At 65.3% G+C, this 115,343-nt stretch carries 93 protein-coding genes, 1 other RNA gene and 1 pseudogene (2 of these 95 running past the window's edge); 47 read left to right on the top strand and 48 right to left on the bottom strand.

The genetic code is table 11. The annotated features are described in order from the left end of the window. Together hyi and gcl are read right to left on the bottom strand one after the other, a co-directional pair. A protein-coding gene (hyi, locus tag AC25MA_RS02625; protein WP_241411766.1) for a hydroxypyruvate isomerase crosses the window boundary here: on the bottom strand, window positions 1-427 show its 5' portion. The gene continues 356 nt to the left of window position 1, outside the view; 427 of the gene's 783 nt are visible here — the first part of the coding sequence; it begins with the start codon at window positions 425-427; its stop codon lies beyond the left edge, outside the window. Window positions 428-481: 54 nt separating this feature from the next. Next, window positions 482-2,257, bottom strand: coding sequence for a glyoxylate carboligase (gcl, locus tag AC25MA_RS02620; RefSeq protein WP_011532933.1), 1,776 nt, complete (start codon window positions 2,255-2,257; stop codon window positions 482-484). Window positions 2,258-2,514: 257 nt separating this feature from the next. On the opposite strand from gcl, the gene AC25MA_RS02615 reads away from it, so the two are divergent. After that, a complete protein-coding gene (locus AC25MA_RS02615) occupies window positions 2,515-2,955 on the top strand; it encodes a GlcG/HbpS family heme-binding protein (protein ID WP_028692837.1) in 441 nt (146 codons plus the stop codon). 124 nt (window positions 2,956-3,079) lie between these two features. Here AC25MA_RS02615 and AC25MA_RS02610 read toward each other — a convergent pair whose 3' ends face one another. Together AC25MA_RS02610 and AC25MA_RS02605 are read right to left on the bottom strand one after the other, a co-directional pair. Further along, entirely contained in the window at window positions 3,080-3,691 is a 612-nt protein-coding gene (locus AC25MA_RS02610; RefSeq protein ID WP_028692838.1) for a TetR/AcrR family transcriptional regulator, read from the bottom strand. A 107-nt stretch (window positions 3,692-3,798) separates the two neighbouring features. Beyond that, window positions 3,799-4,236, bottom strand: a complete 438-nt coding sequence (locus AC25MA_RS02605) for a DUF3757 domain-containing protein (RefSeq protein WP_028692839.1) — start codon at window positions 4,234-4,236, stop codon at window positions 3,799-3,801. 149 nt (window positions 4,237-4,385) lie between these two features. Here AC25MA_RS02605 and AC25MA_RS02600 point away from each other — a divergent pair, with 149 nt between their 5' ends. Next, entirely contained in the window at window positions 4,386-5,300 is a 915-nt protein-coding gene (locus AC25MA_RS02600; RefSeq protein WP_028692840.1) for a DUF808 domain-containing protein, read from the top strand. A gap of 167 nt (window positions 5,301-5,467) precedes the next feature. On the opposite strand, the gene AC25MA_RS02595 is transcribed toward AC25MA_RS02600, so the two are convergent. The 7 genes from AC25MA_RS02595 to puuE all read right to left on the bottom strand — a co-directional run bounded on the left by AC25MA_RS02595 (window position 5,468) and on the right by puuE (window position 12,491). After that, window positions 5,468-6,250 (bottom strand): outer membrane protein OmpK, encoded by a 783-nt coding sequence (locus AC25MA_RS02595; RefSeq protein WP_028692841.1) that lies wholly within the window; start codon window positions 6,248-6,250, stop codon window positions 5,468-5,470. Window positions 6,251-6,599: 349 nt separating this feature from the next. Further along, entirely contained in the window at window positions 6,600-7,385 is a 786-nt protein-coding gene (locus AC25MA_RS02590) for an outer membrane protein OmpK (RefSeq protein ID WP_207853074.1), read from the bottom strand. A gap of 141 nt (window positions 7,386-7,526) precedes the next feature. Then, window positions 7,527-8,882 (bottom strand): nucleobase:cation symporter-2 family protein, encoded by a 1,356-nt coding sequence (locus AC25MA_RS02585; RefSeq protein ID WP_028692843.1) that lies wholly within the window; start codon window positions 8,880-8,882, stop codon window positions 7,527-7,529. A 194-nt stretch (window positions 8,883-9,076) separates the two neighbouring features. Beyond that, window positions 9,077-10,396 (bottom strand): urate hydroxylase PuuD, encoded by a 1,320-nt coding sequence (locus AC25MA_RS02580; RefSeq protein WP_028692844.1) that lies wholly within the window; start codon window positions 10,394-10,396, stop codon window positions 9,077-9,079. A 45-nt stretch (window positions 10,397-10,441) separates the two neighbouring features. Continuing rightward, the gene (locus AC25MA_RS02575) at window positions 10,442-10,945 is read right to left on the bottom strand and encodes an ureidoglycolate lyase (protein WP_011532943.1); all 504 of its coding nucleotides are present in this window, start codon (window positions 10,943-10,945) and stop codon (window positions 10,442-10,444) included. A 104-nt stretch (window positions 10,946-11,049) separates the two neighbouring features. Then, the gene (uraD, locus tag AC25MA_RS02570) at window positions 11,050-11,565 is read right to left on the bottom strand and encodes a 2-oxo-4-hydroxy-4-carboxy-5-ureidoimidazoline decarboxylase (protein ID WP_062362542.1); all 516 of its coding nucleotides are present in this window, start codon (window positions 11,563-11,565) and stop codon (window positions 11,050-11,052) included. After that, complete coding sequence (puuE, locus tag AC25MA_RS02565; RefSeq protein WP_028692846.1) at window positions 11,565-12,491, bottom strand: allantoinase PuuE; 927 nt, start codon at window positions 12,489-12,491, stop codon at window positions 11,565-11,567. Before puuE ends, uraD begins: the two co-directional genes overlap by 1 nt. Window positions 12,492-12,869: 378 nt before the next feature. On the opposite strand from puuE, the gene uraH reads away from it, so the two are divergent. Further along, window positions 12,870-13,223 (top strand): hydroxyisourate hydrolase, encoded by a 354-nt coding sequence (uraH, locus tag AC25MA_RS02560; RefSeq protein WP_028692847.1) that lies wholly within the window; start codon window positions 12,870-12,872, stop codon window positions 13,221-13,223. Window positions 13,224-13,295: 72 nt separating this feature from the next. Here uraH and AC25MA_RS02555 read toward each other — a convergent pair whose 3' ends face one another. Together AC25MA_RS02555 and AC25MA_RS02550 are read right to left on the bottom strand one after the other, a co-directional pair. After that, a complete protein-coding gene (locus AC25MA_RS02555; protein WP_236248725.1) occupies window positions 13,296-14,072 on the bottom strand; it encodes an RHS repeat-associated core domain-containing protein in 777 nt (258 codons plus the stop codon). A gap of 153 nt (window positions 14,073-14,225) precedes the next feature. Beyond that, a complete protein-coding gene (locus tag AC25MA_RS02550; protein ID WP_062362540.1) occupies window positions 14,226-15,575 on the bottom strand; it encodes an NCS2 family permease in 1,350 nt (449 codons plus the stop codon). A 358-nt stretch (window positions 15,576-15,933) separates the two neighbouring features. Between AC25MA_RS02550 and AC25MA_RS02545 the strand changes: the two genes are divergently transcribed. Together AC25MA_RS02545 and aqpZ are read left to right on the top strand one after the other, a co-directional pair. After that, complete coding sequence (locus AC25MA_RS02545) at window positions 15,934-16,689, top strand: GntR family transcriptional regulator (protein WP_028692849.1); 756 nt, start codon at window positions 15,934-15,936, stop codon at window positions 16,687-16,689. 149 nt (window positions 16,690-16,838) lie between these two features. Further along, the gene (aqpZ, locus tag AC25MA_RS02540; RefSeq protein WP_028692850.1) at window positions 16,839-17,537 is read left to right on the top strand and encodes an aquaporin Z; all 699 of its coding nucleotides are present in this window, start codon (window positions 16,839-16,841) and stop codon (window positions 17,535-17,537) included. Here aqpZ and guaD read toward each other — a convergent pair. The 4 genes from guaD to xdhA all read right to left on the bottom strand — a co-directional run bounded on the left by guaD (window position 17,534) and on the right by xdhA (window position 23,605). Further along, on the bottom strand, window positions 17,534-18,838 hold the full coding sequence (gene guaD, locus AC25MA_RS02535) for a guanine deaminase (RefSeq protein WP_062362535.1): 1,305 nt from the start codon (window positions 18,836-18,838) through the stop codon (window positions 17,534-17,536). The two genes, aqpZ and guaD, sit on opposite strands and share 4 nt — an antisense overlap. 10 nt (window positions 18,839-18,848) lie before the next feature. Further along, a complete protein-coding gene (gene xdhC / locus AC25MA_RS02530; RefSeq protein WP_088851743.1) occupies window positions 18,849-19,694 on the bottom strand; it encodes a xanthine dehydrogenase accessory protein XdhC in 846 nt (281 codons plus the stop codon). A gap of 64 nt (window positions 19,695-19,758) precedes the next feature. Next, window positions 19,759-22,158: a xanthine dehydrogenase molybdopterin binding subunit gene (xdhB, locus tag AC25MA_RS02525; RefSeq protein WP_062362532.1), complete on the bottom strand. Its 2,400-nt coding sequence runs from the start codon at window positions 22,156-22,158 to the stop codon at window positions 19,759-19,761. Beyond that, window positions 22,151-23,605, bottom strand: a complete 1,455-nt coding sequence (gene xdhA / locus AC25MA_RS02520) for a xanthine dehydrogenase small subunit (protein WP_028692854.1) — start codon at window positions 23,603-23,605, stop codon at window positions 22,151-22,153. The genes xdhB and xdhA overlap by 8 nt, the downstream gene beginning before the upstream one ends. 272 nt (window positions 23,606-23,877) lie before the next feature. Here xdhA and AC25MA_RS02515 point away from each other — a divergent pair, with 272 nt between their 5' ends. The 7 genes from AC25MA_RS02515 to AC25MA_RS02485 all read left to right on the top strand — a co-directional run bounded on the left by AC25MA_RS02515 (window position 23,878) and on the right by AC25MA_RS02485 (window position 34,384). After that, on the top strand, window positions 23,878-24,537 hold the full coding sequence (locus tag AC25MA_RS02515; protein WP_028692855.1) for a GntR family transcriptional regulator: 660 nt from the start codon (window positions 23,878-23,880) through the stop codon (window positions 24,535-24,537). 3 nt (window positions 24,538-24,540) lie between these two features. Then, complete coding sequence (gene smc, locus AC25MA_RS02510; protein WP_486971763.1) at window positions 24,541-28,029, top strand: chromosome segregation protein SMC; 3,489 nt, start codon at window positions 24,541-24,543, stop codon at window positions 28,027-28,029. Window positions 28,030-28,234: 205 nt separating this feature from the next. Beyond that, window positions 28,235-29,125, top strand: a complete 891-nt coding sequence (gene zipA, locus AC25MA_RS02505; protein WP_028692857.1) for a cell division protein ZipA — start codon at window positions 28,235-28,237, stop codon at window positions 29,123-29,125. Between the two features lie 100 nt (window positions 29,126-29,225). Next, a complete protein-coding gene (gene ligA, locus AC25MA_RS02500) occupies window positions 29,226-31,568 on the top strand; it encodes an NAD-dependent DNA ligase LigA (RefSeq protein WP_186596114.1) in 2,343 nt (780 codons plus the stop codon). A 187-nt stretch (window positions 31,569-31,755) separates the two neighbouring features. Further along, window positions 31,756-31,852, top strand: an RNA gene (ffs, locus tag AC25MA_RS02495) — signal recognition particle sRNA small type. Between the two features lie 163 nt (window positions 31,853-32,015). Continuing rightward, the gene (locus tag AC25MA_RS02490) at window positions 32,016-32,411 is read left to right on the top strand and encodes a hypothetical protein (protein WP_036986831.1); all 396 of its coding nucleotides are present in this window, start codon (window positions 32,016-32,018) and stop codon (window positions 32,409-32,411) included. Window positions 32,412-32,434: 23 nt separating this feature from the next. Beyond that, window positions 32,435-34,384 carry a hypothetical protein gene (locus tag AC25MA_RS02485; protein ID WP_280092553.1) on the top strand — a complete coding sequence of 650 codons (1,950 nt, stop codon included), beginning with the start codon at window positions 32,435-32,437 and terminating at the stop codon, window positions 34,382-34,384. A gap of 30 nt (window positions 34,385-34,414) precedes the next feature. On the opposite strand, the gene AC25MA_RS02480 is transcribed toward AC25MA_RS02485, so the two are convergent. Further along, window positions 34,415-34,819: a helix-turn-helix domain-containing protein gene (locus AC25MA_RS02480; RefSeq protein WP_028692861.1), complete on the bottom strand. Its 405-nt coding sequence runs from the start codon at window positions 34,817-34,819 to the stop codon at window positions 34,415-34,417. Window positions 34,820-34,903: 84 nt separating this feature from the next. Here AC25MA_RS02480 and AC25MA_RS02475 point away from each other — a divergent pair, with 84 nt between their 5' ends. Further along, the gene (locus tag AC25MA_RS02475; RefSeq protein ID WP_062362568.1) at window positions 34,904-35,398 is read left to right on the top strand and encodes a DUF2938 family protein; all 495 of its coding nucleotides are present in this window, start codon (window positions 34,904-34,906) and stop codon (window positions 35,396-35,398) included. Here AC25MA_RS02475 and AC25MA_RS02470 read toward each other — a convergent pair. Further along, the gene (locus AC25MA_RS02470; protein WP_028692863.1) at window positions 35,359-36,165 is read right to left on the bottom strand and encodes a substrate-binding periplasmic protein; all 807 of its coding nucleotides are present in this window, start codon (window positions 36,163-36,165) and stop codon (window positions 35,359-35,361) included. The genes AC25MA_RS02475 and AC25MA_RS02470 overlap by 40 nt on opposite strands. 131 nt (window positions 36,166-36,296) lie before the next feature. Here AC25MA_RS02470 and dnaX point away from each other — a divergent pair, with 131 nt between their 5' ends. The 3 genes from dnaX (at window position 36,297) to recR (ending at window position 39,455) form a co-directional block, all read left to right on the top strand. Beyond that, window positions 36,297-38,363 carry a DNA polymerase III subunit gamma/tau gene (gene dnaX, locus AC25MA_RS02465; RefSeq protein WP_088851747.1) on the top strand — a complete coding sequence of 689 codons (2,067 nt, stop codon included), beginning with the start codon at window positions 36,297-36,299 and terminating at the stop codon, window positions 38,361-38,363. 63 nt (window positions 38,364-38,426) lie between these two features. After that, window positions 38,427-38,762 (top strand): YbaB/EbfC family nucleoid-associated protein, encoded by a 336-nt coding sequence (locus AC25MA_RS02460; protein ID WP_028692865.1) that lies wholly within the window; start codon window positions 38,427-38,429, stop codon window positions 38,760-38,762. Window positions 38,763-38,852: 90 nt separating this feature from the next. Then, window positions 38,853-39,455, top strand: a complete 603-nt coding sequence (gene recR / locus AC25MA_RS02455) for a recombination mediator RecR (RefSeq protein WP_186596120.1) — start codon at window positions 38,853-38,855, stop codon at window positions 39,453-39,455. A gap of 158 nt (window positions 39,456-39,613) precedes the next feature. Here the strand turns inward: recR and AC25MA_RS02450 are convergent, their stop codons facing one another. From AC25MA_RS02450 to ccoN (AC25MA_RS02375), 16 genes are all read right to left on the bottom strand, one after another. Next, window positions 39,614-40,162 carry an adenine phosphoribosyltransferase gene (locus tag AC25MA_RS02450; RefSeq protein ID WP_028692867.1) on the bottom strand — a complete coding sequence of 183 codons (549 nt, stop codon included), beginning with the start codon at window positions 40,160-40,162 and terminating at the stop codon, window positions 39,614-39,616. 52 nt (window positions 40,163-40,214) lie between these two features. Beyond that, window positions 40,215-40,949, bottom strand: a complete 735-nt coding sequence (gene fnrA / locus AC25MA_RS02445) for a Crp/Fnr family transcriptional regulator FnrA (RefSeq protein ID WP_088851748.1) — start codon at window positions 40,947-40,949, stop codon at window positions 40,215-40,217. A 187-nt stretch (window positions 40,950-41,136) separates the two neighbouring features. Next, the gene (hemN, locus tag AC25MA_RS02440; RefSeq protein WP_028692868.1) at window positions 41,137-42,519 is read right to left on the bottom strand and encodes an oxygen-independent coproporphyrinogen III oxidase; all 1,383 of its coding nucleotides are present in this window, start codon (window positions 42,517-42,519) and stop codon (window positions 41,137-41,139) included. A gap of 128 nt (window positions 42,520-42,647) precedes the next feature. After that, window positions 42,648-43,331, bottom strand: coding sequence for a sulfite exporter TauE/SafE family protein (locus AC25MA_RS02435; RefSeq protein WP_062362519.1), 684 nt, complete (start codon window positions 43,329-43,331; stop codon window positions 42,648-42,650). Further along, window positions 43,324-43,536 (bottom strand): cbb3-type cytochrome oxidase assembly protein CcoS, encoded by a 213-nt coding sequence (gene ccoS, locus AC25MA_RS02430; RefSeq protein WP_062574686.1) that lies wholly within the window; start codon window positions 43,534-43,536, stop codon window positions 43,324-43,326. Before ccoS ends, AC25MA_RS02435 begins: the two co-directional genes overlap by 8 nt. Next, window positions 43,518-45,989, bottom strand: coding sequence for a heavy metal translocating P-type ATPase (locus AC25MA_RS02425; protein ID WP_486971762.1), 2,472 nt, complete (start codon window positions 45,987-45,989; stop codon window positions 43,518-43,520). Before AC25MA_RS02425 ends, ccoS begins: the two co-directional genes overlap by 19 nt. 129 nt (window positions 45,990-46,118) lie before the next feature. Beyond that, the gene (locus tag AC25MA_RS02420; RefSeq protein ID WP_069017296.1) at window positions 46,119-46,646 is read right to left on the bottom strand and encodes a FixH family protein; all 528 of its coding nucleotides are present in this window, start codon (window positions 46,644-46,646) and stop codon (window positions 46,119-46,121) included. Window positions 46,647-46,661: 15 nt separating this feature from the next. Then, complete coding sequence (gene ccoG / locus AC25MA_RS02415) at window positions 46,662-48,077, bottom strand: cytochrome c oxidase accessory protein CcoG (RefSeq protein WP_069017297.1); 1,416 nt, start codon at window positions 48,075-48,077, stop codon at window positions 46,662-46,664. 254 nt (window positions 48,078-48,331) lie between these two features. Further along, on the bottom strand, window positions 48,332-49,312 hold the full coding sequence (gene ccoP / locus AC25MA_RS02410; protein ID WP_062362508.1) for a cytochrome-c oxidase, cbb3-type subunit III: 981 nt from the start codon (window positions 49,310-49,312) through the stop codon (window positions 48,332-48,334). Next, on the bottom strand, window positions 49,309-49,500 hold the full coding sequence (locus tag AC25MA_RS02405; RefSeq protein ID WP_028692875.1) for a CcoQ/FixQ family Cbb3-type cytochrome c oxidase assembly chaperone: 192 nt from the start codon (window positions 49,498-49,500) through the stop codon (window positions 49,309-49,311). Before AC25MA_RS02405 ends, ccoP (AC25MA_RS02410) begins: the two co-directional genes overlap by 4 nt. Window positions 49,501-49,505: 5 nt before the next feature. Beyond that, window positions 49,506-50,114: a cytochrome-c oxidase, cbb3-type subunit II gene (gene ccoO / locus AC25MA_RS02400; protein WP_028692876.1), complete on the bottom strand. Its 609-nt coding sequence runs from the start codon at window positions 50,112-50,114 to the stop codon at window positions 49,506-49,508. Then, entirely contained in the window at window positions 50,114-51,556 is a 1,443-nt protein-coding gene (ccoN, locus tag AC25MA_RS02395; RefSeq protein WP_028692877.1) for a cytochrome-c oxidase, cbb3-type subunit I, read from the bottom strand. Before ccoN (AC25MA_RS02395) ends, ccoO (AC25MA_RS02400) begins: the two co-directional genes overlap by 1 nt. A gap of 431 nt (window positions 51,557-51,987) precedes the next feature. Next, window positions 51,988-52,929, bottom strand: coding sequence for a cytochrome-c oxidase, cbb3-type subunit III (gene ccoP / locus AC25MA_RS02390; protein ID WP_028692878.1), 942 nt, complete (start codon window positions 52,927-52,929; stop codon window positions 51,988-51,990). Then, window positions 52,926-53,120, bottom strand: coding sequence for a cbb3-type cytochrome oxidase subunit 3 (locus AC25MA_RS02385; RefSeq protein WP_028692879.1), 195 nt, complete (start codon window positions 53,118-53,120; stop codon window positions 52,926-52,928). Before AC25MA_RS02385 ends, ccoP (AC25MA_RS02390) begins: the two co-directional genes overlap by 4 nt. A gap of 5 nt (window positions 53,121-53,125) precedes the next feature. Continuing rightward, window positions 53,126-53,734 (bottom strand): cytochrome-c oxidase, cbb3-type subunit II, encoded by a 609-nt coding sequence (gene ccoO / locus AC25MA_RS02380; RefSeq protein WP_028692880.1) that lies wholly within the window; start codon window positions 53,732-53,734, stop codon window positions 53,126-53,128. Between the two features lie 13 nt (window positions 53,735-53,747). Continuing rightward, window positions 53,748-55,172 (bottom strand): cytochrome-c oxidase, cbb3-type subunit I, encoded by a 1,425-nt coding sequence (ccoN, locus tag AC25MA_RS02375; protein WP_028692881.1) that lies wholly within the window; start codon window positions 55,170-55,172, stop codon window positions 53,748-53,750. A 49-nt stretch (window positions 55,173-55,221) separates the two neighbouring features. Between ccoN (AC25MA_RS02375) and AC25MA_RS02370 the strand changes: the two genes are divergently transcribed. Further along, window positions 55,222-55,914, top strand: a complete 693-nt coding sequence (locus AC25MA_RS02370; protein WP_028692882.1) for an alpha/beta family hydrolase — start codon at window positions 55,222-55,224, stop codon at window positions 55,912-55,914. A gap of 61 nt (window positions 55,915-55,975) precedes the next feature. On the opposite strand, the gene ppnP is transcribed toward AC25MA_RS02370, so the two are convergent. Then, window positions 55,976-56,260: a pyrimidine/purine nucleoside phosphorylase gene (gene ppnP / locus AC25MA_RS02365; RefSeq protein ID WP_028692883.1), complete on the bottom strand. Its 285-nt coding sequence runs from the start codon at window positions 56,258-56,260 to the stop codon at window positions 55,976-55,978. Window positions 56,261-56,333: 73 nt separating this feature from the next. Further along, the gene (locus AC25MA_RS02360; RefSeq protein ID WP_028692884.1) at window positions 56,334-56,885 is read right to left on the bottom strand and encodes a 3'-5' exonuclease; all 552 of its coding nucleotides are present in this window, start codon (window positions 56,883-56,885) and stop codon (window positions 56,334-56,336) included. 188 nt (window positions 56,886-57,073) lie between these two features. Here AC25MA_RS02360 and AC25MA_RS02355 point away from each other — a divergent pair, with 188 nt between their 5' ends. Beyond that, on the top strand, window positions 57,074-57,874 hold the full coding sequence (locus AC25MA_RS02355) for a substrate-binding periplasmic protein (protein WP_028692885.1): 801 nt from the start codon (window positions 57,074-57,076) through the stop codon (window positions 57,872-57,874). A 125-nt stretch (window positions 57,875-57,999) separates the two neighbouring features. On the opposite strand, the gene AC25MA_RS02350 is transcribed toward AC25MA_RS02355, so the two are convergent. Beyond that, window positions 58,000-58,527: an RNA polymerase factor sigma-70 gene (locus AC25MA_RS02350; protein WP_028692886.1), complete on the bottom strand. Its 528-nt coding sequence runs from the start codon at window positions 58,525-58,527 to the stop codon at window positions 58,000-58,002. Window positions 58,528-58,845: 318 nt separating this feature from the next. On the opposite strand from AC25MA_RS02350, the gene AC25MA_RS02345 reads away from it, so the two are divergent. From AC25MA_RS02345 to AC25MA_RS02330, 4 genes and pseudogenes are all read left to right on the top strand, one after another. Further along, window positions 58,846-71,793, top strand: coding sequence for a non-ribosomal peptide synthetase (locus AC25MA_RS02345; protein WP_486971761.1), 12,948 nt, complete (start codon window positions 58,846-58,848; stop codon window positions 71,791-71,793). 150 nt (window positions 71,794-71,943) lie between these two features. Beyond that, a complete protein-coding gene (locus tag AC25MA_RS02340; protein WP_486971760.1) occupies window positions 71,944-76,503 on the top strand; it encodes an RHS repeat-associated core domain-containing protein in 4,560 nt (1,519 codons plus the stop codon). Between the two features lie 11 nt (window positions 76,504-76,514). Further along, window positions 76,515-76,934, top strand: coding sequence for a hypothetical protein (locus AC25MA_RS02335; protein ID WP_028692888.1), 420 nt, complete (start codon window positions 76,515-76,517; stop codon window positions 76,932-76,934). An 89-nt stretch (window positions 76,935-77,023) separates the two neighbouring features. Next, window positions 77,024-77,203, top strand: a pseudogene (locus AC25MA_RS02330) (hypothetical protein); the annotation flags it as partial. 82 nt (window positions 77,204-77,285) lie between these two features. Here the strand turns inward: AC25MA_RS02330 and dsbG are convergent. The 3 genes from dsbG to dsbD are packed head-to-tail and all read right to left on the bottom strand — an operon-like array spanning window position 77,286 to window position 80,594. Then, on the bottom strand, window positions 77,286-78,044 hold the full coding sequence (gene dsbG / locus AC25MA_RS02325; protein ID WP_028692889.1) for a thiol:disulfide interchange protein DsbG: 759 nt from the start codon (window positions 78,042-78,044) through the stop codon (window positions 77,286-77,288). Between the two features lies 1 nt (window position 78,045). After that, window positions 78,046-78,876, bottom strand: a complete 831-nt coding sequence (locus tag AC25MA_RS02320) for a TlpA family protein disulfide reductase (protein WP_062574680.1) — start codon at window positions 78,874-78,876, stop codon at window positions 78,046-78,048. After that, on the bottom strand, window positions 78,876-80,594 hold the full coding sequence (gene dsbD, locus AC25MA_RS02315; RefSeq protein WP_197866388.1) for a protein-disulfide reductase DsbD: 1,719 nt from the start codon (window positions 80,592-80,594) through the stop codon (window positions 78,876-78,878). Before dsbD ends, AC25MA_RS02320 begins: the two co-directional genes overlap by 1 nt. 197 nt (window positions 80,595-80,791) lie before the next feature. Here dsbD and AC25MA_RS02310 point away from each other — a divergent pair, with 197 nt between their 5' ends. The 3 genes from AC25MA_RS02310 (at window position 80,792) to AC25MA_RS02300 (ending at window position 84,421) form a co-directional block, all read left to right on the top strand. Continuing rightward, the gene (locus AC25MA_RS02310; protein WP_028692892.1) at window positions 80,792-81,475 is read left to right on the top strand and encodes a response regulator; all 684 of its coding nucleotides are present in this window, start codon (window positions 80,792-80,794) and stop codon (window positions 81,473-81,475) included. Continuing rightward, on the top strand, window positions 81,472-82,794 hold the full coding sequence (locus AC25MA_RS02305) for an ATP-binding protein (protein WP_062362479.1): 1,323 nt from the start codon (window positions 81,472-81,474) through the stop codon (window positions 82,792-82,794). Before AC25MA_RS02310 ends, AC25MA_RS02305 begins: the two co-directional genes overlap by 4 nt. Before the next feature lie 226 nt (window positions 82,795-83,020). After that, a complete protein-coding gene (locus AC25MA_RS02300; RefSeq protein ID WP_028692894.1) occupies window positions 83,021-84,421 on the top strand; it encodes an aspartate aminotransferase family protein in 1,401 nt (466 codons plus the stop codon). Between the two features lie 79 nt (window positions 84,422-84,500). Here the strand turns inward: AC25MA_RS02300 and AC25MA_RS02295 are convergent, their stop codons facing one another. Beyond that, window positions 84,501-85,433, bottom strand: coding sequence for a siderophore-interacting protein (locus AC25MA_RS02295; protein WP_486971759.1), 933 nt, complete (start codon window positions 85,431-85,433; stop codon window positions 84,501-84,503). A gap of 135 nt (window positions 85,434-85,568) precedes the next feature. Here AC25MA_RS02295 and pvdP point away from each other — a divergent pair, with 135 nt between their 5' ends. After that, window positions 85,569-87,191 (top strand): pyoverdine maturation tyrosinase PvdP, encoded by a 1,623-nt coding sequence (gene pvdP / locus AC25MA_RS02290; protein ID WP_213883469.1) that lies wholly within the window; start codon window positions 85,569-85,571, stop codon window positions 87,189-87,191. Between the two features lie 72 nt (window positions 87,192-87,263). On the opposite strand, the gene AC25MA_RS02285 is transcribed toward pvdP, so the two are convergent. From AC25MA_RS02285 to AC25MA_RS02275, 3 genes are read right to left on the bottom strand one after another with little or no spacing between them, the layout of a single operon-like run. Then, window positions 87,264-88,667, bottom strand: coding sequence for an efflux transporter outer membrane subunit (locus AC25MA_RS02285; RefSeq protein ID WP_028692897.1), 1,404 nt, complete (start codon window positions 88,665-88,667; stop codon window positions 87,264-87,266). A 3-nt stretch (window positions 88,668-88,670) separates the two neighbouring features. Next, a complete protein-coding gene (locus tag AC25MA_RS02280) occupies window positions 88,671-90,632 on the bottom strand; it encodes a MacB family efflux pump subunit (RefSeq protein ID WP_088852632.1) in 1,962 nt (653 codons plus the stop codon). A gap of 1 nt (window position 90,633) precedes the next feature. Further along, window positions 90,634-91,812, bottom strand: a complete 1,179-nt coding sequence (locus tag AC25MA_RS02275) for an efflux RND transporter periplasmic adaptor subunit (protein WP_028692899.1) — start codon at window positions 91,810-91,812, stop codon at window positions 90,634-90,636. A 212-nt stretch (window positions 91,813-92,024) separates the two neighbouring features. On the opposite strand from AC25MA_RS02275, the gene AC25MA_RS02270 reads away from it, so the two are divergent. The 4 genes from AC25MA_RS02270 to AC25MA_RS02255 all read left to right on the top strand — a co-directional run bounded on the left by AC25MA_RS02270 (window position 92,025) and on the right by AC25MA_RS02255 (window position 95,162). Beyond that, window positions 92,025-92,501, top strand: coding sequence for a sigma-70 family RNA polymerase sigma factor (locus AC25MA_RS02270; protein WP_028692900.1), 477 nt, complete (start codon window positions 92,025-92,027; stop codon window positions 92,499-92,501). Window positions 92,502-92,671: 170 nt separating this feature from the next. After that, window positions 92,672-93,157 (top strand): histidine kinase, encoded by a 486-nt coding sequence (locus AC25MA_RS02265; RefSeq protein ID WP_088852631.1) that lies wholly within the window; start codon window positions 92,672-92,674, stop codon window positions 93,155-93,157. Window positions 93,158-93,210: 53 nt separating this feature from the next. Further along, window positions 93,211-94,536 (top strand): MFS transporter, encoded by a 1,326-nt coding sequence (locus AC25MA_RS02260; protein WP_028692902.1) that lies wholly within the window; start codon window positions 93,211-93,213, stop codon window positions 94,534-94,536. A 182-nt stretch (window positions 94,537-94,718) separates the two neighbouring features. Then, window positions 94,719-95,162 (top strand): hypothetical protein, encoded by a 444-nt coding sequence (locus tag AC25MA_RS02255; RefSeq protein ID WP_028692903.1) that lies wholly within the window; start codon window positions 94,719-94,721, stop codon window positions 95,160-95,162. Window positions 95,163-95,316: 154 nt separating this feature from the next. On the opposite strand, the gene AC25MA_RS02250 is transcribed toward AC25MA_RS02255, so the two are convergent. Continuing rightward, window positions 95,317-96,981 carry an electron transfer flavoprotein-ubiquinone oxidoreductase gene (locus tag AC25MA_RS02250; protein ID WP_069017306.1) on the bottom strand — a complete coding sequence of 555 codons (1,665 nt, stop codon included), beginning with the start codon at window positions 96,979-96,981 and terminating at the stop codon, window positions 95,317-95,319. Between the two features lie 542 nt (window positions 96,982-97,523). Here AC25MA_RS02250 and AC25MA_RS02245 point away from each other — a divergent pair. The 7 genes from AC25MA_RS02245 (at window position 97,524) to AC25MA_RS02215 (ending at window position 102,549) form a co-directional block, all read left to right on the top strand. Continuing rightward, window positions 97,524-98,273 (top strand): electron transfer flavoprotein subunit beta/FixA family protein, encoded by a 750-nt coding sequence (locus AC25MA_RS02245; RefSeq protein ID WP_028692905.1) that lies wholly within the window; start codon window positions 97,524-97,526, stop codon window positions 98,271-98,273. Continuing rightward, window positions 98,274-99,203, top strand: coding sequence for an electron transfer flavoprotein subunit alpha/FixB family protein (locus AC25MA_RS02240; protein WP_028692906.1), 930 nt, complete (start codon window positions 98,274-98,276; stop codon window positions 99,201-99,203). A gap of 86 nt (window positions 99,204-99,289) precedes the next feature. Then, window positions 99,290-100,111 (top strand): substrate-binding periplasmic protein, encoded by an 822-nt coding sequence (locus AC25MA_RS02235; protein WP_088852629.1) that lies wholly within the window; start codon window positions 99,290-99,292, stop codon window positions 100,109-100,111. Window positions 100,112-100,120: 9 nt separating this feature from the next. After that, window positions 100,121-100,474, top strand: coding sequence for a DUF4398 domain-containing protein (locus AC25MA_RS02230; protein ID WP_028692908.1), 354 nt, complete (start codon window positions 100,121-100,123; stop codon window positions 100,472-100,474). Then, window positions 100,471-101,280 carry an OmpA family protein gene (locus tag AC25MA_RS02225; RefSeq protein ID WP_028692909.1) on the top strand — a complete coding sequence of 270 codons (810 nt, stop codon included), beginning with the start codon at window positions 100,471-100,473 and terminating at the stop codon, window positions 101,278-101,280. Before AC25MA_RS02230 ends, AC25MA_RS02225 begins: the two co-directional genes overlap by 4 nt. Window positions 101,281-101,457: 177 nt before the next feature. Continuing rightward, window positions 101,458-101,646, top strand: a complete 189-nt coding sequence (locus AC25MA_RS02220) for a hypothetical protein (protein WP_486971758.1) — start codon at window positions 101,458-101,460, stop codon at window positions 101,644-101,646. A gap of 9 nt (window positions 101,647-101,655) precedes the next feature. After that, the gene (locus AC25MA_RS02215) at window positions 101,656-102,549 is read left to right on the top strand and encodes a 1-aminocyclopropane-1-carboxylate deaminase/D-cysteine desulfhydrase (protein ID WP_486971757.1); all 894 of its coding nucleotides are present in this window, start codon (window positions 101,656-101,658) and stop codon (window positions 102,547-102,549) included. Here the strand turns inward: AC25MA_RS02215 and AC25MA_RS02210 are convergent. Both AC25MA_RS02210 and AC25MA_RS02205 read right to left on the bottom strand, forming a co-directional pair. Then, window positions 102,540-103,085 (bottom strand): cytochrome b, encoded by a 546-nt coding sequence (locus AC25MA_RS02210; protein ID WP_028692911.1) that lies wholly within the window; start codon window positions 103,083-103,085, stop codon window positions 102,540-102,542. The two genes, AC25MA_RS02215 and AC25MA_RS02210, sit on opposite strands and share 10 nt — an antisense overlap. Window positions 103,086-103,207: 122 nt before the next feature. Further along, entirely contained in the window at window positions 103,208-104,197 is a 990-nt protein-coding gene (locus AC25MA_RS02205) for a DUF1853 family protein (protein WP_213883474.1), read from the bottom strand. Between the two features lie 45 nt (window positions 104,198-104,242). On the opposite strand from AC25MA_RS02205, the gene AC25MA_RS02200 reads away from it, so the two are divergent. The 10 genes from AC25MA_RS02200 to AC25MA_RS02155 form a co-directional block, all read left to right on the top strand. Further along, window positions 104,243-105,133 carry an NAD(+) kinase gene (locus tag AC25MA_RS02200; protein ID WP_023632574.1) on the top strand — a complete coding sequence of 297 codons (891 nt, stop codon included), beginning with the start codon at window positions 104,243-104,245 and terminating at the stop codon, window positions 105,131-105,133. Further along, entirely contained in the window at window positions 105,133-106,104 is a 972-nt protein-coding gene (locus AC25MA_RS02195; RefSeq protein WP_028692913.1) for a metallophosphoesterase, read from the top strand. Before AC25MA_RS02200 ends, AC25MA_RS02195 begins: the two co-directional genes overlap by 1 nt. Next, the gene (locus AC25MA_RS02190; protein WP_486971756.1) at window positions 106,101-106,973 is read left to right on the top strand and encodes a rhomboid family intramembrane serine protease; all 873 of its coding nucleotides are present in this window, start codon (window positions 106,101-106,103) and stop codon (window positions 106,971-106,973) included. The genes AC25MA_RS02195 and AC25MA_RS02190 overlap by 4 nt, the downstream gene beginning before the upstream one ends. A gap of 13 nt (window positions 106,974-106,986) precedes the next feature. After that, window positions 106,987-107,247 carry a YeaC family protein gene (locus tag AC25MA_RS02185; protein ID WP_011532970.1) on the top strand — a complete coding sequence of 87 codons (261 nt, stop codon included), beginning with the start codon at window positions 106,987-106,989 and terminating at the stop codon, window positions 107,245-107,247. After that, window positions 107,244-108,074: a DUF2797 domain-containing protein gene (locus AC25MA_RS02180; RefSeq protein ID WP_028692915.1), complete on the top strand. Its 831-nt coding sequence runs from the start codon at window positions 107,244-107,246 to the stop codon at window positions 108,072-108,074. The genes AC25MA_RS02185 and AC25MA_RS02180 overlap by 4 nt, the downstream gene beginning before the upstream one ends. A 13-nt stretch (window positions 108,075-108,087) precedes the next feature. Then, window positions 108,088-110,745 (top strand): aminopeptidase N, encoded by a 2,658-nt coding sequence (gene pepN, locus AC25MA_RS02175; RefSeq protein ID WP_280063800.1) that lies wholly within the window; start codon window positions 108,088-108,090, stop codon window positions 110,743-110,745. A 292-nt stretch (window positions 110,746-111,037) separates the two neighbouring features. Beyond that, entirely contained in the window at window positions 111,038-112,054 is a 1,017-nt protein-coding gene (locus AC25MA_RS02170) for a WD40/YVTN/BNR-like repeat-containing protein (protein ID WP_182322770.1), read from the top strand. Further along, window positions 112,051-114,444 (top strand): efflux RND transporter permease subunit, encoded by a 2,394-nt coding sequence (locus AC25MA_RS02165; RefSeq protein WP_028692918.1) that lies wholly within the window; start codon window positions 112,051-112,053, stop codon window positions 114,442-114,444. The genes AC25MA_RS02170 and AC25MA_RS02165 overlap by 4 nt, the downstream gene beginning before the upstream one ends. 107 nt (window positions 114,445-114,551) lie before the next feature. After that, entirely contained in the window at window positions 114,552-114,842 is a 291-nt protein-coding gene (locus AC25MA_RS02160; protein WP_213884110.1) for a DUF5629 family protein, read from the top strand. Then, window positions 114,808-115,343, top strand: the 5' portion of a protein-coding gene (locus tag AC25MA_RS02155; RefSeq protein ID WP_028692920.1) for a lactonase family protein. The gene runs 595 nt beyond the window's last position; the window shows 536 of its 1,131 coding nt (coding positions 1-536); the start codon lies at window positions 114,808-114,810; its stop codon lies off the right edge, out of view. The genes AC25MA_RS02160 and AC25MA_RS02155 overlap by 35 nt, the downstream gene beginning before the upstream one ends.

The raw sequence follows: 115,343 nt of genomic DNA, 5'->3' as shown, positions 1-115,343 counted from the left end.
CCATGACCAGGCGGATCCCGGCGCCCTTGAGCTTGTCGGCGGCGTAGCGCAGGTTGTCGACGAAGGTCTTGCGCACGGTGGCGCAGTCCAGGCCCTCGGGGCGAATGCCGGCCAGGGCGTTGACCTGGGTGTTGCCCAGCACCTTGGCGTACTCGATGGCCTTGTCGACGCCGGCGCGGAACTCTGCGACGCGGTCTGGGTGGCAGGTGATGCCGCGCTCACCCTTGGCCCAGTCACCGGCCGGCAGGTTGAACAGCACCTGGGTCAGGCCGTGGGCGTCGAGCTGCTGCTTGATCTCGGCGGCGCTGAAATCGTACGGGAAAAGGTATTCGACACCGCTGAAACCAGCGTCGGCGGCGGCCTTGAAGCGGGCCAGGAAGTCCTGTTCGGTGAACAGCATGGACAGGTTGGCGGCGAAGCGAGGCATAAGTCGTCTCCTTGCGTTGAAGACCCCCGCGCAAGGCACGGGGGCGTCAGGCGATCAGTCCAGCAGCGAGATGGCGGTCGGCGCGTCGTTGCCGACCAGGGCGAGGTCTTCGAACTCGTTGACCGCGTTGATCTCGGTGCCCATGGAAATGTTGGTCACGCGCTCGAGAATCACTTCGACCACCACCGGCACACGGAACTCTTCGGCCATCTTCTGCGCCTTGAGCAGGGCAGGAGCGATGTCGGCCGGTTCGAACACGCGCAGGGCCTTGCAGCCCAGGCCTTCGACCACGGCGACGTGGTCGACACCGTAGGTGGCGGCGTCGGTGGCGTTGATGTTCTCGAAGGCCAGTTGTACACAGTAATCCATGTCGAAGCCACGCTGGGCCTGGCGGATCAGGCCGAGGTAGGCATTGTTCACCAGCACGTGGACGTACGGCAGGTTGAACTGCGCGCCCACCGCCAGTTCTTCGATCATGAACTGGAAGTCGTAGTCACCGGACAGCGCGACGACCTTGCGCTTCGGATCGGCCTTGACCACGCCGAGGGCGGCCGGGATGGTCCAGCCCAGCGGGCCGGCCTGGCCGCAGTTGATCCAGTGGCGTGGCTTGTACACGTGCAGGAACTGCGCGCCGGCGATCTGCGACAGGCCAATGGTGCTGACGTAGCAGGTGTCCTTGCCGAACACCTGGTTCATCTCTTCGTACACGCGCTGCGGCTTGACCGGCACGTTGTCGAAGTGGGTCTTGCGCTGCAGGGTGGCCTTGCGCTGCTGGCAGTCTTCCAGCCAGGCCTTGCGGCACTTGAGCTTGCCGGCGGCTTTCCACTCGCGGGCTACTTCCAGGAACACGTCCAGTGCCTTGCCGGCATCGGAAACGATACCCAGGTCCGGAGTGAATACGCGGCCGATCTGGGTCGGCTCGATGTCCACATGCACGAACTTGCGGCCTTCGGTGTAGACGTCGACGGAGCCGGTGTGGCGGTTGGCCCAGCGGTTGCCGATGCCGAACACCAGGTCGGATTTGAGCAGGGTGGCGTTGCCGTAGCGGTGCGAGGTCTGCAGGCCGACCATGCCGACCATCAGTTCGTGGTCGTCCGGGATGGTGCCCCAGCCCATCAGGGTCGGGATCACCGGCACGCCGGTCAGTTCGGCGAACTCGACCAGCTTGTCGCTGGCGTCGGCGTTGATGATGCCGCCACCGGCCACCAGCAGCGGGCGCTCGGCGTCATTGAGCAGGGCCAGGGCCTTCTCGGCCTGTACGCGGCTGGCTTGTGGCTTGTGTACTGGCAGCGGCTCGTAGGCGTCGATGTCGAATTCGATCTCGGCCATCTGTACGTCGAACGGCAGGTCGATCAGCACTGGGCCCGGGCGGCCGGTGCGCATTTCATAGAAGGCTTTCTGGAAGGCGTAGGGCACCTGACCTGGTTCCAGGACGGTGGTTGCCCACTTGGTCACCGGCTTGACGATGCTGGTGATGTCGACGGCCTGGAAGTCTTCCTTGTGCAGGCGTGCGCGCGGTGCCTGGCCGGTGATGCAGAGGATCGGGATGGAGTCGGCCGAGGCGCTGTACAGGCCGGTGACCATGTCGGTGCCGGCAGGGCCGGAGGTGCCGATGCACACACCGATGTTGCCCGGGTTGGCGCGGGTGTAGCCCTCGGCCATGTGCGAGGCACCTTCGACGTGGCGAGCGAGGACGTGATCGATGCCACCGACTTTCTTCAGGGCCGAGTACAGCGGGTTGATGGCAGCCCCCGGAATGCCGAACGCGGTATCTACACCTTCACGGCGCATGACCAGAACGGCTGCATCGATTGCTCTCATTTTGCTCATGGTTTGTGCCTCATCGATTTTGTAATTGTATACAACTTGCGTTGCGGCAGAGTGTATTCATGCTCGGCGCAAAAGGTCAATCCATTTTCGTCGGCGGCGTTGACTGAGTGGTCATTGGGCGATGAGGCGGCATTTCGTCGCACTTGGTGAGATTGAGCCAAATAATTGTATACAAAGCGTGCCTTCGTTGTGTTCTATTCTGTCTACTGGTTTTCAACTGCCCTCAGGGCTTCTCACAACAAGAAGAGGACCTTTTCATGAACGCATTGACCCTCAAAGACGCTGTCGGCGTGGTGAACGCCGCGCTGGCCGCGGGCCGCAAGATCAACGCCGCGCCGCTGACCGTGGCGGTGCTGGATGCCGGCGGGCACCTGCTGGCGCTGCAGCGTGAGGATGGCGCCACCCTGCTGCGTCCGCAGGTGGCCATCGGCAAGGCCTGGGGCGCGGTGGCCCTGGGCAAGGGCTCGCGCCTGCTGGCGCTGGATTCGCAGCAGCGGCCGGCGTTCTATGCCGCGCTGAACGGGCTGGGCGAGCGGCCGGTGGTGCCGGTGCCGGGCGGGGTGCTGATCCGTGATCGGGACGGCAAGGTGCTGGGGGCCGTCGGGATCAGCGGCGATACCTCGGATATCGACGAGCAGTGCGCGATCAGTGCGATCGAAGAGGTGGGGCTGACGGCGGATGCGGGTGTTGCTGCGTAAGGCTCGTCATTTTGGGGCCGCTCTGCGGCCCATCGCGACACAAGGCCGCTCCTAAAGGGAAATGCGTAACCTCTGGAGCGGCCTTGTGTCGCGAACGGGCTGCACAGCAGCCCCATTGGCCCTATCAGGCCGCCTCGGGCTCGCAGCCCTTCAACACCAGGCGGATGATTGTCTCCGCCGCCGCGTCATAGTCGCTGTCGGCCAGCTTGGCCTTGCCGGTCACCACGGCGATCTGCCAGTCGAAATCCGCGTAGGTCTGCGTCGCCGCCCAGATGCTGAACATCAGGTGGTGCGGGTCGACATGGGCGATCTGACCGCGCTCGATCCAGCGCTGGATGCATTCGATGTTGTGGCGGGCCTGCTCGTTGAGCTGCTCGACCTGGCGTGGCGACAGGTGCGGCGCGCCATGCATGATCTCGCTGGCGAACACCTTGGAGGCGTGGGGCAGGTCGCGGGAGATGCGGATCTTCGAGCGGATGTACGCGCTGAGCACCTCTTTCGGATCACCGTCGGCGTTGAACGGCGTCGAGGCCTGCATGATCGGCGCGATGATGCTCTCGAGCACCTCGCGGTAGAGGTTTTCCTTCGACTTGAAGTAGTAGTACACGTTCGGCTTGGGCAGGCCGGCCTTGGCCGCGATGTCGCTGGTCTTGGTGGCGGCGAAGCCCTTGTCGGCGAATTCTTCACTGGCCGCGCGCAGGATCAGTTCCTTGTTGCGCTCGCGAATGGTGCTCATGGTGGGGGACGGTCCTTTGACGCTGCGAGCACGGATGGTAGCAAGAACCCTTGTACAAAGCATCCCACGCCCATGCCGGCCAGCCGTGCTGGCCGGCATGGATGGCATTACCTGGCTTCCCGGAATGCACAGCCCTGCAGGTCTTGCGAGCGACACTCGAAATAGATGATGCCGAAGGGACCCTCATGTCGCTTCCAGGCTGGTGCATTGGCGAGCCGGATTGGGATGTCGGGGGTGACTTCAGTACGGTAGCGCATGTCTATGCTCTGCTTTCCCGAAGTCTTGTAGGTGCAGGCGCGCAGCCTGCCTACGCCGTCGACCTTGCCATCGGACGGGTAGAATATGGCGCTGTCGAACGAGATCACGACGCTGTTCTGGTCTTTCAGCAGCCCGAGCCATTGGCCATCGCCGCTTTCTGCTCTGGCGGTGAGTACGCCGTTGGTGTTCTGGATTTCGGCCGGCGCGGGGCAGAATTCCATGGTTGCGGCCATGACGTTGCCTGCGAGCAGCGCAGGCAGAGTGAGCGAGAGTGCGTGTTTGAGCATGGGTATTCCTTGTCGTCTGAAGCACGATGGAGTGGCTTCGCTATGCTAGGAATGCCCTGCCATAGGATATGCAGGCCAGATCTTCCCAAACGGCAGGGAATGGGACTGCGTGGCGTAGGATGAATAGATCGCTTTTTATGGAGTAGTGCATGGCAGGAAGTAGTTTGTTGGTACTGATCGACGACATCGCCACGGTGCTCGACGATGTCTCGGTGATGACCAAGGTCGCGGCAAAGAAGACCGCAGGGGTGCTGGGTGATGACCTGGCGCTCAACGCTCAGCAGGTCACCGGTGTGCGCGCCGAACGCGAGATACCGGTGGTGTGGGCGGTGGCCAAGGGCTCGCTGCTGAACAAGGCGATCCTGGTGCCGGCGGCGTTGCTGATCAGCGCGTTCATTCCCTGGGCGGTGACACCGCTGCTGATGCTCGGCGGCGCTTACCTGTGCTTCGAGGGCTTCGAGAAGCTGGCGCACAAGTTCCTGCACAGCAAGGCCGAGGACGAGGCGCAGCACGAGGCGCGCAAGCAAGCGCTGGCCGACGCCAATGTCGACCTGGTCGCCTATGAGAAGAGCAAGATCAAGGGCGCGGTGCGCACCGACTTCATCCTGTCCGCCGAAATCATCGCCATTACCCTGGGCATCGTCGCCGATGCGCCGTTGAGCCAGCAGATCGTTGTGCTGTCGGGCATCGCTGTGGTCATGACCATCGGTGTCTATGGCCTGGTGGGGGGAATCGTCAAGCTCGATGACTTGGGCCTGTGGATGACGCAGCGGGCATCGAACCTGTCCCGCGTGGTCGGTAACGGCATCCTGCGCGCGGCGCCCTACATGATGAAGGGCCTGTCGGTGGTCGGTACCGCTGCCATGTTCCTGGTCGGCGGCGGCATCCTGGTGCACGGCATCGCGCCGCTGCATCACGCCATCGAGGCGTTCAGCGAAGGGCGGGGCGGGGCGTTGACCGGGGCACTGCTCAATGGTGTGGCGGGAGTGATCGCCGGGGCGGTGGTGCTGGCGGCGGTTGCTGTCGCGGGCAAGGTGTGGCGGGCGGTAAAACCGGCAAACTGAGGCGCCCGACCGGGCCTTGCCTCGGATCTCCTGGTATGAGCGGCCTTGTGTCGCGAAAGGGCCGCGAAGCGGCCCCAGGACCTCGGCATCATGCGAAATCGTCGGGGCTGCTGCGCAGCACTTTCGCGACGCAAGGCCGCTTTTACAGGCTTTACACTGGCATCAGATCAGAAGTGAACTTTCACCAGGAAGCTCATGGTGTTCTGATCGGTGGTAAAGGCATCGCTGTCCTTGATGCCGTACTTGTTCTTCCAGTAGTCGTACTCGATACCCACGTACAACTGCTTCTCGCCCAGGTGCAGCGCCTTGCCCAGGTCGTACTTGACCTGCGGGTTGAAGTGCAGGTTGGCCTGGTAGGTGCCGCGACGGTTCTCGTCGTTGTCGACCACCCAATCCATGAAACCGTCGATCAGGATGTCGGACGAGCCCACGGGAATGGTGTAGGACCACACCGGGGTGATCTGCCAGACATTGTCGCCCGGACGGCTGCCGTCGGTGGTGCGCTGGTAGAAGTTCAGCTGGAAGTAGTCGAAGCCGGGGATGGCCAGGTCGAAGCCGGGGCCGATCAGGTAGGACTCGGTATCACCCTCGCCGAACTCGTAGGTCATTGCCAGCAGCACATCCTTCACCGGGCCGAACTCGAGCTTCTGGTCGAAGATCTTGCCGAACGACAGGCGTGGGCTGAACTCGCCGTAGTAGGTGTTGGGGCCGTTGTTGGCGTCCTTCTTGCCCTGGTAGAAGATCTTGTCGAGGAAGAAGAAGTTGTCGCCGTACTTCCACGCATCGGCGTGCTCGAAGGTCACGGTCTGCTGGATCTCGGGGTTGACCTTGAAGTTCTTGCCCCACAAGTAGGTCAGGCTGTTGTTCTGCCATTGCAGCAGGTCGCCGGCTTGGCTGGCGCCGCAGGCCAGCAGACCACCGGCGAGGATCAGGCTATTGATGATACGCATTGCGAGTGTCGCTCCCTTGATTGGATCTGTTGTCAGCGCTCGGGCGCTGTTCTTGTCTTTTGGGTCAGCTTTTTTCAATTGGCCACAGCTGTTTGGCAAGAGCTGCGCCAACTTTTCCACGTTGGGCACAACCATCCTGCTCGACGTCTTTCTGAACGGATGAAATGGGTATTTCACGCTGGCAACACGTTGGCCAACCGCCCGGAAACATTGACTGAGCGGTCAGCAAACGCGGGCGGGATCCTTCCCGCCCCGATCGAGGGGCGCGCAGATTACTCACTTGCGCGCCGGGCCTCAAGTGCTCCGTCCTGGAGCACGGTGGTGCAAATTTGGGCGTTCGGTCAGTTTTTCAGAAGTGCACCTTCACCAGGGCACTGGCCACGCTCTGGTTGCTGTCCACGTTGCCGCGGCTGTCGATGCCGTACTTGTCCTTCCAGTAGCTGTATTCGAAGCCGACGTAGAGCTGCTTGGCGCCCAGGTTCAGGGCCTTGCCCAGGTCGTACTTGACCTGCGGGTTGAACTGCAGGTTGGCGTGGTAGGTGCCGCGACGGGTCTGGTCGTTGTCGACCACCCAGTCGATGTAGCCGTCGATCAGGATGTCGGACCTGCCCACCGGGAGGGTGTACGACCAGGCCGGGGTGATCTGCCAGACGTTGTCGCCGGGGCGGCTGCCTTCGGTGTTGCGCACGTAGAAATTCAAGGTGAAGTAGTTGAAGCCCGGCACGTTCAGATCGAAGCCGGGGCCGATCAGGTAGGCCTCGTTGTCGCCCTCGCCACGTTCGTAGGTCATGGCCAGCAGCACGTCCTTGATCGGACCGAAGGCCAGGTTGCGCTCGAAGATCTTGCCGAACGACAGGCGCGGGCTGAACTCGCCGTAGTAGGTGGTCACGCCTTTGCCGGGGTCGGCCTTGCCGTTGTAGAAGATCTTGTCGACGAACAGGAAGGTGTCGCCGTACTTCCATTTGTTGGCATGTTCGAAGGTGATGGTCTGCTGGATGTCGGGGTTGACCTTGAAGTCCTTGCCGTACAGGTAGGACAGGCTTTCGCCGTGCCATTGCAGCCATTCGCCGGCGTGGGCGGGGAGGGTGGCCAGCAGGCTGCTGCCCAGCAGGACGGACGTGGTGATGCGCTTCATGTTGTGATTCCCGGACTTATTGTTTTTGTAAGGGCTTTTTCGGCGCGCAAGCGCCCCGGGCGGCCCATTCCGGCGGGCCGACGGTCCAGCGTTACCGCGTGGTTGGAACGGGGCGGCCGGTACGGCACCGCCCCAGGTCACTCAATGCTGGTGACAGGCATCGTTGTGCGCGGCGCGGTCGGCGCCGCCGAGGATGTTGAACAGCAGGTTCAGCACCAGGGCGCTGAGGGTGGCCATGGCGATGCCACTGTGGGTGATGGGCTCCATCCACTGCGGCATCTGCGCGAAGAACTCCGGCCGCACCACCGGGATCAGGCCGAAACCGACGCTGACCGCGACCAGCAGCTGGTTGCGTCGGTCGGCGATGTCCGCTTCCTGGAGGATCTTGATCCCGGTGGCGGTGACCATGCCGAACATGGCGATGGACGCGCCCCCCAGTACCGCGGGCGGAATCGAAGCGATCAGGAAGGCCGCCTTGGGTAGCAGGCTGAGCAGGATCAGCAGCGCGCCGGCCATCACCGTGACGTAGCGGCAGCGAACCCCGGTCATCTGCACCAGGCCGATGTTCTGGGCGAACGAAGAGTGGGTGAAGGTGTTGAAGAAACCGGCGATGAACGACGCGCCGGCATCGCACAGCAGGCCGCGTCGCAGCATGCCCGGCGTGACTTCACGGTCGGTCACCTTGCCCAGGGCGAGGAACATGCCCGTGGACTCGACGAAGATGATCACCACCACCAGGCACATCGACAGGATCGGCGCCAGGCTGAAGGTCGGCATGCCGAAGTGCAGGGGGGTGACCACCTGCAGCCACGGCGCCTCGCTCAGGCCCGACAGGTCGACCATGCCGATGGAGCCGGCGAGCACATAGCCCAGGCCCATGCCCACCAGTACCGACACATTGACCCAGAAGCCGCGCATGAAGCGGTTGATCAGCAGGATCACCGCCAGCACCAGGCCGGCGACCATCAGGTAGATCGGCGCGCCGAAGGCTTGTGCCTCATGGCCGCCGCCGGCCCAGTTGACCGCCACCGGGAACAGCGACAGGCCGATCGAGGTGATGACCGTACCGGTCACCAGCGGCGGGAAGAAGCGCACGACCTTGGACATGAACGGCGCGATCAGCATGCCGAAGAACCCGGCGGCGATGGTCGCGCCGAAGATTCCCTGCAGGCCGACGCCGGGCATGCCGGCCATGGCCACCATGCTGCCGACGGCGGCGAAGCTGGCGCCCATCATGACCGGCATGCGGATGCCCACGGGGCCGATACCGAAGGATTGGATGATGGTGGCAACGCCGGCGACCAGCAGGTCGGCGTTGATCAGGAAGGCGACTTCTTCGCGGGACAGGCCCGCCGCCTGGCCGATGATCAGCGGCACCGCGATGGCGCCCCCGTACATCAGCAGAACGTGTTGCAGACCCACCAGGATCAGCTGGAACAAGGGCAGGGGCTGTCGTGGTGGCGCAACAGGGATGTACGCCTTGGGTGACTCGGACATGCAGCACCTCGAGTTTTGTTTTTATTCTCGGATCCAAGCGGGCGGCTTCACGTGGCAGGCTCCGGTGAAGGAGGCTGGGGACCCACGTGAAGCCGAACGCTCGATGCTTGCTTGTTACGTAGAGCTTGGAAGCGAGGCCGGGAGTACCGGCCTCATCGCGGGGCAAGCCCGCTCCCACGCAATCGTGGGGTGTCTCAGTTGACCTGCGCGCCTTTGGCGATCCAGTCGCCGACCAGCTTGCGCTCCTCGACGGTCATCTGGGTGATGTTGCCCAGCGGCATGATCTGGCTGGCGACGGCCTGCGCCTGGATGCGCGCGGCCTGGGCCTGGATCTGCTGCGGGGTGTCGAACATCACGCCGGCAGGTGCGGCGCTGAACAGCGGGCTGGTCGGCTTGGCCGAGTGGCACACGGTGCAGCGTTCCTGAATGACGGTGTGGATCTTGTCGAAGCTGCCGGTGGCCGCCTGGGCCGTGGCCTGGGCAGGTTCCGCAGCGGGTGCCTGGGCAGGCTTGGCGGCCTCCTCTGCGCGCAGTTCGGCGGCGGTCTTGCCACCGACGGCAGTGGCCGGCAGCGGCTGGTACTCGACCTTGGCGGCGGCCTGCTCGGGTGCGGTTGGCAGCGGCTTGGGACCGGTCACATAGGCCAGGCAGATCATCGCCAGGGCACCGACGGGCAGGGTCCAGGCGTACTTGTTGCTGTCGTGGCGGGTGTTGAAGTAGTGACGGATCAATACAGCGGCCACCGCGATCCCGGCCAGGATCAACCAGTTGTACTGGCTGCCGTAGGTGCTCGGGAAGTGGTTGCTGATCATGATGAACAGCACCGGCAGGGTGAAATAGTTGTTGTGGCGCGAGCGCAGCAGGCCCTTGGCCGGCAGCACCGGGTCGGGCGTCTGGTTGTTCTCGATCGCCGCCACCAGCTGGCGCTGGGCCGGCATGATGATGCGGAACACGTTGCCGACCATGATGGTGCCGATGATCGCGCCGGTGTGCAGGTAGGCGCCACGGCCGCTGAACACCAGGCTGAAGCCCCAGCAGGCGGCGATGATCAGCACGAACAGCACGGCGCCCAGCAGCGCCGGCTGCTTGCCCAGGGGCGAGTCGCACAGGAAGTCGTAGATGAACCAGCCGGCAACCAGCGAACCGATACCGATGGCCACCCCTTCGGCGCCGCTCAGGGTGCTGCCGGGCGCCAGCAGGTAGAGGCTCGGGTTCCAGTAGAACACCACGCACAGCAAGGCGATCCCGGACATCCAGGTGAAGTAGGCTTCCCATTTGAACCAGTGCAGGTTCTCGGGCATTTTCGGCGGCGCGAGCTTGTATTTCTCCAGGTGATAGATACCACCGCCGTGGATGGCCCAGAGGTCACCCGACAACCCATCGCGCGGGTTGCTTCGGTTCAGGTGGTTCTCCAGCCAGACAAAGTAGAACGATGCACCGATCCAGGCCACGCCGGTGATCATGTGAACCCAGCGAATGCTCAGGTTCAGCCATTCGTGAAGGTGTGCTTCCACAGTATGTACCTCTCGCCAGTCACCATCTCGATGACCGACCCTTTCTTATTGGTGGGGATTGAGGATCAACATCTGTTCCTCGGGGAAGTAATGCTCATCGCAGTTGTTGCCAGAACCACTGCGATCAACCACCAGGAAGTCATCCCGCTTTTCGATCGTCAGCACCGGGTGGTGCCAGACGCCGCGATGGTAATTAACGCCCTGCCTGCCATTGCTGCGGAAGGCTCGGACCAAGCCTGATACAGGTGCATCGCCAACTGGCGCGACCACGATCAGAAAGGGGTTGCCGAGCAGCGGGATGAAAGCCTGGCTGCCCAGCGGATGGCGTTCCAGCATGCGTACGGTCAGCGGCATCTCCAGCGCGTCGGCGCGGAAGATACTGATGATCGCCTTGTCCTCGGGCTCGGCGGTCTCGACCGTGGCGAGCTTGTGGAAGCGCATGGTCGAGCCGTTGTTGATCATGAAGTGGTCGCTGCCGTCGGTTTCGATCACGTCACCGAAGGGGGCGAAGGCTTCTTTGGTCAGGGGCTCGATCATCAGGGTGCGCATGCGGGTCTCTCTTGTATGTTCGTTGTTCTGGATTCTGGTGGACCGGCCTGCCGGGCCCTGGGTGCGGACGCGTCACGCACTCGGGCGAGGCGGGCACGCAGTCCTCAAAGCTGCAGCAGGCGGAACAGGGCGATCAGGTTGATCTGTGCCAGGGCTTCCTTGAATTCGGCATCCCGGTCGTTGTGGATGCGTTTTTCGAAGGCAGCGAGGATCTGGTGCCGGTTGCTGCCCTTGACCGCCATGATGAACGGGAACTGGAACTTGGCCTTGTAGGCGTCGTTCAGTTCGGTGAAGCGGGCGAACTCCTCGGCGGTGCACTGGTGGATGCCGGCGCCGGCCTGTTCATTGGTGCTCGACTCGGTCAGCTCGCCCTGGATGGCGGCCTTGCCGGCCAAGTCCGGGTGAGCGTTGATCAGTGCCAGTTGCTCGGCATGGCTGGCGCTGAGCAGGATGTCGCTCATGCGCTGATGCAGCGCCTCGATCTCGTCCAGCTCGGCCAGCTGGCCCAGGTCGTAGGCTTTCTCGGCGACCCACGGCGAGTGCTCGTAGATGTCGGCGAAGGCGGCGACGAAGGCGGCGCGCTCGAGGGTGGAAGGCTTGAGGGTCTTGAAGGCGGTCATCAGGCGTTCTCTTTCTTGTACGGGTGGGTGGCGTGCCAGTGGCGGGCGATGTCCGCGCGCCGGGCGAACCAGACCTGTTCGTGGCTCTTGGCGTAGTCGACGAAGCGCTTGAGCGCGGCCAGGCGCGCGGGACGGCCGACCAGGCGGCAGTGCAGGCCGATCGAGAGCATCTTCGGTGCTTCGGCGCCCTCGGCGTAGAGCACGTCGAAGGCGTCCTTCAGGTACTGGAAGAACTGCTCGCCGCAGTTGAAGCCCTGGACCTGGGTGAAGCGCATGTCGTTGGTGTCCAGGGTGTAGGGGATCACCAGGTGCGGCTTGTCGGTCGGGTTGTTCGGTTCCCAGTAGGGCAGGTCGTCGTCGTAGGTGTCGCTGTCGTAGAGGAAGCCGCCTTCCTCCATCACCAGGCGCCGGGTGTTCGGGCCGGTGCGGCCGGTGTACCAGCCCACGGGGCGCTCGCCGGTGATCTCGGTGAGGATGCGGATGGCCTCGAGCATGTGCTCGCGCTCTTGCGCTTCATCCATGTACTGGTAGTCGATCCAGCGGTAGCCGTGGCTGCAGATCTCATGGCCGGCCTCGGCCATGGCGCGGATCACGTCAGGGTGGCGCTGGGCGGCCATGGCCACGGCGAAGATGGTCAGCGGCACGCCGCTGTCCTTGAACAGCTTGAGCAGGCGCCAGACGCCGGCGCGGCTGCCGTATTCGTAGAGCGACTCCATGCTCATGTTGCGCACGCCCTGCAGCGGCTGGGCGGCGACCATTTCGGAAAGGAACGCTTCGGACTCCTTGTCGCCGTGCAGGATGTTGCGCTCGCCACCTTCTTCGTAGTTGAGCACGAAGGACAGCGCAATGCGGGCATTCCCCGGCCATTGCGGATGAGGTGGGTTGTTGCCGTAACCGATCAGGTCGCGTGGGTAGTCAGCGCTCACTGCAGTCTTCCTTCTTGTTCGTTAATGCGGTGGGTGGGGCGGGCCGCGTCGGGATGTCGCACCACCGGATGGGCTGATTGTATACAACTTCTGAAATCTTTTGTAAGCCTGTTTTTCCGCATTTCTTCCCATTTGTCGCGTGAGAATGGCTTGCAAGAAACCTGCCCGATTGGTCAGTAAATGGTGAGAGCGGCAGCATGGCGCTTGTCTTCGCGACTGGTGGCTTGTTTTGTAGAGGTTGCGCAGGATGGGATAAAAAATTGTGTACAATTTACCGATAAACTGTCTTAATGACTTCATTCCCGCACGCCGCAGGCCCCGTGCCCGGTGATTGCCGTGTATTTTTTGCCCACGCATACGACAAGAGGCGACAAGCAAATGGGACGTTTGACCACACACGTACTGGACGCCGCGCACGGCTGCCCGGGTAGCTCGATCAAGGTCGAGCTGTACCGCGTCGAAGGCCAGCAGCTGGAGCTGGTGAACACCGCCCTGACCAACAGTGATGGCCGTGTCGACGCGCCGCTGCTGCAGGGCGACGACTATCGCACCGGCGTCTATCAATTGCAGTTCAGCGCCGGTGACTACTACCGCGCCAAGGGCGTGAAGCTGCCGGACACCGCGTTCCTCGACGTGGTCGTGCTGCGCTTCGGTATCGACGAGCAGCAGGAGCACTACCACGTGCCGCTGTTGATTTCGCCGTACAGCTATTCGACCTATCGTGGAAGCTAGTTGGTCGCTAGAAGAATCTTCGTAGGTCCTTGGCCCGCTCTCACACTGGCGGGCTTTTTTTCGTCTGGAGCCTTACTCCCTGACTTTCTCTACGGTGCTGGAAAGATTCAATGCTCTTCCGGTTTTCAAGGCAGCTATGTCCGCGCCTCCAGCCGTCGCTGCGCCCAGCAGGTGGCCGACTACAGCGGTTGCTATGGTTCCGGGTGTGATTTTTGCGGCAACCGCTTCTGGAGTACCGTTGAATTTCAGCCAGGTGTTTGCCATCTCCAGATGGGCGACGACAGAGGGGATTTCCCCCCTATTCGCCTGTTGCACGGTTTCTGCGTAACGAGTTTGGAGATGTTGGGGCAAGGGCGGGGCCCCATTACTGTCTTTTGCAATGTAGGCGCCGGCGACACGTTCTCCAAAAAACGATTTGTTTGGGGCATTGACGATCTGCTTGGCTTCCGACGTGGCCAAGACGCGTCCCGGTGTGGCGCCGGGCACGGTATTGCGTAAAAACGAAGTCGTGAATTGTTGATGCATCTCCTTGATGAAAGCAGTGACACCGCCAGTAGGGTCATGTTTATTGATCGGGTCGCCTGCGCAATAGGTGTAACTATTGCTGCCACCTTCTCCGAAGGGACTTAGCGGATCTGGGCTAATGAAGCGCATGAGGTGGGGGTGGAGCAGACGGTGACCGTTGCCCAGATGATAATGGCCGGTGCTGGGGTCTGGAATCTGCCCACTGAAGCCGGTCCGTACGCCTGGCCTGTGTACCTTGCTTCCATAGGGTGTATAGGCGTTTGGGATGGACTGGGCTTGCATGACTGAGTGGGCCCAGTCTGTTGCCAATATGTGAATAAACATGATTTTTGATACTCCTGCGAGGAGGGCTTTTCCTGCTAGTAGTAGCGTGCTTGCAGCGGATTTACACCTATCAAAAATGTCAGAAGGGCACAGCCGAACGTGGCACCTCGGGCCGCTGCGGCTGCCCGAGGTGAGTCGAATGAATCTCGCTGATTAGAGGAACACAAACTTCGCAATGAAGATGGCGCACAGCACCCACAGGCTGGCCGAAATTTCCTTGTACTTGCCGGTACCCGCCTTCAGCGCCACGTAGCTGATGAAGCCCAGGGCGATGCCGTCCGCCACCGAGAAGGTCAGCGGCATCATGATCACCGTGACGATCGCCGGAATGCTGTCGGTGGCTTCGTCCCACTCGATATGCGCCATGCTGCCCATCATCAGCATCGCCACGTAGATCAACGCGCCGGCGGTGGCATAGGCCGGAATCATCCCGGCCAGCGGGGCGAAGAACATCGCGGCAACGAACAGCACGCCGACCACCACGGCCGTCAGGCCGGTACGCCCACCCGCCGCCACGCCCGCGGCACTTTCCACGTAGCTGGTCACCGGCGGCACGCCGACCACCGCGCCGAACACGCTGGAGGTGCTGTCGGCCTTGAGCGCCCGTGACAGGTTCTCGATGCGCCCGTCCGGCGCCACCAGGTTGGCGCGCTGGGCCACGCCCATCAGCGTGCCGGCGGTGTCGAACATGTGCACGAACAGGAACGCCAGCACCACGCTGATCATGCTGACGTTGAACACCCCGGCCACGTCCATGGCCATCCAGGTCGGCGCCAGGCTCGGCGGCATCGACATCACCCCGCCGAACTTGACCAAGCCCAGCCCCCAGCCGGCCAGGGTGACGCCGATGATGCTGATCAGGATCGCGCCGAACACCCGCTTGTAGCTGAGGATGGCGATCAACAGGAAGCACACGGCCGCCAGCAGCGGGCCGGGCTCATGCAGCGAGCCCAGCTTGACCAGGGTGGCCGGGCTGTCGACGATGATGCCGGCGGTCTTCAGGCCGATCAGCCCGAGGAACAATCCGACGCCGGCCCCCATGGCATGGCGCAGGCTTACCGGGATGCTGTTGAGTAGCCACTCGCGCACCCGCGAAACCGTCAGGAACATGAACAGCACGCCCGAGACGAATACCGCCCCCAGCGCCGTTTCCCAGTTGTAGCCCATGGTGCCGACCACGGTGTAGGTGAAGAAGGCGTTGAGCCCCATGCCCGGCGCCAGGCCCACAGGCCAGTTGGCGTACAGGCCCATCAGCAGGCAGCCCAGGGCGGCGGCGATGCAGGTGGCGACGAACGCCGCGCCGTGGTCGATACCGGCGTCGGCCATGATGTTGGGGTTGACGAAGATGATGTAGGCCATGGTGATGAAGGTGGTCACCCCGGCGATCAGTTCGGTCCTGACGGTCGTGCCGTGTCGCTTGAGTTTGAAAATCCGCTCCAGCCAGCCCGATTCGAGCGGTGGGGCGAGATCCAGCGTAGGTGCTTCGGATTTGCGGCTTTCCACAGCGAGTACTCCTCAAGTCTTTCTTGTTGTTCGAAGCCTGGTCCTGAGCCGACGCACTTGGGGGCTTCGCGAGGGAGGGTGTGGCAGACGTCCGACCATTTTGTTGACTTATGGGTCAGGAAGTTGCTCGCAGGATTATGCTTTTGTGTACAAATAAAGCAAATAATGTTTTATCTTTTGTGCGTACAAACGGTCGTACAACGGCTATATAGGTAAAAGGCCACCTGCAGAAACGGGTCAGCCTGTGTACAATGGCGCCATACCTTGGCCCATTATCTTCTTTCCGGACTTGCCATCCCCCCGTCGACGGGCATTACAGTCACGGTCCGACTGGCAGATCCCTTGTGCTCGAGCGCCCATGAACGAACAGCTGCAACCTCTGAAAAAACCTGCGCGTACCGGCAAGGCCGGCCGCAGCGGTACCCAGGACGACATCGTCTACGCGCACATCTTCGAGGCGATCCTCGAGCAGCGCCTGGCCCCGGGCACCAAGTTGAGCGAGGAAGCACTGGGCGAAATTTTCGGCGTCAGCCGCACCATCATCCGCCGCGCCCTGTCGCGCCTGGCTCATGAAAGCGTGGTGCTGCTGCGGCCGAACCGCGGCGCGGTGGTGGCCAGCCCGACGGTGGAAGAGGCGCGCCAGGTGTTCTTCTCTCGGCGCATGGTCGAGCGCGCCATCACCGAACTGGCCGTGCAGCACGCCACCGCCGAGCAGCTCAACGAACTGCGCCAGATGGTCCGCGAGGAGCGCGACAGCTTCTCCCGCGGCGACCGCGGCGCCGGTATTCGTCTGTCCGGCGAATTCCACCTCAAGCTGGCCGAGGCCGCAGGTAATGCGCCACTAGTGAGTTTCCAGCGCAGCTTGGTGTCGCAGACCTCGCTGATCATCGCCCAGTACGAAAGCGGCAACCGCTCGCACTGCTCGTACGACGAGCACATGCAACTGATCGACGCCATCGAGGCCCGTGACGCCGAACAGGCGGTGAGCCTGATGATGCACCACATGGATCATATCGACAGCAAGCTCAACCTCGACGAGGAGAGCGCCTCGGACGATCTGCACGCGGTGTTCTCGCACCTGCTGAAAAAGCCCAAGGCCACCGCCAAGGGTTGATCGTTTGCCTGCATGAACCAGGGGCCGCTTTGCGGCCCCTGGTCGTTTCTGGCCACCGGCCAAAGCTCTGCTAGATTTCTCTTCAGCAAACCTTCATCAGGCAGTTGGGCTTGCGCAGTCGTTGCGTCCAATTACTTGAGGAATGCTCCATGAGTTCGTCCCTGGGTGTGCGCATGGGTGCCGAGTTGGTCGGCACGTTCTGGTTGGTCCTTGGCGGGTGCGGCAGCGCGGTGCTGGCCGCCAGTTCCCCGGTCGGCATCGGTGTCCTCGGTGTTGCCTTCGCCTTCGGCCTGACGGTCCTGACCATGGCCTTCGCCATCGGTCATATCTCCGGTTGTCACCTCAATCCCGCCGTGTCGTTCGGCCTGGTGGTGGGCGGGCGCTTCCCGGCGAAGGAGTTGCTGCCCTATGTGATCGCCCAGGTGATCGGCGCGATCCTCGCCGCAGCGGTGATCTACTTCATCGCCAGCGGCAAGGCCGGTTTCGAGCTGGCCAATGGGTTGGCTTCAAACGGCTACGGCGAGCACTCGCCCGGCGGGTACACCTTGGCGGCAGGCTTTGCCAGTGAAGTGGTGATGACCGCGATGTTCCTGGTGATCATCATGGGCGCCACCGATGCCCGGGCGCCGGCGGGGTTCGCGCCGATCGCCATCGGCCTGGCGCTGACCCTGATCCATCTGATCTCGATCCCGGTAACCAACACCTCGGTGAACCCGGCGCGCAGCACGGGGCCGGCGTTGTTCGTCGGTGGCTGGGCCGTCCAGCAGCTGTGGCTGTTCTGGGTGGCACCGCTGATCGGCGCGGCGATCGGCGGTGCGCTCTATCGAGGCCTGGCGAAACAGCCTTAGCGCTGGTGCACGCAACGCCCGGCGGCGTAGGTCTCGCGTACGGTGCGGTCGTCGCCCAGGGTGGTGAGCACGAACAAGGTCTCCTCGATGTTCTTCGACTGCTGCAGACGGTAGTCCAGCAGCGGCGTGGCCTTGTAGTCGAGCACCACGAAGTCGGCGTCATTGCCCGGGCGCAGGCTGCCGATGCGGTCGTCCAGGCGCAGGGCGCGGGCGCCGCCGAGGGTGGCCAGGTACAGCGACTTGTACGGGTGCAGGCGCGCGCCTTGCAACTGCATCACCTTGTATGCCTCGTTCAAGGTATTGAGTAGCGAGAAACTGGTGCCGGCGCCGACGTCGGTGCCCAAGCCCACGTTGACCTTGAAACGCTCGGCCTGGGGCAGGTTGAACAGGCCGCTGCCCAGGAACAGGTTGGAGGTCGGGCAGAAGGCGATGGCCGAGCCGGTCTCGGCCAGGCGCTGGCATTCGTCGTCGCACAGGTGCACGCCGTGGGCGAACACCGAGCGCTCGCCGAGCAGCTCGAAGTGGTCGTAGACGTCCAGGTAGCCTTTCTGCTCGGGGAACAGCGACTTGACCCAGTCGATCTCCTTGAGGTTCTCCGACAGGTGGGTGTGCATGTACACGCCCGGGTGCTCCTTGAGCAACTGGCCGGCCACGCTCAGCTGCTCCGGCGTGCTGGTCGGCGCGAAGCGTGGGGTGACCGCGTAGTGCAGGCGGCCCTTGCCGTGCCAGCGTTCGATCAGCGCCTTGCTGTCGCGGTAGCTGGATTCGGCGGTGTCGGTCAGGTAGTCGGGGGCGTTGCGGTCCATCATCACCTTGCCGGCGATCATGCGCAGGTCAAGGCGCTCGGCCTCCTCGAACAGGGCGTTGACCGACTCGGGGTGCACGCTGCCAAACACCAGGGCAGTGGTGGTGCCGTTGCGCAGCAGTTCCTTGAGGAAGATCTTCGCCACCTGGTCGGCGTGGGCCTTGTCGGCGAACTGCTTCTCGCAGGGGAAGGTGTAGGTGTTCAGCCAGTCCAGCAGTTGCTCGCCGTAGGAGCCGATCATGCCGGTCTGCGGGAAGTGGATGTGGGTGTCGATGAAGCCCGGGGTGATCAGGGCGTCCTGGTAGTGCTGCACCGGAATATCGGCGTCGAGGGTCGGCAGCAGCTCGCTGGCGTGGCCCAGGGCGCTGATGCGGCCGTTGTCGACCACCAGCAGGCCGTCTTCATAGTATTCGCAGGACGCCTCCAGGCCGACCTCGGCGGGGTCGGCGATGCTGTGCAGGATGGCGGCTCGGTAGGCTTTGCGGGTTGCGCTCATGGGGCTCTCGTCAAAGGGTCTGGCTGCGTCGCGAGGACGGCAGCAACTGGGCGATGGAGCCTGAGTTGGCGGCAGCGTCGTGCTGGCCGAAACAGGCGTTGTAGGTGGCAATGATCTCGGCGGCGATGGACACGGCGATCTCGATCGGCAGCTTGCCCTTGACCTCGGCCAGGCCCATCGGGCAGCGCATTCGCGCCATCAGGGCGTCGTCGAAACCGCGCTCGCGCAGGCGGTGCTCGAACTTGACGCGCTTGGTCTTCGAGCCGATCAGGCCGAACCAGGTGAAATCGTTGCGCTTGAGGATCGCGGCGGTCAGTTCCAGGTCCAGCTGGTGGTTGTGGGTCATGACGATGCAGTAGCTGCCGGCGGGCAGGTCGGCGACTTCGTCGACCGGCTCTTCGCTGACGATCCGGCTCACCCCGTTGGGGATGATGTCGGGGAACTCCTGCTCGCGCGAGTCGATCCAGCGCACCCGGCAGGGCAGCGCGGCGAGCAAGGGTACCAGAGCGCGACCGACATGGCCCGCGCCGAACACCGCGATCTCGGCTTGGACGCCGGTCATCGGCTCGAACAGCAGCACGGTGGCGCCGCCGCAGCACTGACCGAGGCTGGCGCCAAGGCTGAAACGCTCCAGATGCGGGGTGCTGCGATGTTCCTCGAGCATCTGCCGGGCGATGTGCAGGGCCTTGAATTCCAGGTGGCCGCCGCCGATGGTGTCGTACAGCGCGCTGGCGCTGACCACCATTTTCGAGCCGGCGTTGCGCGGCGTGGAGCCGCGTTCCTCGATGATGGTCACCAGGACGCAGGGTTCGCCGCGGGCTTGATGGTCGGCGAGGGCGTTGATCCATTGGTGCATGTCTTCAGTCCTCCTCGGTGCCCTGTGGGCGCAACGCAAGGTCGCGCCTACAGGGAGCGCGGCGTCAGTGCGTCACGGGTTCCAGTTGCTGTTCGGCAGGCTGAGCCGCGGCCACCGCCTTGCGCATCTGCTCGCAGCCCCACAACACCCGCTCCGGCGTCGACGGTGCGTCGATCTCGGGCTGTACACGGTAGTCGGCGATGCTCGCCACCGCGTCCTTGATCGCGCACCAGGCGGCGATGCCGAGCATGAACGGCGGCTCGCCCACGGCCTTGGAATGGAACACCGTGTCCTCGGGGTTCTTGCGGTTCTCCACCAGCTTGACGCGCATGTCGATCGGCATGTCGGCCACCGCCGGGATCTTGTAGCTGGCCGGGCCGTTGGTCATCAGCTTGCCCTTGGCGTTCCACACCAGCTCCTCGGTGGTCAGCCAGCCCATGCCCTGGACGAAGCCGCCTTCGACCTGGCCGATATCGATGGCCGGGTTCAGCGAGTCACCGACGTCGTGCAGGATGTCGGCGCGCAGCATCTTGTACTCGCCGGTCAGGGTGTCGACGATCACCTCCACGCACGCCGCACCGAAGGCGTAGTAGTAAAACGGCCGGCCGCGGGCCTGGGCGCGATCGTAGAAGATCTTCGGCGTGCGGTAGAAACCGGTGGTCGACAGCGACACCTGAGCGAAGTAGGCCTGCTGTACCAGGTGCTCGAAGCTGACGATCTGGTCGCGCACGCGTACATGGCCGTTGCGGAACTCGACGTCTTCCTCGGTGACGTTGTAGTGCCGGGCGGCGAACTCGGTCAGGCGTTTCTTGAGGATCTCGGCGGCATTCTGCGCCGCCTTGCCGTTCAGGTCGGCGCCGCTGGAGGCCGCGGTCGGCGAGGTGTTGGGTACCTTGTCGGTGTTGGTGGCGGTGATCTGGATACGGTTGAAGTCGACCTGGAACACCTGGGCCACCACTTGGGCCACCTTGGTGTTCAGGCCCTGGCCCATCTCGGTGCCGCCGTGGTTGAGGTGGATGCTGCCGTCGGTATAGATGTGGATCAAGGCACCGGCCTGGTTGAGGAAGGTGGCGGTGAACGAGATGCCGAACTTCACCGGGGTCAGCGCCAGGCCCTTTTTCAGCACCGGGCTGTTGGCGTTGAAGCGGCGGATCGATTCGCGGCGCTCGTGGTAGTCGCTGCTCGCCTCGATCTCGGCGGTCATCTCCTCGAGCATGTTGTGCTCGACGGTCTGGTAGTAGTGGGTGACGTTGCGCTCGGTCTTGCCGTAGTAGTTGGCCTTGCGCACCGCCAGCGGGTCCAGCGCCAGGTGGCGGGCGATATGGTCCATCACCTGCTCGATGGCAACCATCCCTTGCGGGCCGCCGAAGCCGCGGTAGGCGGTGTTGGAGGCGGTGTTGGTCTTGCAGCGGTGGCCGTGCACCGTGGCGTCGCCCAGGTAGTAGGCGTTGTCGGAGTGGAACATGGCGCGGTCGACGATCGAGCCGGACAGGTCGGGCGAGTAGCCGCAGTTGCCGGCCAGGTCGAAGTTGATGCCGTGCAGGCGGCCAGTGTCGTCGAAGCCGACGTCATACTCGACGTAGAACGGATGGCGCTTGCCGGTCATCATCATGTCTTCGACACGGGGCAGGCGCATCTTGGTCGGCTGGCCGGTCAGGCGCGCGATCACCGCGCACAGGCAGGCGGGGCTGGCGGCCTGGGTTTCCTTGCCGCCGAAGCCGCCGCCCATGCGGCGCATGTCGACGACGATCTTGTGCATCGGCACGTCGAGCACCTCGGCGACCAGCTTCTGCACCTCGGTGGGGTTCTGCGTGGAGCAGTACACGATCATGCCGCCGTCTTCGCTGGGCATCACCGAGCTGATCTGGGTTTCCAGATAGAAGTGCTCCTGGCCGCCGATGTGCAGACTGCCCTGGATGCGGTGCGGGGCGCTGGCCAGGGCTGCGTCCGAATCGCCGCGCTTGTGGGTGTGGCTGTCGAGCACGAAGTGTTTCTTGCGCAGCGCCTCGACCACATCGAGCACCGGTTCCAGATCTTCGTATTCGACGATGGCGGCCATGGCAGCGCGACGGGCGGTGTCCAGGTCGCGGGCGGCCACGGCAAGCACCGGCTGGCCGAAGAACTCGACCTTGTCGATGGCCAGCAGCGGGTCGCCGGCCACCACCGGGCCGATGTCCTTGAGCCCCGGAATGTCCTCGTGGGTGATGGCAATGCGCACGCCTTCGAACTGGTAGCAGGGCGTGGTGTCGATGCGCAGGATGCGCGCATGGGCGCGATCCGCGGTGCGCGCATAGACGTGCAGCTGGTTGGGGAATTCCAGGCGGTCGTCGATGTACACCGCCTCGCCCGCCACATGCTTGTCGGCGCTGTCGTGCTTGAGGCTGCGGCCGACCCCGGTGGTCAGGTCCTGGCTGAACAGTGCGGCCATCTCGGCCTGGCTCTTGACGGCGTGATGGTTAGACATAGGCGGTCACCCGGGTTTCGATGTGCGGCGTTTGCAGTTCGATGAAGTACTTGCGCAGCAGGTTCTGCGCGGTCAGCAGGCGGTACTCGCGGCTGGCGCGGAAGTCGCTCAGCGGGGTGAAGTCCTCGGCCAGGGCCTGGCAGGCACGCTCGATGCTGGCCTGGTTCCATGGCTTGCCGCGCAGCGCGGCCTCGCAGGCGCGGGCGCGTTTGGGGATCGCCGCCATGCCGCCGAAGGCGATGCGCACGCCGCTGACCACGCCGTTCTCGATGCTCAGGTTGAACGCCGCGCACACGGCGGAGATATCGTCGTCCAGGCGCTTGGACACTTTATAGGCGCGGAACGCCCAGTCATTGCTGGCGCGCGGCACGATGATCTTCTCGATGAACTCGCTGTCCTGGCGCGCAGTGATGCGGTAGTCGATGAAGTAGTCTTCCAGGGCCAGGGTACGCTGGCGCTCGCCCTGGCGCAGGACGATCTGCGCGTCCAGGGCGATCAGCAGGGGCGGCGAGTCGCCGATCGGCGAGGCGTTGCCGATGTTGCCGCCCAGGGTGCCCTGGTTGCGGATCTGCAGCGAGGCGAAGCGGTGCAGCAGGTCGCCGAAATCGGGGTACTCCTGGTTGAGCGCGGTGTAGCAGTCGGTCAGCGGGGTGGCGGCGCCGATCTCCAGGTGGGTGGCGGTCTTGTCGATGCGCTTGAGCTCGGCGACATGGCCGACGTAGATCATCACCGGCAGGGTGCGATGGAACTGGGTGACCTCCAGCGCCAGGTCGGTGCCGCCGGCCAGCAGGCGCGCCTCGGGGTGCGAACTGTAGAGGTCGGCCAGGTCGGCCACGGTCAGCGGCACCAGGCAGCGCTTGTCGCCGCTGTTGAGCTCGCCGGTCTGTTGCGGGGCGATGGCCTTGAGACGAGCGATGGTCTGCGCCTGCTGGGCGTCGAATTGGTCACGACAGGGTTGGGCGCAGCTCTGCTCGGCGGCGGCAAGGATCGGCCGGTAGCCGGTGCAGCGGCACAGGTTGCCGGCCAGGGCCTCCTGGGCCTGGTGCAGGTCGTGGCCCTCGCTGTTCTTCTGCAGGGCGAACAGCGACATGACAAAACCGGGGGTGCAGAAGCCGCACTGCGAACCATGGCAGTCGGCCATGGCCTTCTGCACGCTGTGCAGTTCACCTTGGTGCTTGAGACCCTCGACGCTGATCAGCTGCTTGCCGTGCAGGGAGGACACGAACGTCAGGCATGAGTTGAGGCTGCGGTAGCGGATGCTGTCGCTGCCTTGATCGTCCTGGACGAGTTCGCCGACGACCACGGTGCAGGCGCCGCAGTCGCCGCTGGCGCAGCCTTCCTTGGTGCCGGGTTTGCCCAGGTGCTCGCGCAGGTATTGCAGCACCGTCATGTTCGGGTCCAGGGCGTGCTCGCTGCGCAGCTCCTGGTTGACGAGAAACTGGATCACGGGGGAGGGCCTCGCAATGGTTTTATTGTTGTTCGGGCGGACTCTAAGCAACGCTTGACCCTGAGGTCAATAATTTTCTGACCCAAAGGTCAAGATTTTGCCCAGAGGCCTTCCGAACCGCTTCATCGAGCCTTTCTCCAAGCATAGTTCGCGCCGAGTGGGAAAGTTGACCCGCCAGTCGCACAAAGCGCGTCGCGCCGCTGCGCGGGCATGGGACAAGTGCGCTACAATCGCGCCCTTGTGCACAGCTACCCAGATCGCGAAGGAAAACCATGACGTTCAAGGCGCCGGACAGCCTCTCCGAGCAAATTGCCCACTACCTGGCCGAGCGGATCATCCGCGGCGAACTCGCACCCGGCGAGCGCATCCAGGAGCAGAAGGTCACCCAGGCCCTCAACGTCAGCCGCGGCTCGGTGCGCGAGGCGCTGCTCATCCTCGAACGCCGCCATCTGGTGGCGATCCTGCCGCGCCGCGGGGCCCATGTGACCGAGCTGGACGAAAACAGCGTGCGCAGCCTGTGCACCCTGATGGGCGAGTTCTACATCCTGCTGGGCAACGCCGTTGCACAGCATTGGCGCAGCGACAGCGACCTGCGCCCGTTCCTGGACATCCAGCAGCGCCTCAAGCAGGCCCACGCCGCCAAGGACATCAAGGCCTTCGTCGCCGACAGTTTCGCGGTGATGCGCGCAGCCTATCCGTTCGCCAACAACCCGTACCTGCAGGAAACCGTCGAGAACTTGCAGCCGGCCATGAGCCGCGCCTACTACCTGGCCCTGGACCAGCGCCAGGCCAACATGGTCGACTACCTGGAGCTGTTCGCCTGCCTGCTCGAAGCCGTGGTCGCCCGCGACCTGCCGCGCATCCGCGAGGTGCTCACCGCCTATTGCCAGCGCAGTTGCGAACTGGTGCTGGCGGCGCTGGCGCGGGTCTGATCGATGCGCTTGAAGTGCATCCGCCTGGCCGGGTTCAAGTCCTTCGTCGACCCGACCACGGTCAATTTTCCCAGCAACATGGCGGCCGTGGTCGGCCCCAATGGCTGCGGCAAGTCCAACATCATCGACGCGGTGCGCTGGGTGATGGGCGAAAGCTCGGCCAAGAACCTGCGTGGCGAGTCGATGACCGATGTCATCTTCAACGGTTCCACCAGCCGCAAGCCGGTCAGCCAGGCCAGCATCGAGCTGGTGTTCGACAACAGCGACAACTCGCTGGTCGGTGAGTACGCCGCCTACGCCGAGATCTCGATCCGCCGCAAGGTCACTCGCGACGGGCAGAACACCTATTACCTCAACGGTACCAAGTGCCGGCGCCGTGATATCACCGATATCTTCCTCGGCACGGGCCTGGGGCCGCGCAGCTACTCGATCATCGAACAGGGCATGATCTCCAAGCTGATCGAGGCCAAGCCCGAGGAGCTGCGCAACTTCATCGAGGAGGCGGCAGGCATCTCCAAGTACAAGGAGCGCCGCCGCGAGACCGAAAACCGCATCCGCCGCACCCAGGAGAACCTGGCGCGCCTGACCGACCTGCGCGAAGAGCTGGAACGCCAGCTCGAGCGCCTGCACCGCCAGGCCCAGGCCGCCGAGAAGTACCGCGAGTACAAGGCCGAGGAGCGCCAGCTCAAGGCGCGTCTGGCGGCCCTGCGCTGGCGCGACCTGGACCAGCGGGTGCGTCAGCGCGAGACGGTCATTGGCGACCAGGAGATCGCCTTCGAGGCCCTGGTGGCCGAGCAGCGTAACGCCGATGCCAGCATCGAGCGCCTGCGCGACGGCCATCATGAGCTGTCCGAGCGCTTCAACCAGGTGCAGGGCCGCTTCTATTCGGTGGCCGGCGATATCGCCCGGGTCGAGCAGAGCATCCAGCACGGCCAGCAGCGCCTGCGTCAGTTGCAGGATGACCTCAAGGAGGCCGAACGCAGCCGTCTGGAAACCGAATCGCACCTGGGGCACGACCGCACCTTGCTGGCGACCCTGGGTGAAGAATTGGCCATGCTCGAACCCGAGCAGGAACTGACCCTGGCCGCGGCCGAGGAGGCCGCCGCGACCCTGGAGGAGGCCGAGCTGGGCATGCACGGCTGGCAGGAGCAGTGGGACAGTTTCAACACCCGCTCCGCCGAGCCGCGCCGCCAGGCCGAAGTGCAGCAGGCGCGCCTGGCGCAGCTGGAGGCCAGCCTGGAACGCCTGGCCGAGCGCCAGCGCAAGCTGGGCGAGGAGCGTGACCAGCTCGGCGGCGATTCGCAAGATACCGAGACCTGCGACCTGGACGAGCAGGTGGCCAGCAGTGAGTTGCTGCTCGAAGACCTCCAGTTGCAGGAGCGGCAGGTGGTCGAGCAGTTGGACGCATTGCGCGAGCAGATGCAACAGGCCAACCAGGCGCAGCAACAGCAGCAGGGCGACCTGCAGCGTCTGGGCGGGCGCCTGGCGTCTCTCGAAGCCTTGCAGCAGGCCGCGCTGGAGCCGGGAGTCGGGGCCGCCGACTGGCTGCGTGCCCAGGGCCTGGAGCAGCGTCCACGGCTGGCCGAGGGGCTGCGGGTCGAGCCCGGCTGGGAGCTGGCGGTGGAAACTGTGCTGGGCGCCGATCTGCAGGCGGTGCTGCTGGATGACTTCACAGGCCTGGAATTCGCCGCGCTGGAGCAGGGCGAGCTGCGCCTGCTGATGGCCGGCGCGCAGGGCGCGAGTGTTGCTGGCAGCCTGCTCGACAAGGTCGAAGGAAGCGTCGACCTGTCGCCCTGGCTGGGCCAGGTCATGCCGGTGGAGACCCTGGAGCAGGCCCTGGCCCGGCGGGGCTCGCTGGGCGCCGGGCAGAGCCTGGTCAGCCGCGACGGCTATTGGGTCGGGCGGCATTTCCTGCGGGTCAGCCGAGGGGGCGAGGCCCAAGGTGGCGTGCTGGCCCGTGGCCAGGAGATCGAGCGCCTGGGCCGGGAGCGTTTGGAACAGGAGGCCTTGCTCGAGCAGCTCGACGAGCAGCTGCAACGCCTGCGCGAGCAGCAGCTCGATCTGGAAGAGCAGCGCGAGCAACTGCGCCGTCGCAGCCAGGACGAAAGCCGCCAGCATGGCGAGCTCAAGGCGCGCCTGTCCGCCGGCCGTGCCCGTGCCGAACAGCTGGAGCTGCGCCGCCGCCGCCTGCAGGAAGAACTGGCCGAGCTGCAGGAGCAGCGCGCCCTGGAGCACGAGCAACTGGGCGAGGCGCGCCTGTTGCTGCAGGAAGCCCTGGACCTGATGGCCCAGGATACCGAACAGCGAGAGCTGCTGATGGCGCGCCGCGACACCCTGCGCGAAGGTCTTGACCGCATCCGTCAGGAGGCCCGCCAGCACAAGGACCATGCCCACCAGCTGGCCGTGCGCCTGGGCTCGCTGCGCGCCCAGCACGACTCGACCCGCCAGGCGCTTGAACGCCTGGAGCAGCAGGCCGCGCGCTTGAGCGAGCGTCAGGAGCAGTTGAACCTGAACCTGGAGGAGGGCGAGGCACCGCTGGAAGAATTGCGCCTCAAGCTCGAGGAACTGCTGGAACGACGCATGAGCGTCGACGAGGAAATGCGTCAGGCGCGCCTGCACATGGATGAGGCCGATCGCGAGCTGCGCGATGCCGAGCGGCGCCGTACCCAGGCCGAGCAGCAGTCGCAACTGCTGCGCGGCCAGCTGGAGCAGCAGCGCCTGGAGTCCCAGGGGTTGGATGTGCGGCGCAAGACCTTGCAGGAACAATTGCTCGCCGACGGCTACGATCTTCAGGGCGTGCTCGCCACGCTCGAGGCCGACGCCAGCGAGCAGGGCACCGAGCAGGCCCTGGAGCAGCTCGAGGCACGTATCCAGCGCCTGGGCGCGATCAACCTGGCGGCCATCGAGGAATACGAACAGCAGTCCGAACGCAAGCGTTACCTGGATGCCCAGGACGCCGACCTGGTCGAGGCGCTGGAGACCCTGGAAAACGTCATCCGCAAGATCGACAAGGAAACCCGCAACCGCTTCAAGGATACCTTTGATCAGATAAATGCCGGATTACAGGCACTTTTCCCAAAAGTTTTCGGTGGCGGCAGCGCTTATCTGGAACTGACGGGCGAAGATCTACTCGATACAGGGGTGACGATCATGGCGCGCCCGCCGGGCAAGAAGAACAGCACCATCCATCTGCTGTCCGGCGGCGAGAAGGCACTCACGGCCCTGGCCCTGGTGTTCGCCATCTTCAAGTTGAACCCAGCACCGTTCTGCATGCTCGACGAGGTCGATGCACCGCTGGACGATGCCAACGTCGGGCGGTATGCCCGCCTGGTCAAGGAAATGAGCGAGACCGTGCAGTTCATCTACATCACCCACAACAAGATCGCCATGGAAATGGCCGACCAGTTGATGGGGGTGACCATGCATGAACCGGGCTGTTCACGCCTTGTAGCAGTTGATGTGGAAGAGGCTATGGCCATGGTCGATGCGTAAGGGGTAAAGAAAGGGTGTGAACATGTAGGCAAAAGCCTCAGCAGACGCGACAGACGGTGTAAAGTTGCCTTTGGTCGTGCTAGCTTAATGTCACTTGTTTTTTGCGTGGGTAAAACGCCTGTCAGAACATAGAGTTGGCGCCACGTGTTAAAGGCCTTTGAAGCCTTTGTTTTCAAGCATATTTTTTATAGAGGCACGGGATTACATGGAAATCGGTCTGCGCGAGTGGCTGATCGTCATCGGCATCATTGTCATCGCCGGTATTCTTTTCGACGGCTGGCGCCGCATGCGCGGCGGCAAGGGCAAGTTGAAGTTCCGTCTGGACCGTAGCTACGCCAACGCCCCGGACGACGACAGCGGCAGCGCCGAGGTGCTCGGCCCTGCGCGTGTGCTGGAAACCCACAAAGAGCCCGAGCTGGACGAGTCCGACCTGCCGTCGGTGAGCGCCCCCGCGCGCGAACGGGAGCGCGAGCGCGAACCCAAGCCGGCCAAGGCCAAGCGCGGCAAGCGCAACCACAGCGAGCCGCAGCAGGGTGACCTGAACCTGGCCGCCGAGCCCCGCGAGCCCGACCTGTTCGAGGGTGGCGACGACGATTTCGCCGCCGACAACACCCGCGCCAATGGCTTTACCGCGCCGAGCACGCCGGCCAAGGAGCTGCCACCGGCCGAGGAAGTGCTGGTGATCAGCGTCATTTCCCGTGACGAGAGTGGCTTCAAGGGCCCGGCACTGCTGCAGAACATCCTCGAAAGCGGCCTGCGCTTCGGCGAGATGGACATTTTCCACCGTCACGAGAGCATGGCCGGCCACGGTGAAGTGCTGTTCTCCATGGCCAACGCGGTCAAGCCCGGCGTGTTCGACCTGGACGACATCGACCATTTCAGCACCCGAGCGGTGAGCTTCTTCCTCGGTCTGCCCGGCCCGCGCCATCCCAAGCAGGCTTTCGACGTGATGGTGGCTGCCGCGCGCAAGCTGGCCCACGAGCTCAACGGTGAACTCAAGGACGACCAGCGCAGCGTGCTGACCGCCCAGACCATCGAGCACTATCGCCAGCGCATCGTCGAGTTCGAGCGCCGCGCCCTGACCCAGAAACGCTGATGTTTACGAGCGGGCGGATCCAGCCTCGATCCGCGCCGCACTGACACAAGCAAAAGAGCAGCCTGGGGCTGCTCTTTTGCTTTGCAAGAGAAGACGACCCATGAACGCCGAATCCCGAATCCATGCCCTGCGCGCCGAACTCGACCAGCACAACTACCGCTACTACGTGCTCGACGAACCCAGCGTGCCCGATGCCGAATACGACCGCCTGTTCAACGAGCTCAAGGCACTGGAGGCCGAGCACCCGCACCTGGTGACCCCGGACTCTCCGACCCAGCGCGTCGGAGGCGCGGCGTTGGCGGCGTTCAGCCAGGTCCGTCACGAAGTGCCCATGCTCAGCCTGGGCAACGCCTTCGAGGAGGGCGACCTGCGTGATTTCGGCCGTCGCGTGGTGGAAGGCCTGGACCTGCCGGGCGGCGATCAGGCGGCGGTGGACTACAGCTGCGAGCCGAAGCTCGACGGCCTGGCGGTGAGCCTGCTGTACCGTGATGGCCAGCTGGTGCAGGGCGCCACCCGCGGTGACGGCACCACCGGCGAGGACATCAGCGCCAACGTGCGCACCGTGCGCAACATCCCGCTCAAGCTGCAGGGCGAGGGCTGGCCGGCGGTGCTGGAAGTGCGTGGCGAAGTGTACATGAGCAAGGCGGGTTTCGACCGGCTCAACGCCGCGCAGGCCGAAGCCGGCGGCAAGACCTTCGCCAACCCGCGCAACGCCGCGGCCGGCAGCCTGCGCCAACTGGACTCGAAGATCACCGCCAGCCGCCCGCTGGAGTTCTGCTGCTATGGCGTTGGCCAGGTGTCCGAGGCCTTTGGCGACAGCCATATCGGCATCCTCGAGAAGCTCAAGACCTGGGGGCTGCCGATCAGCCGCGAGCTGCGCCATGCCGCTGGTATCGAAGAGTGCCTGGACTACTACCGCGACATCGGCGCCCGCCGCAACGGCCTGCCCTACGAAATCGATGGCGTGGTGTTCAAGGTCAACAGCCTGGCCTCCCAGCGTGAACTGGGCTTCCGCGCCCGTGAGCCGCGCTGGGCGATCGCCCACAAGTTCCCGGCCATGGAGGAGCTCACCGAGGTGCTCGACGTCGAGTTCCAGGTCGGGCGCACCGGCGCGGTGACGCCGGTGGCGCGGCTCAAGCCGGTCAAGGTGGCCGGCGTGACGGTGTCCAACGCCACCCTGCATAACATGGATGAGATCGCCCGGCTGGGCCTGCGCATCGGCGACACGGTGATCATCCGCCGCGCCGGCGATGTGATCCCGCAGGTGATGCAGGTGGTGCTCGACCGCCGTCCGCAGGACGCCCGGCCGGTCGAGGTGCCCACGCAGTGCCCGGTGTGCGGCTCGCAGGTCGAGCGCACCCAGCTGGTCAAGCGCAGCAAGGGCAAGGAAACCACCAGCGAAGGCGCGGTGTACCGTTGCGTGGGGCGCCTGAGCTGCGCCGCCCAGCTCAAGCAGGCGATCATTCACTACGTGTCGCGTCGGGCCATGGACATCGACGGCCTGGGCGAGAAGAGCGTCGAGCAGTTGGTCGACGAGAACCTGATCCGCTCGCCGGCCGATCTCTACCACCTGACCTTCGACCAGGTGGTGGCGCTGGAAGGCTTTGCCGAGGTGTCGAGCAACAAGCTGCTGGCTGCCATCGAGGCGAGCAAGCGTCCGAGCCTGGCGCGCTTCATCTATGCGCTGGGCATCCCCGATGTCGGCGAGGAGACCGCCAAGGTCCTGGCCCGGTCCCTGGGCAGCCTGGCGCGAGTGCAGGTGGCGTTGCCGCAGGTACTGACCTACCTGCCGGACATCGGCCTGGAAGTTGCCCACGAGATCCACAACTTCTTCGAGGACGCGCATAACCGCGAAGTCATCGCGCAGTTGCTGGCCTGCGGCATGCAGTTGCAGGACGAGGGTGAGCTGGGCGCCGAGTTCGCTGCCAGCACCACGCTGGCCGGAATGCTGGCCAAGCTCGACATCCCCTCGGTCGGCCCGACCGGCGCCGAGAAACTGGTAGACAAGCTGGGCACCCTGGAGCGGATTATCGCCGCCGACGGTATCGACCTGCGCCAGGCCCTGAACACCAAGCAGGCCGAAGGCGTACGCGAGTTCTTCAAGGTCGAGGCCAACCAGCAACTGGCCCGTGCCATCGAGGCCCAGTTGCTGGACTTCGGCATGCACTGGTCGTGCGAGAAGAAGTCCGCCGAGGGCTTGCCGCTGGCGGGGCAGACCTGGGTGCTGACCGGCACCCTGGAGCGCATGAGCCGTGATATCGCCAAGGAAAAGTTGGAAAGCCTGGGGGCCAAGGTGGCGGGCTCCGTGTCCGGCAAGACCCACTGCGTGGTCGCCGGGCCCGGCGCCGGCTCCAAGCTGGCCAAGGCCGCCGAGCTGGGCGTCGCGGTGATGGACGAGGAGGCGTTCGTGGGCTTCCTGGCGGAGCGTGGTATCGGCGTCTGAACCCGCTTGCCTTTCGCCGGGCAAGCCCGCTCCCGCGGGTGATGAGGCGTGGGCGCGGGCTTGCCCCGCGATAGATTTGCCACAAGTCCTTGAGAAATGATGGTTTTTTCACGATCAAAGGTTGTAACTTCGCCCCGGCGCTGTACAATGGCGCGGCTCGTCAACTGACGAACCGTCGTGGTGGCCCCATCGGTCCCCCCGCATTGATTACCCGTTAACCTGGTCAGGCCCGGAAGGGAGCAGCCATAGCGGGAACATCGAGTGCCGGGGTGTGGCTGGTGGGGCCGCCTCCATTTTGGGCGCAGGAATTTTCCGGCGTACCTGTCAGGCGTCGCCCAGCAGACGCGTTTCTTTACACCCTCGCACCGTTTTCCGCCTGCACGATCCCGCGCAGCGCCTTATCATGCATCCCATCGTGTTGGCCCATTCGGCCAGGAGATAGCGACCGTGGAACATGTCGACGACCTCACCCGCCAGAAGATCCGCGAGTGGCAGCTGCGCCGCCTGGAAATCAAGGACCAGATGGCCGCCAGCCCCGAGCGTGTGCTGGAGCTGTCGCAGGTGCTCGACCAGATGGAAGAAGAACACGAGCGTATTCTCGAGGCAGCGGTCGTGCCGGTGGCAGTAACGGCTGACGCGGCGGCCTTCGAGCTGCAGGTGCAGGTGTCGGCGCAGTCGGTGCGCGACTTGCGCAAGCTGCTGGAACTGGCGCTGCATGAGCTCGATGGCGTACTCGACGCACCGCGGGTGGGTGTCAGCTATCCCGGCGACATGTCGGGGTCGTTGGGGGCCTACCGCTTCGAATTGGTGGTGGGGCAGGCCGCTGAATCCGACAAATCTTGAGTGATCCCCGGACCCATACCGACATGCAGCCCGAACACTTCGATTTTTCCCATCCGGTGTACCTGCCGGTCAGCGCAGAGGTGTGCCAGGCCTTGCTGCAGGCCGAGGGCGCGCCTGCGCTCGATACCCTGGGCGACCCTGAACTGGCGGCCGTACTGGTGATCCAGAACCTGGCCCAGGCACAGGGGCAGGTCGATGCGCGGGCGGCGGAAAAGGTGCTCGGCAAGCTGTTGGCATGGGCGGTCGATGGCGCGCACTCGCCTGGCGTGGGCTTGCTGTCCGAGGCCCGTCGGCTGTTCGATGCGCGCAAGCTCTATTTTGGTCTCGAGGTGATCAAGGGCTCCAAGCTGCGCCTGCTCGATACCGAACAGGTTCAGGCGCGGGAGTACCTGCTGGCGGACGGCAAGTGGGATTTTGACTACCGTATCCGCCTGCACCACAGTGACAACCCGTTCAGCCAGCGGGTGACCACTGGCTTCGACAGCGAGCGTTGGCTGACCGTCGAGCAGGACAAGCTGCTCAAGGTCATCCAGGCCAACCTCGACGAGGACATCCATGTGCAGGGCTACGCCGGGATCGGCAAGAGCTACCTGCTCGGCGCGCTGATGGAATGCCTGCCCCGTGGCCGGGTGCTGGCCCTGGCGCGCACGCCGGCCAAGCTGGGTACCCTGCGTCGACGCATGGGGCTGGATGCCCAGGCCAAGGTCGGCATGACCTTTGGCCAGTTCGCCCGGGCCCTGCTCAAGGACACCCGGCCGGTTCCCGCCCGGACAGCCCAGCGCGGTCCCGGCAAGCGCCGGCTGGCCGAAGAGCTGGGGATCGTCGGGCTGCGCCAGTACGACGCCGAGCACGCCCTGGATATCTGCCTGGAAGTGCTGCGCAACTATTGCGAGTCGCGGGACTACAGCCTGTCCAGCCGCCACCTGCCGCATTTTCGCCAGGCGCTGTCCGGCCTCGATGCCCAGGTGCTGCTCGAGTACGCCAGCCGCCTGTGGCGTTACCTGGAGGCGCAGCCGACCTGGGGCGCGCAGACCGGGTTCGAGGCGTTGCTGCTGCTCAAGCGCGCCAGCCTGGGTGGCTGCAGTGTGCCCGCGCGTTTCAGCCATGTGATCATCGACGAGAGCCAGGACGTGCCGGCCTCGCTGCTGCAGGTTATCGAGCGTGGCCGCCAGGTGCTGATCACCCTGGGCGACGAGTACCAGAAGGCCTCCGGCGAGGTGGTCAGGCGCGAGCGTCAGGTGCGCCAGAAGGACATGGCCTTCGCCGTGCGCTCCGGGCCCAAGGTGGAACGGCTGATCAACCCGTTGATCGGTGTGCACTCGAAGAAGTCCAAGGTCGCGTTCGAGGCGGCGCGGCATGTCGATGTCGGCATCGAGCACTTCCCCGAAGGGTTCGTCCCGCCCGAGGGCTGCGTGGTGCTGACCGCCTCGCGCTGGGACACGATGCGCTGGGCCATGGAGATGGCCGAGTCCAACTGCCTGCTGAACTTCCCCGACTGGCCTGACATGCGACGGTTCATGGTCACCGCGATTGGCCTGTTCAGGGCGGCGTTCTATGCACCGGGACAGGACGCCGAAGGGCCGCATGCGTACTTCGCGCACCTGCTCGACTGGCAGCAGGTGCGCGAGTCCGAGCGTTTCGATGCCGCGTTCCAGTGGGTTGAGGCGCGGCTGGAGGCGGGTTTCAAGCTTGCCGACCTGACCGGCCTGGACGCGCGGGTCGCCGCGCAGCCTGCCAGCCTCACGCTGTTGATGGCCGAGGAGGCCGGTGGCCTGGAGTTCGATCAGGTGCTGTTGACGCCGGAGCTGATGACCACCCAGCGCTTCAAGGACGCCTACGCCTTCGATGCGCGGATTTGCGCGGTGTACATCGCCCTGTCGCGGGCGCGTCGGCAGTTGTACCTGCCCTATGACGTGGAAGAGTGGATCAACTACCACAAGGGCCAGCCGTTCCGCGAGTTGCACGGCTACTGAGCCCGCTGTCGTACTGTGGTCTGGCGGGCCTTATCGCGGGACAGGGCGACTCCCACGCTTGCCCTTGCTGGCCGACACTTGCATCAGTCGCCGAAAGGTCGGGCATTGCAGGTGGTTCTCCTCGGGGCACACTGCCGCATGCCGCAGCCCTTTGCTCATCGCCTGCAGGCGCTTGATCCTCTGCTCGATCTCATCGGCCTTGACCAGCAGCAACGCTCGGTCAACCCGTTGCTCATCCAGCATCGCCGCCACTTCGTCCAGCGAAAAGCCTGCCGCCTGGCCCAGGGCGATCAGGGCCAGGCGTTCTGGCGTATCCGCCGGGAATTGCCGCCGTTGGCCATGGCCGGCGAGCGATGTGAGCAAGCCCTTGTTCGCGTAGTAACGCAAGGTCGACGCCGGCACTCCGGTGCGCCTGGCGACATCGGCAATGTCCATCTTAGCTCCCTTGACTTGAAGTTGACTTCAACTTGCATGCTGCTTGGCATCGACCTTTCCGTCAATCCGCCAAGGGCTTTCGTCATGAGCGCTTCTTCTCTCGCATTTTCCATTTTGCTTATCGGCATCGGCGCCACCCTGGTCATGGACCTGTGGACCCTGCTGCTCAGGCGCCTGGGCGTCACCACGCTGAACTACGCGCTGGTCGGGCGCTGGGCGGGCCACCTGTTCGCGGGGCGCTGGCGGCATGTGGCGATCGGCAAGGCCGCGCCGGTCAGGGGTGAGCTGGCGTGGGGCTGGTTGCTCCACTACGCCACGGGGCTGGTGTTTGCGGCGCTGCTGGTGGCTATTGCCGGGGAGGGGTGGTTGCTGGCGCCGGTCCTGTGGCCCGCGTTGCTGTTCGGGGTGGTCTCGGTGCTGGTGCCGCTGGTGGTGGTGCAGCCTGCATTGGGTGCAGGGTACTTCGCTGCGAATACGCCATCGCCCTTGAAGAGTTGTCTGCGCAGCCTGGTGACGCATTGCGTGTTCGGGATCGGCCTCTACCTGGCGGCGCTGGGTGTCGTGGCAGCAGGTATTTGAGGCCCTTGGTCATCGGCGAACTGGCGGGGCTGGCGACCATCGGTATACCGCTCGACGATTCGCTGCATCTCCCCGGACTCCTTGATCCGCACCAGCGCCCTGAGCACACCTTGGGTCGGCAGTTGGGGATCGTTGCGCACCATGCAGCCCAGCGCTTGCTCTTCCAGCACGGCCAAGGCTTGCAGGCGCTGCCCCGGTGGCAGTGAGCGGTTGTACCACTGCAATGACAGCTGGTTGCTGATCGCGTGACGAAAGCGTCCGGCCTCGAGCTTCTGCAGGGCCAGTAGCTGGTTGCGGCTGTCCTCTCGCTGCAGGCGGCCCTGGCTGAACAGGGGCTCCAGGGTGGGATAGGTGTAGCCGAGCACGGTGCCGATGGCTTGCGGCGGCAGCGTTTCCGGGCGGGTGGGACCGCTGTGGCCGGGGCGGCCGATCAGCAGGTCGCGCTGCTCGATGATGGGGATGCTCCACAGGTAGTCGCCCGGCCGGTCGGTCAGCCACTGGGTGGAGACATAGCAGCGCACGTCGATTTCGCCGGCCTGCATCGCCTCCTGCAGGCGCAGGCGGGCCATCACGTGGTATTGCGGGCGGGCATCGGTCTCCCGGGCAATGGCCTGCATCAGCTCGAACAGGATGCCTTCCACCGGTTGCTGGTCCTCGGTGCGCATCAACGGCATGCTCCAGCTCTCGGCGACGGAAAAGCGCAGCACCGGCGGTTGCGCCAGGCCGTGGGTGGTCCACAGTAACAGGATGGCCAGGACTCGCCGCACGCCTCATCCTCCCTGATCTGCCGCTGGTGTGCCCGCCTATGAGCTTAGACGAGATCGGCAGGGTGCAATTTCGGCCCCGCTCCGCTAGCATTAGCGCTCTTTCCGCCCGCTCCGGTCACGATGGTTTTTTGATGAGTTATCAGGTTCTTGCACGTAAATGGCGTCCGCGCTCGTTCCGCGAAATGGTCGGCCAGACCCATGTGCTCAAGGCTTTGATCAACGCCCTGGACAACCAGCGCCTGCACCACGCCTACCTGTTCACCGGTACCCGGGGCGTGGGCAAGACCACCATCGCGCGGATCATCGCCAAGTGCCTGAACTGTGAGACCGGCATCACCTCCACGCCGTGCGGCACCTGTTCGGTGTGCAGGGAGATCGACGAAGGCCGTTTCGTTGACCTGATCGAGATCGACGCCGCCAGTCGCACCAAGGTCGAGGACACCCGCGAACTGCTCGACAACGTGCAGTACGCGCCGAGCCGCGGGCGCTTCAAGGTCTACCTGATCGACGAAGTGCACATGCTCTCCACCCACTCGTTCAACGCCTTGTTGAAGACGCTGGAAGAGCCGCCGCCCTACGTCAAGTTCATCCTCGCCACCACCGACCCGCAGAAGCTGCCGGCGACCATCCTGTCGCGCTGCCTGCAGTTCTCGCTGAAGAACATGAGCCCGGAACGGGTGGTCGAGCACCTGACCCATGTGCTGGGCGCCGAGAACGTGCCGTTCGAGGAAGATGCCCTGTGGCTGCTCGGCCGCGCCGCCGATGGCTCGATGCGCGATGCCATGAGCCTGACCGACCAGGCCATCGCCTTTGGCGAGGGCAAGGTGCTGGCCGCCGACGTGCGGGCGATGCTCGGCACGCTCGATCATGGCCAGGTGTACGGGGTGCTGCAGGCGTTGCTTGAAGGTGATGCCCGGGCATTGCTGGAGGCGGTGCGCGACCTGGCCGAACAAGGGCCGGACTGGAACGGCGTGCTGTCGGAAATGCTCAATGTGTTGCACCGGGTGGCCATCGCCCAGGCCCTGCCCGAGGCGGTTGACAACGGCCAGGGCGACCGTGAACGCGTGCTGGCGCTGGCCCAGGCCCTGCCGGCCGAGGATGTGCAATTCTATTACCAGATGGGCCTGATCGGCCGTCGCGACCTGCCGCTGGCGCCGGACCCGCGTGGCGGCTTCGAGATGGTCCTGCTGCGCATGCTGGCGTTCCGCCCGGCCGACACCGACGATGCGCCGAAGCCGCTACTAAAGCCGTTGGGGATCAGCCAGGCCACAGCTGATCCGGCCCAACCGGTGGCAGCGGCGGCTGTGGCCGTGGCGCCGCCCGCTGTCGCCAGCCCTGTCGCTGAAGCGGTCGCGCCGGTGCCCATGGCTGAGTCACCCGAGCAGCCCGAGCCGCCAGTCGTCGAAGTGCCGGTCGTTGCCGAGGTTGTCGAGGCGCCGCAATCGGAACCAGAGCCCGAGCCACAGCCGCAGCCCGTCGAGGAGGTCATCGACCTGCCGTGGGAGGAGCCCGTTGCCGCGCCGGCGCCGGTTGCACCCGAGCAGCCGCCCGAGCCTGCACCTGCGGTCGAAGCCGCCAACCCGCAGCCGGACTACGACGAGCCGCCGTTCGATCCGTCGGCCTACAGCCCGGCGGGCATGGAGCGTGACGACGAGCCGCCGGGAGACGAGGACTACTACACGCCCGACAGCGACCCGGCCGGCTTCAGCTACCTGGATGAGCTGGCCGAGCACGTGCAGGAAGAGGCGCCCGTCCAGGCGCCGGAGCCGCTGCCGGCGGCCATGCCGGCGACCGGGCTGGCCCTGCAATGGCTGGAATTATTCCCACAGTTGCCTGTCTCCGGTATGACAGGCAACATCGCCGCAAACTGTACGCTGATCGCCGCTGATGGTGATGACTGGCTGCTGCACCTGGACCCGGGGCAGGGCGCGCTGTTCAACTCGACCCAGCAGCGCCGACTGAATGAGGCGCTCAACCAACAGTTGGGCCGCGAGATCCGCCTGAAGATCGAGCTGATTCGCCCCGAGCAGGAAACGCCGGCCCAGGCGGCCTCGCGCAAGCGCGCCGAGCGCCAGCATGACGCCGTCGTATCGATCGAGCAGGATCCGCTCATCCAGCAGATGATCCGGCAGTTCGGCGCGACGGTCAGGCAGGATACTATTGAGCCTGTAGATGCCCTGGCCAGCCAGGGCCAATAACGGATAACCATGCGGCCCGCCTGTGCGGGGCCGCATCACATGACCCAATCGAGGTATACCCCCATGATGAAAGGTGGCATGGCCGGCCTGATGAAGCAGGCCCAGCAGATGCAGGAAAAGATGCAGAAGATGCAGGAAGAGCTGGCCAACGCGGAAGTCACCGGCCAGTCCGGCGGTGGCCTGGTCAGCGTGGTGATGACCGGTCGCCACGACGTCAAGCGCGTCAGCATCGACCAGAGCCTGATGTCGACCGACGAGGACGACAAGGAAGTGCTCGAGGACCTGATCGCCGCCGCGCTGAACGACGCCGTGCGCAAGATCGAGCAGAACAGCCAGGACAAGATGGGCAGCATGACCGCCGGCATGCAACTGCCGCCTGGTTTCAAGATGCCGTTCTGATCGGCTGATCGCTTCACACCGGGGAGCAACGACCTGTGGGACGTTGCTCCCTTGTTCATTGTGTTTCCTGAAATTGGACGGCCCGCCGAGATGAGCTTCAGCCCCCTGATCCGCCAACTGATCGACGCCCTGCGCATCCTGCCCGGCGTCGGCCAGAAAACCGCCCAGCGCATGGCCTTGCAGCTGCTCGAGCGCGACCGCAGCGGTGGCACGCGCCTGGCCCAGGCCCTGAGCCAGGCCATGGAAGGCGTCGGCCACTGCCGCCAGTGCCGGACCCTGACCGAGCAGGAGCTGTGCCCGCAGTGCGCCGATCCGCGCCGCGACGACAGCCAGCTGTGCGTGGTGGAAGGGCCAATGGACGTGTACGCGGTGGAGCAGACCGGTTATCGCGGCCGCTACTTCGTGCTCAAGGGACACCTGTCGCCGCTCGATGGCCTGGGGCCGGAGGCGATCGGCATTCCGCAGTTGATGGCGCGGATCGAAGAGCAGGGCACCTTCAGCGAGGTGATCCTGGCCACCAACCCCACGGTGGAAGGGGAGGCGACTGCCCACTACATCGCCCAGTTGCTGGCCGAGAAGGGCCTGACCGCCACGCGCATTGCCCATGGCGTGCCGTTGGGTGGGGAGCTGGAGCTGGTGGATGGCGGGACGCTGGCGCACGCCTTTGCCGGGCGCAGGCCGATTTCGCTGTAAGACCCAGCCCTTTCAAGGTCTTGCGATTTTTGAGATATGACGTTTCCAGCTCAACATTGCCGGGGCTGCAAAGCAGCCCCGGCAATTCCAAGTCGGACGCCAATTTTCAGCACCTTGAAAGGGCTGGCTGTAGCCCCGCGATTGTTCTGAAGGCGAACTCAGTATTCGCTCAGGGAAAACTCGGTCAGGCAGAAGGTCGGCACCCCGGCCGCCTGCAGGCGGCGTGAACCTTCCAGTTCCGGCAGGTCGATGATCGCCGCCGCCTCGAACACCTGGGCACCGGTGCGGCGCACGAGGTTGGCTGCGGCCAGCAGGGTGCCGCCGGTGGCGATCAGGTCATCGAAGATCAATACCGAGTCGCCTTCACAGAGGCTGTCGGCGTGCACTTCCAGGAAGGCCTCGCCGTATTCGGTCTGGTAACCCTCGCTCAACACGTCGGCCGGCAGCTTGCCCTGTTTGCGGAACAGGATCAGCGGCTTGTTCAACTGATGGGCGATGATCGAGCCGATCAGGAAACCCCGCGCGTCCATGGCACCGATATGGCTGAACTCGGCCTCGACATAGCGCTCGATGAACTGGTCAGCGACATAGCGCAGTCCGCGCGGCGACTGGAACAGCGGGGTAATGTCGCGGAAGATCACGCCCGGCTTGGGGAAGTCCACTACCGGGCGGATCAGGGCTTTGAGGTCGAAGGTGTCGCTGTGCATGGGCGGGTATCCTGGAAAAACTCGGCGCCAGTATACCCTGTTCACGCGGCGATCAGGTTTCGAGCGCACCACCGGCCAGCGCACACAGCTGGATCGGGTCGAGGATGTGCACTTCCTTGCCCTCGGCCTTGAGCAGGCCGTTCTGCTGGAAGCGTGTGAACACCCGCGACACGGTTTCCACCGCCAGGCCCAGATAGTTGCCAATCTCGTTGCGCGACATGCTCAGGCGGAACTGGTTGGCCGAGTAGCCGCGGGCGCGGAAGCGCGCCGACAGGTTGACCAGGAAGGTGGCGATGCGCTCGTCGGCGGTCTTCTTCGACAGCAGCAGCATCATCTGCTGGTCGTCGCGGATCTCGCGGCTCATCACCCGCATCAGCTGGCGGCGCAGCTGCGGCAGTTGCACCGACAGTTCGTCGAGGCGCTCGAAGGGGATCTCGCACACCGAGGTGGTTTCCTGGGCCTGGGCCGACACCGGATAGGCCTCGGTGTCCATACCCGACAGGCCGACCAGCTCGCTGGGCAGGTGGAAGCCGGTGATCTGTTCTTCGCCGGCATCGCTGAGGCTGAAGGTTTTCAGGGCGCCAGAGCGAACCGCATAGACCGAGCCGAAATTGTCACCCTGGCGGAACAGGAACTCGCCTTTCTTCAACGGGCGACCGCGTTTGACGATTTCATCCAGTGCATCCATGTCTTCCAGGTTCAGGGACAGGGGCAGGCACAGGGGGGCCAGGCTGCAATCCTTGCAGTGGGCCTGGTTGTGTGGGCGCAGTTTTACTGGCTCGGACATTTCTTTCGATCCTTGTGGGAAAGCACACATAAGCCGTAAGGATAACCTGCGGCATGGGCTGTAGGCCAGTGTGCGCATTTTTGGTGCACGCTAGCGGCGGCAGGGAAGGGGTGTTCCGCTACCGTTCAACTGTCCATAGTGTGCCTCGAAAGGCGGGCTGTCCATGTGGTGAAACGCCTCAATCGCCTCAGATCACCCGGGAGAAACGCTGGCGATTCTGCTGCGCGAGGTAGGCGTCGAACACCATGCATACCGAGCGCGCCAGCAGGCGGCCGGCTGGCAGGATGCGGATGCCCTTGGCGTCCAGGTTGATCAGGCCGTCGCGCTGCATGGCCTGCAGCTGCGGCCACAGCTCTTTGAAATAGCCGCGAAAATCGATGGTGAAGGCCTGCTCGATCGCCTCGAAATCCAGTTCGAAGTGGCAGATCAGTTGCTGGATCACCGCCCGGCGCAGGCGGTCGTCCTGGTTGCACAAAAGGCCGCGCTGGGTCGCCAGCTGGGCGGTGGAAAGGGTGTCCTGGTAGGTGTTGAGGTCGCTGCTGTTCTGGCAGTACAGGTCGCCGATCTGGCTGATTGCCGACACGCCCAGGCCGATCAGGTCGCAGTGGCCGTGGGTGGTGTAGCCCTGGAAGTTGCGCTGCAGGGTGCCTTCCTCCTGGGCGATGGCCAGTTCGTCGTCGGGCAGGGCGAAGTGGTCCATGCCGATGTAGCGGTAGCCGGCGGCAGTCAGTTGGTCGATGGTGGCGTGGAGCATTTCCAGCTTGGCCGCCGGCGCCGGCAGGTCGGCGCTGTCGATGCGCCGCTGGGGCATGAAGCGCTCGGGCAGGTGTGCGTAGTTGAAGACCGACAGACGGTCGGGCTGCAGGCGGATCACTTCCTCGACGGTGCGGGCGAAGCCTTCCGGGGTCTGCTTGGGCAGGCCGTAGATCAGGTCGAGGTTGATCGAGCGGAACTGCAGGGTGCGCGCCGCCTCGATCAGGGTGCGGGTCTGCTCCAGGCTCTGCAGGCGGTTGACCGCGCGTTGCACGGCCGGATCGAGGTCCTGCACGCCGAGGCTGACGCGGTTGAAGCCCAGTTCGCGCAACAGGCCCATGGTCGACCAGTCGGCCTCGCGCGGGTCGATCTCGATGCCGTAGTCGCCAGAATCGTCGTCCAGCAGGTGGAAGTGCTGGCGCAGGGTGGCCATCAGCTGGCGCAGTTCCACATGGCTGAGAAAAGTCGGCGTGCCGCCGCCGAAGTGCAGCTGCTCGACCACCTGTTTCGGGTCGAGGTGGCAGGCGACCAGTTGGATCTCCTGCTCCAGGCGCTGCAGGTAGGGTGCGGCGCGGCCACGGTCCTTGGTGATGACCTTGTTGCAGGCGCAGTAGTAGCAGATGTTGGCGCAGAACGGCACGTGCACGTAGAGCGACAGCGGGCGCGTGGCGCGGCGGCTTTCGCGCAGGGCGTGAAGCAGGTCGAACGAGCCCACTTCGCCGTGCAGTTGCACGGCGGTCGGATAGGAGGTGTAGCGTGGCCCGGCCAGATCGTAGCGACGAATCAGGTCGGCGTCCCAGCGTAGGTCGTCGAGCATGTGGGTGGTCCCCGGATAGAGCTGCAGTGTCCGGAGTCTAGGGGCGGATGTAAGAAGTCGTGTTGATTTGTATCAAGGTGAGTTGGCGACCGTCGCGGGGCTGGCGTGGGGGCGGGCTTGCCCCGCGATCAGTGTCCCATCAACCAGTGCTGGTGCGGCCCAGGCAACGTCCACAAACCAAACAGGATAACCAGCACGCCCCCGGCCACGCGCACGCCGCGCTTGCGCAACAGGGCGCCGACGCGCTCCGCCGCGAGCCCCGTGGCCAGCAGCACCGGCCAGGTACCGATGCCGAACGCCAGCATCAGCGCCGCGCTGTGCAGCGCATCGCCCTGGCTCGCCGCCCACAACAGGGTGCTGTATACCAGCCCGCACGGCAGCCAGCCCCACAGGGCGCCCAGCAGCAGGGCGCGAGGCAGGCTGGACACCGGCAGCAGTCGGGTGGCCACGGGTTGCACATGGCGCCACAGGCCGCGGCCGAGCGCCTCGATACGGGTCAGGCCGTTCCACCAGCCGGCCAGGTACAGACCCATGCAGATCAACAGCAGCGCCGCGATGACGCGCAAGCCGATGGCCAGCGGGCTGCTGGCCAGCGCCACGCCGGCCAGGCCCAGCAGCAGGCCGGCGGCGGCATAGCTGAGGATGCGCCCGAGGTTGTAGGCCAGCAGCAGGCGCAGGCGCCGGCCACGCTGCTCGGGTGGGATGGCCAGGGTGAGGGCGCCCATCAGGCCGCCGCACATGCCCAGGCAGTGGCCGCCGCCGAGCAGGCCCAGGACCAGCGCCGAGCCCAGGAGCGGAATCAGTTCAGGCACGTGGCGAGGGGTCCTGGTCGTCGGGCTGTTCGTCCCCGGGCTTCACGGCGGCCTGATGGCGCGGATCCTGGTCATCGAACAGGATGCTGTGGGCCGGGCCTTCGAGGTCGTCGTACTGGCCGCTGTCCACCGCCCAGAAGAAGATGTACACGGCAACGCCGACCAGCAGCAGGGCGGCGGGAATCATCACGTAGAGGGCGGGCATAGCGGTTTCCTTTCGAGCGACGCCGGCTCGCGCGCGGCCGGCGCCGCATCGGCGGGCAGCCGGGTCAGGCGCAGGGCGTTGAGCACCACGATCAGCGAGCTGACCGACATGCCGATTGCCGCCCACACCGGGGTGATCCAGCCGAGCGCGGCGAACGGCAGCATGAGGCCATTGTACAGCGTCGCCCAGAGCAGGTTCTCGACAATATTGCGGCGGGTCCGGCGGGCCAGGTCGAAGGCCTGTACCAGCGCTTGCAGGCGGTTGGACAGCAATACCGCGTCGGCGCTGGTCTTGGCAAGGTCGGTGGCGCTGCCCATGGCGATGCTGATGTCGGCGGCGGCCAGCACTGGCACGTCGTTGACGCCGTCGCCGAGCATCAGCACCTTGCGGCCCTCGCCTTGCAGGGCCTTGAGGCGAGCGAGCTTGTCGTCCGGGCGCAGGCCGCCGATCGCCTGGTCGATGCCCAGCTGCGCGGCCACCTCGGCGACCATCGGTGAACTGTCGCCGGACAGCAGCAGTGTTTGCCAGCCACGGGCTTTACAGGCGGTCACCAGGTCCTGGGCGTCGTCGCGCAGGCGGTCGTCCAGCGCGAACCAGGCCAACGGCCCTTGCCGATCGCCCAGCAGCAGCCATTGCCCGCGCGGCTCCGGCACGGCGGGGACCTCGGCGCCGCTGAGGGCGCAGACGAAGGCGGCCTGGCCGATGCGCAGGCGCTGGCCGGCCAACTCGCCTTCCAGACCCAACCCTGGCATGGCATTGACGCTTTCGGCGGCCTGGGCGGCGCGGCCGAAGGCGCGGGCGATGGGATGCTCGGAGCGGTTTTCCAGGGCGGCGGCCAGCGCCAGGCACTGGTCGCTGTCCAGCTGGCCCAGCGGTCGCACGCTGCGCAGGGCCAGGCGGCCCTCGGTGAGGGTGCCGGTCTTGTCGAAGATCACCGTGTCGATCTGGTTCAGCCCCTCCAGCACATGCCCGCGGGTGATCAGCAGGCCGAGCTTGTGCAGGCTGCCGGTGGCCGCGGTGAGGGCGGTCGGCGTGGCCAGTGACAGGGCGCAGGGGCAGGTGGCGACCAGCATGGCCAGGACGATCCAGAACGCCCGTGGCGCATCCAGTTGCCACCAGACCACGCCGATTACGGCGGCGGCCACCAGGGTGAACAGCAGGAACCACTGCGAGGCGCGGTCGGCGATTTCCGCCAGGCGCGGTTTTTCCGACTGGGCGCGCTCCAGCAGGCGGACGATGGCCGAGAGGCGCGAGTCCTGGCCCAGGGCCTGGACTTCGACGGTGAGGGTGCTCTCGACGTTGAGGGTGCCGCCGGTCACCCGGTCGCCAACGCGGCGCGCCAGGGGCAGGTATTCGCCGGTCAGCAGCGATTCGTCGACGCTGGAGCGGCCGTCGACGATCAACCCGTCGGCCGGGATCACCGCGCCAGGCAGCACCTGCACCCGGTCGCCGCACTGCAGTTCGCCGAGCAGGATGCGCTCGCCCTGGCCGTTGGCGTCCAGGCGCAGGCACGAGGCCGGCAACAGGTTGACCAGTTGCGCGGTGGCTGCCGCGGTGCGCTCGCGGGCGCGGCGTTCGAGATAGCGGCCTGTGAGCAGGAACAAGGCGAACATGCCGACGGTGTCGAAGTACAGCTCGCCGCTGCCGGTGATCGCGGTCCAGATCCCGGCGCAGTAGGCCAGGGCGATGGCCAGCGACACCGAGACGTCCATGGTCAGGTGGCGGGTGCGCAGGTCGCGGGCCGCGCCTTTGAAGAACGGCGCGCAGCTGTAGAACACGATGGGGGTGGTGAGGAACAGCGCGACCCAGCGCAGGATAGTGTGCAGCTCGGGCGACAGGTCGATATTGAATTCCGGCCAGGTGGCCATGGTCGCCATCATCGCCTGGAACCACAGCAGCCCGGCCACGCCCAGGCGGCGCAGGGCGCCGCGGTTCTCCCGGGCCAGCTGTTCGGCGGCCTGGTCGGGCTGGTAGGGGTGGGCTGCATAGCCGATCTGGCGCAGCTCGGCCAGCAACCTGGACAGCGGCAGTTGCTGGTCGTCCCAGCTGACCAGCAGGCGGTGGTTGGACAGGTTGAGGCGGGCGTCGTCGACGCCGGGCAGGTTGCGCAGGTGCTTCTCGATCAGCCAGCCGCAGGCGGCGCAGCTGATGCCCTCGACCATCAGGATGGTTTCGGCCAGCTCGCCGGCATGGCGCACGAAGGATTGCTGCACGTCGCTGCGGTCATACAGCGCCAGTTCATCCTGGAGCTGGCGGGGCAGGGCCTCGGGGTTGGCGCTGGTGTCGCTGCGGTGCTGGTAGTAGTGCTCCAGGCCACCGGCGACGATGGACTCGGCCACTGCCTGGCAGCCGGGGCAGCAGAGTTGCCGCGGCTCGCCGAGGACCACGGCGGTGAAGCGGCTGCCGGCGGGGACGGGCAGGGCGCAGTGGTAGCAGGGGGTGGGGTGGGTCATCGACATCTCTTCTTGCCGGTGCGGGCTCGTGGGAGCGGGCTTGCCCCGCGATGGGCCCGGGATACTCGTTTTCAGGCCCGGCCCCATCGCGGGGCAAGCCCGCTCCCACGAGGTTTGGTGATATCGCCGTTACTGGTGCTCGGCCCCTTGCAGCGCTTCATCCCCCAGCTGCAAGGTCACCCCATGCTCGACCTTCTCCTCCTCGAACAACCGCCACACATGCTCATCCTGGCTGCCCAGCAGCTCGACGAAGCGCCGCCCCTGGACCTTGTCGTCGAGCTGGCCGACATAGCGGCCTTGCTCGGCGCGGATCAGCGGCACCTTGCGGTCCTTGTCCGGCTGGGTCGGCGAGATCAGGTTCAGTTCCAGCGTCTGCGGGTCGCTGTTGCCGGTCAGGCGCACCTCCACCTCGCCGGTCAGCTCGTCCAGGTGCACGCTGGCCTTGAGGTTGAGGGTCTGTGCCAGCAGCTCGCGGTCCAGCGAGCGGTTGATGCCCTTGCCGGCCTCGTAGTAGTTGTCGTTGACCAGGTTGTCCGGGTTGCGCACGGCAATGCTGACCATGGTCAGGCTCAGGCACACCGAGGTGGCCAGGATGCCGATGATGATCCAGGGCCAGAGGTGCTTGTACCAGGGGCTGGCGGCGGTGGCTGCAGGCATTGTCGATGTTCTCTCTCAGCGGATCTGTGGGCCGATGAAACGGCTCTTGGCTTCAACCTGGTTGGCGCTGTCGTCGGCGTCCTTGAGGATGAAGGTGATTTCGTTGGTGGTCGAGGGCAGTTGTTCAGGGGCGACCGACAACTGCACCGGCAAGTTGACGATGTCGCCGGCGGTGACGCGTATCTCGCGCTGGCCTTCGAGCTTGAGGTCGGGCAGGCCAGCGGCGTCGAGCACGTAGACGTGGTCGTGCTGGTCCTTGTTCATCACCTTCAGGCTGTAGACGTTCTCGATCCGCCCCTGGGCGTTCTCGCGGTACAGCACGCGGTCCTTGGCCACGTCGAAACCGATCAGCGAACGGGTGGCGAAAGCGGTGACCAAGGCGCCGATCATCACCAGCAGCACCAGGGCGTAGCCGATCAGGCGCGGGCGCAGCATGTGGGTCTTCTGCCCGGACAGGTTGTGCTCGGTGGTATAGCTGATCAGGCCCTTGGGATAGTTCATCTTGTCCATGATGCTGTCGCAGGCGTCGATGCAGGCGGCGCAGCCGATGCACTCGATCTGCAAGCCATCACGGATATCGATGCCGGTGGGGCAGACCTGCACACACATGGTGCAGTCGATGCAGTCGCCCAGGCCCTTGGCCTTGTAGTCGATGTCCTTCTTGCGCGGGCCGCGGGTCTCGCCGCGGCGCGGGTCGTAGGAGACGATCAGGGTGTCCTTGTCGAACATCACGCTCTGGAAGCGCGCGTACGGGCACATGTAGATGCACACCTGCTCGCGCAGCCAGCCGGCGTTGCCGTAGGTGGCCAGCGTGAAGAAACCGACCCAGAAGTAGGCCCAGCCATCGGCCTGGCCGGTAAAGAACTCGATGGCCAGCTCGCGGATCGGTGAGAAGTAGCCGACGAAGGTCATGCCGGTGACGAAGCCTATCAGCAGCCAGAGGCTGTGCTTGGCCAGCTTGCGCAGGAACTTGTTGGCGCTCATGGGCGCCTTGTCCAGCTTCATGCGTTGGTTGCGATCACCCTCGGTGACTTTTTCGCACCACATGAACACCCAGGTCCAGACGCTTTGCGGGCAGGTGTAGCCGCACCAGACCCGCCCTGCATACACGGTGATGAAGAACAGGCCGAAGGCGGCGACGATCAGGATCCCCGAGAGCAGGATGAAGTCCTGGGGCCAGATGGTGGCGCCGAAGATGTAGAACTTGCGTTCGGGCAGGTTCCACCAGACGGCCTGGTGGCCGCCCCAGTTCAGCCAGACGGTGCCGAAGTACAGCAAAAACAGCGCCGCGCCACCGACCATCCGCAGCCTGCGGAAGATGCCGGTGAAGGCGCGGGTGTAGATTTTTTCGCGCGAGGCGTAGAGGTCGACGGAATCCTTCCCTTTGCTGGCAGGCGGGGTGACGTCATGTACCGGAATTTGCTTGCTCATCATCAAGTCCCACGGCAGTGGAGAAATGCCGCGGCCAGTGCGTGCCGGCCGCAGTCTCGCGCGTTCTGCTAGCGCTCTGCGGCCCATGATACGCCTGAGATGGCGCGTGCGGGGCGCGCTGCGACCTTTAGTCGCGTTGGGTTCGTGGTGTGAATCGTGTTATGGCGGGTGTCAATTGATTCAGGTCAGTTTCGGCTCGTTTTATGCTCGAATGAACGTGGGAGCGGCGCACCGCCGCTCCCACTGTTGACCCATCACTCGGCTTTTGGCTCTTGTTGCTCCTGGTGCGACAGGCTGTAGACGTAGGCCGCCAGCAGGTGGACCTTGTCGTTGCCCTGCATCTGCGCTTGGGCCGGCATCTGTCCCTGACGGCCATAGCGGATGGTCTGCTGCAGTTGGGCGAAGCTCGAGCCGTAGATGAACGCCTGCGGATGAGTCAGGTTCGGCGCGCCCATGGCCGGGGTGCCCTTGCCCTCGGGGCCGTGGCAGGCCACGCAGTTGGTGGCGAAGATCTGCTGGCCTTTGGCCGGGTCGGCCTTGGCGTCCTCGGGCAGCTTGCGCCCGTCCAGGTTGGTCAGCACGAAGGCCGCCACGTCCGCCACGCCCTGTTCGCCGATCACCGAGGCCCAGCCTGGCATCACGCCGTGGCGACCGTTCATGATGGTGGTCTTGATGGTCTCCGGCTCACCGCCCCAACGCCAGTCGTTGTCGGTCAGGTTGGGGAAGCCGTAGGCGCCCCGGGCGTCGGAACCGTGGCATACCGAGCAGTTGGAGGCGAACAGGCGAGCGCCCATCTTCAGGGCCTGCGGGTCCTTGGCCACCTCCTCCAGCGGCATGGCGGCGAACTTGGCGAAGATCGGCCCGAAGCGGGCGTCGGCCTTGGCCATTTCCTTTTCCCATTCGTGCACGCCGGTCCAGCCGGCCTGGCCGTTGGAGAACTCGGTCTTCTTGTCGTTGTCGACGTAGGCATAGCCCGGCAGGATGCCTTTCCAGTTGCCCAGGCCCGGGTACAGCACCAGGTAGCCGAGGGCAAAGACGACGGTGCCGACGAACAGCCAGAACCACCATTTCGGCAGCGGGTTGTCGTACTCCTCGATGCCGTCGAAGGCGTGGCCGACGACTTCGTCGGTGATCTCTTCGCGCTGGCCCTTGCGGGTCGACAGCAGCAACCAGGTCAAGGCGAAGATGGTGCCCAGGGTCAGGACGGTGACGTACAGACTCCAGAAGGTTGTCATTGTTGTTTGCTCCTAGAAGCTTTTGCTTGCTCGACGTGGCGGGTGGCTTCTGGATCGTCCGCGAACGGCAATTGCGTCGCTTCGTCGAATTCCTGCTTGCGCCGCGGGCTGAACACCCACAGCGCCAGGCCCACGAAGGCCACCAGCACCACGACGGTGCCCAGGCCGCGAATCATCCCGATATCCATCAGTGTCACCGTTTGCTTTTGATGAGGGTGCCAAGGCCTTGCAGGTACGCGACGATGGCGTCCATCTCGGTCTTGCCCTTGACCGCGTCACGGGCGCCGGCGATGTCTTCGTCGGTGTACGGCGTGCCCAGGGTGCGCAGCACTTCCATCTTCTTGGCGGTGTCCTTGCCGTCGAGCTTGTTTTCCACCAGCCACGGGTACGACGGCATCTTCGATTCCGGTACCACGTTGCGCGGGTTGTACAGGTGGGCGCGGTGCCAGTCGTCCGAGTAGCGGCCGCCGACGCGGGCCAGGTCGGGCCCGGTACGCTTGGAGCCCCACAGGAACGGGTGGTCCCACACGCTCTCGCCGGCCACCGAGTAGTGGCCGTAGCGTTCGGTCTCGGCGCGGAACGGCCGGATCATTTGCGAGTGGCAACCCACGCAGCCTTCGCGGATGTAGATGTCGCGGCCCTCGACCTCGAGCGCGGTACGTGGCTTCATGCCCTCGACCGGCTTGTTGGTGACGTCCTGGAAGAACAGCGGGACGATCTGGGTGAGGCCACCGACGCTGACGGCGATGACCATGAAGAAGGCCATCAGGCCGATATTCTTCTCGACTGCTTCATGCTTCATCAGTGGGCTCCCACGACGACGATCTTGGCGGCTTCCTCAGCCTGAACCGGGTTGGCGGCGCGCACGGTACGCAGCACGTTGTAGGCCATCAGCAGCATGCCGGAGGCGAAGAACGCACCGCCCAGGGCGCGGACGATGTAACCCGCGTGGCTGGCCTGCAGGGCTTCGACGAAGGAGTAGGTGAGGGTGCCGTCGTCGTTGATGGCGCGCCACATCAGGCCTTGGGTAATGCCGTTGACCCACATCGAGGCGATGTACAGCACGGTGCCGATGGTGGCCAGCCAGAAGTGCGCGTTGATCAGGCCGACGCTGTGCATCTGATCGCGGCCGTAGAGTTTCGGGATCATGTGGTAGACCGCGCCGATCGAGATCATCGCCACCCAGCCGAGGGCGCCGGCGTGGACGTGGCCGATGGTCCAGTCGGTGTAGTGCGACAGTGAGTTGACCGTCTTGATGGCCATCATCGGGCCTTCGAAGGTGGACATGCCGTAGAACGCCAGCGACACCACCAAGAAGCGCAGGATCGGGTCGGTGCGCAGCTTATGCCAGGCCCCCGAGAGGGTCATCATGCCGTTGATCATGCCGCCCCAGCTCGGCGCCAGGAGGATGATCGACATCACCATGCCCAGTGACTGCGCCCAGTCCGGCAGTGCGGTGTAGTGCAGGTGGTGGGGGCCGGCCCAGATGTACAGGGTGATCAGCGCCCAGAAGTGCACGATCGACAGGCGATAGGAGTAGATCGGGCGTTCGGCCTGTTTCGGGACGAAGTAGTACATCATCCCCAGGAAGCCGGTGGTCAGGAAGAAGCCCACGGCATTGTGCCCGTACCACCACTGGATCATCGCGTCGGTGGCGCCAGCGTAGGCCGAGTAGGACTTGAACAGGCTCACCGGCAGCGAGATGTGGTTGACGATGTGCAGCATCGCGGTGACCACGATGAACGCGCCGTAGAACCAGTTGCCGACGTAGATGTGCTTGGTCTTGCGCTTGACGATGGTGCCGAAGAACACCAGGGCGTAGGTGACCCAGACGATGGCCAGCAGGATCGCCAGCGGCCACTCGAGCTCGGCGTATTCCTTGGTGGTGGTGAAGCCCATCGGCAGGGTGATCAGCGCGCCGACGATCACCGCCTGCCAACCCCAGAAGGTGAAGGCGGCCATGCTGTCGGAGATCAGCCGGGTCTGGCAGGTACGCTGCACCACGTAGTAGCTGGTGCCGAACAGGGCGCAGCCACCGAAGGCGAAGATCACCAGGTTGGTGTGCAGTGGGCGCAGGCGGCCGAAGCTCGTCCATGGCAGGTCCAGGTTGAGCTGGGGCCATACCAGTTGCGAGGCGATGAAGACGCCAAGCCCCATGCCAAGGATCCCCCAGACCACCGTCATGATGGCGAACTGGCGGACGACCTTATAGTTATAAGCAGTCGGACTGATTGCAGTGCTCATTCTAAGGTTCCACGGTTTGGGTGTTCTTGTTGGTTGGTAAATCGGCGCCAGTATCGATAACCACCAGGGTTATGGCAACGCAAGGAAACCTGCGCCGACCCGTGTCCAGGCCCTTCTCACCGCCGTCCCGCGGTTTTTGGGCTGGATGATTGTACACAAATAAATATTTGTAATGTGTACCGTTTTCCATGTTTTTCTGATCGTTCGGTCAAGCTTTTTGATCGGGACGGGCACGCAAGGCGTCATCCCAAAGCCGCAGGCTCGTGAGCGTGGAGTCGATGCGTGATGTCAGGCTGTGCACCACGTCTGTTCCGGTCGCTGCGAGCGGAGCCACTGTGGCAACAAGCTTAGTTGCGTTCGGAGGGGGTGCAAGGCGGGGAGGGGCGAGGGAGGGAGTCGTGGGAGCGGCGCACTACCGCTCCCACGGGGTTTTACTTGGCGGTTACCGTTTCTGCTGCTTGCTCTTGCGACAGGCTATACACATAGGCCGCCAGCAGGTGGACCTTGTCGTTGCCCTGGATGTCGTGCTGCGCCGGCATCTGGCCCTGACGGCCGTAACGGATGGTCTGCTGCAGCTGGGCGAAGCTCGAGCCGTAGATGAACGCCTGCGGATGGGTCAGGTTCGGCGCGCCCATGGCCGGGGTGCCCTTGCCTTCAGGCCCGTGGCAGGCCACGCAGTTTGTGGCGAAGATTTCCTGGCCCTTGGCCGGGTCGGCCTTGACGCCTTCCGGCAGGCTGCGGCCATCGAGGTTGGTCAGCACGAAGGCTGCCACATCGGCCACGCCCTGCTCGCCGATCACCGTGGACCAGCCCGGCATGACGCCGTGGCGGCCGTTCATGATCGAGGCCTTGATGGTCTCCGGCTCGCCACCCCAGCGCCAGTCGTTGTCGGTCAGGTTGGGGAAGCCGTAGGAGCCCTTGGCGTCGGAGCCGTGGCACACCGAGCAGTTGGAGGCGAACAGCCGGCTGCCCATCTTCAACGCCTGTGGATCCTTGGCCACTTCCTCAACCGGCATGGCGGCATACTTGGCGAAGATCGGGCCGAACTTGGCGTCGGCCTTGTCCATCTCTTTCTGCCACTCGTCCACCTGGGTCCAGCCATTCTCGTAGCCAGGCAGGATGCCTTTCCAATTGCCCAGGCCCGGGTAGAGGATCAGGTAGCCGACCGAGAACACCAGGGTGCCGACGAACAGCCAGAACCACCACTTGGGCAGCGGGTTGTCGTACTCCTCGATGCCGTCGAAGCTGTGGCCCATGGTCTGGTCGGTGGTGTCGCTGCTCTGGCCTTTTCGGGTGGCGAGCAGCAGCCAGGTCAGGCCGATCAGGCTGCCGATGGTCAGTACGCTGATGTACGTACTCCAGAAGGTGGTCATTGCTGGGTACTCCTCAATACGGCAGGTTCCTGCCCGGCGGGGGGCAGGCGGTCGTCGACGAAGGGCAGCAGGCGCGCTTCGGCGAAATCACGGTCGCGGCGACGGTTGAACACCCAGAGCGACAGGCCGATGAAGGCGATCATCACCACCAGGGTGCCCAGGCCGCGGATCATGCCGATGTCCATTTCCATCGCACTCACCTCTTGTTCTTGATCGCGGTGCCGAGCACCTGCAGGTAGGCGACCAGTGCGTCCATCTCGGTCTTGCCCTTGACCGCGTCCTTCGCGCCGGCGATGTCGTCGTCGCTGTAGGGCACGCCGAGGCCGCGCAGGACGCGCATCTTGACGTCGGTGTGGCTGTTGTCGACCTGCGCGGCCACCAGCCATGGGTATGACGGCATCTTCGATTCCGGTACCACGTTGCGCGGGTTGTACAGGTGCGCGCGGTGCCAGTCGTCCGAGTAGCGGCCGCCGACGCGGGCCAGGTCCGGACCGGTACGCTTGGAGCCCCACAGGAACGGATGGTCCCATACGCTCTCGCCGGCCACCGAGTAGTGGCCGTAGCGCTCGGTCTCGGCGCGGAATGGCCGGACCATCTGCGAGTGGCAGCCCACGCAGCCTTCGCGGATGTAGATGTCGCGGCCTTCGAGTTGCAGGGCGGTGTAGGGCTTCATGCCCTCGACCGGCTTGTTGGTGACGTCCTGGAAGAACAGCGGGACGATCTGGGTCAGGCCGCCGATGCTGACGGCGAATACCATCAGCAGGGCCATCAGGCCTATGTTTTTCTCAACGACTTCATGGTTCATCAGGCTCTACTCCTCAAGCCAGCTGGGCGTTGGCGGGGGCTTGCTCGGCGGCCGGGGCACGCACGGTGCGCCAGGTGTTCCAGGCCATCAGGAACATGCCGCTGAGGAAGATCGCGCCGCCGACGAAGCGCACGACGAAGCCTGGGTGGCTGGCCACCAGGGTTTCGACGAACGAGTAGGTCAGCGTGCCGTCGCTGTTGACCGCGCGCCACATCAGGCCCTGGGCGATGCCGTTGACCCACATCGAGGCGATGTAGAGCACGGTGCCGATGGTGGCCAGCCAGAAGTGCGCGTTGATCAGCCCAAGGCTGTACATGCGCTCTTTGCCGAACACTTTCGGGATGGTGTGGTACAGCGCGCCGATGGAGATCATCGCCACCCAGCCGAGGGCGCCGGCGTGGACGTGGCCGATGGTCCAGTCGGTGTAGTGGGACAGGGCGTTGACCGTCTTGATGGCCATCATCGGGCCTTCGAAGGTGGACATGCCGTAGAACGCCAGCGAGACGACCAGGAAGCGCAGGATCGGGTCGCTGCGCAGCTTATGCCAGGCGCCCGAGAGGGTCATCATGCCGTTGATCATGCCGCCCCAGCTTGGCGCCAGCAGGATCAGCGACATGATCATGCCCAGCGACTGCGCCCAGTCCGGCAGCGCGGTGTAGTGCAGGTGGTGCGGGCCTGCCCAGATGTACAGGGTGATCAGGGCCCAGAAGTGGACGATCGACAGGCGATACGAATACACCGGGCGCTCGGCCTGCTTGGGCACGTAGTAGTACATCATCCCCAGGAAGCCGGCGGTCAGGAAGAAGCCCACGGCGTTGTGGCCGTACCACCACTGCACCATGGCATCGGTGGCGCCGGCGTACAGCGAGTAGGACTTGGTCAGGCTGACCGGTACTTCCAGGTTGTTGACGATGTGCAGGATCGCCACGGTGAGGATGAAGGCGCCGAAGAACCAGTTGCCCACGTAGATGTGCTTGGTGTTGCGCTTCATCAGCGTGCCGAAGAACACTACGGCATAGGCCACCCAGACGATGGTGATCAGGATGTCGATCGGCCATTCCAGTTCGGCGTATTCCTTGGTGCTGGTGTAGCCCAGCGGCAGGCTGATCGCCGCCAGCAGGATCACCAGTTGCCAGCCCCAGAAGGTGAACGCGGCCAGGCGTGGCGCGAACAGGGTGGTCTGGCAGGTGCGTTGCACCGAATAATAGGAGGTGGCGAACAGGGCACAGCCGCCGAAGGCGAAGATCACCGCGTTGGTGTGCAAGGGTCGCAGGCGGCCGAAGCTGGTCCACGGCAGGTCGAGGTTGAAGGCGGGCCAGGCGAGCTGGGCGGCGATGAAGACGCCGAGCCCCATCCCGACGATGCCCCACACCACCGTCATGATGGCGAATTGGCGGACCACCTGATAGTTGTAGGCGGTACTGCTGGTTGTGTTCATGTATGGGTTCCCATCCACGGTTATAGGCAGGCTAGACAGCGAGGCAAGCATGATTAATGGGCAAAGTGCCGGTATTGACGGGGATCAATGGGCGAAGATCGGAAATGTCCCAGGCTTGCGCTGCGATCCTCCGAAAATTCCGCAGGATCGTGGCATTTCCAGCTGCCTGATCCTGGCCCACGGCGCCGGTGCGCCAATGGACAGCGGGTTCATGGAGGACATGGCGCAAAGGCTGGCGGGGCAAGGGGTAGGGGTGGTGCGCTTCGAGTTCCCCTACATGGCCGAGCGGCGTCTGAGCGGCGGCAAGCGGCCGCCCAATCCGCAGAAGGTGTTGCTTGAATGCTGGCGGACTGTCTACGACCAGCTGCGACCATTGGTCGCAGGGCGGTTGGCTGTCGGTGGCAAGTCCATGGGCGGACGCATGGCCAGTCTCGTGGCGGACGAACTGGGCGCCGATGCGCTGGTGTGCCTGGGATATCCGTTCTATGCCGTGGGCAAGCCTGAAAAGCCACGCGTGGAGCACTTGGCCGGGCTGCATACGCGAACGTTGATCGTGCAGGGCGAGCGGGATGCCCTGGGCAATCGTGAGGCGGTGGCGGGGTATGCGCTATCGCCGGCGATCGAGGTGAGCTGGCTGGTGGCGGCCGATCATGACCTCAAGCCGTTGAAGGCGTCAGGGTTCAGTCATGAGCAGCACATGCAGGCGGCGGCGCAGCGAGTGGCGGCTTTCCTGCGGGTGTAGCCATCGCGAGGCAAGCCCGCTCTTCGTGGGAGCGGGCTTGCCCCGCGATGAGGGCCTCAGCTCAGTCGCGGTACTCGCACAGGTAAGCGGTATCCACGGCCACCTTCAGTTGGAACTTGCTGTCGGCGGCCACGTTGAACTTGTCGCCCGCGTTGAAGGTTTCCCAGTTGTCGCTACCTGGCAGCTTCACGCTCAGGGCGCCGGAGACTACGTGCATGATCTCGCGCTTGGCGGTGCCGAACTCGTATTCGCCCGGGGCCATCACACCCACGGTGGCCGGACCTTCCTTGCTTTCGAAGGCGATCGACTTGACGGTGCCATCGAAGTACTCATTGACCTTGAACATCGGGCGACTCCTGAAAAAGGACTGAAAAAAGGGCTGGCCAGTATGCCCAAGGCCCGCCCCTGCGTCATCTGTTTCAGGTGCTGCTTGGCGGCAGGCTCAGGGGCAGCAGGCGTGCGGTGTTGCGGGCGTCTTCCAGGGCCCGGTGCTGTTGCCCGGCAAACTGCAGGCCGGCCAGTTGCAGGGCGCTGTTCAGGCCTGCCGGACGCTGCAGGTGGCGGGCCTTGGCGAAGCGTTGCTTGAGGTTGATGTGCGGCAGTTGCTCCAGCAGGCTGCGCACATGGTGCGTCTGCCATTCCAGCAGCAGTTGCTTGCGGTCGTAGTCGCCCCAGCTTACCCAGGCCTGCAATTGTGCCTGGTGATGACCCAGCCAGCGTTCGAACGCGGCCCAGACTTCCGGGAAGGGCGCGGCGGCATCGACCTCGGCCTGGCCGATATGGGTCAGCTCGCGACAGAAGGAGGTCAACTGCGGCCGCCGCCGGGGCCGCACGAAGCGCTGGAAGTGGTCGACCTCGCGCCCGTCGCGGGTGACCAGGCTTGCGCCGATTTCAATGATTTCCATCTCCGTGACCGGCCAGCCGCCGTCGTCGGTAGTGGCTTCCAGGTCGATCACCAACCAGTGGCCCATGCCAGGCTCCCTATCAATGCAGAAAAACCTGCGCACTTGCCGGGGCGCGTGCGCGGGCCAGTAGAGCGTAGCCAAACTCGAGGTTCACGACATCCCCTGGCACTTTGGCATATTCGGCGGTTGTGCCCGTGCGGGAAAACGCCTAGCTTAGGCGCATTCAGGCCCTTACCCGTGATGAGTGTCCCGACTTGATTCCACTGCCCAGTGCCAAGCTGTCGTCCTTCCTGTTGCTGTTCGCGACGGTTTTGCTGAATGCCGCGGCACAGGCCGAGGTGGTGCGGGAAGTGAAGATCGGGGCCGCGCATTTCCCGCCCTACACCGTGCGTCCGGAGCAGGGCGCCGACACCGGTCTGCTGCCGCAGCTGGTGGAGTCGCTGAACCGCTTGCAGTCCTTGTACCGTTTCGTCCTGGTGCCCACCTCGATTCCCCGGCGCTTCGGCGATTTCCAGCAGGGCCGCACCGACATGGCGATCTTCGAGAATCCGCAGTGGGGCTGGCAGGAGATCGAGCACAAGGCGGTGGACATGGGGCTGGAGGATGCCGAGATCTTCGTCAGCCGCCAGCAGTCAGGGCGTGACCAGCATTACTTCGACGATCTTGAGGGCAAGCGCCTGGCGCTGTTCAATGGCTATCACTATGCCTTTGCCGATTTCAACGCGGACCCGGCCTGGTTGAAGAAGCGCTACCGTGCCACGCTGACTTACTCCCACGACAGCAACCTCAACATGGTCGAGCGTGGGCGTGCTGACATCGCCCTGGTCACCCGCTCGTACCTCAGTGACTTCCTCAAGCGCAACCCGGACAGCGCCGGGCAGTTGCTGGCGTCGCAACGGGTCGATCAGGTCTACCATCACTACGCCTTGCTGCGTCCAGGGGCTTCCATCAGCCCCGAAGCCTTTGCCGGCTTGTTGCGTCAGTTGCGGGAAAATGGCGAGCTGCTGCGCATCTTCCAGCCCTACAAGATCACCGTCGAAGCCCCGCACGACTAAATTTCGACGAAGCCGCCGCGTATTCAGTAATGAGTGTGCAGGATTGTGCAGGGTCCGAGGCAAACGTGCCTGTAGCGGCCCTTTCGCGACGCGAGGAACTGGAGATTTGCCCTGCGATGGCGGTTTCAGCCCAGGCGGCTGCTCTTGCGGCAATGGATCAGCGCATCGCGGATCATGAAGTTGACCAGCGTCGGCGACACGCCCAGCTCCTTGGCGATGTCCTTCTGCGGCACGCCATGCAGGCGGTACATCTCGAAGGCGTAGCGGGTGCGTTTGGGTAGCTCGTCGAGGGCGTCGGCGATGTGTTCCAGGGTGGCGAGATTGATGTGGGTGGCCTCGGGCGAGGCATTCTGGATGACCACATTCATCCCTTCCTCTTCGCTGCCGGTGTATTTCAGCTCCATGGCCTGCTTGCGGTAGTGATCGATGGCCAGGTTGCGCACGATCTGGAACAGGTAGCTGAGCTGGGCCTTGAAGGACGAGGTGATCTGCGGGGCGGCGCTGAGCCTGAAAAAGGCGTCCTGCACCACATCCTCGGCGCGGGAGCGGCAACCGGTGATGCGCGCGGCGATCTTCACCAGGATGCTGCGGTTGTCGACGAATGCCTGGAGTAATGGTGAATCGCACTTACTTGTGGATAGTTGTTCCGCCATGGAAATCACCTTGTCTCGAAGAGGAGTGGGAGCGCCCCCTGAAGGAGGCTTCCTACGACGTGCGACAAACTATTCGTAATGATAATGATTGTCAAATACGAAAGTTAATGAGTTTTGATCTATTTTGGTTCTAAGCTCCAGGCTGTGAACTGCTTCACTCCATCCCTTTGCGGCCGGCCTTCCCGGGCCGTCCGACAGGCCTAATTTCTTCCCCGGCCCATCCGTTCCCCTGTGTACATCTCGGCTGCCGAACACTGCCCGCCTGTCGTGCGCGGGTCAGTCAGGCGCGACTCACCCAGACACTGGCAGGAACATTCCATGACGGACGCCTTCGAACTCCCGCACTCGCTGGTCCAGGCCCTGGCGCAGCGCGCCGCCCAGACCCCAGAGCGCATCGCCTTGCGCTTCCTGGCCGACGCGCCCGGCGAGCAGGCAGTGCTCAGCTACCGGGACCTCGACCAACGCGCGCGGACCATCGCCGCGGCGTTGCAGGCCCGGGCCGGGTTCGGCGAGCGTGCCGTGCTGCTGTTTCCCAGCGGCCCGGACTATGTCGCGGCCTTTTTCGGCTGCCTGTATGCCGGGGTGATCGCCGTGCCGGCCTATCCGCCGGAGTCTTCGCGCCAGCATCACCAGGAGCGCCTGTTGTCGATCATCGACGACGCCGAGCCGCGCCTGCTGCTGACGGTAGAAGCGCTGAGTGACAGTTTGCAGGGCCTCGAAGCCCTGGCTGGCGCCAGCGCTCCGGGCCTGCTGGCCGTGGATCGTCTGGACCCGCAGTTGGCCGAGCAGTGGCGCGAGCCTGAGCTCACGGGCAATGACATCGCCTTCCTGCAGTACACTTCCGGCTCAACCGCGCTGCCCAAGGGCGTGCAGGTCAGCCACGGCAACCTGGTGGCCAATGAGCAACTGATCCGCCAGGGTTTCGGCATCGACCTGAACCCGGATGACGTGATCGTCAGCTGGCTGCCGCTGTACCACGACATGGGCCTGATCGGTGGCCTGCTGCAGCCGATCTTCAGCGGCGTGCCTTGCGTGCTGATGTCGCCGGGCTATTTCCTCGCCCGACCGCTGCGCTGGCTGCAGGCGATCAGCGAATACGGCGGCACCATCAGCGGCGGCCCGGACTTCGCCTACCGGCTGTGCAGCGAGCGGGTCAGCGAGGCCGCGCTCGCCGGCCTGGACCTGAGCCGCTGGCGCGTGGCCTATTCCGGTTCCGAGCCGATTCGCCAGGACAGCCTCGACACCTTCGCCGAAAAATTTGCCGCCTGTGGCTTCGACGCCAGCAGCTTCTTCGCCAGCTACGGCCTGGCCGAGGCCACCCTGTTCGTCAGCGGCAGCCGCCGCGGCCAGGGCATCGGTGCCCTGGAGCTGGATGCCGAGGCCTTCGCCGCCAACCGTGCCGAGCCGGGCAAGGGCAGCATACTGATGAGCTGCGGCTATCCGCAGCCGGGCCACGCGGTGCGCATCGTCGAGCCGCAACAGCTGCAGGTGCTGGCTGACAACCAGGTGGGCGAGATCTGGGCCGGCGGCCCGAGCATCGCCCTGGGCTACTGGCGCAACCCCGAGGCCAGCGCCCATACCTTCGTCGAGATGGACGGCCAGACCTGGCTGCGCACGGGCGATCTGGGCTTCATGCGCGACGGCGAGGTGTTCGTCACCGGGCGCCTGAAGGACATGCTCATCGTCCGTGGCCAGAACCTCTACCCGCAGGACCTGGAGAAGACCCTGGAGCGTGAGGTCGAGATGCTGCGCAAGGGCCGGGTGGCGGTGTTCGCCGTCGACGATCAGGGCGAGGAAGGCATCGGCGTGGCGGTGGAGATCAGCCGCAACGTGCAGAAAGCGCATACGCCCGAGGCGCTGATCAATACCCTGCGCCGGGTCATCGCCGACGCCTGCCGCCAGGCGCCGGCCGTGGTCCTGCTGCTCAATCCCGGCGCGCTGCCCAAGACCTCCAGCGGCAAGCTGCAGCGCTCGGCCTGCCGCCTGCGCATGAACGACGGCAGCCTGGATATCTATGCGCGGTTCCCGACGGCGCAAACGGCGCAGGGCCATGTCCTGGCCAGTGACGACCTGCAGGCACGGATCGCCGGTATCTGGCGTGAACTGCTCAAGGTCGAGGCGGTGGCGGCGGACGATCACTTCCTGCTGCTGGGCGGCAACTCCATCGCCGCCACCCAGGTGACCGCGCGCCTGGGCGACGAGCTGGGGCTGCAACTGAGTCTGCGCACCCTGTTCGAAGCACCGACCCTGGCCGAGTACAGCGCCGCCGTGGCGGCCATTGTCGCCGAAGGCGGTAGCACAGTTGGCGTGATCCGCAACCAGGACCGCGATCAGGCGTTACCGCAGTCACTGGCACAGAATCGCCTGTGGCTGTTGTGGCAACTGGAGCCGCAGTCCGCCGCCTACAACATCCCCGCCGGTCTGCACCTGCGCGGCGAGCTGGACGAGGCGGCGCTGCAGGCGAGCTTCCAGGCCCTGGTCGCCCGCCACGAGTCCTTGCGCACGCTGTTCGACGAAGTCGACGGCCAGGCCGTGCAGCGTATCCTGCCGAGCCAGTCGTTCAGCCTGCGTCATCTGGATCTCGATGGGCTGTCGCCCGCCGAGGTGGCCGCGCGCCGCGAGGACGAGGCGCAGCAGCCGTTCGACCTGCGCCAGGGTCCGCTGCTGCGGGTGACCCTGGCCCGCCTGGACGATGAAGAGCACCAGCTGTGGGTGACCCTGCACCACATCGTCGCCGACGGCTGGTCGCTGAACATCCTGCTGGATGAGTTCGCCCGCCTGTACGCCGCCCAAGGCCAGACCGTACAACTGCCCGAACTGACGCTGGGCTACGCCGACTACGGCCAATGGCAGCGCCAGTGGCTGGCCGACGGCGAGAGCGCCCGTCAGCTCGACTACTGGAAAAACAAGCTGGGTGATGAACTACCGGTGCTCGACCTGTGCACCGACCAGCCCCGCGCCAGCCAACAGCACACCCGCGCCGCGCGCCATAGCCTCAAGGTGCCGGCGGCGCTGACCAGTGCCCTCAAGGGACTGGCCCGCGACCAGCAGGCCAGCCTGTTCATGGTCCTGCTCGCCGGCTGGCAGGCCCTGCTGCACCGCTACAGCGGCCAGGGCGACATCCGCGTCGGCGTGCCCAACGCCAACCGTCCGCGCCTGGAAACCCAGGGCATGGTCGGCTTCTTCATCAACACCCAGGTGCTGCGCGCCGAACTCGATGGCCGCCTGCCGTTCGCCGGGCTGCTGGCCCAGGCGCGCCAGGCCACCCTGGAGGCCCAGGCCCATCAGGACCTGCCGTTCGAGCAGTTGCTCGAGGCGCTGCCGCAGGCCCGTGAACAGGGCCTGTTCCAGGTCATGTTCAACCACCAGCAGCGCGACCTGTCGGCCCTGCGCCGCCTGCCCGGGCTGCTGGCCGAAGAGCTGCCGTGGCACAGCCGCGAAGCCAAGTTCGACCTGCAACTGCACAGCGAGGAAGACCACCAGGGCCGTCTGACGCTGGCCTTCGACTACGCCGCCGGGTTGTTCGAGGCGGCCACCGTCAAGCGCCTGGCCAGCCATCTGCTGGCCTTGCTCGAGCAGGTCTGCGCCGAGCCGCAGCTGGCCCTTGGCGAAGTGCGCCTGCTCGACGAGCAAGGCCGCGCGCAACTGCTCGGCTGGGGGCAGGCGCCGATGGCGAGCGCGCCGCGCCTGCTGGTCGAGCAACTCAATGAACAGGCTCGCATGACCCCCGAACGCACCGCGCTGGTGTGGGAGGGCGGCCAGCTCAGCTATGCCGAGCTGCACCAGCAGGCCAACCGCCTGGCCCACTACCTGCGTGACAAGGGCGTCGGCCCGGATACCTGCGTGGCCATCGCCCTGGAGCGTTCGCCACAGCTGCTGGTCGGCCTGCTGGCCATCCTCAAGGCCGGCGGCGCCTATGTGCCGCTGGACACCGACTACCCGGCCGAGCGCCTGGCCTACATGCTGGCCGACTGCAAGGCCGGCCTGCTGCTCAGTCACGGCAGCCTGCTCGACAAGCTGCCGCAGGTGGACGGCGTCAGCGCCATCGCCCTCGACCAGTTGCACCTGGACAGCTGGCCGAGCCAGGCCCCCGGCCTGCACCTGCACGGTGACAACCTTGCCTATGTGATCTACACCTCCGGCTCCACCGGCCAGCCCAAGGGCGTGGGCAACACCCACGCGGCCCTGGCCGAACGCCTGCAGTGGATGCAGGCCACCTACGCGCTGGATGACAGCGATGTGCTGATGCAGAAAGCGCCGATCAGTTTCGACGTGTCGGTGTGGGAGTGCTTCTGGCCGTTGGTCAGCGGTTGCCGGCTGGTGCTGGCCGGCCCCGGCGAGCACCGTGACCCGCAGCGCATCGCCCAGCTGATCCAGCAACACGAGGTGACCACGCTGCACTTCGTGCCGCCGCTGCTGCAGGTGTTTGTCCAGGAGCCGCTGGCCGCCGGCTGCACCAGCCTGCGCCGGCTGTTCTCCGGGGGCGAGGCGCTGTCCGCGGCCCTGCGCGACCGCGTGCTGCAACTGCTGCCGCAAGTGCAATTGCACAACCGCTACGGCCCGACCGAAACCGCCATCAACGTCACCCATTGGCACTGCCAGGCGAGTGATGGCGCCCGCTCGCCCATTGGCCGCCCGCTGGGCAACGTGCTGTGCCGGGTGCTGGACGACGAATTCGAGCTGAGCGCGCCGGGCGTGCCCGGCGAGCTGTGCCTGGGGGGCGCGGGCCTGGCCCGTGGCTACCTCGGCCGCCCGGGGCTGACCGCCGAACGTTTCGTGCCCCAGCCCGATGGCGACGGCGCGCGCCTGTACCGCAGTGGCGACCGCGCCCGCTGGCATGTGCAGAGCCAGGCCCTGGAGTACCTGGGCCGCCTCGACCAGCAGGTGAAGGTGCGCGGTTTCCGCGTCGAACCCGAGGAAGTGCAGGCGGTGCTGCTGGCACAGCCGGGTGTCGCCCAGGCGCTGGTGCTGATCCACCAGGACGCCGTCGGCGCCCAACTGGTGGGCTACTACAGTGGCATTGAACAGAGCGACGCGCTGCTGGCCGCGCTGGCCGAGCGCCTGCCGGCCTACATGGTGCCGGCGCAGCTCATCCACCTGGCGCAGATGCCCCTGGGGCCGAGCGGTAAGGTCGACCGCAAGGCACTGCCGGCGCCGGTCTGGCAACAACGTGGACATGTCGAGCCGCAGAGCGGGCTGCAGCAGCAGGTCGCGGCGATCTGGCGCGAGGTGCTGAACCTGCCGCAAATCGGCCTGCAGGACGATTTCTTCGCCCTCGGCGGCCACTCGCTGCTGGCCACCCAGATCGTCTCGCGCACCCGCCAGGCGCTGGATGTCGAGCTGCCGCTCAAGGCCCTGTTCGACGCCAGCGAGCTGGGCGCGTTCTGCGCCGAGATCGCCCGCCTGCAGGGCAGCGGCGAGCGCAACCGCCAGGGCGCCATCGCCCGTGTCGACCGCCGCCAGGCCGTGCCGCTGTCGTACTCGCAGCAGCGCATGTGGTTCCTCTGGCAGATGGACCCGCACAGCCCCGCCTACAACGTCGGCGGCATGGCCCGCTTCCAGGGGCCGCTGCATGTGGACGCCTTCGAACGCGCCCTGCAGGCGCTGATCGTGCGCCATGAAACCCTGCGCACCACCTTCCCCAGCATCGACGGCAAGCCCTACCAGTGCGTGGCCGATGACAGCCACCTGCAACTGCACTGGCACGACTTCAGCGCCCTGGACGACGACGCCCGCCAGCAACGCCTGCAGCAACTGGCCGACGACCAGGCGCACCAGCCGTTCGACCTGGAGCGCGGCCCGCTGCTGCGCGCCTGCCTGGTCAAGGCCGGCGAGCGCGAGCATTACTTTGTCCTGACCCTGCACCACATCGTCACCGAAGGTTGGGCCATGGACATCTTCGCCCGTGAACTGGGCGAACTGTACGAGGCCTTCGTCGACGAGCGCGAGTCGCCGCTGGCGCCGCTGCCGGTGCAGTACCTCGACTACAGCGTGTGGCAGCGCCAGTGGCTGGAAGGCGGCGAGGGCGCCCGTCAGCTGGCCTACTGGAAAGACCGCCTGGGTGACGAGCACCCGGTGCTGGCGCTGCCGGCCGATCGTCCGCGCCCTGCGGTGCAGAGCCACCAGGGTGAACTCTACCGCTTCGACCTCGATCCGGCGCTGGTCAAGCGCGTGCATGCCTTCAACAGCCAGCGCGGCCTGACCCTGTTCATGACCATGACCGCCACCCTGGCCGCGCTGCTGCACCGCTACAGCGGCCAGCGCGACCTGCGCATCGGCGCGCCGGTGGCCAACCGCATCCGTCCGGAAAGCGAAGGACTGATCGGCGCCTTCCTCAACACCCAGGTGCTGCGCTGCGAGCTGGACGGGCAGATGAGCGCCGACGCGCTGCTCGACCAGGTGCGCCAGACCATCATCGACGGCCAGTCGCACCAGGACCTGCCGTTCGAGCAACTGGTCGAGGCCTTGCAGCCGCCGCGTTCGAGCGCCTACAACCCGCTGTTCCAGGTGATGTGCAACGTGCAGCGCTGGGCCTTCCAGCAGAGCCGCGAGCTGGTGGGCATGCAGGTGGACTACCTGGTCAACGACGCCAGTGCCACCAAGTTCGACCTGTACCTGGAGGTCACCGACCTCGACGGCTGCCTGGGCTGCTGCTTCACCTACAGCCGCGACCTGTTCGACGAGCCGCGCATCGCCCGTATGGCCGAGCACTGGCAGCAGTTGCTGGTGGCGTTGATCGATGACCCGCAGCAGCGCCTGTGCGAACTGCCGATGCTCGCCGAAGCCGAGCAGCAGGTGCTGATCGGCCAGCTCCAGGGCGAGCAGGACGTCGAGCTGAACCAGACGCTGCACGGCCTGTTCGCCGCCCAGGCCGAGCGCACCCCGCAGGCCCTGGCCCTGACCTTTGCCGGCAAGCACCTGAGCTATGCCGAGCTCGACCAGCAGGCCAACCGCCTGGCCCGCGCCCTGCGCGAGCGTGGCGTCGGCCCGCAGGTGAGGGTGGGCCTGGCGCTGGAGCGCTCGCTGGAGATGGTGGTGGGCCTGCTGGCCATTCTGAAGGCCGGTGGCGCCTACGTGCCGCTGGACCCGGAATACCCGCTCGACCGCCTGCGCTACATGATCGAGGATAGCCGCCTCGGCTTGCTGATCGGCCAGCGCGACCTGCTCGACACCCTTGGCGAACTGCCGCCGGGCGTCGCGCGCTGGAGCCTGGAGGACGATGCCGCGAGCCTGTCCGCCTACAGCGACGCTGCCCTGGACAACCTCAACCTGGCGCAGCACCAGGCCTACCTGATCTACACCTCCGGCTCCACTGGCAAGCCCAAGGGCGTGGTAGTCAGCCACGGTGAAATCGCCATGCACTGCAAGGCGGTGATCGCCGAGTTCGGCATGCGCAGCGACGACTGTGAGCTGCATTTCTATTCGATCAACTTCGACGCCGCCAGCGAGCGCCTGCTGGTGCCGCTGCTGTGCGGCGCCCGCGTGGTGCTGCGCGCCCAGGGCCAATGGGGCGCCGAGGAAATCTGCCAGCTGGTGCGCGAACAGCAGGTCAGCGTGCTCGGCTTCACCCCGAGCTACGGCAGCCAGCTGGCCCAGTACCTGGCCGGGCAGGGCGAGCAGTTGCCGGTGCGCCTGGTGATCACCGGCGGCGAGGCACTGACCGGCGAACACCTGCAGCGCATCCGCCAGGCCTTTGCCCCGCAACAGTTCTTCAACGCCTACGGCCCGACCGAAACCGTGGTCATGCCGCTGGCGTGCCTGGCACCGGACACGCTGCCCGTCGATGCCGGCAGCGTGCCGATCGGCCGGGTGATCGGCGCCCGCACGGCCTACATCCTTGACGACGACCTGGCCCTGCTGCCACAGGGCGGCATCGGTGAGCTGTACGTGGGCGGCGCGGGCCTGGCCCAGGCTTATCACGACCGTCCAGGCCTGAGTGCCGAGCGCTTCGTCGCCGACCCGTTCAGCCATGACGGTGGCCGCCTGTACCGCACCGGCGACCTGGTACGCCTGCGCGCCGATGGCCTGGTGGAATATGTCGGGCGTGCCGACCAGCAGGTGAAGATCCGTGGCTTCCGTATCGAGCTGGGCGAGATCGAAAGCCGCCTGCAGGAGCACGCCGACGTCGAGGAGGCGGTGGTCCTGGCCCTCGACCTGCCGGGGGGCAAGCAACTGGTGGGCTACCTGGTGTGCCCGCAGGCCAGCGCCGAAGGCGAGGCCCAGGCCCAGCTGCGCGAGGCGGTCAAGGCCGACGCCCGCCTGCACCTGCCGGACTACATGGTACCGGCGCACCTGGTGCTGCTCGACAGCCTGCCGCTGATGGGCAACGGCAAGCTCGACCGCCGCGCGCTGCCGGCGCCGGACCTGCAGCAGGCGCGCCAGCACTACCAGGCACCGGCCAATGAGCTGGAAAGCCAATTGGCGCAGGTCTGGCGCGAAGTGCTCAACCTGCCGCGCATCGGCGTGCAGGACAACTTCTTCGAACTGGGCGGCGACTCGATCCTGTCGATCCAGGTGGTCAGCCGGGCCCGTCAGCTGGGGCTGCAGTTCACCCCGCGCGACCTGTTCCAGCACCAGACCATCCAGACCCTGGCGGCGGTGGTGACCCGCAGCGAGGCGCCGGGCAGCATCGAGCAGGGCCCGCGTGAGGGCAGAGCCGGCCTGACGCCAATCCAACACTGGTTCTTCGACAGCGAAGTGCCGCAACCACAGCACTGGAACCAGGCCGTGCTGCTGCAGGTACGCCAGCCGCTGCAGGCCGAGGCGCTGGAGCAGGCCCTGGCCGCGCTGGTCGAACACCACGACAGCCTGCGCCTGCGCTTCGGCCGGGCCAACGGCCGCTGGCAGGCCGAGTACGCCCAGCCGAGCACCCAGCCGTTGCTGTGGACCGCGACCGTGAGCGATTTCGAGAACTGCCAGGCCCTCTATACCGATGCGCAGCGCAGCCTCGACCTTGCCGAGGGGCCGCTGCTGCGCGCCTTGCTGGTCAGCGACGAGCAGGGCGCCCAGCGCCTGCTGCTGACGATCCATCACCTGGTGGTCGATGGCGTGTCCTGGCGTGTCCTGCTGGAAGACTTGCAGGCGCTTTATCGGGGTGAAACGCTGGCCGCCAAGACCCATGCCATGGGCGACTGGGCGGCGCGCCTGGCCAGCTATGCCGGCAGCGATTCGCTGCGTGACGAGCTGGACTGGTGGGAGGCGCAACTGGGCAGCGCCCGTCGCGAACTGCCCTGCGACCATCCCCAGGGCGGCAACCTGCACAGGCATGCCCGCAGCATCGCCATCGAGCTGGACGTCGAACAGACCCGCCAGCTGCTGCAACAGGCGCCGGCGGCCTACCACACCCAGGTCAACGATCTGTTGCTGACCGCCCTGGCGCGCACCCTGTGCCAGTGGAGCGGCGATCAACAGGTGCTGGTGCAGCTGGAAGGCCATGGCCGTGACGGCTTGTTCGAGGACATGGACCTGACCCGCAGCGTCGGCTGGTTCACCAATGCCTACCCGCTGAGCCTGAGCCCGCAGATGGGCGAGGACGAGTCGGCCCGTGCCGGGTCGATCAAGCGCATCAAGGAGCAACTGCGCCAGGTGCCGCACAAGGGGCTGGGCCATGGCGTGCTGCGCTACCTGGCCGACGAGGCCGGGCGCGAACGCATGGCCGCGCTGCCCCAGGCGCGCATCACCTTCAACTACCTGGGCCAGTTCGACCAGCAGTTCGACCAGGCGGCGCTGTTCCAGCCGCTGGACGCCCCCGCGGGCCTGGCCCATGACCTCGATGCGCCGCTGCCGAACTGGCTGAGTGTAGATGGCCAGGTGTACGGCGGCGCGCTGCAACTGCGCTGGAGCTTCAGCGCCGAGCGCTACGACGAAGCGACCATTGCCCGTCTGGCCGACGCCTACCGCCACGAGCTGCTGGCCCTGGTCGACCACTGCCTGGCGGACGGCAACGGCAGCTTCACGCCGTCGGACTTCCCGCTGGCGCAACTGACCCAGGAGCAGATCGACGCGCTGCCGATCCCGACCGCCGAGATCGAGGACGTCTACCCGCTGACGCCGATGCAGGAAGGCCTGCTGTTGCACACCCTGCTCGAGCCGGGCACCGGCATCTACTACATGCAGGACCGCTACCGCATCAACAGCGCCCTCGACCCCGAGCGCTTCGCCCAGGCCTGGCAGGCCGTGGTGGCGCGCCACGAAGCGTTACGCGCATCGTTCAGCTGGAACGCCGGCGAAGCGATGCTGCAGATCATCCACAAGCCCGGCAAGACCCCGGTGGACTACCAGGACTGGCGCGGCCTCGACGAGATCGCCCAGGAGGCGCGTCTGCAGGCTTTGCACAAGCAGGAGCGCGAGGCCGGATTCGAACTGCTGCGCGAAGCGCCGTTCCACCTGCGCCTGGTGCGCGTCGACGAGGCACGCTACTGGTTCATGATGAGCAACCACCACATCCTCATCGATGCCTGGTGCCGCTCGCTGCTGATGAACGACTTCTTCGAGATCTACCAGGCCCTGGGCGAGGGACGCCAAGCCCAGCTGCCGGTGCCGCCGCGCTACCGCGACTACATCGGCTGGCTGCAGCGCCAGGACCTCGACGAGGCGCGCCAGTGGTGGCAGGCCAACCTGGCCGGCTTCGAACGGGCCACGGCGATCCCCAGCGATCGACCGCTGCGCCACGATCACGCCGGTGACGGCATGGTAGTGGGCGATTGCTACACCCGCCTCGAGGTGAGCGAGGGCGCGCGCCTGCGCGAACTGGCCCAGGCCCACCAGCTGACGGTCAACACCTTCGCCCAGGCGGCCTGGGCCCTGACCCTGGCCCGATACAGCGGCGACCGCGACGTGGTGTTCGGCGTTACCGTGGCCGGGCGTCCGGTGAGCCTGCCGCAGATGCAGCGCACGGTCGGCCTGTTCATCAACAGCATCGCCCTGCGCGTGCAGATGCCGCAGCCCGGCGAACGGCGCAGCGTGCGTGACTGGCTGCAAGGCCTGCTCGAGCACAACATGCAGCTGCGCGAGTACGAGTACCTGCCGCTGGTGGCGATCCAGGAGTGCAGCGAACTGCCCAAGGGCCAGCCGCTGTTCGACAGCCTGTTCGTGTTCGAGAACGCCCCGGTGGAAACCGCCGTGCTCGACCACGCCCAGCACCTGGACGCCAGCTCCGACTCGGGCCGCACCCACACCAACTTCCCGCTGACCGCGGTGTGCTACCCGGGCGATGACCTGGGCCTGCACCTGTCATTCGACCAGCGTTACTTCGACTATCCGACCGTCGAGCGCCTGCTCGCCGAGTTCAAGCGCCTGCTGCTGGCGCTGGTCGAGGGCTTCAATGGCGAGGTGGATGAGCTGGCACTGCTGGGCGCCGAGGAGCAGCGCTTCCTGCTCGACGACTGCAATCGCACCGAGCACAGCTACGCCCTGGAGCAGAGCTACGTCGAGCTGTTCGAGGCGCGGGTCGCCGCGCACCCGCAGCGCACCGTCGCCCGCTGCCTGGAGGCGTCCTACGACTATGCCGGGTTGAACGTGGCGGCCAACCGCCTCGGCCATGCCCTGGTCGCGGCCGGCGTGGCCATCGACCAACCGGTGGCGCTGCTGGCCGAGCGCGGCCTGGCGCTGCTGGGCATGATCGTCGGCAGCTTCAAGGCCGGCGCCGGCTACCTGCCGCTGGATCCGGGCCTGCCGTCGGCGCGCCTGCAACGCATCGTCGAGCTCAGCCGCACGCCGGTGCTGGTGTGCAGCGCGGCCTGCGCCGAGCAGGCGCGCCAGTTGCTCGACGAAGTGGCGGGTGCGGCACGGCCGAAGCTGCTGGTCTGGGAAGAGGTGCAGGCGAGCACCGTGGCCAGCCACAACCCCGGCATCCACAGCGCGCCGGACAACCTCGCCTACGTAATCTACACCTCCGGCTCCACCGGGCTGCCGAAGGGCGTGATGGTCGAGCAGCGCGGCATGCTCAACAACCAGCTGAGCAAGGTGCCGTACCTGGCCCTGGACGAGCAGGACGTGATCGCCCAGACCGCCTCGCAGAGCTTCGACATCTCGGTGTGGCAGTTCCTCGCCGCGCCGCTGTTCGGGGCCAAGGTGCAGATCGTGCCGAACGCCATCGCCCACGACCCGCAGGGCCTGCTGAGCCATGTGCAGGCCACCGGCATCACCGTGCTGGAGAGCGTGCCGTCGCTGATCCAGGGCATGCTGGCCAACGACCACCAGGCCCTCGACGGCCTGCGCTGGATGCTGCCGACCGGCGAGGCCATGCCGCCCGAGCTGGCCGCCCAGTGGCTGCAGCGTTACCCGACCATCGGCCTGGTCAACGCCTATGGCCCGGCGGAGTGTTCGGATGACGTGGCGTTCTTCCGCGTCGACGCCGCCTCGACCCAGGGCAGCTACCTGCCGATCGGCACGCCGACTGACAACAACCGCCTGTATCTGCTCGGCGAGGACCAGACCCTGGTGCCGCTGGGCGCGGTGGGCGAGCTGTGCGTCGCCGGCACCGGTGTTGGCCGTGGCTATGTCGGCGATCCGCTGCGCACCGCCCAGGCCTTCATCCCACACCCGTACGGTGCGCCGGGCGAGCGCCTGTACCGCACCGGCGACCTGGCCCGGCGCCGTCCCGATGGCGTGCTGGAGTACGTCGGGCGTATCGACCACCAGGTGAAGATCCGCGGCTACCGCATCGAGCTGGGCGAGATCGAGGCACGCCTGCACGAGCAAGCCGAGCTGCGCGATGCCGCGGTGGGCGTGCAGGAAGGAATCAACGGCAAGCACTTGGTCGGCTACCTGGTGGCGCACCAGGGCGTCGCCGCCGACGCCGCGCTGCTCGACCAGCTCAAGCAGCGCCTGCGCGCCGAGCTACCGGAGTACATGGTGCCGCTGCACTGGGGCTGGTTCGACAACCTGCCGCACAACGCCAACGGCAAGCTCGACCGCAAGGCGCTGCCGGCCATCGAGATCGGCGGCCAGCACAGCCAGGCCTACCTGGCGCCGCGCGACGATCTGGAGCAGACCCTCGCCGGCATCTGGGCCGATGTGCTCAAGGCCGAGCGGGTGGGCGTGCGCGACAACTTCTTCGAGCTGGGCGGGCATTCGCTGCTGGCGACGCAGATCGCCTCGCGGGTGCAGAAGGCCCTGCAGTTGAATGTGCCGTTGCGGGCGATGTTCGAGTGCAGCACGGTCGAAGAGCTGGCGGACTATGTGCGCGGGCTGCAGGACAGCGCGCTGGATGACGCCAAGGTCGATCGGTTGAGCGACCTGATGGCGGAGCTGGAGGCGTTGTAGCCACTTCGGCACGTCAGCGCAGGGCCTGCCTGTTCCCACAGGATCAGGCAAGCCCTGCGCTGATGCGCCGAAGTGGCGCATGGCCACCCTGTAATCCTCACCCTTGCCGGTGCTACGCTGCACACACTGCGCAAGGATTTCACTGGTTTCATGGACGATAGCCTGCATGCCGCCCGCATGGGCGATCTCATTCTTCATCCCCCGCTGATGGCCGAGCTGGTCAGTGGCTTGGTCGAGGCCGCCGTCTATGCGGCGGCGGTCGCCGCGGTCGGCGCCGCCATCGGTGGCGCGGTGATCGCTGTGGTCGGTACCGGCGGCGCCGCCGCCGTGCTCACACCGCTGATTGCCGGGGTCATGGTCAGTGCCGCCGCCATGCTGCCGGCCGGTGAAGACAAGAGCATTGGCGACCATATCAGCGACTTCAGCAACTGGGTCGGCAATTCGCTGTTTCCGCCCGAGCCGTACGGCTCGATCAGCAGTGGTTCGCACAACACCCGCATCAACGGTATCTTCGCGGCGCGCGCCGCCGGAGTGAGTGGTGGCCCGGTCGAGGCGCCGGGCCCAGCCGATGAACCGTCGATCCTCGAAAACATCGGTGCCTACGCCATGGTCGGCGCCTCGATGGTGTTGCCGGTGATCGGCCTGGCGCAGGAGATCAACAGCATCTTCAACCCGCCGGTGACCACGCCGGCCGCGCCCGGATCGATTCCCAAGCCCGAGGACAAGGCGGTCTGCAGCAAGCACCCACCGATGCCCGAACAGTTCGTTGCCCAGGGCTCGGACAAGGTGTTCATCAATGGTCAGCCGGCAGCGCGGGTTGGAGACAAGACCACCTGCGACGGGCCGATCGGCATGACCTACTCGCCCAATGTGCGCATCGGTGGCGGCACCACCACCGTGCGCGACATCCACGACGGCAAGAGCGCCGCGGCGAAGATCATTGGCCTGATTGCCGGGATGCTCATCAGTCGCCGGGGCATGCTCAAGGGGCGCCGCTGCGGGGTGGGCAACCCGGTGGCTCCCGCGATGGGCAGCAAATTCCAGGACGGCCCCGAGGATGTGGATTTCACACTCGCGGCGATGGTCCCGATCACTTGGGCGCGGCGCTATGACAGTAACGACCGGCGTAGCGATGGCCTGTTCGGCATGGGTTGGAGTGTGCCCTACGAAGTGCGCCTGGAGCGTGTCGCGCACCCTGAGGGGGGCGAGTTGTGGATCTACGTCGATGATGAGGGCGCCAGGCTGGAGCTCGGGCGTCTGCAGGTCGGCAGTGCCTTTGTCAGCATTCTCGATGGCCTGGCGTTTTTTCATCAGGACAACGGCTTCACCATCGTCGAGGACATCAACAGCGGCTTGTACCGGGTGTTTCATACCGATCCACTGGACAGTCGGCGGTCGCGCCTGGTCAAGGTCGGTGATCGCAACCTCAATTGCCTGGAGCTGTTCTACGATGAACACGGCCGATTGCAGTTCCTCGGCGACAGCTCGGCCCGGATCTTCATCGAACTGTGCTATGCCGACGGGCAACCGCGCCGGGTAGCCGAGATCCACAGACTGTCCTTGCGGCCCGGCCAGGCCTTTGCCGTCGAGCAGCGCGAATGCCTGGTGCAGTATCGCTACACCTCGGCAGGGCAATTGGAGGCTGTCGCCGATGCCGAAGGGCAATTGCTGAGGCAGTTTACCTACACCGACCAAGGGTTGCTGGCCAGCCATACGCTGCCCATGGGGGCTACCCGGTACTACGAGTGGGCCTGCTTCACGCCACCGCCGGCGCGCCAACCGTGCAGTCTGGATGGCACGCCTTACGCCATGCCTGCGCTGTTGGAGCCACAGCCTGAGCATGAATGGCGCGTGGTTCGGCACTGGGGCAGCGACGGCGAGGACTATCGCTTCATCTATGACCTGGAGCAGGGCCATACCCAGGTCATCGATGGCCTGGGGCGTGAGGAACACTATCACTGGGGCGCGCTGAACGAGGTACACACCTACATCGATGCGCTGGGATATCGCTGGCGGCACGACTATGTCGATGGCCTGTTGCGACGCACCCTCGATCCACAAGGTGGCGAGTGGTCCTATAGCTACGATGCGCTCGGGCGCGTGGTTGCCACTGCCGACCCGTTGGGGCGTCGTGAAAGCATCGGCTACACCGAACATTGGGCTTTGCCCACCCGCATCGTCGATGGAGCAGGGCATGAGCGTCGTTATACCTATGATGCTCGGGGCAACCTGTTGTCCGAAGTCGATCCACTCGGGCAACTGACACGTTACGACCACGATCGTCAGGGGCGTATGGTGCGTAGTGTCGACGCCATAGGCAAGGAGCGTTCGTTCAATTGGAATGATCGCGGCCAACTGATCTGTGCGCGTGACTGCTCTGCTCAACAGACCCACTATCGCTACGATTGGCGCGGGCACCTGAGTGAGGTGCGCAACGCCGAGGGTGGCACCACGCGCTATCGCTTCGACAGCCGTGGTCGCCTGTTGCAGCGCGAGTTGGCTGACGGCAGGGTCGAGCACTACCAGATCGATGCGGCGGGGCAGTTGGCCCGCCATGTCGACCCAGCACAGCGCGTCACGCAATGGCAGTACGACGGTAGCGGTCGATTGCTGCAGCGTACTGATGCGCTGGGGCACACCGTGCGGTTGCACTGGGATGCCTATGGCCGCTTGCAGCAGTTGGAAAACGAGAATGGCGAGCACTATCGCTTCCAGTGGGATGCACTAGATCGGTTGGTTGGTCAGCGTAACCTCGATGGTGGCGGTTTCAGTCTGCTTTATGATGCCCTGGATGCGATCACCCAACGCACCGTGCACCCATGCCGCGAAGCGGAGCCCGTGTTGCCGGGCAGCCCGGATGAGCCCGAAGTGTTTGCACAGGTTCACTACCATGAACACGATGCGGTCGGTCGTCTGTTGTGCAGGCGGACCGACGATGGCGAGACGACCTACCGCTACGATGCTGCTGACAATCTGCTGGCGATCCGTTTCACTCACCGTAATGGTCAGGTCCAGCAGTTGGACTTCACCTACGACGCCATGGGGCGATTGCTGAGCGAAAGTCAGGGTCCAGGGCAACTCGGTTACACCTATGATCCCCTCGGTAACCTGCAGACCTTGACGCTGCCTGACTCTCGCCGGATCAACTACCTGTGTTACGGCAGCGGACATCTGCACCAGATCAACCTCGATGGGCGGGTGATCAGCGATTTCGAGCGCGATGCGCTACACGGCGAGGTCTTGCGCAGCCAGGGCGCATTGCTTACCAGAACCCGTTATGACAGCACGCGGCGCCTGCTGCGCAAGGCTGTGGAATATCAGGATGGCGAGCCCACCCGCTTGCCATTGCTGCAGAAGGACTATGAGTACGATGCGACAGACAACCTTGTCGGCGAGGTACTGACCCAGACGCAGCGCGCTGGTAGCGGGCTGGGGGTCGAGCTTGAGCATCTGGTCGGTCGTTTCCAGGCCGGTGCCGGTGGGCGTGGCAGCTACCAGGGGCGCATTGGTTATGACTATGGGCCCACCGAACGAATCCATGGCGCGTCACGCCAGTTGCCTCAGCAACAGCCGATGGTCGAGCACTTTGGCTACGACCTTGCCGGCAACCTGCTAGAGGGATATCAGGTCAACGGTCGGGTACGGCATAACCGGGTCAAGGTGTTCCAAGACAGACGCTATCGCTACGACCGCTTTGGTCGGCTCGAGGAGAAACGCTCCGGCAATCGTCTGCTCCAGCGTTTTGAGTACGATGCAGAGCACCGGCTGGTCTGTATCCGTCAGCGGCGTGGGCCGCTTCGCGAACGGATCGAGTTTGCTTACGACCCCTTGGGCAGGCGCATCGACAAAAGGGTCTACCGTGACGAGCTGGACGTGCCGGTCAGCCGAACCGAGTTTCAGTGGCAAGGCCTGCGTCTGTTGCGAGAAGTTCAGGACGGCAAACCGAGTCTCTATCTGTACGCAGACGCGGCGGGCCATGAGCCACTGGCCAGGGTAGATGGGCTGCCTGGACATGAGCAGGTTTTCCACTTTCATACGAATCTGGTCGGCCTGGTAGAGCAACTGACCGACGAACACGGGATAACTGCCTGGCAGGGGCAGTACCAGGTATGGGGCAACAACTGCGAGGAATGGCATGCGCCGGAGCAGGTCAGCCGGCAGAATGTGCGTTTTCAGGGGCAGTACCTGGATCGGGAAACTGGGCTGCACTACAACACATTCAGATTCTATGACCCGGATATCGGGCGGTTTACCCAACAAGACCCGCTAGGTTTGAGGGGCGGGATCAACCTCTATCAATATGCGCCTAATCCTCTGTCATGGATCGATCCGTTAGGCTTGGAGGTGGTGCGTGTTTATCATTACACGAGCAAGGAAGGTTATAAGGGAATCATGGGGACAGGCGTGATTAATCAAAGTGACCCCGGCGCCAGGGGGCGAGGCGCTATTCAAGGCAAGCCCAAAGGTGTCTACGTGACGACACTAACGCCTGAGGAAATGGAGAGCACCAATGTAAGAGGTAAAATGGGGCTGACCAAAGAGAAAAGTACCCATTTTGTTTCATTTGAGGTTGATAGCGGGAAAGTTAAAAAAGTGGATCGGCAGAATGCTTATCTAAGGCTCTATATACAAGAAGATATTCAGCTCCGGGACGCTAATAGAAGACTTCGCGCTGATGTCAGTCACGGTGCTTCCGGATGCAAGCTATAGGAGACAGTGAAATGGCTGATTGGTCGGGTGTCATGTATGGCTTTTATACCGATACGTCGCTGGAGGCAGGGCTCGCGGCATTGACGGAAAAAGCAGCACGTCTGGGGTTTCAGTCACAGCAGGAGTGCATTCGGGGAGAGGAGTTTATTCTTTTCTATAAAGATGAGGGGATGCTGAAGGCCCACCTTGAGCAAGGTTACAATCTGGGGGCGACGGGCGAGGGGTGCTTCGGCGTTGAGGCAAAGCCAGCAGCGTTGAACGGGATCGCTACGCTATTCGAGTTTGAAGGTGATTCGGATTTCGAACCGTACGATATCAATTTGCGCTTCAATCGAATTTTTTACTATGTATTGGTGTTGCCGGACAGTGTCGAAAAATCAGATTTCTGTCAGCGTATACACACTCTATTTTCCGAGACCTTGATGGCTTGAGCCATGGTCAAGGTCGAGGGTGAAGCGGGCGTATCAATGAGCGTGTAAAGGACGGCTCCGGCCGTGTGCCGACCGTATCTCCTTGTCCACGACTATTTGGTTGGCTGAAGGAGAACCGCCGCCTGGGTACACGCCGCTGCAAGCTGGCGGAAAGCTTTGCTGCAATGATCAGGATGGCTTGCTGGCGGCGGTGTTTATGGCATTACTTTTCGTACAGTGCCCAGGCGAACGCAAAGCGCTTTGCGACCCGTCAGGGTCGCTGGGCTTGAAGCGCTGTCTGCTGGTGGGTTACGACAGCCCTGTCGAGGTATTCGCCAAAGGCTATCGTTGCACCTTCAGATAGATTGCCGTTTAACGCTTGCCGAGTATCTTCCCCAGCATCTCCGGCCGCGGCGCCCCTTGCTGGCTCTGCAACTGCCCTTGCTCATCCTGGTAGAAGATCGCCGGTGTCGCGGCCAGGCCCAGTTCTTCCATCAGCGCCAGATTCGCCTCGAGCCTCTTCTGAACCGTCTCCGGCACCTTGTCCAGCGCCTTGAGCGTGCTGGCCTTGCCGGCCTTCTCGTGTTCCTGCAAGGCCTTGGCCGGGTCCTTGGCGGCGAGCAGCGCGGCGGACTTGCCCGGGCTGTCCTCGCGGATGATGCCGACCATGATGTGGCGCAGCTGCACCTTGCCCGACTCGACCCAGGGCCGGGCCTGCTGCCAGAACATGTTGCAATAGGGGCAGTTGGGGTCGCTGAACAGGTAGACGGTACGGGGTGCGTCCACCTTGCCGTCCTGGATCCAGGCGGTCTTTTCCATCTTCGCCCAGACCGCCTTGCTCATCGGTGCGTACACCAGCTTTTCCAGTGGCTCGGCACTGAGGTCCTTGCCCTGCTCGTCGAACAGGCTGCCCACCAGCACGTGCTTGCCGTCGGGCGTCAGGTACAGGGCGATGCCGTTGTTGTGGTACTCGGCGGCATAGCCGCGCAGGCCATTGGGGGCGTCGAAGCTGCCCTTGATCACGGCGCCCTTGGCCTGCAGTTGCTGGATCGGCTTGGGTAGCTCTTCGGCGTGCAGCAGGGGCGCGGCGAGCAGGGTGAAGGTCAGGGGCAGCAGCGCATTCAATCGCATGTCAGTTTCCTTGTGGGGCGGGCGCATCGGCGCGTTCGAAGGGTTCCAGGGCGTGGCGCAGGCTGGCGCGCGACAGCTCGCCCAGGTGGCTGCCGACCAGCCGCCCTTCGGCGTTGTAGAACAGGGTGGTGGGCAGGGCCATGGAGCCGACCTTGCGGGCCAGTTCGCCAGTGCCGTCAAACAGTACGTGGGACAGGGTCAGGCCGGTTGTGGCCATGAAGGTGCTGACGTTTTCCGGGGTTTCTCCCTGGTTGACGAACAGGAAGGTCACGTGGGGGTAGTCGTCCTCGGCCTGTTGCAATACCGGCATTTCGCGCCGGCAGGGCGGGCACCAGGTGGCCCAGATGTTGATCACCAGCGGTCGCCCGCGGTAGCTGTGCAGGGCCACCACCTGCCCGCGGCTGTCGCGCAGGCTCAGGTCCGGCAGCTCGGTGCCCTTGCTGTACAGGTGGCTGGCCAGGCTGGACAGCCCCCAGAACAGCGCGCCGCTGAACAACGCCCAGCCCAGTGGCCGGCGCAGGCCGGGGCGCCGCCAGCCCTGCCACAGGGTGCCGAGGACGATGCCCAGCAGGCCGCCCCAGAGCAGGAAGCCGCCGTCGCGGATGTCGATGACCTGCAGCGGGTCGTCGCGGTACATCGGCCAGTAGGCCAGGACGAAGCCCAGGCGGGCGAACAGCAATCCCAGCAGGAACAGGTTGAACAGCGCCGACTCCGGATTCTCGCCGCCGCGCCTGGCCACCCGCCAGCCGACCAGGCTGGCGATGCCCAGCGCCGCGAGCAGCAGCAGGTGGTTCAGGGCCATGGTCAGTGGCCCGAGGGTGACGGTCAGCATCAGCCTTGGCTCCTGGTCTGGGCCCAGTGTTGCAGGAAGCCGGTGGCGTCGATCTCGCCGGTGATGCGGCGGGCGCGGCGCTCGTCGCCTTCCGGGCCAATCCAGATCAGGCTGGGCGGGCCTGGTACCTGGTAGCGCTGCAGCAGTTCGCGACTGGCCGGGGAGTCGGCGGTCACATCCAGGCGCAGCAGGTGCACGCCGGCCAGACTGGCCTGGACATCGCCACGGCCGAACACCTGCTTTTCCATGACCTTGCACGACACGCACCAGTCGGCATAGTAGTCCACCAGCACCCATTGGCCGCGGGCCTTGGCGGCATCGAGCTCACGTTGCAGGTCGGCCGGCGCGCTCACGGTGACGAAGGCGTCGTGGGCGTTGGCCGGGGCTGCTGCCGTGCCCTTGCCGGCGAAGGGCTGTAGAGGTTGCCACAGGTCGTTGCCCCCGGCAGCGGCCCCCACCAGCAGCAGGCCACCCCACAGGGCGCCGAGCAGAGGAATGGCGCGCAAGGCGGGCAGGCGTTGCAGGGCCGGCCAGGCGGCCCAGCCCAGGGCGATCAGCCAGGCGCCGGCCAGGGCCAGCACCAGCGTTTCCGCCAGCAGGCCACGCACGGTGTACAGAGCCATGGCCAGGAACACGAAGCCGAACAAGCCCTTGACCAGGTTCATCCAGGCACCCGGGCGTGGCAGGTAGCGGTTGCCCAGGGTGACCAGCAACAGCAATGGCACGCCCATGCCCAGCCCGAGGCTGAACAGCACCAGCGCGCCTTGCAGCACATCGCCGCTCTGGGCGATGAACAACAACGCGCCGGCCAGTGGCGCGGTCATGCAAGGTCCCAGCAGCAGGCCCGACAACGCGCCCAGCAATGCCGCACCGTAGAGGTTGCCGCCACGGGTGCCTTGTCCGGCTCGGTCCAGGCGGTCACGCAGGGCGGCCGGCAACTGCAGTTCGAAGGCGCCGAACATCGGCAGGGCCAGGAGCACGAACAGGCCGGCCAGGCTGCCCAGCAGCCAGGGCTGTTGCAACCAGGCCTGCAGGCTTGCGCCCAGCAGCGCGGCGATCACGCCCAGGGCGGCGTAGACCAGCGCCATGCTCAGCACATAGACACCGGCCAGCCACCAGCCGCGCCGGGCGCTGGCGCCGTTGCCCAGGACCAGTCCGGCGAGGATCGGCAGCATCGGCAGCGAGCAGGGGGTGAAGGCCAGCAGCAGGCCCAGGCCGAAGAATGCCAGCAGGCTCCAGGCCAGGCTGTCCCGTTGCAGGGTGCCGGCCAGCGCCTGGTCGCTGGCCTGTTCGGCAGCGGCGACTGGCGTGGCGCTACCGCCGAGAGCGATCGGCGTGGTCTGCGGCGGGTAGCACAGGCCAGCGTCGGCGCAGCCTTGCCAGCCCAGGCGCAGTTCACCGCCGGCGCCGGCCGGCAGCAGCAGTTCCAGCTCGGAGCGATAGACTGCGCTGTCGCCGAAGAACTCGTCGTGGTGGTTCTCGGCCTGGGGCAGTACGGGGTGCTGCTCAGGGGGCAGGCCGTCGAACTTCAGGCGTTTCTGGTAAAGGTAGTAACCGTCCTTGATCTGGAAATGCAGGCGCATCTGGCCGTTTTCCAGGCGATCGTGGGTCAGGACGAAGGCTTCGTTGACCGGCAGGAAGTCCGGCTTGACCGCAAACGGGTTGGCCTGGAGGGGGCCGGCGAGCAGGAATGTCAGGAAGAGCAGGAGAACACGCATGTCGACGCCTTGGCAGAGCTTTGAAGAGGGCCATGCTGGCCTTGGGTTATTAACTGAAGGTTAAGTTGGTCTTAGGATCGGCGACAGCCTTGTCTGTCCCGATGCTATCAGCCCGACGAAGTCCTCCAAATCCGTTCATAATCCCCCCTTAATCGCCACCCTGTGCAATGCCAGCTTCCCCACCCAGGAGACCCCATATGCACGTTCTGCTCTGCGAGGACGATGACCTGATCGCCAGCGGCATCTGCGCCGGCCTCTCGGCCCAGGGCCTGACCGTGGACCGGGTGGCCAGCGCCTCGCAGGCCCGGCAGATGCTCGGAACCGCGAAGTTTGATGTGATGATCCTCGACCTGGGCCTGCCCGACGAGGACGGCCTCAAGCTGCTGCGCCGCCTGCGCCAGCAGGGCGAGACCCTGCCGGTGCTGGTGCTCACCGCCCGCGACGCGGTCACCGACCGGGTCGACGGCCTGCAGGCCGGCGCCGACGACTACCTGCTCAAGCCCTTCGACCTGCGCGAACTGGCCGCTCGCCTGCATACCCTGCTGCGCCGCGTCGCCGGGCGGGCGGTGAACGTCATCGAGCACGGCCCGCTGCGCTACGACCCCAGCAGTTGCGCGGCGACCCTGGGCGGCCAGGCGGTGGACCTGTCGCGCCGCGAGCAGGCCCTGCTGCAGGCATTGCTGCAGAACCCGGGGCGCGTGCTGTCCAGCGAGCAACTCAAGGACTGCGTCTACGGTTTTAGCGACGAGGTCGAAAGCAACGCGCTGAACGTGCATATCCACCACCTGCGGCGCAAACTGGGCAACAGCATCGTCGAGACCGTACGCGGCCTTGGCTACCGTCTGGGGCCGGCCCAGGCGCCGGAGGAGCGTGTGTCATGAGCCTGCGGGTTCGCCTTTCACTGATTCTCGGCAGTGTGTTCATCGTCATCTGGGCGCTGGCGGCGGCCTGGATGCTGCGCGACCTGCGCCAGCAGATGATGTTCTCCCTCGACCAGCGCCTGGTGGCATCGGCGCGCATGGTCGCGGGGCTGATCGACCAGTTGCCGCAACCGTTGACTGCCAAGGGCCAGGATGCGCATTTTTCCGCCGACCAGTTCAGCGTGCCGGACGGCATGGCCTGTCAGGTCAGCTCGCTGCGCGGCGAGATCCTCGCCAGCAACCACAAGCACGACGGCGCCATGGACGACGAGCGCAGCGGCTTCCGTGACCAGACCATCGATGGCGCCTCCTGGCGTACCTTCACCTACAACCATGGCGATGTGCGCATCACCACCGCCGACCGCCACCAGGAGCGCGAGGCGCTGAACCAGTCAATCCTGCTGGCGGCCTCGGCGCCTGTGCTGATGGCCTTGCTGGGCAGCCTGGGGCTATTGTGGATCGGCCTGGGCAAGGGGCTGGCGCCGCTCAATCGCATGCGTGATGCCTTGCGCAGGCGCCGCGCCGACAGCGTCGAGCCGTTGCAGGTGGCCGGCCTGCCCAGCGAGCTGCAACCGCTGCTCGATACCCAGAACCAGCTGTTCCTGCGCATCGCCCAGACCATCGAGCGCGAACGCCGTCTGACTGACGACGCCGCCCATGAGCTGCGCAGCCCGCTGACCGCCATCAAGACCCATCTGCAGGTGGCGCGCATGACCGACGGTGCCGTGCGTGAGCAGGCGTTGGAGCATGCCGAGCAGGGTACCGATCGCATGCACCGCACGCTGGAGCAACTGCTGATGCTGGCGCGGGTCGAGGGCAGCCTGTCGTTCGACGATGGCGTGCAGTGCAGCGCCGAGCAGGTTGCCCGACAGGCCATCGAGGACGCTGGTGGCGGCGACAACCGGCGCATTCACCTGCGCCTGCCCGAGGCGGCGGCCAAGGTCTACCTGAGCATGCCGGCGCCGTTGGCGGTGGCGGCGCTGCGCAACTTGCTGGACAACGCCCTGCGCCATGGCGGCGATGCCGCCGTGGAGCTGGAGGTACAGGCGCAGGACGGGCAGGTGGACTTCCTGGTGCGCGATCATGGGCCGGGGATTGCCCAGGAAGATCTCGAACACCTGACCGAACGTTTCTGGCGCAACGGCCAGAGCGGAGGTTGCGGGCTGGGGCTGGCGATCGTCCAGGCCATCGTCCAGCGCTGCGCTGGCAGCCTGCGGTTCGACAGCCGGGCCGATGGTTTGCGGGTGAGCCTGCAGGTGCCGGCGCGTTCAGGAAGTTGAGTTCGGCGCTGTACCCATCGTGGGGCAAGCCCGCTTCCAAGCAGCTTGGTCATGAGACCGTGGGAGCGGGCTTGCTCCGCGACAGAGGCCGCCATCTACGACAAATCCCATGACAACCGCTAAATCCGCACCTCGCTGAAGCGTTTTTCAAGCGATAAGAACCCGACACACATCCGGTTACAGGGCGCGTGGCGGGCACATTCGCTTGCTTGCGAGGGTTTTTCCGATGTCGACCGCTTCCAGTCTTGCCCAGGTACTGCCGGCCACTGCGCCGCGCGCCCTGTACGAATTCGAGGATTCGCCCTTGCTGCTGCGCCAGCAGCAGCAGGAATCCAACGCCCGCAGCTACCCCCGGCGCATCCCCCTGGCGCTCAAGCGCGCCCGTGGCCTGTACGTCGAGGACGTCGAGGGCCGCCAGTTCATCGATTGCCTCGCAGGTGCCGGCACCCTGGCCCTGGGCCACAACCATCCGGTGGTGATCGACGCGATCCAGCGTGTGCTGGCCGACGAACTGCCGCTGCACACCCTGGACCTGACCACGCCGGTCAAGGATCAGTTCGTCCAGGACCTGTTCGCCCTGCTGCCCGAGGGCCTGCGCCGGGAAGCGAAGATCCAGTTCTGCGGCCCGACCGGTACCGATGCGGTCGAGGCTGCGCTCAAGCTGGTGCGCACGGTCACCGGGCGCAGCACCGTGCTGGCGTTCCAGGGGGCCTACCATGGCATGACCCAGGGCGCGCTGAGCCTGATGGGCAGCCTGGGGCCGAAAAAGCCGCTCGGCGCGTTGCTGAACAATGGCGTGCAGTTCCTGCCTTATCCCTATGACTACCGCTGCCCGTTCGGCCTCGGCGGCGAGGCGGGCGTGCGCGCCAACCTGCACTACCTGGAAAACCTGCTGTGCGATCCGGAGGCCGGCGTTGCGCTGCCGGCGGCAGTGATCGTTGAGGTTGTGCAGGGCGAGGGGGGGGTGATCCCCGCCGATATCGAGTGGTTGCGCGGGTTGCGCCGGATCACCGAGCAGGCCGGGGTGGCGTTGATCGTCGACGAGATCCAGAGCGGTTTCGCCCGTACCGGCAAGATGTTCGCCTTCGAGCACGCCGGCATCGTGCCCGACGTGGTCACCCTGTCCAAGGCTATTGGCGGCAGCCTGCCGCTGGCCGTGATGGTCTATCGCGACTGGCTCGACCAGTGGTCGCCGGGTGCCCATGCCGGTACCTTCCGTGGTAACCAGATGGCCATGGCCGCGGGCTCGGCGGTGATGAAGTACCTGGTGGAGCACCGCCTGTGCGAGCACGCCGAGGCCATGGGCCAGCGCCTGCGCGGGCACCTGCAACGGTTGCAGCAGGACTATCCGCAGCTTGGCGATATCCGTGGCCGTGGCCTGATGCTGGGCGTGGAACTGGTGGATCCGGCGGGCAAGCGCGACGTCCAAGGCCATCCGCCGGCCTGCCGCAAGCTGGCGCCGAAGGTGCAGCGCGAATGCCTGCGTCGTGGCCTGATCCTCGAGCTGGGCGGCCGCCATGGTGCGGTGGTGCGCTTCCTGCCGCCGCTGATCATCAGTGCCGAGCAGATCGACGAGGTGGCGGCAAGGTTTGCCGAGGCCGTCGCGGCGGCGGTATCAGCTGGCTGAGTGTTCGAATCCAGGCGAAATTCCCTGCAGGAGATCGCCCTGGCCGAAGGGCTGGGTGATCTCCTGCAGGATGCAGGTATTAGTCGAAGGTGCGACCGGCGCGCCAGTAGCCCATCAGCGTCAGGCTCTCCCTTGGCAGTCCGCGCTCCTTGATCAGGTGCCGGCGGATATCCATGACGGTCCCCGACTCCCCGGCGATCCAGGCATGGAAGTCGCCGTGCTCGCCGCTGGCCTGTTCCCAGAGGATGCGCTCGTCGATATCCACGTCTTCCAGCTCGACCGTCGATGCGCCGCGCACCGCCGGCAGGCTGGCCAGTTCGCGCACGGCGTGCTGCATGCCCTGGCCATGTTCGCTGCGCAGCAGGTCACGCGGCAGCCAGTGCAGGCGGGTGGCCGGGCTGTGGCGCAGGTCGAGGCAGTCGGCTTCCAGCGGCACTTCGATAAAGGCCTCCACCTGCAGTTCCGGCGTGTTCGTGGCCAACTGCTCGAGGATGCCGGCGATGGCCGGCAGGGCAGTTTCGTCACCGATCAGCAAGATACGCCGGACACTGTGCGGCGGCTTCCACTCGTAGCCGCCGGGGTCGTCGGCATAGGCCAGGTTGGGTGCGACCATCTGCAGGCGGTCACCCGGACGGGCATGGGTGGCCCAGGCCGAGGCCGGGCCATTGACGCCATGCAGGACAAAGTCCACCTCTACCTCCAGGGCGTCGCGGCGCAGGGCGCGGATGGTGTAGGTGCGCATCGGTGGCATGTCCTGCGCCGCCAGCTCGCGCCGCGCCTGTTGCCATTGCGCGTGCTTGGGCAGGCTTGGCGGTGCTCCTGCGGGCGTCGGAAACAGCAGCTTGACGCGCTGGTCGGGGGCCAGGGTGGTCATCTGCGCCACGTCCTCGCCAGTGAAGACAAAGCGGCTCAGTGACGGGCTCAAGGGTTCAACGGTCTTCAGATCAATGTCGAAGACCCGGTAGTGCGTGGCCTTGACCGATTCGGTCAGGCGATCGTGCAGGGAGGTCATGGGTATGCCTCTGTCAGCGGGAGATAACCAACAGACGAGCGCGCCGGGTGGTTAATTAGACGGCTAAATTTTCCCGGCCTATCTACGTCCTAGCTTGGATAGAAGTCGCGGCACGCGAAGACGGATTGAGGCGCAATGACAATTTCCCGACGAGGATTCATCGCTGGCCTGGCAGTGGCGGGCGCCACAGGCACGGCGGCCTATTACGCGCACCAGCAGCTGACCCACGACCCTGAAGACGATATCGTCACGCCCGGCGAGGCCAGCGTCGAACTGGCCGACTATGCCGGGCAGGTCCTGGCCGACCGGCTGCGCGGTGTGTGGGAGATCCGCTTCGACGGTGCAGAACGAGGACTTGACGGGCTGCCTCGACAGGGCGTCGAGATGTTCCTCGACGTCGCCACCAAGGGGCGTGGCCTGCGCGGATTCGTCGATACCGGCGAGGGTCTTCGCGGTGCTGCCGAGCCGGCCTATCGTGTGCTCGGTGACCTGGTCGGTGCCAGCAGCACCGAGGTGCGTTGGCGGCTGGTCAACCAGCACGGCGGGCCGGGTTATGAATGCGTGGCGAGTCTCGACGAGGTTTGGGCCGAGTTCGCCAATGCCGGTAGCGGCACGTTGAGTGGCCGCGTACAACGCTTGGATAGACCGCTGACCCTGCCGGTGCCCGACAGCCGTTTCGTCGCGGTCAAGCGTCTGTTCCCCGAGGCCCGCGAGCGTCTGCCCTATACCCCCGAAATGCGCGAGTGGGTGGTCGGCGCTGAGCATCGCCTGTTCCACCAGCTTTGGCATGCCACCCGAGACCAGTGGCACAAGTTGCCGCAGACCAAGCAGAACGCGCTGCGTGGCCTGGGCTGGCAACCTGGGCCGCGCGACCGTGAGCGTGATGCCCGCGGCCCGCGCAAGCACCGCAATGGTTCGGGTATCGATTTCCTGTTCATGCACCGGCACATGCTGATGTATGCCCGCACACTGCAGGACCTGCCTTCCTGGCAACGCTTTCCGCTACCGCAACCCAGCGTCGAGTTCGATCGAACAGGTTTCGCCCGCTACTTCGACAACCACGACGGCTACTGCGTGCCGCCAGGCTGGCAGGCGCCGGGCGACGACGCCTATGGCCAGTGGGTGGGAGCGATCAAGGCCGGCGAGACCTACTGCAGCAACTTCCAGGTGTGGGAGTCGCAGTACCAGGATCCGGTGTACCTGTCGAAACTGACCCTGGGCGCCTTCGGCTCGGAACTGGAGATGAACCTGCACGATTGGCTGCACATGTGCTGGGCGTCGGTGCCGCGCGATCCCAACAATGGCGCGCCGGTGCCGTTCGCCCGCGACCAGGCGGACTTCGCCGCGCGCTGGTTCGAGCCTGAGAACGACTTCCTCGGTGATCCGTTCTCATCCCATGTGCACCCGGTCTTCTGGGGGTTTCACGGCTGGATCGACGATCGCATCGACGACTGGTTCCGTGCCCATGAGCGCCATCACCCCGGTCAGGTACGTCGCCTCGAAGTCAACGGCGTGCCCTGGTTCGCTCCCGGGCGCTGGGTGGAGGTCGATGATCCCTGGCTGGGTCCGGATACCCATGGCTGCAGCACGCAGCCGGGCATGCGCCCGGGCAAGTCGGTGGAGATGGACGTGGAGACCATGAAGTTGGCCCTGCGCATCACCTTCGGTGACGAGGACAAGCTCGACAACCTGCTGCGCAAGGTGCCGCAACGGCCCTGGTATGCGCGACACCTTTCGTTGAAGAACATCGTTTCCTGAGGCTCCGTGCGAAAGCGCCAGACCAGACAATGAAGTTCTCTGGCCTGGCGCTTTAGCGGGGCAAGCCTGCTCCTACAGCGTCTGCGGCGCCTGCCAGCCTCCGCCCAGTGCCTTGTACAACGCCACGCTTCCCCGTAACTGCTCCAGGCGCAGCTGCGCTTGCTGGTCCTGGGCCAGGTACAGCGTGCGCTGGGTCTCGAGTACGGTGAGCAGGGTCTCGGCACCGGCGGTGTAGCGTTGCTGGGCCAAATCAAAGGCGATACGCGCCTGTTCCACTTCCTGGTCCTGCCAGCGGCGCTGGCGCTCCACGCCGGCGATGGCGTTCAGGGCTTTCTCCACATCCGAGAACCCGGCCAGGATGCTGGCGCGGTACAGCTCCAGCAACTCCTGCTGTTCGGCACGGGCCGCGTCCCGGGCGGCACTCAGCCGACCGTTGTTGAAGATCGGCGCGGTGAGCCCGGCGGTGAGGGTGTAGTAGGGGCTGTCGAAGATATTGGGCACGGTCCGGGCGCCACTGCCCAGGTCCGCGCCCAGTATCAGACGCGGCAGCATCGCCGCCCGAGCTACCTGGATATTGGCGCTAGCCGCCGCCAGGCGTGCCTCGGCGGCGGCGATGTCCGGGCGGCGGCCGAGCAGTTCGCTGGGCACGCCGCTGCCGATGGCTGGCCACTGCACGTTGCCGATGGTTTCGTCGGTGGCGGGCAGCGCCTGCACAGGATCGCCCAGCAAGGTGGCAAGGACGATGCGGTTGTCCTGACGGCGTTGTTCGAGCAGTGGTAACTGGCGCTCCTGGGCGGCCACCAGGCTGCGCTGCTGGGCCAGTTCCAGGCGGGTGGCCGAGCCCGAGCGTTCACGGGCTTCGACCAGGCCCAGCACGTCGCGGGCGTTGCTCAGGTTGAGGCGGGCGATGCGCAGTTGCTCGTCGAGAGCCAGGCCTCGCAGATAGCTGTCGGCCACGGCGCTGACCAGGGTCAGCTCCACGGTCTGGCGATCGAAGCGGCTGGCGTCGAGGCTGCGCAGGGCGCTGTCACGGGTGGCGCGCAGACCGCCCCAGAAGTCGATCTCGTAGCTGGCGCTCAGGCGGGTTCCGAACGAGGTACTGGTGCGTTCGTTGCTGCTGGCGTCGAGTTGGTCGTTGCCCTCGCCGCGCAGCAAGCGCTGGCGGCTGCCGTTCAGGCCCAACTGCACCTCGGGCAGCAATGGCGCGCCGGCGATCACGGCGCTGGCCTGGGCCTTGCGCACCCGCGCCGCGGCGGCGGCCAGGTCGTGGCTGTTGAGGCGGGCGCGTTCGACCAGCCGGTCCAGCTCGGTGCTGGCGAAGGCGCGCCACCACTGGCTGTCAGGCAGGGGCTGGGCTGTGGCCGGCCCCTGCCAGGCGGGTGGCGTGTCGATGTTCGCCGCCGGTGGCGGCGGGCTGCTGCAGGCGGCCAGGCAAAGGCTCAGGGTCAACAGGCTGGTACGGCTGGGAATCGTCATGAACTATTCGCTGGTAAGGGCCTTGACCGGGTCGAGGCGGGCGGCCTTGCGGGCCGGCATGAAACCGAAGACCACGCCGGTGATCACGGCGCAGGCGAAGGCGCCGAGGATGGCGGGCAGGGCGAAGGCCACGGCGATGTCGGCCAGCAACAGGCCGCCGCCGATGGCCAGGGCCAGGACGATGCCGGTCACGCCGCCGACCATCGACAGCATCACCGCTTCGGTGAGGAACTGGCGCAGGATGTCGCGCTGGCGCGCGCCGGTGGCCATGCGGATACCGATTTCGCGGGTGCGCTCGCGCACGGTCATGAGCATGATGTTCATCACGCCGATGCCGCCGACCAGCAGCGAGATCGCGGCGATCGCCCCAAGCATCAGCGACAGGCTGTTCTGGGTGCGGGCCTCGGCCTGGATCAGCGCGGCATCGTTGGTCAGGACGAAGTCGTGCTTGCCCTGGTGGCGCTGCAGCATCAGGCGCTCGATCGCCTGCTCGGTTTCCTTGACCCGGCCGGAATCCAGGGCGGCGATGGTGACGTATTCCGGATCGCGGCTGCCGAACAGGCGGATGGAGGCGGCGGAGTAGGGCACCACCACGCGCTCGTCGCTGTCCTCGCTGCCGGAGCTGGCGCCTTTGCCCTGGAGCACGCCGATCACCTGGAACGGCACGTTGCCGATCAGCAGGTACTGGCCGAGCGGATTGCTCCCTGCGCCAAACATCTTCTCGCGCACCTTCTGTCCGATCACGGCCACGGCGGCGGCGTTGGCTTCGTCGGCCTCGCTGTAGAAGCTGCCCTCGACCACCGGCCAGTTGAAAATCTCGGGAAATCCGGTGTTGTTGCCGCCGACATAGAACTGCTCGCCCTTGTTGCCGTGGCGCACCATGAGCTTGTCGCCGATCACCGGCATGACGCGCTTGACCTGCGGCAGTTCGCCGATGGCGTCGACATCATCGAGGGTGACGATACCGGTCAGCTCCTCGGAGGAGTGCTTGCCGTTGAGGTAGAGGATGTTCGAGCCGAAGGCGGCCATCTGCGCCATGACCTGGCGCTTGCTGCCTTCGCCGACCGCCAGCATGACCACCACCGAGGCCACCCCGATGATGATGCCGAGCAGGGTCAGGGCGGTGCGGAAGCGGTTGATCCACATCACCCGCCAGGCGGCCTGCAGGGACTCTGCCAGTTCGCCTTTCCAGGCGCCGCGCTGGGTGGCGCCGAAGTCCAGGCGTTGGCGCAGGTCGTCGGCTTGCACCTGTCGGGGCGGGGCATCGGCCGATGACGGGGTGGCCGAGTCACCGACCACCTCGCCGTCGCGCACCTCGATGATCCGCTGGGCGCGGGCCGCGACCTCGCGATCATGGGTGATGAGGATGATCACATGGCCCTGGCTGGCCAGCTCGTCGAGCAGGGTCATCACCTCGGCGCCACTGTGGCTGTCGAGGGCGCCGGTGGGTTCGTCGGCGAGGATGATATGCCCGCCGTTCATCAGCGCACGGGCAATCGACACCCGCTGTTGCTGGCCGCCGGACAACTGGTGCGGACGGTTGCCGGTGCGGCTGGCCAGCCCTAGGCGTTCGAGCAGGGCGCGGGCGCGGGCATGGCGTTCGGCGGGCGGGGTGCCGGCGTAGATGGCCGGCATCTCGACGTTCTCCTGGGCCGAGCCCGAGGGGATCAGGTGGTAACCCTGGAACACGAAGCCAAAGGCTTCGCGGCGCAGCCAGGCCAGCTCGTCGCTGTCCAGTTCGGCCACGTCCCGGCCAGCGAAGCGGTAGCTGCCCGAGGTGGGGCGGTCGAGGCAGCCGAGGATGTTCATCAGGGTCGACTTGCCGGAGCCCGAGGCGCCGACGATGGCGACGAACTCGCCGGGGTGGATGCTCAGGCTGATGCCGCGCAGCACCTCGACCCTGGGCGAATCGACACCGCCATAGACCTTGCGGATGTCGCACAGCTCGATCAGGGGCGTGGCCATCTCAACCCCCACTGGCGGCAGGAAGGCCGATGACCAGGCGCTCGCCTTCGTTCAAACCCTCAAGGATCTGCACCCGCAGGCGGTCGCTCAAGCCGGTGCGCACCTGGCGCGCCTCGACCTGGCCCTTGCCGTTCAGCACCTGGGCCAGGCGCAAGCCCTCTTCGGGGGTCTCGTCCAGCGCGGCCAATGGCACGCTGAGCACCTGGCTGGCCTGGCCGGCGACGAAGAACACCTGGGTGGTCATCTCCGCCATCAGGGCGCCGTCGGGGTTATCCACGTCCAGCAGCACGGTGTACTGGACCACCTTGGTGCCCGTGGTGCCAGCCGTGGTGCTGGCCGGGCTGCCCCCGCCCTGGCTGGATTGGTCCAGGGGCTTGGGCGGTACCGGCAGGATCTGCCGCACGGTGCTGGTCCAGCGCCGCTTGCCGCCGGCCAGGGTATTGAAGTAGGCGGTCATGCCCGGCTTGACCTTGCCGATGTCGGCTTCGGATACCTGGGCCCACACGGTCATTGGCGAGAGCTTGGCGATGCGCAGGATCAGCGGTGTCTGCTGCTGGGCGTTGAGGGTCTGGCCCTCGCGGGCGTCCACCGCCACCACGGTGCCGCTCATGGGCGCGTAGATCCGCGTGTAGCCCAGCTCCGCCTCGTCGCTGCGCAGGCTGGCCTGGGCCTGGCGGATCTGCGCCTGGTACATGTCGATGCGCGCCTGGGTCACCTTCAGTTGCGCCGCTGCCGTTTGCAGGTCTTCCTGGCGGCTGGCGCCGGCCGCAGCCAGATCCTGCTGGCGTTTGTACTGCTGCTGGGCGAGCAGGTACTGCGCCCGCTGTTCGGCGAGCTGGGCCTTGAGGTTTTCGATCGAGTAGCGCCCGGCATCGAGCTTGGCCTGCTGCGTGGACGGGTCGATCTCCACCAGCAGTTGGCCCTGGCGCACTTCGTCACCGGGTTCCACATGCAGCTTGCGGATCTGCCCCGAGGCCTGGGCGCCCACGTCGACATAGCGGCGCGGCTGCAGGGTGCCCAAGGCGGTGACGCTGCTTTCGATGTCGGCGCGGATCACTGGCACGGTGCTGACCGGTGCGCCGCCGAGCGGCAGGACCTGCCAGGCCACCAGGCTGCCGAGACCGGCCAGGCCCAGGGCGCCGATCAGCACGCTGCGGCGGGTATTGAATGTGCGTGTCATGCGGGCTTCCAGCCGGAGGTAGTGGCCGAGTGCCGCGATGGGGCGTGCGCTCGGGGGTCCCAGTTAAACGAATGATATCGATGACGATTTAGCGCAGAGAAGGGGGCTGCGTGTTGCTGCGAATAATTATAATTTGTAAGATCGCACGCTGATATCATCCAGACCTCTTCCTTGGCTCGCAACGCTGGGGCAGGGTGACGCCAGGTGCCGTCGTGGAACATTACTATCGCGAATTGGTGAGCTTCCTGTCCGCCCGACTCGGTAATCGCCAGTCGGCCGAAGACGTCGCCCACGATGCCTACATCCGGGTGTTGGAGCGCACGGAGGGCGAGCATATCGAGCACCCGCGCGCCTACCTCTATCGTACGGCCATGAATCTTGTGGTCGATCATCACCGTCGACATCTGGTGCGTCAGGCCGAGCCGCTGGAGGTTCTGGACAACGATGAGCGCTGGCATACTCCGGCGTTGACCCAGAGCATGCAGCTCGACCAGCGCCTGGCGCTGATGCGCCAGGCGCTGGATGAATTGAGTGGGCCTTGCCGCGACAGCTTCCTGCTGCGCAAGCTCGATGGCCTGTCGCACCAGCAGATCGCCGAGCGCCTGGGTATTTCCCGCAGCCTGGTGGAAAAGCACATCGTCAATGCCATGAAGCATTGCCGTGTGCGCATGCGCCAGTGGGAGTCCTGAGCGAGCCGCCTGCGGATGTGAAAATTCCGTGAGTGGGCGACTTGATTTCTCCCGGGATCACGACAACTATCAATAAAGACCCCCGTTCAGGCATTGCGCCCGACGTTGCCGTTGCCGGCGCAGTATGGTCATGGAGCTACCGTTACCACCCAACTGCCCAGGTCCGGACGATGCCTAACAAATCCATGCGCATCCTCATCGCCGACGAGCACCCCGGCCAGCGCCTGCAGCTGGAGAAAATGCTCAATGGGCTGGGTTATTACCGGATCGCCCCGGTGGAGAGTTTCGACGACCTGCAGCGCCTGGTGCATAGCGCACTGGAACCCTTCAACCTGTTGGTGGGTAACATAGAGCTGGCCAGTCATGCTGGGGTAGACCTGGCGCGCTTCTGCAGGGTCAGTTCGCAGATCCAGCACGCACTGCTGTACCACTCGTCACACCTGAAAGTGCCCGTCGTACCGCCGAGCGATCGCCACGCCGTCAGCATCAGCCTGCCCCAGGCGCCCGACAGCGAGGCGCTGGAGTCGTTCATGGCGATCATCGACATGCCGGTGCTGGTTGGGCAACTGCCCTTGCCGCCGGGGTTGGCGGGGGCGTCCAGTTATGCCCGGCGGCGTACCAACCTTGCGCAGACCGTGTTTTGCCGCAATCCCTGAGCGATCAGTGAATTTGCTATCCTCTGGCCTTTTGCCTCGTTGCGGAAGCTGCCATGACTGCCATCGATACCACCCGCCCGCCACGGTTCAGCCGTAGCGATCACCGGACCCTGGGACTGGCCGCGCTGGGTGGCGCCCTGGAAATCTACGATTTCATCATTTTCGTGTTCTTCGCGCTGACCCTCAGCCAGCTGTTCTTCCCGCCTGAGATGCCGGAGTGGCTGCGCCTGCTGCAGAGCTTCGGGATCTTCGTCACCGGCTACCTGGCCAGGCCGCTGGGTGGCATCCTCATGGCCCATTTCGCCGACCACCTGGGGCGCAAGCGGGTGTTCAGCCTGAGTATCCTGATGATGGCGCTGCCGTGCCTGCTGATCGGGGTGATGCCGACCTACGCCGACATCGGCTACGCCGCGCCGCTGATCCTGCTGGCCTTGCGCATCTTGCAGGGGGCGGCGGTCGGCGGCGAGGTGCCCAGCGCCTGGACCTTCGTCGCCGAACATGCGCCACCTGGACGTCGCGGCTATGCGCTGGGCTTCCTGCAGGCCGGGCTGACCTTCGGCTACCTGCTCGGGGCGCTGACCGCGACCCTGCTGGCGCAATTGTTCACGCCCCAGGAGATCCTCGACTACGCCTGGCGCTATCCCTTCCTGCTTGGCGGCGTGTTTGGCGTGATCGGTGTCTGGCTGCGTCGTTGGCTGAGTGAAACCCCGGTGTTCCTGGCCCTGCGGGCGCAGCAGGAGCAGCCGGTGGCCTTCCCCCTGCGACGGGTGCTGGGCACTCACCGACGGGCCTTGATTCCAGCCGCGCTGCTGACCTGTGTGCTGACCTCGGCGGTGGTGGTACTGGTAGTGATCACCCCGACCGTGATGCAGCAACGGTTCGGCATGACAGCCGGGCACACCTTCGCCCTGAGCAGCGTGGGCATCGTCTTCCTCAATATCGGCTGCGTGTTGGCGGGGTTGCTGGTGGACCGCATCGGCGCCTGGCGGGCGCTGATGTTCTACTGCCTGCTGCTGCCTTTGGGCATTGGCACCTTGTACGCCAGCCTGGTGGGGCAGTGGGGGCAGACCTGGGCGGCCTATGCCTTGGCTGGCCTGTCCTGTGGCGTGGTGGGGGTGGTGCCGTCGGTGATGGTTGGGCTGTTCCCGGCCGAGATCCGGGTGTCGGGCATCTCCTTCACCTACAACGTCGCGTACGCCCTGTGGGCCAGCACCACGCCGTTGGCGCTGATCGCCTTGATGCCCTGGAGCCCATGGGTGTGCGTCGGCTTTTGTCTGGTCATGGGCATGGTCGGATTGCTTACGGCGCTCTACTTCAGACGCCGTGAGCCGTTGGGGTTTGCGGCGCAGCCGATGCCGCTCATGTGTGGTGACAAATGAAGCGGTAAAGGCTGCAGGGCAGTGAGGCAGACTTCCGGGCCAGGCAATCAACAGGTCCTACAGGCAGGGTAGGGATTTTGAGCGTCTGCAGCTCTGCTCCCCTACTGCGCCTTCGAGATTGTGCACGTAATTTCGACTGATCGTTGATGGACCATTCGTTCATACAGTCAGGAGAAATATGCATGTCCAGTTTCAGCATCACTTGGATGACGCGGGCCCAGCTGCCTGCGTTTCCGCCACAGATGAGCTTTTCGGCTGCCAATCCCGCCAGCACGAAACCGGATGATCAAGCCAGAACGCCGGTGATCCGCTGGGGCCGCAGCCTGGCCTGCGTGCTGGAGTCCCGCCTGCACCCTGATCAGGCCTGGATGGTGGTCTACGGTGATGGCAAGCAACTGACCGGCGTGCACCTGCTGCATGACTTTCGCCACATCAGCCGTATCCAGTTGACCGCCAGCAGCCATGCCGTGCTCTTGACTGACAGTGCGCAACGCCAGCAGACGGTCGATTTCTCCCTATTGAAAACACTGGATGGCAGGAGTGGCGATCAGGCTCCGGGGCATGGCCTACCCAGTGAGATTTCGTTCATGCTCACCCATGGTCAGGACTTCCTGGCGGTGGACTAGAAGGCTAATCTGGCTATGACCTCCGATCTGACAGTCCTATAAACGGACGACCGGTCAATGGCACTTCAGGGCAGGTCTTGTGCTCGAGATCAGCGACCATGAAAAAGCCCCCTGGCCGCACGGCCAGGGGGCTTTTGCTTACCGCAAGGAGGGCTTACATGTTCGGGTAGTTCGGCCCGCCAGCGCCTTCAGGGGTGACCCAGGTGATGTTCTGGGCCGGGTCCTTGATGTCGCAGGTCTTGCAATGCACGCAGTTCTGCGCGTTGATCTGGAAACGCTTGTTGCCGTCTTCCTGGGTGACCACTTCGTACACGCCGGCCGGGCAGTAGCGCTGTGCCGGCTCGTCGTACAGTGGCAGGTTGCTGGCGATCGGGATATTCGGATCGGTCAGCTTCAAGTGGCAGGGTTGCTCCTCTTCATGGTTGGTGCTGGAGAGGAATACCGAGCTGAGCTTGTCGAAGCTGAGCTTGCCGTCCGGTTTCGGATAGTCGATCTTTTTCGAGTCGGCGGCGAGCTTGAGGCAGGCGTAGTCCGGCTTGGTGTCATGCAGGGTGAACGGCAGCTTGCCGCCGAACCAGTTCTGGTCGATGTAGTTGAACGCGCCACCGAGCAACGGGCCGAACTTGTGCAGGGCCGGGCCGAAGTTGCGGCTGGCGAACAGCTCTTCATACAGCCAGCTGGCCTTGAAGGCGCTGACATAGCCGTTGAGCTGGTCGCCGCCTTCGCTGCCGGCGATCAATGCGTCAGCCACCGCCTCGGCGGCGAGCATGCCGGATTTCATCGCGGTGTGGCTGCCCTTGATCTTGGAGAAGTTCAGGGTGCCCAGATCGCAGCCGATCAGTGCGCCGCCATTGAAGACCATCTTCGGCAGCGAGTTCAGGCCGCCTTTGCAGATGGCGCGGGCGCCGTAGCTGATGCGCTTGCCGCCTTCGAGGTACTGGGCCATCACCGGGTGGTGCTTGAGGCGCTGGAACTCGTCGAACGGCGACAGGTACGGGTTGGAGTAGGACAGGTCGACGATCAGGCCGACCACCACCTGGTTGTTCTCCAGGTGATAAAGGAAGGAGCCACCGGTGTTCTCGGCGCTCATCACGTCCAGCGGCCAGCCGGCGGTGTGCACCACCAAGCCCTGCTCATGCTTGGCCGGGTCGATTTCCCAGATTTCCTTGAGGCCGATGCCGTAGTGCTGGGCGTCGGATTCGTTGTCCAGGTCGAAGCGCTTGATCAGCTGCTTGCCGATATGGCCACGGCAGCCCTCGGCGAACAGGGTGTACTTGGCGCGCAGTTCCATGCCCGGCGTGTACAGGCCGTCCTTCGGCTGGCCTTCACGGTCGACACCCAGGTCGCCGGTGACGATGCCGCGGACCACGCCGTTCTCATCGAACAGCGCTTCCTGGGCGGCGAAGCCCGGGTAGATCTCGACGCCCAGGTTCTCGGCCTGCTGGGCCAGCCAGCGGCACAGGTTGCCCAGGGAGATGATGTAGTTGCCCTGGTTGTGCATGGTCTTGGGCACGAACAGGTCGGGAACCTTGGTCGAGCTGTCGGCACTTTTCAGCACATAGATGTCGTCGCGCTTCACTTCGGTGTTCAGCGGCGCGCCGAGGTCTTTCCAGTCGGGGAACAGTTCGTTCAGGGCGCGCGGCTCGAACACCGCGCCGGAGAGGATGTGGGCGCCGACTTCGGAGCCTTTCTCGACCACGCAGACGCTGATCTCGCTACCGGCTTCGGCGGCCTTCTGCTTCAGGCGGCAGGCGGCGGACAGACCCGCCGGGCCTGCGCCGACGATGACCACGTCGAATTCCATGTATTCGCGTTCCACAGGTTCTCTCCTACTCAAGGCTCATCGCGTTGCTTGTCTTTTATGGGTGTTCACGGTCACGTGCGGCGTGCAGAGGCTGTAGCTTCGCAGGTGATGGACTACACCGTTTTGTCTTGGCCGCGCATTATATCTACACCACTTGGCGGGTCCAATACAAACGTTTGTTTGAATTTGCCGAAGGCCCGTAGAATCGCAGGTGGGCGGCTGGAGGCTGGCCAATTTGCCGTATTGACCGGATTGGGTGTTACGGTCAAGATACGAGCGCTTTCGCGTTCGCCGTAGGCTGACCGTCGGGCGCAGGTGCACCCCTAAAGACCAGGCGTGGAGCAGGGTTTACGGGCCGAATCAGGTTTTGTAGTGGAGTCTACACGCCACGACAGAAAATGACCCGTGGGTTTTACCCGCAAGGGTCGAAACAGGACTGATCGGTCAATTGAGCTTTGTCGGCGTCGGAACGTTTTTAGAGGTGCCCTTGTACCCACGCGCATTCGCCGGGCAGTCCCCAGGCGATCTTCTTTTCACCGGAGAGTAACGAGGAATCCATGAAGGTTCTTGTAGCTGTCAAACGAGTGGTCGACTACAACGTCAAGGTTCGCGTCAAGGCGGACAACTCCGGCGTCGACCTTGCAAACGTCAAGATGTCCATGAACCCCTTCTGCGAAATCGCCGTGGAAGAAGCCGTCCGCCTGAAAGAGAAGGGCGTGGCGAGCGAAATCGTCGTCGTCTCCATCGGCCCGACCGCCGCACAGGAGCAACTGCGTACCGCCCTGGCCCTGGGCGCCGACCGCGCCATCCTGGTCGAGGCCGCTGACGAACTGAATTCCCTGGCCGTGGCCAAGGCGCTGAAAGCTGTTGTCGACAAGGAGCAGCCGCAGCTGGTCATCCTCGGCAAGCAGGCCATTGATAGCGACAACAACCAGACCGGCCAGATGCTCGCCGCGCTGACCGGCTTCGCCCAGGGCACCTTCGCCTCCAAGGTCGAAGTCGCTGGCGACAAGGTCAATGTCACCCGTGAAATCGATGGCGGCCTGCAGACCGTCGCGTTGAACCTGCCTGCCATCGTCACCACCGACCTGCGCCTGAACGAGCCGCGCTACGCGTCGCTGCCGAACATCATGAAGGCCAAGAAGAAGCCGCTGGAGACCATCACTCCAGACGCGCTGGGCGTGTCCATCGCCTCCACCAACAAGACCCTCAAGGTCGAAGCGCCTGCCGCCCGCAGCGCTGGTATCAAGGTCAAGTCGGTGGCCGAACTGGTCGAGAAGCTGAAGAACGAAGCGAAGGTAATCTAAATGACTATCCTGGTTGTCGCTGAACACGAGAACGGTGCCGTAGCCCCGGCCACCCTGAACACTGTCGCCGCTGCCGCCAAGATCGGTGGTGATATCCACGTGCTGGTCGCCGGCCAGAACGTCGGTGGCGTCGCCGAGTCCGCCGCCAAGATCGCCGGCGTAGCCAAGGTGCTGGTTGCCGATAACGCCGCCTACGCCCACGCCCTGCCGGAAAACGTCGCGCCGCTGCTGGTCGAACTGGCCAAGGGTTACAGCCACGTGCTGGCCCCGGCCACCACCAATGGCAAGAACATCCTGCCGCGCGTTGCCGCGCTGCTGGACGTCGACCAGATCTCCGAGATCATCGCCGTTGAATCCGCCGACACTTTCAAGCGTCCGATCTATGCCGGTAACGCCATTGCCACCGTGCAATCGAGCGCTGCGGTCAAGGTCATCACCGTGCGTACCACCGGCTTCGACGCCGTGGCCGCCGAAGGTGGTTCGGCCGCTGTCGAAGCCGTCGCTGCCGCCCATGACGCCGGCAAGTCGGCCTTCGTTGGCGAAGAGCTGGCCAAGTCCGACCGTCCTGAACTGACCGCCGCCAAGATCGTCGTTTCCGGCGGACGCGGCATGGGCAACGGTGACAACTTCAAGCACCTGTACGCCCTGGCCGACAAGCTCGGCGCCGCCGTCGGCGCCTCGCGCGCGGCGGTTGACGCAGGCTTCGTGCCGAACGACATGCAGGTCGGCCAGACCGGCAAGATCGTCGCGCCGCAGCTGTACATCGCCGTCGGTATCTCCGGCGCGATCCAGCACCTGGCCGGCATGAAGGACTCGAAAGTGATCGTCGCGATCAACAAGGACGAAGAGGCGCCGATCTTCCAGGTCGCCGACTACGGCCTGGTCGCCGACCTGTTCGAAGCGGTTCCGGAGCTGGAAAAGCTGGTCTGATCCGCCTGCTTCACTTATAAAGAACCCGGCCCGCCCTTGGCGGTCCGGGTTTTTTCATGGTTTTTTCAGGGGCGGGGAGAGTTTGCATGGCGTTTCGCTGGAGCAAGGGAGGGCTGGCCTGCGTGCTGGCGCTGCTGTCGACGCAGGCCTTGGCGGTGGGCAAGTGCGAGCGCCTGGTCGCCACCGGCAGCCCGGATGCGCCGCCGTACTCCTGGCAGGACCCGCAGGACCCGAAACACCTGATTGGCGCCAATGTCGACCTGCTGCGCCAGGTGGCGGCCGAGCTTGGGGTGAAGATCGAGGTGCTGCACGCAGGCAAGCGCGAGCAGGCCCTGGAGGAAGTGCGTAGCGGGCGTATGGACCTGCTGCTCGACACGCCGATGCAGGTCACCCAGCTGACCAGCCTGGACTACATCCATCCGGCCTTGCAGCTCAACGAGTACCTGGTCTGGACCCGCCACGACGCCACATTGATGTTCGAGGGCCCGGCAGACCTCGCCCAGTACCGTGGCGCGCTGTCCGAGAAGGCCCGCCTGACCCCGGCCTTCGATGCCTTCGCCAAGTCCCAGCTCAAGCTGGAGCCGGCGCAAAACCTGACGCAGGCCTTCCAGAAGCTGGTGCTCGGCCAGGTCGATTATGTATTGGCGGGGCGCTACGCGGGCATGGCCATGGCGCAGAGCCTGGGCGTGGGCAACGACCTCATCGCCCGGGGTTTGCCGGTGGACCGTCCGGGGCTGTACCTGGCGGTCTCGCACAACTCGGCGTGCAACGACAGCTGGTTGCGCGGACAACTGGCGAAAAAACTGACAGAATTGCCGGTCTCCGGGGCGAGCGAGGCTGTGCTGCAGCGCAATGTCGAGCGTTGGAAGGCGCAGATGCAGGCGTCGCAGGGTGCCCCCAAACAGTAGGAAGCGTGAGTGAGAATCCAACCCTTGATGCTCGCCCTGGCCGTGCTTGGCCTGGCCGGCTGTGCCAACGACCCGGCACCCAATGAACAGCTGCGCCTGTCGGAACAGGCGTTGGAGCAGGCCAAGGCGGTCGGCGCCAATGAGCAGGTACCGGAGTTCAAGTTGGCCGAAGACAAGCTGGCCCGGGCCAAGAGCAACATGCTCGGCGAAAGCCATCGCGATGCGCGCATGCGCGCCGAGCAGGCCGAGCTCGATGCGCGCCTGGCCGAGGCGCGGGTGCTGAACCAGAAGAGCGAGGAGCAGCTGCAGGTGATGCAGTCACGGATCAAGCGCCTGCGCAAGCAACTGGAGGCGCAGCCATGAAGCGCCTCAAGCCCATGGCGGCCTTGGCCTTGCTGGCCCTGGTCGGTTTGCAGGGTTGTGCCAGCCAGCGCAGCGAGTCGGCGTTGGACGACGCCAGTGCCGCGTTCCAGAAGGTCAAGGACGATTCCGATGTGCTGCGCAGCGCTCCTCGCGATGTGATCCGCGCCGGCGAGTCGTTGGCGCGCGCGGAGCGTCTGGCTGGCTATGTCGGCACCGGCAGCGATGTGCGTCATTACGCCTACCTGAGCCAGCGCTACAGCGAGATTGCCAGCGAGCACGCCAAGCTGGCGTTGAACCAGGAGCGTCTGGCCAAGCTTGATCTGGAGCGCCAGCGCCTGCAGTTGGCGCTGCGCGAGGCCAAGTTGGCCAGCGTCCAGCAGCAGGGCAAGTTCGTCGAGGCGCAGATTGTCGCGCTGGCGTCGGAGCAGACGGATCGTGGCCTGGTGATGACTCTGGGTGACGTGCTGTTCGATACCGGCCAGGCCGACCTGAAGAATTCTGCCAGCCGTACTGTACTGAAGCTGGTGCAGTTCCTTCAGCTCAATCCACGGCGGGTGGTGCGGATCGAGGGATACACCGATAGCACTGGCGCTGCGGAAGAGAACCTCAAGCTGTCCCGTGATCGCGCCCAGTCGGTCGCCGATATGCTGGTCGATCTGGGGGTAGATGAGAAGCGTATTCAGGTCGAGGGTTATGGCGACCAGTATCCGGTGGAGGCTAATGCCTCGGAGCGGGGCAGGGCGCAGAATCGTCGGGTCGAGATCGTCTTCTCCGATGACAAGGGCAAACTCGCGCCAGCGCGTTAAAGTCTGTTTTGATTTCGTGCAAGCCCGTTCCTACAAGAAGTTATACATGACTTGTAGAAGCGGGTTTGCACGTAATAGGGTCAAGCTCGTTTCTTTATTGCCAATCGGCTAACTACCACTTCGCACTTCTTGATCTTGCTGTTGCTTCTAAGTGCGCAATAGTTCAGGCGCCACCAATTGCGACTTCAGGAGGTACGGGCGGCGCCTGGGCTGACGCAGCTGTCGCTAGCGGGCTATGGCGCTAGACTCTTGATCGGCAACGGCAACGGCAACGGCAACGGCAACGGCAACGGCAACGGCAACGGCAACGGCAACGGCAACGGCAACGGCAACGAGCAGCACGTCTGCATCTGCGCGATCAGATAAACTGCCTTCATGTCTGATTTTTCACTCCCCCAAGCCCCTCTGCATCGCCTGGACCTGCCTTGGTTATGCCACGCGAGAATCAACGCCGCGGTCCTGCGCCTGGACCTGATCGACCCACTGATCAGCGGCAACAAATGGTTCAAGCTGCGTCATCACCTGCTCCAGGCCCGCACGGCCAATGCCCCGGGCCTGATCAGCCTGGGCGGCAACCATTCCAACCATCTCCATGCCCTGGCGGCCGCCGGCAAGCGCTTCGGCTTCGCCACCGCCGGCCTGCTGCGTGGCCACCCCCAGGAAACACCGACGGTACAGGACCTGCGAGCTCTGGGCATGGAACTGCACTGGCTCGGTTTCGGCGGCTACCGCGCCCGCCATGAACCCGGCTTCTGGCAGCCCTGGCAGGCCCGGTACCCAGGCTGGCACTGCATTCCCGAAGGCGGTGGCGGCCTGGCTGGTGCCCAGGGCTGCGGGTTGATCATCGAGCAGTGTCGGGCGCAACTGGCAACGCTCGGCTGGGCCGACTACGACGTCTGGTGGCTAGCAGCGGGAACCGGCACCACCCTGGCGGGGCTGGTGCTGGAAGAGGCGGGCAGGCATGCCGTTCATGGCGCTCTCGCCGTGCCGTTTGACCACGGCGTGCCAGAGACCGTCGTGTCATTGGCGGGCGTGCAGGGCTACAAGCTGCACGACGCCAGCCGTGGCGGCTTTGCCCGTATCGACGATGCACTGCTGGCGTTCATCGCCGACACCGAACGGCAAACCGGCATGCCGCTGGAAGCGCTCTACACCGGCAAGGCCCTGCTGGCCCTGCGCGACCAGGTCGAGGCCGGGCGTTTCGCCCCCGGCACCCGCCTGGTGTTCCTGCACACCGGAGGCCTGCAGGGACGACGCGGCTATTTGTAGGGCAGCATGCGCAGCAGCGTGTTGTCGCGCCGCACATAGTGGTGATAGAGCCCAGCCAGCGCGTGCAGGCCGATCAGCCAGTAGCCCCAGCTGCCGATACGCTCGTGCCAGCCCTTGATGAACTTGCTCAGGTCCGGATCCGGAGCGACGATGGCTGGCAGCTCCAGGCCATAGAACGGGATCGGCTTGTCAGCGGCGCTGAGGATCGCCCAGCCGGCCAGTGGCAGGCCGATCATCATCAGGTACAGCAGCAGGTGCACCAGGTGCGACAGGCCTGTCTGCCAGGCCGGCGGCCTGGGTACGATTGGCGGCGTGGGGCGCGACAGGCGCAGGGCCAGACGCAGCCAGACCAGCACGAACACCGTCAGCCCAAGCATGAAGTGCAGGTCTTTCATCAGGTCGCGTTCGGCGCTGCCCTTGGGAAACAGGCCGCGCAGCTCGATGCAGGCGTAGACAGCGGCCAGCAGCACCAGCATCAGCCAGTGCAGGGCGATCGACAGCCGCGCGTAATGGGCTGCGGGGGTGGATGAATCCATGGTGAGTCCTCGTCATCAGGTTGGAAAGGGCGCTCTTGCTGGCGCCTGGCTGTCATCGTAACGGTGCGGTGTAAAAAATGTGTTGATATGGGCAGGCAAGAATGTCTAGTGCTACACGGTCATCACCCCGTAAGGTGTGGCCAGCTGTCTGCCACCAGGAACAGCCGCTCGGCTTCGTGCCAGGCACCGTCTCCAACCTCTTCAAGCCTGACCAGCAACTGCGCCGGAGCCACTTCATCCAGTCCTAGCAACCAGCTGTCGAACTGCTCGGCCGCCCAGCAACGGTCTGCTTCAACCCGCGCCGGAGCCAGCCACCCCTGCCGGGATAACGGTTGCCAGCGTCCCAGGGGGCAGTGCTCGAGGTAATCCGCCCAATCCCGCCGATGCAGCCAGCGCCCGCGCAAATGCGTCGGATGAGCACCCAAAGGCGCCTCGGCATGTCCGGGCCAGGGATAGAACAGATAACCGCCGAGCCACAGGTGCGCCTGAACTTCGGCGATACCCAGGCCAGCCAGCGCTTCGCGGCTATGCGGCTGACCGGAGATCCTCAGTTGATGACCGGCCAGGTGCGCCAGCTTGGTGCCGAGGCGGTCATGGCAGCCGGGGCCGAGCCAGTGCGCGGGGACCTGGCCATCGTCGACGGGTGGGCCCAGGTAGAGCTTGATGGCCAGTTCCAGATGATGATCGCCGTCACGGTCGCGCAGCAACAGGTCGAGTTCACCCAGGGTGCGCCCGCCGTCGCGGATTGCCAGGTTGGCCGCCAGCAGCTCGATGCCTGGCGCCTGCTGCAGGGCGAACTGCCACAGGCTTTCGTAGTACAAGCCCAGCCGCCGGCTGTTCAGGCGTGTCAGCCAGCTCAGCAGCGGCGTGGGCGCCAGGTCGAGCGCAGCGAGCCAGTGGCCAAGACGCTGTGGATCATCGGCCCAGGCGCTGCCCTGCAGCGGGTGGCGCTGGGGGCAGCCGGCCTGGGCCAGCAGCGGTGGCGACAGCAACGCCCAGGCCAGGTCGCGCACGGCAGGGTGGCGCAGCTGGCGGGGCAGGGACTCGAGATCGGCGAAGGGCATCATCCAGCGAGCATAGCCGGTTTGCCGCTGGCCGGTCCTTTCGCCCATAATCCCGGCATTGTCACCCCCGCCGCAGAGCTTTGCAGGAGCACCATGGAGCAATTTCGCAATATCGGTATCATCGGACGCCTTGGCAGCTCACAGGTGCTCGATACCATTCGCCGACTGAAAAAATTCCTCCTCGAGCGCCACCTGCACGTGATCCTCGAGGACACCATCGCCGAAGTCCTGCCCGGCCACGGCCTGCAGACCTCCACGCGCAAGCTGCTGGGCGAGGTCTGCGACCTGGTTATCGTGGTCGGCGGCGACGGCAGCCTGCTTGGCGCTGCCCGCGCCCTGGCCCGGCACAACATCCCGGTGCTGGGCATCAACCGCGGCAACCTGGGTTTTCTCACCGACATCCGCCCCGACGAGCTGGAAGAGAAGGTCGCCGAGGTGCTCGACGGCCACTATCTGGTGGAGAACCGCTTCCTGCTGCAGGCCGAGGTGCGCCGTCACCACGAGGCCATCGGCCAAGGCGATGCGCTGAACGATGTGGTGCTGCACCCGGGCAAGTCGACGCGAATGATCGAGTTCGAGATCTACATCGACGGCCAGTTCGTCTGCAGCCAGAAGGCCGACGGCCTGATCGTCGCCACCCCGACCGGCTCAACCGCCTACGCGCTGTCGGCCGGCGGCCCGATCATGCACCCCAAGCTCGACGCCATCGTCATCGTGCCGATGTACCCGCACACCCTGTCGGGCCGGCCGATCGTGGTGGACGGCAACAGCGAACTGAAGATCGTCGTATCCAAGGACCTGCAGATTTACCCGCAGGTCTCCTGTGACGGGCAGAACCACTTCACCTGCGCCCCCGGCGACACCATCACGGTGAGCAAGAAGCCGCAGAAGCTGCGCCTGATCCATCCGCTGGACCACAACTACTACGAGGTCTGCCGCACCAAGCTCGGCTGGGGCAGCCGCCTGGGCGGCAGGGACGACTGATGCTCGATCCGGCGCGCAGTTTCGACATCATCGGTGACGTGCACGGCTGTGCGCTCACCCTCGAACGCTTGCTCGACGCGCTCGGCTACAAGCGTGTCGGCGGGGTCTGGCGACACCCTCGGCGCCAGGCGCTGTTCCTCGGCGACATCGTCGACCGTGGCCCGCGCATCCGCGAGGCGCTGCACATCGTCCACGACATGGTCGAGGCCGGCCAAGCCTTCTGCATCATGGGCAACCACGAGTACAACGCCCTGGGCTGGGTCACCCCGGCACTGCCCGGCAGTGGCAAGGCCTTCGTGCGCGAGCACACCCCGCGCCATGCCCGGCTGATCGACGAGACCCTCACCCAGTTCGCCCAGCACCCCGGCGACTGGCACGATTTCATCCAGTGGTTCTATGAACTGCCGCTGTTCGTCGACGCCGGGCGCTTCCGCCTGGTGCACGCCTGCTGGGACCCTCGGCTGATCGAGCCGCTGCGCCAGCAGTACCCCACGGGCCGCATCGACGAGCACTTCGTGCAGGCGTCTGCGGTGTCCGGCAGTTTCGCTGCCACGGTGTGCAACCGCCTGCTGCGCGGTACCGACATGCGGCTGCCGGACGGCCTGACGCTTACCGGCGGCGACGGCCTGACCCGCGCTTTCTTCCGCACCAAGTTCTGGGAGGAAGACCCGCAGACCTACGGCGACATCGTCTTCCAGCCCGACGCGCTACCCGACGAGGTGGCCCGCACGCCCCTCAGCCACAGCCAGAAGAACGCCCTGCTGCGCTACGACGAGGACGAGCCACTGCTATTCGTTGGCCACTACTGGCGCAGCGGACGTCCGGCGCCGATTCGCGCCAACCTGGCCTGCCTGGACTACAGCGCCGTGCTCTACGGCAAGCTGGCGGCCTACCGCCTGGATGATGAAACGCGCATCGACCCGCACAAGTTCGTCTGGGTTGACGTCGACCGTCCGCAGGCCAGCCAATGAACGTGATCGAAGTACTGCGCCTGCCGCTGGCGGTCGACCTGAGCGGTTTCGTCGCCTTGCTGCGCCGCCTGCAGGTGCCGCACCGGGTGGTGGAGGAGGGCGAGGAACAGGTGCTGTGGGCGCCGCCGGCCATGGCCGGGGATGTGCTCGAGTTGTACCGGCGTTTCCCGGACGGCAATGCCGATCTGCAGGCAATGGCCGAACCCGTGGAAGTCGCTCCGGCGCAGCCTTCGCTGAAGGAGCAGGTCCTGGCCTGCAAGGTCACCGCCGCGATACTGATCCTGAGCGTGGTGGTCGCCGCCGTGACCGGCCTGGGCGACAACCTCTCGACCATCGGCTGGTTCACCTTCCTGTCGTTCAAGGTGCAGGGCGACTACCTGTACTTCACCCCGTTGCTCCAGGGGCTGGCCGAAGGCCAGTTGTGGCGCCTGGTGTCGCCGATGCTGCTGCACTTCGGCGTGCTGCACCTGGCAATGAACGGCCTGTGGTATTGGGAGCTGGGCAAGCGCATCGAGCTGCGCCAGGGCCCGTGGATGCTGTTGGGCCTGACCTTGCTGTTCAGCCTGGTGTCCAACCTGGCCCAGCATTTCACCAGCGGCCCGAGCCTGTTCGGTGGCTTGTCCGGGGTGCTCTACGGCTTGCTCGGGCATGTCTGGCTGTACCAGTGGCTGGCGCCCAATCCGCAGTTCAACCTGCCCAAAGGCGTTCTGGTGATGATGCTGATCTGGCTGGTGATCTGCCTGAGCGGCGTGGTCGGGCAGCTCGGCTTCGGCCAGATCGCCAACGCCGCTCATGTCGGCGGGTTGCTCATCGGATGCCTTACAGGGCTCTTGGGTGGCGCGCTGGCCCGGCGTAAACTGTCCGCCTGACTGAGGAGACAGCATGTCCACTTTCGCGCAAATGATCGAAAACATCACCCCCGAGATCTACGAGAGCCTGAAGACGGCCGTGGAGATCGGCAAATGGTCCGACGGCCGCAAGCTGACCGCCGAACAGAAGGAACTGTCACTGCAGGCGGTGATCGCCTGGGAGATGAAGAACCTCCCCGAAGAGCAGCGTACCGGCTACATGGGCCCGCAGGAGTGCGCCTCGAAGTCGGCGCCGATCGCCAACATCCTGTTCAAGTCGGACTCGGTACATTGATCGAACTCGCTCGTGGCTCTTTGAGCAAGATGGCGGTACGCCTGGACGCACCGGTCGTTCAATACAGTTTCCGCCTGGATGACGCCGAGGTGCCGGTCAATCCGCTGATCGGCCAGTCGATCCGTCTGGAATACCTCGGGGCGATCCATTGCACCCATTGCGGCAAACGCACCAAGACCAGTTTCAGCCAGGGATACTGCTACCCGTGCATGACCAAGCTGGCCCAGTGCGATGTGTGCATCATGGCCCCGGAGAAATGCCACTACGACGCAGGCACCTGCCGCGAGCCTTCGTGGGGCGAGCAGTTCTGCATGACCGACCACGTGGTGTACCTGGCCAACTCGTCGGGCATCAAGGTCGGCATCACCCGCGCCACCCAGCTGCCCACCCGCTGGCTCGACCAGGGCGCCAGCCAGGCGCTGCCGATCATGCGCGTGGCCACCCGCCAGCAATCCGGGCTGGTCGAGGACGTGCTGCGCAGCCAGGTACCGGACCGCACCAACTGGCGCGCGCTGCTCAAGGGCGATGCCGAGGTACTCGACCTGCCGGCCATCCGCGAACAGATCTTCGACGCCTGCGCCGACGGCATTCGCGGCCTGCAGGAGCGCTTCGGGTTGCAGGCCATCCAGCCGCTGCCCGACGCCGAGGTGGTGCAGATGCGCTACCCGGTCGAGGCCTACCCGAAAAAGATCGTCAGCTTCAACCTCGACAAGGACCCGGTCGTGGAAGGCACGCTGTTGGGCATCAAGGGCCAGTACCTGATCTTCGACACCGGCGTGATCAATATTCGCAAGTACACGGCCTACCAGCTGGCCGTGCTCCAGTAAAAGGATCGTCACCATGCGTACCGAACAACCGCAAGTGATCTACCTCAAGGACTATCAGGCCCCCGAGTACCTGATCGACGAGACCCACCTGACCTTCGAACTGTTCGAGGACCACAGCCTGGTCCATGCACAGCTGGTCATGCGCCGCAACCCCGAGCGCGGCGCCGGCCTGCCGCCGCTGGTGCTCGATGGCCAGCACCTGGAACTGCTGAGCGTGCAGCTGGACGACCAGGCGCTGGACGCCAACGACTACCAGCTCGACGACGACAGCCTCACCGTGCAGCCGAAGGGCGAGCGCTTCACCCTGGACACCAGCGTGAAGATCCACCCGGAGAGCAACACCGCGCTGGAAGGCCTGTACAAGTCCGGCAAGATGTTCTGCACCCAGTGCGAGGCCGAGGGCTTTCGCAAGATCACCTACTACCTCGACCGCCCCGACGTGATGAGCACCTTCACCACCACGGTGATCGCCGAGCAGCATCGCTACCCGGTGCTGTTGTCCAACGGCAACCCGGTCGGCAGCGGCCCGGGCGAGGACGGCCGCCACTGGGCGACCTGGGAAGACCCGTTCAAGAAGCCGGCCTACCTGTTCGCGCTGGTGGCCGGTGACCTCTGGTGCAAGGAAGACACGTTCGTTCGCCAGTCAGGCCGCGACGTGACCCTGCGCATCTACGTCGAGCCGGAAAACCTCGACAAGTGCGACCACGCCATGGTCAGCCTGAAGAAGTCCATGCGCTGGGACGAGGAAGTCTACGGTCGTGAGTATGACCTGGACATCTTCATGATCGTCGCGGTCAACGACTTCAACATGGGCGCCATGGAAAACAAGGGCCTGAACATCTTCAACTCCAGCTGCGTGCTGGCCCGCGCCGAGACCGCCACCGATGCCGCCCACCAGCGGGTCGAGGGCGTGGTCGCCCACGAGTACTTCCACAACTGGTCGGGCAACCGCGTGACCTGCCGCGACTGGTTCCAGCTGTCGCTCAAGGAAGGCTTCACGGTGTACCGCGACGCCGAGTTCAGCGCCGACATGAACTCGCGCACGGTCAAGCGCATCGAGGATGTCGCCTACCTGCGCACCCACCAGTTCGCCGAGGATGCCGGCCCCATGGCCCACCCGGTGCGCCCGGCGAGCTTCATCGAGATCTCCAACTTCTACACCCTGACCGTGTACGAGAAGGGCGCCGAGGTCGTGGGCATGGTCCATACCCTGCTGGGCGCCGAGGGCTTCCGCAAGGGCAGCGACCTGTACTTCGAGCGTCACGACGGTCAGGCGGTGACCACCGACGACTTCATCAAGGCCATGGAAGACGCCAACGGCGTCGACCTGACCCAGTTCAAGCGCTGGTACAGCCAGGCCGGCACGCCGCGCCTGGAAGTCAGCGAGGCCTATGACGCCGCCGCGCAGACCTACAGCCTGACCTTCCGCCAGAGCTGCCCGCAGACCCCGGACAAGGTCGAGAAACTGCCGTTCGTGATCCCGGTGGCCCTGGGCCTGCTGGACGCCGAAGGCAACGACCTGCCGCTGCGCCTGGTGGGCGAGGCGCAGGCCGTCGGCAGCAGCCGCGTGCTGTCGGTGACCGAGGCCGAGCAGACCTTCACCTTCGAGGGGATCAAGGCCAAGCCGCTGCCGTCGCTGCTGCGCGGCTTCAGCGCGCCGGTCAAGCTGAGCTTCCCGTACGACCGTGACCAGCTGATGTTCCTCATGCAGCACGACAGCGACGGCTTCAACCGCTGGGAAGCGGGCCAGCAGCTGTCGGTACAGGTGCTGCAGGAGCTGATCGGCCAGCACCAGCGGGGCGAAGCGCTCACGCTCGACCAGCGCCTGATCACTGCATTGGGCACCGTGCTCGGCAATCAGGCGCTGGACCCGGCCATGGTCGCGGAGATGCTTTCGCTGCCGGGCGAGGCGTACCTCACCGAGATCAGCCAGGTGGCCGATGTCGATGCGATCCACGCCGCCCGCGAGTTCGCCCGCCAGCAGATCGCCGAGCAGCTGTTCGACGCCCTGTGGGCGCGCTACCAGGCCAACCGCGAGGTCTCGCGCAAGACCGCCTATGTGGCCTCGGCCGAGCATTTCGCCCGCCGCAGTCTGCAGAACATCGCCCTGTCGTACCTGATGCTGACCGCCAAGGCGCCGGTGCTCGAGGCGACCCTGGAACAGTTCGAGCACTGCGACAACATGACCGAGCGCCTCACCGCCCTGGCGGTGCTGGTCAATTCGCCGTTCGAGGCCGAGCGGGCCAAGGCGCTGGAAGCCTTCGCCGAGCACTTCAAGGACAACCCGCTGGTCATGGACCAGTGGTTCAGCGTACAGGCGGCCAGCACCCTGCCGGGTGGCCTGGCGCGGGTCCAGGCGTTGATGCAGCACCCGGCCTTCACCCTGAAGAACCCGAACAAGGTGCGCGCGCTGGTCGGTGCCTTCGCCGGTCAGAACCTGGTCAACTTCCACGCCGCCGATGGTTCGGGGTACCGCTTCCTGGCGGACCTGGTGATCGAGCTCAACGCGCTGAACCCGCAGATCGCCTCGCGTCAACTCGCCCCGCTGACCCGCTGGCGCAAGTACGACGACAAGCGCCAGGCGCTGATGAAGGGCGAGCTGGAGCGGATTCTCGCGTCCGGGGCGCTGTCCAGCGATGTGTATGAGGTGGTGAGCAAGAGCCTGGCGTAAGCCTGGTAGACATTGGGGCTGCTGCGCAGCCCATCGCGACGCAAGGCCGCTCCCACAGGGATGGCGCCAGGGCAGAACTGGCGCATATCCTGTGGGAGCGGCCTTGCGTCGCGATGGGCCGCAAGGCGGCCCCAATTGTTCTCGTGGTTAACAAAACATAACGTCCCGCTCGTTGTGTTTCGCCGAACAACCCCGATACGATGGCTCGAAGCTATTCCAGGGCTCTGGAACAGGGTTTTCGCAGTGCCTGGCAATAGATTGACCCACCACAAGAACACAACAGGGGGCAGTCATGAGAGAGCGGCCAAGGGCACGCTACAGCCTGGCGGCCAGCGCTATGCTGGCGCTGACGCTGGGGATCGGTTCCGGGCATGTCCTGGCGGCGGTGGCCGCCGAGGAATACTCGGTGGAGTCGGCCAAGGCCAGCCAGAGCCTGCTGATCGGCGCCACCCACGCCGGGCAGCGCCTGGTGGTGGTCGGTGATCGCGGCCACATCCTGTTCTCCGACGACCAGGGCAAGACCTGGACCCAGGCCCGGGTCCCCACCCGGCAACTGCTCACAGCCGTGTTCTTCCTCGACGACAAGCGCGGCTGGGCCGTCGGCCATGACGCGCAGATCCTCGCCAGCAGCGACGGCGGCGCGACCTGGAGCAAGCAGTTCGAAGACCTGTCCCGCGAAGCCCCCTTGCTCGATGTGCGTTTCCTCGACCCGCAGCACGGCTTCGCCGTGGGCGCCTACGGTGCCTTGCTGGAAACCCTCGATGGCGGCCAGCACTGGCAGGATGTCGCCGAGCGTCTGGACAACCCCGACCAGTTGCACCTCAACGCCATCACTCTGGTGAAGGACGCCGGCCTGTTCATCGTCGGCGAGCAGGGCGGCATGTTTCGCTCCAGCGACGCCGGCCAGAGCTGGACCAAGGTCCAAGGCCCCTACGAGGGCTCGCTGTTCGGCGTGATCGGCACCGCCCAGCCCAACACCCTGCTGGCCTTCGGTCTGCGCGGCAACCTGTTCCGCTCCACCGACTTCGGCGACAGCTGGCAGCCGATCGAGCTCAAGGCCGAACGCGGCCCGCTCGAATTCGGCCTGGCAAGCGCTACGCTTCTCGAAGACGGCAGCCTGGTGCTGGTCGGCAACGGCGGCAGCGTGCTGCGCAGCCATGATGACGGGCAGACTTTCAGCGTGCGCAACCGCGCCGATCGCATCGCCCTGTCGGGCGTCAGCGGCCTGGGCGGTGGCGGTCTGCTGCTGGTCGGGCAAGGGGGCGTGCACCTGGCCTCGGCCGACGGTACCCAGGAGGCGCGTCCATGACCAGCCGGGAGAGTTTCGACATGCAGCACAAGGACAAGGCCACCCTGCTGGAACGCCTGATCTTCAACAACCGTCCCATTGTCATCGCCATCTGCGTGCTGGTGAGCATCTTCCTGTTCTGGCAGGCCACGCAGATTCGCCCGTCCACCAGCTTCGAGAAGATGATTCCGCTGCAACATCCGTTCATCGAACAGATGCTCGAGCACCGCAACGACCTGGCCAACCTCGGCAACACCGTGCGTGTGTCGGTGGAGTCGACCAAGGGTGACATCTTCGACAAGGACTATATGGAGACCCTGCGTCAGATCCATGACGAGGTGTTCTACATCCCCGGCGTCGACCGCGCCGGCCTCAAGTCGCTGTGGAGCCCCAGCGTGCGCTGGAGCGAGGTCACCGAAGAGGGCTTTTCCGGCGGCGAGGTGATTCCCAACACCTACAACGGCTCCCAGGACAGCCTCGACACGCTGCGCGACAACGTGCTCAAGTCCGGCCAGGTCGGGCGCCTGGTGGCCAACAACTTCAAGTCCAGCATCATCGACATCCCGCTGCTGGAAAGCTACCCCGACCCGCAGGACCCGGGGCGCCAGGTCAAGCTCGACTACCAGCAGTTCTCGCACCAGCTGGAAGAGAAGATCCGCGACAAGTTCCAGGCGCAGAACCCCAACGTTAAGATCCATATCGTCGGCTTCGCCAAGAAGGTCGGCGACCTGATCGACGGCCTGGTGATGGTGGCGATGTTCTTCGGCGTGGCGCTGGTGATTACCTGGGCGCTGTTGTACTGGTTCACCTGGTGCATCCGCAGCACCATCGCCGTGCTCATCACCACCCTGGTGGCGGTGGTCTGGCAGTTGGGGTTGATGCATGCGGTGGGCTTTGGCCTGGACCCGTACTCGATGCTGGTGCCGTTCCTGATTTTCGCCATCGGCATCTCGCACGGGGTGCAGAAGATCAACGGCATCGCCCTGCAGTCCAGCGACGCCGACAACGCCCTGACCGCGGCGCGGCGCACCTTCCGCCAGTTGTTCCTGCCGGGGATGATCGCCATCCTCGCCGACGCCGTGGGCTTCATCACCTTGCTGATCATCGACATCGGGGTGATCCGCGAGCTGGCCATCGGCGCCTCGATCGGCGTGGCGGTGATCGTCTTCACCAACCTGATCCTGCTGCCGGTGGCGATCAGCTACGTCGGCATCAGCCAGAAGGCCATCGCCCGCAGCAAGAAGGACGCCACCCGCGAGCACCCGTTCTGGCGCCTGTTGTCCAACTTCGCCAGTGCCAAGGTAGCGCCGGTGTCGGTGGTACTGGCGCTGCTGGCCTTCGTCGGCGGCCTCTGGTACAGCCAGAACCTGAAGATCGGCGACCTCGACCAGGGCGCGCCGGAGCTGCGCCCGGACTCGCGCTACAACCAGGACAACAGCTTCATCATCAGCAACTACTCGACCAGTTCCGACGTGCTGGTGATCATGGTCAAGACCCCGGCCGAGAGCTGCTCGATCCACTCGACCATGGCGCCGATCGACGAGTTGATGTGGACCATGGACAACACCCCGGGGGTGCAGTCGACCATCTCCCTGGTGACCGTGTCGAAACAGGTCATCAAGGGCATGAACGAGGGCAGCCTGAAATGGGAGACCCTGTCGCGTAACCCGGACATCCTCAACAACTCCATCGCCCGCGCCGACGGCCTGTACAACGCCGACTGCTCGCTGGCGCCGGTGCTGGTGTTCCTCAACGACCACAAGGCCGAGACCCTGGAGCGGGTCACCGCCGCGGCCAAGGCCTTTGCCGACAGCCACAACAAGGAAGGCCTGCAGTTCCTCCTGGCGGCGGGTAACGCCGGCATCGAGGCGGCCACCAACGAGGTGATCAAGTCGGCCGAGCTGACCATCCTCATCCTGGTCTATATCTGCGTGGCGGTGATGTGCATGATCACCTTCCGCTCGTTCGCCGCGACGCTGTGCATCGTCCTGCCGCTGGTGCTGACCTCGGTGCTGGGCAACGCTTTGATGGCGTTCATGGGCATCGGCGTGAAGGTTGCCACGTTGCCAGTGGTGGCGCTGGGCGTGGGCATCGGCGTGGACTACGGCATCTACATCTACAGCCGCCTGGAGAGCTTCCTGCGTGCCGGCCTGCCGTTGCAGGAGGCCTACTACGAGACCCTGCGTTCCACCGGCAAGGCGGTGCTGTTCACCGGCCTGTGCCTGGCCATCGGCGTGTGCACCTGGATCTTCTCGGCCATCAAGTTCCAGGCCGACATGGGCCTGATGCTGACCTTCATGCTGCTGTGGAACATGTTCGGCGCCCTGTGGCTGCTGCCGGCGCTGGCGCGGTTCCTGATCAAGCCGGAGAAACTGGCGGGCAAGGAGGGTGGCTCGATCTTCGCTCACTGACCTGGGCCTGATCGCGGGGCAAGCCCGCTCCCACTACCTACATGGCGTGGGAGCGGGCTTGCCCCGCGATGCGTATAATGGCGGCCATTTTCTCAATCGGTGCCTCCATGACCACCCTCGCCACCGCCCTCGCATCCTGCGACATGCTCCTGATCGATGGCCTGCACGCCTTCGACTTCACCTTCGACGCATCCGGCCTCACCATCGAATGCATGGACGGCCGCCAGCTGCGTCGCTGGTCCTTCACCCCCGACCAGGTCGCCGCCGCCACCGGCGCGGGCGACGACTGGAGCCTGGCCAGTGACGAAGGCGAGCATCGTCTAGTCTGTATGAGTGCTTTTCGTGCCCCGGATGAAGAAGACGATGAACAGGAAATGGACCCACCTGCTGAGCGCTAGCCTCATGGCGTTTTCAGTCAACGCCCAGGCCGCCACGTTGCTGGTGGGCAGCTACACCGACAATGGCAGCGAAGGGATCTACCGCTACGACTTCGACGCCCGCACCGGTCAGATCGACGCCACGCCCCGGCAGGTGGTCAAGAGCGTCAGCCCTTCGTGGCTGGTGCTGTCCGCCGACCGGCGCCAGTTGTTCGCGGTCAATGAAACACCCAAGGGCCAGGTCAGCGGTTTCTCGCTGGGCAAGCAGGGCGAGATCAAGCTGCTGAACCAGGTGCCCAGCGAGGGTGACGAGCCGACCCACGCCAGCCTCAGCCACGACCAGCGCTACCTGTTCGTCGCCAACTACGCCGTAGCCCCCGACCCCGGTGGCAGCCTGGTGGTGATCCCGGTGGCTCGCGACGGCAAGCTCAAGCCGGTGGTGCAGCAGGCCCGGCATGCGCCGAGCCAGGTCAATCCCGAGCGCCAGGCCGGTGCCCATGTGCATTCGCTGGTGCTGTCGCC

It is taken from the genome of Pseudomonas sp. P65(2024), from assembly GCF_057480955.1.
This window is presented reverse-complemented; position numbering and strand designations above follow the sequence as displayed.

Bases quoted from the DNA above. Each gene is read 5' to 3' on its own strand.
- gcl (WP_011532933.1), bottom strand. From the start codon at position 2,257: ATGAGCAAAATGAGAGCAATCGATGCAGCCGTTCTGGTCATGCGCCGT.
- AC25MA_RS02615 (WP_028692837.1), top strand. From the start codon at position 2,515: ATGAACGCATTGACCCTCAAAGACGCTGTCGGCGTGGTGAACGCCGCG.
- AC25MA_RS02610 (WP_028692838.1), bottom strand. From the start codon at position 3,691: ATGAGCACCATTCGCGAGCGCAACAAGGAACTGATCCTGCGCGCGGCC.
- AC25MA_RS02605 (WP_028692839.1), bottom strand. From the start codon at position 4,236: ATGCTCAAACACGCACTCTCGCTCACTCTGCCTGCGCTGCTCGCAGGC.
- AC25MA_RS02600 (WP_028692840.1), top strand. From the start codon at position 4,386: ATGGCAGGAAGTAGTTTGTTGGTACTGATCGACGACATCGCCACGGTG.
- AC25MA_RS02595 (WP_028692841.1), bottom strand. From the start codon at position 6,250: ATGCGTATCATCAATAGCCTGATCCTCGCCGGTGGTCTGCTGGCCTGC.
- AC25MA_RS02590 (WP_207853074.1), bottom strand. From the start codon at position 7,385: ATGAAGCGCATCACCACGTCCGTCCTGCTGGGCAGCAGCCTGCTGGCC.
- AC25MA_RS02585 (WP_028692843.1), bottom strand. From the start codon at position 8,882: ATGTCCGAGTCACCCAAGGCGTACATCCCTGTTGCGCCACCACGACAG.
- AC25MA_RS02575 (WP_011532943.1), bottom strand. From the start codon at position 10,945: ATGCGCACCCTGATGATCGAGCCCCTGACCAAAGAAGCCTTCGCCCCC.
- uraD (WP_062362542.1), bottom strand. From the start codon at position 11,565: ATGACCGCCTTCAAGACCCTCAAGCCTTCCACCCTCGAGCGCGCCGCC.
- uraH (WP_028692847.1), top strand. From the start codon at position 12,870: ATGGGACGTTTGACCACACACGTACTGGACGCCGCGCACGGCTGCCCG.
- AC25MA_RS02555 (WP_236248725.1), bottom strand. From the start codon at position 14,072: ATGTTTATTCACATATTGGCAACAGACTGGGCCCACTCAGTCATGCAA.
- AC25MA_RS02545 (WP_028692849.1), top strand. From the start codon at position 15,934: ATGAACGAACAGCTGCAACCTCTGAAAAAACCTGCGCGTACCGGCAAG.
- aqpZ (WP_028692850.1), top strand. From the start codon at position 16,839: ATGAGTTCGTCCCTGGGTGTGCGCATGGGTGCCGAGTTGGTCGGCACG.
- guaD (WP_062362535.1), bottom strand. From the start codon at position 18,838: ATGAGCGCAACCCGCAAAGCCTACCGAGCCGCCATCCTGCACAGCATC.
- xdhC (WP_088851743.1), bottom strand. From the start codon at position 19,694: ATGCACCAATGGATCAACGCCCTCGCCGACCATCAAGCCCGCGGCGAA.
- xdhB (WP_062362532.1), bottom strand. From the start codon at position 22,158: ATGTCTAACCATCACGCCGTCAAGAGCCAGGCCGAGATGGCCGCACTG.
- AC25MA_RS02515 (WP_028692855.1), top strand. From the start codon at position 23,878: ATGACGTTCAAGGCGCCGGACAGCCTCTCCGAGCAAATTGCCCACTAC.
- smc (WP_486971763.1), top strand. From the start codon at position 24,541: ATGCGCTTGAAGTGCATCCGCCTGGCCGGGTTCAAGTCCTTCGTCGAC.
- zipA (WP_028692857.1), top strand. From the start codon at position 28,235: ATGGAAATCGGTCTGCGCGAGTGGCTGATCGTCATCGGCATCATTGTC.
- ligA (WP_186596114.1), top strand. From the start codon at position 29,226: ATGAACGCCGAATCCCGAATCCATGCCCTGCGCGCCGAACTCGACCAG.
- AC25MA_RS02485 (WP_280092553.1), top strand. From the start codon at position 32,435: ATGCAGCCCGAACACTTCGATTTTTCCCATCCGGTGTACCTGCCGGTC.
- AC25MA_RS02480 (WP_028692861.1), bottom strand. From the start codon at position 34,819: ATGGACATTGCCGATGTCGCCAGGCGCACCGGAGTGCCGGCGTCGACC.
- AC25MA_RS02475 (WP_062362568.1), top strand. From the start codon at position 34,904: ATGAGCGCTTCTTCTCTCGCATTTTCCATTTTGCTTATCGGCATCGGC.
- dnaX (WP_088851747.1), top strand. From the start codon at position 36,297: ATGAGTTATCAGGTTCTTGCACGTAAATGGCGTCCGCGCTCGTTCCGC.
- AC25MA_RS02460 (WP_028692865.1), top strand. From the start codon at position 38,427: ATGATGAAAGGTGGCATGGCCGGCCTGATGAAGCAGGCCCAGCAGATG.
- recR (WP_186596120.1), top strand. From the start codon at position 38,853: ATGAGCTTCAGCCCCCTGATCCGCCAACTGATCGACGCCCTGCGCATC.
- AC25MA_RS02450 (WP_028692867.1), bottom strand. From the start codon at position 40,162: ATGCACAGCGACACCTTCGACCTCAAAGCCCTGATCCGCCCGGTAGTG.
- fnrA (WP_088851748.1), bottom strand. From the start codon at position 40,949: ATGTCCGAGCCAGTAAAACTGCGCCCACACAACCAGGCCCACTGCAAG.
- hemN (WP_028692868.1), bottom strand. From the start codon at position 42,519: ATGCTCGACGACCTACGCTGGGACGCCGACCTGATTCGTCGCTACGAT.
- ccoS (WP_062574686.1), bottom strand. From the start codon at position 43,536: ATGCCCGCCCTCTACGTGATGATTCCCGCCGCCCTGCTGCTGGTCGGC.
- AC25MA_RS02425 (WP_486971762.1), bottom strand. From the start codon at position 45,989: ATGACCCACCCCACCCCCTGCTACCACTGCGCCCTGCCCGTCCCCGCC.
- AC25MA_RS02420 (WP_069017296.1), bottom strand. From the start codon at position 46,646: ATGCCTGCAGCCACCGCCGCCAGCCCCTGGTACAAGCACCTCTGGCCC.
- ccoG (WP_069017297.1), bottom strand. From the start codon at position 48,077: ATGAGCAAGCAAATTCCGGTACATGACGTCACCCCGCCTGCCAGCAAA.
- ccoP (WP_062362508.1), bottom strand. From the start codon at position 49,312: ATGACAACCTTCTGGAGTCTGTACGTCACCGTCCTGACCCTGGGCACC.
- AC25MA_RS02405 (WP_028692875.1), bottom strand. From the start codon at position 49,500: ATGGATATCGGGATGATTCGCGGCCTGGGCACCGTCGTGGTGCTGGTG.
- ccoO (WP_028692876.1), bottom strand. From the start codon at position 50,114: ATGAAGCATGAAGCAGTCGAGAAGAATATCGGCCTGATGGCCTTCTTC.
- ccoN (WP_028692877.1), bottom strand. From the start codon at position 51,556: ATGAGCACTGCAATCAGTCCGACTGCTTATAACTATAAGGTCGTCCGC.
- ccoP (WP_028692878.1), bottom strand. From the start codon at position 52,929: ATGACCACCTTCTGGAGTACGTACATCAGCGTACTGACCATCGGCAGC.
- AC25MA_RS02385 (WP_028692879.1), bottom strand. From the start codon at position 53,120: ATGGAAATGGACATCGGCATGATCCGCGGCCTGGGCACCCTGGTGGTG.
- ccoO (WP_028692880.1), bottom strand. From the start codon at position 53,734: ATGAACCATGAAGTCGTTGAGAAAAACATAGGCCTGATGGCCCTGCTG.
- ccoN (WP_028692881.1), bottom strand. From the start codon at position 55,172: ATGAACACAACCAGCAGTACCGCCTACAACTATCAGGTGGTCCGCCAA.
- AC25MA_RS02370 (WP_028692882.1), top strand. From the start codon at position 55,222: ATGATTAATGGGCAAAGTGCCGGTATTGACGGGGATCAATGGGCGAAG.
- ppnP (WP_028692883.1), bottom strand. From the start codon at position 56,260: ATGTTCAAGGTCAATGAGTACTTCGATGGCACCGTCAAGTCGATCGCC.
- AC25MA_RS02360 (WP_028692884.1), bottom strand. From the start codon at position 56,885: ATGGGCCACTGGTTGGTGATCGACCTGGAAGCCACTACCGACGACGGC.
- AC25MA_RS02350 (WP_028692886.1), bottom strand. From the start codon at position 58,527: ATGGCGGAACAACTATCCACAAGTAAGTGCGATTCACCATTACTCCAG.
- AC25MA_RS02345 (WP_486971761.1), top strand. From the start codon at position 58,846: ATGACGGACGCCTTCGAACTCCCGCACTCGCTGGTCCAGGCCCTGGCG.
- AC25MA_RS02340 (WP_486971760.1), top strand. From the start codon at position 71,944: ATGGACGATAGCCTGCATGCCGCCCGCATGGGCGATCTCATTCTTCAT.
- AC25MA_RS02335 (WP_028692888.1), top strand. From the start codon at position 76,515: ATGGCTGATTGGTCGGGTGTCATGTATGGCTTTTATACCGATACGTCG.
- dsbG (WP_028692889.1), bottom strand. From the start codon at position 78,044: ATGCGATTGAATGCGCTGCTGCCCCTGACCTTCACCCTGCTCGCCGCG.
- AC25MA_RS02320 (WP_062574680.1), bottom strand. From the start codon at position 78,876: ATGCTGACCGTCACCCTCGGGCCACTGACCATGGCCCTGAACCACCTG.
- dsbD (WP_197866388.1), bottom strand. From the start codon at position 80,594: ATGCGTGTTCTCCTGCTCTTCCTGACATTCCTGCTCGCCGGCCCCCTC.
- AC25MA_RS02310 (WP_028692892.1), top strand. From the start codon at position 80,792: ATGCACGTTCTGCTCTGCGAGGACGATGACCTGATCGCCAGCGGCATC.
- AC25MA_RS02305 (WP_062362479.1), top strand. From the start codon at position 81,472: ATGAGCCTGCGGGTTCGCCTTTCACTGATTCTCGGCAGTGTGTTCATC.
- AC25MA_RS02300 (WP_028692894.1), top strand. From the start codon at position 83,021: ATGTCGACCGCTTCCAGTCTTGCCCAGGTACTGCCGGCCACTGCGCCG.
- AC25MA_RS02295 (WP_486971759.1), bottom strand. From the start codon at position 85,433: ATGACCTCCCTGCACGATCGCCTGACCGAATCGGTCAAGGCCACGCAC.
- pvdP (WP_213883469.1), top strand. From the start codon at position 85,569: ATGACAATTTCCCGACGAGGATTCATCGCTGGCCTGGCAGTGGCGGGC.
- AC25MA_RS02285 (WP_028692897.1), bottom strand. From the start codon at position 88,667: ATGACGATTCCCAGCCGTACCAGCCTGTTGACCCTGAGCCTTTGCCTG.
- AC25MA_RS02280 (WP_088852632.1), bottom strand. From the start codon at position 90,632: ATGGCCACGCCCCTGATCGAGCTGTGCGACATCCGCAAGGTCTATGGC.
- AC25MA_RS02275 (WP_028692899.1), bottom strand. From the start codon at position 91,812: ATGACACGCACATTCAATACCCGCCGCAGCGTGCTGATCGGCGCCCTG.
- AC25MA_RS02265 (WP_088852631.1), top strand. From the start codon at position 92,672: ATGCCTAACAAATCCATGCGCATCCTCATCGCCGACGAGCACCCCGGC.
- AC25MA_RS02260 (WP_028692902.1), top strand. From the start codon at position 93,211: ATGACTGCCATCGATACCACCCGCCCGCCACGGTTCAGCCGTAGCGAT.
- AC25MA_RS02255 (WP_028692903.1), top strand. From the start codon at position 94,719: ATGTCCAGTTTCAGCATCACTTGGATGACGCGGGCCCAGCTGCCTGCG.
- AC25MA_RS02245 (WP_028692905.1), top strand. From the start codon at position 97,524: ATGAAGGTTCTTGTAGCTGTCAAACGAGTGGTCGACTACAACGTCAAG.
- AC25MA_RS02240 (WP_028692906.1), top strand. From the start codon at position 98,274: ATGACTATCCTGGTTGTCGCTGAACACGAGAACGGTGCCGTAGCCCCG.
- AC25MA_RS02235 (WP_088852629.1), top strand. From the start codon at position 99,290: ATGGCGTTTCGCTGGAGCAAGGGAGGGCTGGCCTGCGTGCTGGCGCTG.
- AC25MA_RS02225 (WP_028692909.1), top strand. From the start codon at position 100,471: ATGAAGCGCCTCAAGCCCATGGCGGCCTTGGCCTTGCTGGCCCTGGTC.
- AC25MA_RS02215 (WP_486971757.1), top strand. From the start codon at position 101,656: ATGTCTGATTTTTCACTCCCCCAAGCCCCTCTGCATCGCCTGGACCTG.
- AC25MA_RS02210 (WP_028692911.1), bottom strand. From the start codon at position 103,085: ATGGATTCATCCACCCCCGCAGCCCATTACGCGCGGCTGTCGATCGCC.
- AC25MA_RS02205 (WP_213883474.1), bottom strand. From the start codon at position 104,197: ATGGGCGAAAGGACCGGCCAGCGGCAAACCGGCTATGCTCGCTGGATG.
- AC25MA_RS02200 (WP_023632574.1), top strand. From the start codon at position 104,243: ATGGAGCAATTTCGCAATATCGGTATCATCGGACGCCTTGGCAGCTCA.
- AC25MA_RS02195 (WP_028692913.1), top strand. From the start codon at position 105,133: ATGCTCGATCCGGCGCGCAGTTTCGACATCATCGGTGACGTGCACGGC.
- AC25MA_RS02190 (WP_486971756.1), top strand. From the start codon at position 106,101: ATGAACGTGATCGAAGTACTGCGCCTGCCGCTGGCGGTCGACCTGAGC.
- AC25MA_RS02185 (WP_011532970.1), top strand. From the start codon at position 106,987: ATGTCCACTTTCGCGCAAATGATCGAAAACATCACCCCCGAGATCTAC.
- pepN (WP_280063800.1), top strand. From the start codon at position 108,088: ATGCGTACCGAACAACCGCAAGTGATCTACCTCAAGGACTATCAGGCC.
- AC25MA_RS02170 (WP_182322770.1), top strand. From the start codon at position 111,038: ATGAGAGAGCGGCCAAGGGCACGCTACAGCCTGGCGGCCAGCGCTATG.
- AC25MA_RS02165 (WP_028692918.1), top strand. From the start codon at position 112,051: ATGACCAGCCGGGAGAGTTTCGACATGCAGCACAAGGACAAGGCCACC.
- AC25MA_RS02160 (WP_213884110.1), top strand. From the start codon at position 114,552: ATGACCACCCTCGCCACCGCCCTCGCATCCTGCGACATGCTCCTGATC.